The following is a 115,343-nucleotide window of genomic DNA, read 5'->3' as shown; positions in this document are numbered from 1 at the left end:
TAGCTGATGAATATCTCTATGCTGAAAAAGGGGTATTTTATAAGGCGAGAAAAGGGAGCTAAGCTCTCTTTTTTTTGAAGTATGTAGAGTAAAAGACTGCTTAAGCAGCCTGATACAGGGAATGGTGTTGAGTGTGTAGTGTCAAAAATTGAATGTGCCTGAAAGAGGCAATTCATATCGGCTGCAAATGAAAAGAGACACCTTCGCCGAATAGGTGTCAGTCGTTTTTGTCACATAGACTTGCTATTTGACAGTTATTAGAATAACATGCAGTGGCTCTAGAAGTCAAAAGGGAATTAAAGGAAGAGGTGTTGTTATGTACGCTTATTTAATAAAAGAACTATATAGGTATATCCCGAAACACATTATTGATAGAGGGTATGAATATTATGAAGATGGACATGTAGAAGATGTAGAAATACATAATAATAAAGTATTTGCATTTGTGACTGGTAATGCAGGGAATTATGCAGTAGTGATTGAACTCGATGATTTTTCAGAAAGTAGTTGTGAGTGTCCATATGAGAATTATTGTAAACATATGGCGGCGGTTGTTTATGATATTCAAAGTGCTGGCGAGAGTACGGTTAAATCGAAATTGCAAGGTTTAGAAAAAGAAGAGTTACTTATAGTATTAAACCGGTTGTTACAAAGTTCAAAAAACGTGCAAATTGTAGAGAAGATGTTAAAGAAGGGGAAAATTTAACTTATAGAGGGAGTTGTTTTGTAGTGAATGTACTAATTGTATACGCCCATCCTAGTCCTTCAAGCTTTAACGCGGCGATTTTAGAGCATGTGCAAAAAGGATTGCAAGAAACTAATCATTCGGTTACAGTACTTGATTTATATAAAGAACAATTTGATCCCGTCCTTGTATTTAATGAAGAGAAGAAAAGACGTGATTTAGTAAATGAAGAAGAAACAGCTCGGTACAGAACATTAGTAGAAGAAGCAGATATGCTTCTATTCATCTATCCGATATGGTGGTGGGGGATGCCAGCTATTTTAAAAGGGTTTATTGATCGCATTTTCGTAGCTGGATTTGCTTATAAATATGAAGGGGCCCTGCCGAAAGGCTTATTGAAAGGTAAGAAGGCATGGGTAATTAATACGTTAGACTCACCGTTATGGTACGTCGCATTACTATATCGATCAGCAGATTGGATTATAATGAAGAGAGGTGTTTTACGTTTTTGCGGCATTCGCGATATAAAACGGTCAGTATTTCAATCTGTAAAAACGAGTAAACGAGAGAAGCGGGAAAAGTGGTTATTACAAATAGAAGAAAAGGTTCGTACACTATGAATGAAATGGAACGTATTATAAAGTGTTGCGGGGATGACAACGAACTTTTGCGAACGTATATTACATGTTTACTTCAATTGAAAAAATGTAGCGAAACGTTTGAACAAATTCAAAAACAATTAAGAAATGATTATTTAATAAGAGGGATTTGTGAAAGAGAAGTTGATGAGGTAGTAATGGGAAGTAAAGAATATGAAACATATTTTCTTCCTAAAGTGTTACAGTGGAATTTTTTGAGGGAACATCCACACCTGATCGGAAAAATTTGCGGAGATTTTTTTGCATTTGAGTCATTACATCTTACGGAGGTAGAGTGGGAAACGATTATAAATTGCGTGGGAAATAAGAGATTTATTATATAAAAAAGCTAGTATAAAACTAGCTTTTCGTTTAAATAAATAAGAAACATAGACTTATGATAAATCCTGCATATAGTAAGTTCACGACGCAAAATCCCATAATATCACGAGCGCCTAAACCAGCTATTGCCAATGCGGGTAATGCCCAGAAAGGTTGAATTAAATTCGTCCAAGCATCGCCCCATGCAATGGCCATTGCTGTTTTTGCAGCAGGTACACCAAGTTCAGCACCAGCTGGAATCATAATGGGTGCTTGCACAGCCCATTGACCGCCACCAGATGGAACGAAAATATTAACGATGCCAGCACTTAAAAAAGTAAAGAGCGGGAAAGTTGTTTCGTTTGAAATACTAATAAAGAAATTTGAAATAGCTCCTCCAAGTGAAAGTCCTTCACTATTTGCTCCAATCATCATGCCCATAATTCCTGCATAAAATGGAAACTGAAGTAAAATACCAGAAGCACTTTTTGTAGAATCTGAAAAAGCACGAATATATTGAATCGGAGTACGGTGGAAAATAAGTCCAGCAATTAATAACATAAAAATAACGATATCAAGTGTAAGGTTAAAGCCTTTCGTATAAAAGTAATTGAAAATATAAATGAGACCTAACAATCCAACGCAAAGTGTAATAATGATACTATTTTCCATTTTCTCAGCGAACGTATTTTTCCCTACTTCTTGAGCGGCAGCTTCTTCATGGAATACGCTAGGATCTACCGTTATCGTATGTTTTTCATCTGGATGCATCGCTTTATTAATGAGAGGCATCGTAACGAGAAAAATAATAACTGGCACGAGAGCGTATGGTGAGAATAACGTTTCTGTTATTGGAATCGCTTCTTTAATACTTCCAGCTGTCGTTTTCATTAACGTTTCGCCTCCAGTTGCTAACGTGAGAGGGATAGAAGCAGAAAGCCCCGCATGCCAAATGAGAAATCCAGAGTAAGAAGAGGCAATGGCTAACCTATAATCTAATCCTTCAAGTTGCCTTGCTACTTCCTTTGCATATAAAACAGATACAACAATACCAAAGCCCCAGTTTATGTACGCCCCTAGTAAACTTACGATTGAAATGGCAATAATACCTTGTCCATTCGTTTTCGGTAGTCTTGCAGCTTTCGTTAACCATTTTTTAATGAGAGGAGCGTTTGCTAAAGCAGATCCTGTCACGAGTACAAGTGCCATTTGCATAGAAAAGGCGAGAAGTCCCCAAATGCCATTCCCCCAGTGATTAATCATTTCCACAGGTGTTTGATGCGTTGCAAACATGCCGAAGAAAATAACAAATACGGTTAATAAACATGATAAAATAAACGGTTCTGGCAAGAAACGTTGCACTAAGGCTACGCAGCCATTAGTAAAAGAACGAAACAAAATAGATCAACCTCCTTATGTATATGTATTACAATTATTCGAGGTTGTTTCGTTCATAACCTTTTATATTTAGAAAATTCTGATGTTTTATGAAGATTGAAATATTGTCAAGAAGAGTAGTACCATCATCACCCTGGCAGAAAAAGTTGCTTTTCCTCAATATGAAATATTGCATATAAAAATGAATTGATGCAAATGTAAAAGCTTATTATAATGAAAGCATAAATATACAAAACATCTTAATACAGCAAAGAGGAGGAAGTAATATGGAAATCGCAATGGCCGTTTTAAAATTTTTAGGTGGAGTAATACCTTTAGTCCAAGAACTTTTAAAAGCGTTTATGTAAGTTTATTCGTTAGCTATCATGTCTTACTAAAAAAAGAACGGGGTGATTTTTCTGAATATTAAGAAAAATACCAAAAGAAGAAAGTTCCTTGCATGTTTATTAGTTAGTCTATGCACTCTTAATTATTCATCTATTTCTTTCGCAGAAACACAAGCCGGTCGTGCAACTGATATAGCTAAAAATGCTAGTAGCATTGATACTGGTATAGCAAACCTTACATATAATAATCAAGAGGTTTTAGCTGTAAATGGTGATAAAGTAGAGAGTTTTGTTCCGAAAGAAAGTATCAATTCAAATGGTAAATTTGTAGTAGTGGAACGTGAGAAAAAATCACTTACAACGTCACCAGTCGATATTTCGATTATTGATTCTGTAGCAAATCGCACGTATCCAGGAGCTGTACAACTTGCCAATAAAGCTTTTGCAGACAATCAACCGAGTTTATTAGTGGCTAAGAGAAAGCCTTTGAATATTAGTATAGACTTACCTGGTATGAGAAAAGAAAATACAATCACTGTCCAAAATCCGACATATGGTAATGTAGCTGGAGCAGTAGATGATTTAGTATCTACTTGGAATGAAAAGTATTCCGCAACACATACGTTAGCTGCAAGAATGCAGTATACAGAATCTATGGTGTATAGTAAATCACAAATCGCAAGTGCTCTTAATGTTAATGCGAAATATCTTGATAACAGTCTGAACATTGATTTTAATGCAGTTGCAAATGGAGAGAAAAAAGTGATGGTGGCGGCATATAAGCAAATATTCTATACCGTAAGTGCTGAACTACCTAACAATCCATCCGATCTATTTGATAATAGTGTTACTTTTGATGAGCTAACTCGTAAAGGAGTAAGTAATTCAGCTCCACCTGTTATGGTCTCAAATGTAGCTTATGGTAGAACGGTTTATGTAAAATTAGAAACAACATCTAAGAGTAAAGATGTACAAGCTGCTTTTAAAGCTTTACTGAAGAATAACAGTGTCGAAACGAGTGGACAGTACAAAGATATTTTTGAAGAAAGTACTTTTACTGCTGTCGTATTAGGCGGAGATGCGAAAGAGCATAACAAGGTTGTTACAAAAGATTTCAATGAAATTCGAAATATTATTAAAGATAATGCTGAATTAAGTTTTAAAAATCCAGCATACCCAATTTCATATACAAGCACTTTCTTAAAAGATAATGCAACTGCTGCTGTTCATAACAATACAGATTATATCGAGACGACAACGACAGAATATTCAAGTGCAAAAATGACACTTGATCATTACGGTGCATATGTTGCTCAATTTGATGTATCTTGGGATGAATTCACATTTGATCAAAATGGAAAAGAAGTATTAACACATAAAACATGGGAAGGTAGTGGCAAAGACAAAACAGCTCATTACTCTACGGTAATCCCTCTTCCACCAAATTCAAAAAATATAAAAATTGTAGCAAGAGAATGTACAGGTCTTGCATGGGAATGGTGGAGAACCATTATTAATGAACAAAATGTTCCATTAACAAATGAAATAAAGGTTTCAATTGGAGGAACAACATTATATCCAACTGCTACTATTAGTCATTAGGTTGGAGAAAAGCGCCCGGTTTATAGGGTGCTTTTTTACTTAGGTGAAAGTAGATCGGGGTTTCTCCCCATCAAGCTAAAAAAGAACATATACCAACATAGCCTTATAGAGCTGCATTTAACTTTATTTAAAGCTTCATGTATGAGTGTTATCCAATTATTCACTGGATTGTTGAATATGCAAGAATGCTCCTCATCTCTCTAACGTTTAACTTATTTTAAGTTAAACGTTAGAAAATTATAAAAATTAGTTGGATAGATTGTGTTAAATATTGTAAAATGAAATGGTACTAAAAAAAACAAATTGGTACCAAGGGTTCGGGAGGCGGATTATGAAGCAAAGAATAGTAACAGAAACAATTCATCAAATTCAAACGAAGGGGTTTACATTTACAATTAGTGATTTAGCAAAACAATTAGCTGTTAGTAAGAGGACAATCTATGAGCACTTTTCTTCAAAAGATGAAATAGTAGATGAAGTTATTTGTAATGTAATAGAAAGTATTCAAGAAAAGGAAAAAAATATCGCTGAAGATGATACGTTACAAACAGTTGAAAAAATAAGGCTCATTTTAATTTGTATTCCACAACAATTTACATTCATGGATGCACGTTTATTAGTAGAACTAAAAAAACATCATTATTACCAATGGTTAAAATTAGATCAGTTTTTACGTGAAGGGTGGTCTACTGTAATTAGTTTAATAGAAGAGGGAATGAGAGAAGGAAGCATAAGAAAAATTCAAATTCCGTTTTTTATTGAAGTATACTTGGGGGCACTGAATCGCATATATGATCCTATGTTTATTGAAAAGAGTGATTATACATTGGGAAGTATGCTTGAATCGATTATGGATATGTTACTATACGGAATTTCTAATCCGAAATAGAAGGTGGGAGAATAATGCAGTGGATTTATTTATGCTTCGCAATTTTATTTGAGGTAGCAGGTACAACTGCAATGAAACTATCTGATGGATTAACGAAACTTGTACCAAGCATTCTTATTTTTGTATTTTATGTAGTAAGTTTTGCATTTCTGTCATTTGCATTAAAGGGGATGGAAATGTCCGTTGCATATGCGGTATGGTCAGGTATGGGAATTGTAACGATTACAACAATTGGTTTTATTTATTTTGGAGAAAGTATCAATATAATTAAGATACTAGCAATTCTTTTTATTTTAGTTGGAGTCGTAATATTAAATTTTAATAGTACGGCACATGAAGCGAAGAAAAAAGAAATGGTGGAGGAACGTATACATTGAATCGATTAAAGTATTTTTTCCTTATTACTGATCTTGGGTTTGTTGTATATTGGCTCATAACAATTTTTCATATGATTCCGCAAGAATATTTGTTTAAAGATTACCAAGATCCTATTTTAGTAGCATGGAACTGGTCTTTTTTACCCTTGGATTTGTTAATCTCGTTAACGGGATTTCTAAGTTTGTATTTACATTCTAAACAAAAACATATTTGGAGTCACTTTGCGTTCTTATCATTAATTTTAACTTTTTGTTCAGGATTACAAGCGCTAGCATTTTGGACAATCCGTTTAGATTTTGATATGTCTTGGTGGATACCTAATTTATATTTATTAGTTTACCCATGCTTCTTTTTAAAAAGTGTGTGGAGAGAGTGTGGTTCGTATGAGACTAACATGAGAAAAGAATTCATGGAAAGACAGGATCTTTAAGCACATTCGAATTCTAGATGCTACAGCATTTCAGATTCAAAATTAGTTTTTTCACTAACCATACAGCAGAATTCAAAATAATTTTCGATATGAAGGTTAGTACGTTACTAGAATAAAATAAAAAAGCAATAAGAAAAAGCTTCCACTACTGTGGAAGCTTCTCTAAATGATGTGCAATATCAATATACATATTGGAGTAAACGGAATGGATTTCATTACTTGGCGTAGCATTAGAAGAGAAGTGGACAATTACCATATTCGCTTTCGGATCGATGTAAAGTGTTTGTCCGTAACTACCTAACACTTCGAAAGCACCTTGTTCATTGTGCGGAATCCACCATTGATTATGATAAGAAATGGAAGCGCCAGGGCCAACTGCAAGTTCACCTTCTTGGACATTTTTTATATCTTCAGTAATAGAAGAAGGGAGAATTTGTTTTCCGTTATATTCCCCGTTGTTTAATAGTAATTGCCCAAATCTAGCCATATCTCTAGCAGTTGCATTTAAACCAGCACTAGCTTGTTCAACTTTTGTTTCATCTGTTACGTAATACGCGTTTTCTTCCATACCAATTTGAGACCAAATACGCTCACTAACATTTTCAGCTAATGATTTACCAGTGATTGTTCGAATCACCCAAGCGAGTGTTTCTGCTGATCCGTTATCGTAAGAAAAATCAGAACCAGGCGGTGCAGTTTCTTCTGCTTCTCGTAACATATCATAAATTTTCATCGGGCCGTCGTAATTTTTACCTCGAGGTAAAATATTGCTCGCTAAATATAGTTGTGCATCTTGATTTTCTAATGCTGGATGTTCATATCCGTGAGTAGGATATTCTATAGAAACTTGCATATCCAATAATTGCTGAAGCGAGGCTTTACCAAACGGTGTATTTTTTAATTCTTTTATATATGTGTCAGCTGTTTTTTCTAAGTCAATACGGTTTTCTTCAGCGAGAGATTGTATAATTGCCCCGGTAAATACTTTTGCTAATGACGCCATACCATGAGGTTCGCTCTCGTTATATCCATTGAAATATCGTTCATATACAAGTTGTCCATTATGTACAACGACGAAAGCATCCGTTTTGTTATCATCTAAAAGTTTTTTTAGAGGAGTTGTATTTCCAAATCTACGGTCCACAGCAAAATCGTCTAAGTTTTGCAATGCGGTAGAGAAGTGAAAAACGTGATCCGGGTTATTTTTCACCTCGTTAATTAAAGTGAATTCTTTCATATGTGTATACGACCAACGTAAGTACGGGTCATCTATCCAATTTTTCTTCGTCACGTTATTTTTCGATGGAGTCGTTTTATTATGTTTGAAGTATGTAAAACCGAGCCCTGTAATTACAAATATAAATGTGATTATGAGTAAGAGTAGGGGAGATTTTTTAAGTTTCATATCGGTCCCTCCTTGTTTTTTCTATTATAAGTATACGCTTCAATTGAAAGAAATACAAAATAAGGAAAGTAAACGGGGAAGTTTACTTTCCTTATTTATGTTAAGCGGAAACTTTTCCGTCTGTATGTTGTTTCTTGAACTTTTGTTTTCGTCCGTGTAATCCATAATAAAGAAGTAAAGTGAACGCAACGATAATGGCTGCGATGAAATACATATTATGGTAACTTGATTTCGCTGCGACGATACCTAAAATGAAAGAACCAAAGCCAATACCACTATCAAAGAATGAGAAGTACGTAGCTGTCGCAGAACCACGTCTATGGTTTGGAGCTGCAGAAATCGCAATCGTTTGGAAGCTAGGAATTAATGTTCCGTAACCTAAACCGATTAACATACCTGCGCCAAGGAACCAAAATGAAGTTTGTGCTTGGCTTAAAATGAACATCCCAATTGTGAAAATAATAATAGCTGGATAAACAAGTACATTTTCACCGAAGCGATCAAAAATCTTACCTGTAAATGGACGAGAAATGACAACAACAAGTGCATATAAAATAAAGAAGTAACTTGCAATGTCAGCTAAACCGAGCTCTTTTGCATAAATAGGAATAAAGGATAAAATGCCACTATAAGAAAAGGCTAAAACAAATCCTGTAAGAGCGATTGGAATAGAAGATGGTTCAAGTAAGTCTTTCCATTTCATTTTTTCTCGTTTTTGTTTGCTTACAGGTGCTTCATGCGGAATATTTACAAGTAGTCCTAATAAAAATGCAAGCAATGAAAATATGGAACAAACGATAAATAGTACAGTGAATGAAAAATGAGAAATAATTGTTAAACCTAAAAAAGGACCAATTACCATCGGCAAACTCATAAATACGCCGAAATAGGCAAGTGCTTCGCCGCGTCTATGAGCTGGCGCAACATCTGTGACAATCGTACCAGTTGCAGTTGTTGCCATCCCAAACCCAATACCATGTAAGAAGCGAAGTGCAAGTAATAAAAATAAACTTTGCGCACCGAAATACATAACAGTAGCAGCTAAAAATAAAGAAAGTGAAATAAATAATATTTTCTTTCTTCCTAAATCATCGAGCCATTTTCCTGTAAATGGTCGACATAATACAGATGAAATAAGAAATACAGTTGCAACTAAACCAATTTCCTCAGGTTTTCCTTTTAGGCCGTCTATTACATAGACGGGTAAAGTAGTCATAAGCATATAAAATGTTAAGAAGAGAAATAGACTACTAAAACAAGTTCCGAGGAAATCCTTCGTCCAAAGTTTCTCACTTTGCATCGTCATCCCTCCAATTTAATCTAAGTTTTTAATAATTTGTTGTAACACTTGAAATGCTTGATGTAAATCATCTTCGTTAATACCTTCTAGCGTTTTTTCTTCGAAAGTATCAACTTCTTCTTGCCATATTGGAATCATCTTTATCGCTGTTTCTGATAAAGAAATGAGCTTCTCACGGCGATCTTTTCCTTCAGTACGAATAATCCATCCCATCGTTTCCATACGTGTTAACGTACGAGTCATCGTTGGTGATTCAACATTTAAATACTGACATAATTCTGTTTGCGTACAAGAACCAGTTTGATTAATACGGAAAATTACAGCCCATTGCGCACTAAATAACCCAGTGGGAGATACGCGTTCATTAAATTTCTTCGTAAACTTGCGAGAAGTCTGGCTGACAATGTGAAAAAAATGTTGTTTTTCGTCCATGTATGTTGATCCTTTCAAATTAGTTACCTAGCTAACTATATACTTTTTTATTATAATTGTCTAGTAATAGACATGTTGATTTATGTAAAAATTTCGTATCGCTTTTTTGTTGAGAACATACATTCTGCATGTTATTCTTTAATTAAGTAAAGAATTTTCTTTCTATTAAAAAGAATGGGGGAACTTGTGATGATTAAGCCTGCAACAATGGAGTTTGTTTCACTATCGAACGGAGAAACGATTGCGTATCAGGAAGTTGGAAGGCAAAATGCAGAAATTCTTGTACTCATTCACGGAAACATGACATCGTCACAACATTGGGATTTAGTCATTGAAAAGCTGCAAGATCAATACCATATTTACGCTCTTGATTTAAGAGGATTTGGTCAATCAACATATAATAAAGCGATAGATTCCATACAAGATTTTGCAGAAGATGTAAAACTATTTATTGATCAATTAAAACTAGAGAAATTTTCATTAATGGGCTGGTCAATGGGCGGTGGTGTTGCGATGCAATTTACAGCGAATCATCCAACGTTTGTCGAAAAGTTAATTTTAGTAGAAGCGGTGGGCATGAAGGGATATCCAATTTTTAAAAAAGATATAAACGGGCAGCCAATCGTATCAAGTTTAGTAAAGACGAAGGAAGAGGTTGCACAAGATCCTGTACAAATTGCTCCAGTGCTAGATGCGATAAAAAATATGAATAAATTATATTACCGAACAGTATGGAATCTATTAATATATACACATAATCAACCTGAACCAGATCGTTATGAAAAGTATTTAGACGATATGTTAACGCAACGTAATTTCGTAGATGTGAATTATGCGCTCATTACATTTAATATTTCGGATGAACATAACGGGGTTGTAGAGGGAAATAAGCAAATTCATCGTATTAAAACTCCAACGCTTGTCATACAAGGTGACAGAGATTATGTCGTACCGCAAGTAGTGGGTGAGGAGTTAGCGAAACATTTGCCGAATGCTGAATTGCAATTATTAGAAGATTGCGGTCATTCACCGTTTATTGATTGTTTAGATGTATTTATAAAGCATGTAGAGGATTGGTTAGAACAGAAATAATCCCCGAAATGAAAGGTATTGCATATGCTATAACATTGTATGTAAAAGGGGAGATTATCCATGCATCATCCGCTCTTAATTGCGCATTCACCATATAATCATCATATATATACAAAATTGATGATAGCTCCGCTGTATATGCAGATTTCACCAGCTGTAGTTCCGTTACAAATGCAATATCCGCAACAACCAATCGTTAGCGCACAGCAACACGTATATGGAACTGCATTTTATAAAAATCCGTACTTCAAGCAATTTCATAACAATGTGAAAGCACAAGTTTGGGAAGGATAGGAAGCTAAAAGATTCATTCTTTTAGCTTCTTTTTAATTGCGAATATTCGTACACGCATTTGCAGAAACAGTTTATAATGAAAAGTGGAAAGAGTGAGAAGGAGAGGGAAAGGGATGGCACTGCGTTTTACTTTTTGGATTATGGTTGGGATTGTAGCAATTTCAGGTTTGTCACAAGGTATGCTCTTACCGGCCATTGCAATGATTTTTGAACAAGAAGGGGTTAGTTCAAGTATTAACGGTATTCATGCGACGGCACTATATATTGGGATATTAGTAATCTCGCCGTTTCTTGAAAAACCGATGCAAAAATTTGGAATGAAGCCAATTATCGTTATTGGTGGATTTCTCGTTATTATTTCATTATTCTTTTTTACACAAACATTTTCGTTTTGGGTATGGTTTATCCTTAGATTTCTAGTTGGAGTCGGAGATCATATGCTTCATGTCGGAACACAAACATGGATTACGACAACATCAGACCCGAGTAAAATTGGGAGACAAGTATCGATATACGGTGTATTCTTCGGAATTGGTTTTGCCGTCGGTCCGTATTTAGCAAGCACTGTACAGTACGGTCTTGCAACGCCATTTATTATATCTACTGTACTTTGTTTAATAGGTTGGCTGTTATTACTGCCAACGAAAAATGCATTCCCGGCGCAAGATGAAAGAGAAGTGAAGAGTGAATCATCCTTTTCTCGTTATAAACAAGTTGTTGGATTAGGATGGATTGCACTGCTGGGACCACTTGCATATGGCGTACTGGAAGCAATGTTAAACAGTAACTTACCAGTATATGCGCTTCGTAAAGGATGGTCTGTTTCAGAAGTATCCTTCTTATTACCAGCATTTGCAGTTGGGGGCATTATTACACAAATTCCGCTCGGTATATTAAGTGACAAATACGGAAGGGACCGTATTTTAACGTGGACGTTCAGCATAAGTACGGGCATTTTCTTGCTAGCAGCCGTATTTGATCAATATTACTGGATCGTCTTTGCCTGCATGTTGTTAGCTGGTATGGTCATTGGATCGTGCTTCTCGTTAGGACTTGGATTTATGACAGATTTATTACCGAGACACTTATTGCCAGCAGGTAATATATTAGCTGGAATCGCCTTTAGTTTAGGGAGTATACTGGGACCTGTATTAGGAGGCGTATTTATAGAAAAAATACAGTATACAAGCTTTTTTATTGCGGTTATGATTATAATAGGAATTCTCGCAATGTTATATATGATCTACATGAAGAATCAATTCGCATCAAGAAAAATAGAAAGTAGGTTAGGGCATGACAAAACAACCTAATAAAAAGAAATTTGAAGTACTCGAAAACGAAACAATTACAGACTGCTTAGCACGTATGGAACAAGAAGGCTATGCACCGTCTCGCCGCATGGAAGAGCCAATCTTTCATGAAGTGAAGAAAGACGGCAAAACAGTAGTGGAACCGTGCGGTAGAAAGATTGTCTTTGAGGGGAAATTGAAGTAATACAAATAGCAAATTCTCTTTATAGTATAGAGCCACCCAATTCATTTGAATTGGGTGGCTTGTTTTGTTACTGAGTAATGAAGGAATAGGTAGATTAGGAATTGAATAGAATGAATGGATATTTTCTAGAGAGGATGAAGTTAGTTGTTCGGGCATGGATTATAGAGCTAAAACTATAAGAAGCTAAAATTTTGCAAAGGGAAATAGGTAAATACGCCGAGTGCTGGTTAATCCGTACGCCATCAATTTTGTCATTTGGAAGAAAATAATAATATCATAAAGCATACTATAAATAGTTATATTTTTTGTATAGAAAATGCGTAATCGTAACGTTAAATCTTCCTGGAAGAGCAGTTACACTATCTTTGGATTTTTGTTAATTCAAAATTCAGCGTGCAAGCGAGGTGGAGTTCAAAATATGGAAGGAAATCAAAATGAGCGAATTCTTTATGCGGTTTTTGAGAATGAAATGAAACTACCGATTTTGGATATTACGCATCCCTTGTTCAACGCAAGTATTGATGAACAGGCGTATCATTTGAATTGCCTTAAATCAGCACGGAGCATTGAATCATTAAAAAAGATGCCGGGTTTTATTCAGAACATCTTTGTGAAAATGTCGAATGTTGATGATTCCTATCTTAGCGGTATGCGTACGTTACTGTACAAACTTGGACCTGATTTAAGTAAGGGGATAAAATTAGGCTTCCGGGACAAGTGGGCGGTAAAGCAAACCTCTTTTATGGGACTTCGGATTAGGCTGAGGGATCTTTGCAGACAGCAGTCGGAACTTTTGTTGCCTCAGCTTAGGGCGTTTCCTGAACGTGGCCTTTGTTTTTTTAATATTGCTGGTGGAGCTGCTGCAGACAGTATCAATACTTTGATTTTAATTCAGGAATCGGACCCAGAATTACTTAAGGGACGAAAGATTGGAATTAACATTTTAGATATTGATACGTACGGCCCTAATTTCGCAAAGCGGTGCATCGATGCTTTGAAGCAACCGGGAGAACGCTTTTATGGCCTTGATATAACACTTAACACAATACATTATAACTGGAGCCAATCGGAGTCATTATTAAAAATGAGCTTGGATCATTCAGGTTGGATTCAGCTCTGTTCATCGGAGGGGGGGCTTTTTGAGTATGGTTCGGATTCGGATATTATTGAGAATTTAGACCGTTTCTTTGAAAATTCCCCAGCGGATGCCAGGGTGACGGGTTCGTTAATTTTCGACCGAGCATATGTTAATCCAGGATACCTTGGGTTTACAGAGTTTATTGGCGTGCAAATTAGATATCTTGGATTGGAAGGATTACAGAAGCTTTTAGCTCAAACCTCATGGATTTTAGAAGAATCGCATGAAATTGAAAAAATTTATATTCTGTTTTCGTTGAAGAAAGCGTGAAATACAGACTGTTTATCACGTATGGACGCCATCTCGTCGTATGGAAGAGCCAACCTTTTATGAAGTGAAGATAGACGGGGAAATCAAAGTGAAAAAAGTTACATAAAAATGAATCTGCTTTGTTCTCACAAAATAATTCACACATCTAGTCACATAAAAAAACGCTATTGATTCTAACATCAATAGCGTTTTTATTTTTAGTAAATATATAGATCAAAATGAATTTCTGCTTGAATCGAACTAGCGAAATCAAGTATATCTTTTTGTAAATACATTGCGGGTGATTCGTTATTCTCAATTTGAATGACTACCATAAATAGAAATTCTAAATCATATTTTTTCTTAAGCTGTTTTAATGGTTCTGTTTTCTCTTCAAGTGATTTTAGAATAACATGCAACTGATTATTTATATCGTATGATTCTTGATAGCCAGTGCTTAAATTCCAATCCGTCTCTTTTCTATATAGTTTTTTTGTGGATACAAGATTTGGATTATCACGTCTTGCGACAATATCACCTTTTTTATAAGTTCTTGTAGGTTCGATATTTAGGGCGTCGGTAATTGCTTCAACAGGGAATATATCACCCGTTATACTAAAATAAGCCATAACTTTGGTTTTATCCAGAATGGTTCCTCCTCTATTGTTAAGATGTCACTCTTATTACATTATAAAAATTTAAGAATGTATTTACTAGAATGTAAATGTGTTTTTGATTGAAATTTGGTGTTGGGATATAAATGATAATGCTAGATATATACCTTTGTAGTAAGGGGAAATTATACAAAAGTAGGATGATTTCAAATGTATTTATTTGTATGATAAAAACAAAATGTTTTCAAAAAATTGGAATGTAGGGGGAGAGGAATCATAATGATACAAAGCATATATGAAACGCATTTACATGTAAGAAATTTAGAAAAGGCGATAGATTTCTATCAAAATAAGTTAGGTTTAATATTAGCAAAAAAACTATCGAAAAGGCGGGTTGCTTTCTTATGGGTAGGAGAAAATAAAGAACAAATGCTTGGATTATGGGAAGTACATAGTAATGAAGATTTTGAGACGAAACACTTCGCCTTTCGTGTAGATGTAGCGTTTTTAAAGAATTCTAAATTGTGGTTAGAAAAACGTGGAATAGAGGTAGTAGGGAGTCAGGGGAAAGGAAATGAAGAGCCAATTGTCCAAAGGTGGATGCCAGCTGCAAGCGTATATTTTCTAGATTGTGATGGAAATAAATTAGAGTTTATTTCTATGTTATATGATGATCCAGATGAATTAGAATATGCAACGTATTTAAGTGAATGGGAAGCGGAGCACCAAGAAAAATAAACTTTAATCAGTGGGGGTTTTATAGCTTTGCTTGTTTTCTCACCCATTTGCGCAAGTCTCCCCAGTTTCATTTAACTTTATTAAATATACTCATTACGATGCATGCATTTACATAATATGGATGAGTCTTTGATGATATAACTAAAAATGTGATATTCGAATAATGAATATTCAGCGTTATTTAATAATGGTACATACAGTAAAATGTTCTGTTTTCCATTCCACGATAGAAAACAGAACGTATATTTGGTATAATCGAAATATACTATATGAAACGATGTACATGAGTTTGACATGTATGTATTAAGGTACGTACTACATAACAATAACTACGCTTTATACAAATCAATCGTTAGAAAGGAAAAGAAGTAATGAATCAAATTTCATTTGAAGATTTATTTGAAGAAGAAAACGAGAAAGAAAAGGTGGAGGTAGCTGAAATACCAGTCCCTTTATCACCATTGCAAAGAGATATATTGGAATTAATGGATTCTGAAGAAATAAGTGCACTTGAGCTGTGTGAACAATTAATACGAGCTGGAAAAATATCAGATGAAAGATTCACAACGAATAAGCCGAAAGCATATGGAGAAGTATGCTTACTATTAGAAGGATTTGTTAAAGAAGGAAAGCTTATTTTTGTCAAAAGTGATGAGAAAAGAGATAGGGTTTATAAATTGAATGAAGAAATGTTTAACGGATAAGGTGTGCAGGGGGAATTCATTCATTTTTCTCATTAAAAAAGGGTGTCAATCTTACTTAGATTGACACCCTTTTAATCATCTAACACCTTACATATTTACGCTTGAAATCAAGTCTTCCTCTATCAAGTTCTTTCTGAATACTCTCTGCAGCATTTAGCAAACTGCTTTTTTTATTATCACGTTTTACTTCAACTATACCAACTTCTTTTGCAATCTCGACTGCCTTTTCGTGTAGTGGCACATATGAAATTGCTACCGTGTTTAGCGGATTTAGTTCGTTCTGGCGAATCATGGATTGTCTTTTTCACCATTTCAAGCATATCGGAAATTTTGCTTTCAGAAAACTCATCGTCTTTGCGATTTCCTAAAAGCCAGCAGTAGCAACTCCAGCCTGCAGACATTTGTAGCTCGTCCCTACTTGCAATCCATTTATCAGCAACATCTTGTGCGATATTTGATTCTGATAAAGTGACTGCCACCACATAATCAGACAACATATAAAAATACGCTCCGTCTATCCATCGATTAAAATCAGACTCACTCATAGCTTTCGGGTCCGCAATAATGCCTGCAAAATACATAGCATCGTAGTTGCCTGTGGCATAAAGTTCTTCTGCTAACTCTTGGTTTATTTTTATTTTTTTTGCGATTGGTTTCATAGCACCTGTAGCTACGCCGAAAACTGGCTCGTGCGCACCGTTAGATATGTATATTTTTTTCGTTCGTTCCTTGCCTAGGGCTTCAAGCTCTTGCATAACTGTTTTAAAATCCAAAGCTGTGTACTTCCTTTCTTCATGTAAAAACCATTTTAATTGCGAACAACTAGCCTATATTTTTTATCATGTTTTCCATACTTTCTAATTTTAAATCGTATGTGAGTAGGATGTCTACTTTCTATAATTTGTCGATAGTGCAGATAGTGATTTTGAAAGTCTAGATTTTTAGGATGAAAAACTACTGATTAAAGTTTCACTGTATCTTTGGCTCTTTCTCGGTATTATTATGTTATTATTTGGTAAGAGGATAAATGTAAAGTTAAACATGTGAGGTTGGTTATAAATGATAAAGAAATTTACTAGAGTAGTATTAACTGTAGTTATGCCAATTAGTATGATTGTGGGGTGTGGAAATACTGAAAAAACTGAAGCAAAAGAACCGAAAGCGATACAATCAGAGAAAAAGGACTATACGGATTACTCGTATGGAAGCAAAGGTATAGTAGTAAGCGGAAAAGCGAAAGAACGTCAACAATACGAGGTTGGATATATGGATGATAACAAGTTAATTGGGATTGATGAAAATATTGAGGATTGTATTATTTTAGATAATAAAGATGAAGCAAGTCTCGTTTGGAAACAAATAGAGCGTGGATCGATTATTGAAGTGCAATATGGTAAGGATCGCGACCATATCGTAGGCGTACAATTAGTAGGAGATCGTGAGCCATACGAAATTAGTGATAAGTTTGATCGAAATACGATAAACGAGATTGTCGAAAACGTTAAAGGGAATTTGTAATAGAAGCTAAAATGAAAAAATATTTAAATTTACTATTAATAAAGTCGATTCCTTTGTAGATATTAATAAAGCGCATCCATCCCTTCATAGCGGTATTAAACGTAGTGCAAGTGCGGGAATTATTAACGGTCGTGGCGGCGGGATTTTTGATCCTAACGCATCTATCGCACGTGAAGAAGCATCGATCATGATTGACAACGCATTACAGTATAACGGTGTTACAGGTGAATTAGTTGCATTGCCATTTAGGGATAAACATTTGATCACATATAAACAGCCTGTTCAACGATTATATAGCTTAAAAGTAGTTACTGGTGTTGGAAATAATGAGTTTAATCCGAAAGGGACAGCAACTCGTGGTGAAGCAGCTGCCTTTTTAGTGAAGATGTTAGATGCAAGTCAAAAATAGAAAGAATGATAAAGGAGCTATCCAAAATGAGAATTTGGAACAGCTCCTTTTTATATAAGCCCTTATTAAGCCCCTTCCAAGCCCCTTATAAGCACCTACCAAGTAATAAATCACTAAGAAAAAACAAAACAAAAACAACTACAAGAACAAAAAAGCGCGAAAAAATAAAACCGTCGTTGTAGTAGTTAAAAAATTTGGAATTCAACTGCAAAAACCAAGCCCTCACTCCTATATGTATATTGAAGGATTGAAATCTACCTTTTTATGAATACAAGGGGGAGGTAAACATATGGCGGTGTACCGTAATGTGCAAGTGAACTTTTGGCAAGATGAATTCATATTAGATTTAACGCCAGAGGAGCGTTATTTTTACATATATTTGTTAACTGGTACGAAAACGAAGCAATGTGGAATTTACGTATTACCGAAGCGTGTGGCAGAACTTGAAACAGGCTACAATATGGAGACTGTTGAGAAGTTATTAAATAGGTTTGTTGAATACGGAAAGATTTTATACGATGCGGAAACGAAAGAGTTATACATCATAAATTGGCTACACTATAATCCAATTTTAAATACGAATGTAGAAAAATGTGTGTTACGTGAGTTAAAGACTGTAAAAAATAAAGAATTCATACATATGTTTTTACGTACATGTCTGGAAAAAGAATGGAAGATTCCATTGTTATTGCAGTATTTTGGTATGCCAGAAGAAGAGGATACTAGTAGTTTACAAGAAGTTGTTGAAGAAATAAAAGATGTGGAAGTGGAAGAGGGCACTCCACATAGTGAGGTTTATAAGTTTTACGAGCAACATATAAGTAGTCTATCCCCATATATCGTGAAGGAATTGAAAGAGTGGATACGAAAAGTTTCAGGAGAGAGAGTATTAGAGGCACTTAAAATTGCATTTGAACAGAATAAGCGAACGTTTGCTTATGTGAAGGGGATTTTGAGGAATTGGTGTAGCAAATATGGTGGAGAGAAGTGTGTAATGGGTAGTTTAGAGAGAAGGAGAAGTGTTTTGAGTAGTGTGTTTTAATTTAATGTAGAATGTATGTTCGTTTTGGTAGGTTTTATGCTATACTGCCATTAAATAAGGATGTTTTTATAATGGATAAAAGATGCGGGGGAACAAAGTTTGACTACAAATACAACTCAGTTATTTCAATATATTCATATGACAGAAGAACAGGAACAATTATCACTGCTATATTTACAAACAAAAGAAGAAGAGATTTTGAAAGATATTCAATTAACGACAATTCGAGATCAAAGAAGAGGCGATTTTGCTGAGCGGTTTATAAATGATTTTAGGAAAGTGCATAAGCAAGATCCAGCTTTCTTACGATTATTCTATTATTTGTTAGGGGAGCAGTTGTTAAATGTTCTTATAATAAGGTTTAAATATGTGGATTTTTCTAATATGAAGGTTTATTTAGAAAAAAGTGCACTTCCATTGGATCAACTTGTAGTAATTGCATGTAAATATTTAACTAATATCTCTAGTTATGTGAATGAGGCGTATAGTTTTCTGAAAGAGTTAACAAAAGAGGATCCGAACTATATAGAGAGACAATTACATACTTTACTAAATAAGCAACAACTATCACTACTTCTCGTAATGTTTGAAGTAGATTATGAGAGGTTCCATACGTATAGCTCTTTATTGGAAGAGAGATTAAAAGAACATGCTGAATTTATTTTGAATTTGAATGGGGAAAAGGAAAAGATTGAAGCAACTGAAAGATATATAAAAGGTGAAAGTGATAGGGAATTATTTTTAGGTGGAAATTTACCGGACTATATTTGGCGACTGTTATTTCATGTTCATAAGTATTCAAACGTTGCGAGGCGATATGTGGAAATATTAGCAAAGAAAAACGTGTGGGGGTTTATGAATTATGCTACGCGCTATATGTGTCATGCTCTTGGCCAGCCTCAAAACTACAAAAGAACAGGTAGTGTAAATAAGAAAACGTATGAAGAAATTCAAAGTTTTTGTAAACAGTTTTGGATTGCTGAGGAAAGGTTTTTTGCGCACCGCCTGAGGCAACATAATTTGAATAGTGAAGACTTCTGTAAGACGTATGAATATGAATTCCTTTGCTTTATGTTGGAAGAAAATCAGGAATTTGTTCAACGCACTTTGCAATATGTAAGTAAAATGAATTATCTTATTATCGCGCGAACGTTAGCTGAAAAAGGACATGAGCTAGATAGAGGGAAAATGCGAGAAGAATTTTTTGTTGCTGCTTTGCAAATTAAATTGTCTACAATACGTGATACATATTGTGATTATTTACTAGGGAAAGTGTCACTTGAGGATATGAAGCACATACTTAAAAATCCGAAATATAGAAGTATGTACTGGGCCATGCCGGTGTTAGAGGTTGCACTCCTTTGGGATATAGATGATGTAGCAAAAAGGGAAGCTGTACTTACACTACAATTCGGAGATGAATATAGTGTTAATTTATACGAACTTCTTTACGAATGCTCTGTCAGAGGGATAGAACCGAAACAAGTATTAGAAGAACTTCTTTCGTATGGGCTAAGTAAGGAAAAGCTGATTGCCTATGCAGTTGAACAAGCTGCATGCTACAGTGAAGAAAGAAATGAGGCGAAGGAAGCGCTTGTTCATGTCATTGTAAAAGAACAAGCGTATATAATTGAACGGTTTGATGAGTATTCTGCTGTTGCCAAAGCATATATTTTAGAAGAGTTAGCAAAGGATAACATGATTAAAATGCGTCCCATTTTAATTAAAACTTTAGGGGATTCATCTAAAAAAATGCGTGAGTCTGTAGTTAAACTTCTTTCAAGAGATGTAGAAGCTGCAGAGGATGTAGCGCTGGAACTTCATAATAAAAAGAAAATTGTCCGTGAAAATGTGATGAAACTGCTTATAGAGTATAAGATTGAAAAATATACAGAACTTGTACAGGAAGCTTTGCAAGATAAGAAGAATGCCTCTTTTGTTGAGAAGTTTGCTCCGTTACTTGAAACGGAGAGAAACTCAGAAAGTATAGAAGAACTTTGTGGACGTATCGTAACGGAACAAAAAAGAAATTCACTTATGCAATTGATTGGGGATGAACCACAAATCCGTCTTCGTCATTCTAATGAAATTGTCGATGCTACAATTCCATTAGCTTATTTGCAGCAGTACATTTCAGATTCTATTATCGAGAAGAAAGAGGCAGCTGAAGCGATGGGGAGTACTTTAAATGAACAGGACTTGAAAGAATGTGTGCAAGAAATATATCAAACATGGATTTCTCAAGATGCAGATGTGAAGAAACGCGGTATTCTTTCGTTATATGGAATATATAGTGATGACAAAATGGTCGGCATACTGAAAAAGCAAATCGATGAATGGGTGCTCGATATGCGAGGGAAAATTGCAGCTGATGCTGTTCGGGCTTTAGGCTTGTCCTCATCTAAGCTTGCACTTATGTCTATTCATACAATGGCCTTTAAATATAAACATAAACAAGTGCGTAATGCAGCAAAAGAAGCACTAAGTCTCGCTGCAAAAACGCGTGGTATAACGGAAGAAGAGCTGGAAGATCAACTAGTACCAAATCTTGGTTTCAATATACGTGGTGAGAAGGAAATTGATTTTGGGAATAGATGTTTTACGGCCATATTAACTGCAGAGTCAAAAATTGAATTAGAGACAGAAGAAGGGAAACGTATGAAGTCGCTTCCAAAGCCGAATGCAAAAGATGATATAGAAAAAGCTGAATTAGCTAAGAAAGAGTTATCTACTTTAAAGAAAGAGCTTCGAAGTGCTCTTTCCATGCAGAAACAACGGTTGGAAGCTGCTCTATCAAGAAAGCGCTATTGGTCATATGACTCCTGGAAGTCGGTATTTCTAGAGAATCCAATTATGAAGCAATTTGTAACTTCACTTATTTGGGGTGAATATACAGAAGGGAAGTTACTGAAAATGTTCCGTTATGCGGAGGATGGTACGTTTTATTCAATGATAGGAGAGAATCATGAATTTTCGTCTGGAACCGTGATTGGTTTCATTCATCCGTTAGAATTATCCGAAACGGAAAAGGAAATGTGGAAAGAGCAACTGGAACATTCGAAAATTGTCCAGCCATTTCTACAAATTGAACGTCCTGTGTTTGTAGTAGAGGAAGATGATAAGGTTACTGTTGAGAGATTTGGTGGTATTTTATTAAATGGTCGCTCGTTATTCGGTAAGATGACGAAACTTGGATGGATTCGCGGATCAGTTCAAGATGGCGGTGTGTATTATACGTTTTATAAAGAAGATACTCGCACTGGATTAGGGGCACAACTGTCATTTAGCGGAGCACCAATTGGCTATGAAGACGAAGAAGATATATGTGTGTATGACATTGAATTTTATAAAGCAGCTACAGTGAATCGTGGTTCATATGAATACGATGAAATTGATGATGAAAGACGCATTGTGCCAAAAAAAGTAGATAAGTATTTCTTTAGTGAAATATTATATGATGTACAATTAGCGACCGATTCAAATCTTGGTCATAATGAAAGCTGGCGTAACAAACGATAAAAATTCCCCCTTCATTTGTAGGAAAATGAAGGGGTTTTTCAACTTTTCTAAAAGGTTCTTTCAAAATAGAAGCGAATAGTTTGAGGAAGGAGGGGGTTATATGGAAGTTGTTATAAAAAAGAAACGAACTCGTGGTAAGAGAATTTTTATTTGGTCTAGTAGTATCGTCCTTTTGTTGGTTATATGTACAGCGATTTTTTTGAACATATATACGCTTAAATCTGTGCCAAAGATAGATGGAACGATAAAGCTAGAGGATTTACAACGTGCTGTTACGATAAAGCGAGATAGTAAAGGTGTACCGCATATTAAAGCGGAAAATGCACACGATTTATATTTTTCGCAAGGGTATGTACAAGCGCAAGATAGGTTATTTCAAATGGATTTAAGTAGAAGGCAAGCTTCTGGTATGTTAAGTGAGGTTGTAGGGGAAGCAGCTATTGATCGAGATAAGTTGTTTCGAACGCTCGGTTTACGGCGAGCAGCCGAAGCGTCTGTTAATCAATATGATGGAGAAGCGAAATATGCTCTGCAGTCATTTGCTGATGGGGTGAATGCCTTTATACGCGAGGCAAAAGAGGAAAAGAAATTGCCAGTTGAGTTTACTATATTAGGCTATGAACCTGCTGAATGGTCCATTGTTGATACATTAACGATTGGAAAGTATATGGCGTTTGACTTAGGCGGACATTGGCATGGACAAGCGTTTCGATATTGGGCGCTGAAAAATTTGCCGAAAGAGCAAGCAAATGAGTTATTTCCTACATATCCGAAAGATGCGCCTAGATTACTAGCTGAACTAAAAAATACAAATGTAGACGTAGCACAAAGTTTTGCAAAAACGATTATTCCACCAGAGTTTAATGGTAGTAATAACTGGGTCATAAGCGGTGAGAAGAGTGCGTCTGGTAAGCCGATGTTAGCGGATGATCCTCATTTATCTCTTGCCACGCCTTCTATTTGGTATCAATCAAAACTTGAAACGAAAGATTTGAATGTGAGTGGCGTTATTTTCGCTGGCGTACCAGGTGTTATATTAGGGCACAATGACAAAATAGCATGGGGCGTTACGAATACCGGTCCTGATGTACAAGATTTATATATTGAAAAGCGAAATCCTAATAATGAAAACGAATTTCTATATAACGATAAATGGGAAAAAGCGACTGTTCTGGATGAATCTATTAAAGTAAAAGGCGGAAAGACAATACCGTATAATGTTACGGTTACGAGGCACGGTCCAGTCATTTCAGAGTTTGCGGATAAAGGGAAAGAGAAAACGAAAACAGTATTTGCTTTAAAGTGGACTGCTTTGGAACCTTCCGCTGAATTAAAGGCTGTATTAAATATGAATAAGGCGAAAGACTGGAATGAGTTTGAAACAGCTCTTCAAGATTTTCATACACCAACTCAAAACTTTGTATTTGCATCAAACGACGGCACAATTGCTTATAAAGCAAATGGAAATATACCAGTGCGTAAAAAAGGTGATGGTAGTCTACCAGTGCCAGGATGGACAGATGAATATGAATGGGAAGGGTATATCCCATATGATCAACTTCCAAAAGTAATCAATCCAAAACAAGGGTTTATTTCTACTGCGAATAATAAAATTGTGGATGATCATTATCCGTACCATATTAGTAATACGTGGGCACAGCCATATAGGCAAATGCGTATTCAAGAGTTTTTACAAGAGAAGGAAAAGTATACGGTAAAAGATTTAGAAGAGTTACAGATGGATCAAAAAAATTTATATGGGAAAGAGTTTGTTCCTATATTTTTAAAAGAGTTAAATAAAACATCTTTAAATGAAGTAGAGAAAGAGGGCGTAAAACAATTAACGAAGTGGAATTTTTACGATAGTAAAGATGAATCGGCACCATTACTATTCCATTTGTTAATGAAAGAGATTTCAAATACGTTATTTTCAAAAGAAATACCGAAAGATGTGATGGAGTTATTTGAAGGGAAGTCACAAGTTGTTGATGAATTGATTCGAAAAGAAGTAGCGGGAGAAAATACCACTTGGTTTACGAAGTACGGAGGCTTCACAAAAGTTGTGCATACATCGTACGAGAATGTAATGAAGAAATTACAGAAGGAGTATGGACCAGATGTTACGGAGTGGAAGTGGGGCGATTACCATCAACTTGCTTTTACACATCCAATCTCCAAATCATCTAGTATGTTAGCATTACTTGCATTTAATCGCGAAAAACCAGTTCCAATTGGTGGAAGCCAAGTTACCGTTCAAGCAGCGAGCTACGGCGATAACGGTATCGTCAATCACGGAGCTTCTTGGCGATTCGTCATTGATACGAAAGATATGTCAAACGGTTATCATATTGTAGGGCCAGGACAATCAGGACATTTTAGAAGTAATTGGTATCATGATCAAATAGATGATTGGGTAAACGGAACGTATCATACGACTACATTGAATACGGAGGGGATAGAGGGAAAAGTGTTAAATTTAGAGCCGAAGTGATAATATTTCTACTGATGAAAACTTATAAATTAGAATATAAACCAGTCTTTAAATAATTTTAAAATCCTACTATCATTTGAGGTGATGGTAGGATTTTGTATTTTAGAGAATAAAATTCAATGAGATTCTTGTTTCACCATAGCTCTTAAAAGATTTAATATTCTGAATTTTGTTGATATATATTTAAAAACACACCTATAAAATTACAAATTCTGTTATTATATTATTAAAAGACTATATGATAATTGGTAATGAGGGGGTAGATTATGAATATTGCAATCAAAGGAAACGAACAGATTCTAGGCTTATTAAATGATTGGTATGTGGAAATTCGTGCGCGGCGCATAAGTAACGCGCATCGTTTAAAAGAAGAAATTAATGATAAAATTCAAAACATAGAAGATCAAGACTTATTACTATACTACTCATTATTAGACTTTCGTCATCAATATGTAATTGATAACTTAGGTGTTTCTACAAGTAGTTTTGATAAAGTAGAATCTTTTGAGATTCCTTCTAACAACACTTTAACTTATTATTATCATTTCTTTAAAGCTATCCATGCTAGTGGAACTGGTAGTTATAAGGTTGCAAAAGAACACTTTGATCAAGCCGAAAAGTTATTAGAGCTTATCAATGATGACGTTGAGAAAGCTGAATTTTATTATAAGTTGGGTGCATTCCATTTTGATATTTGTGACTCGCTAGTCTCTTTTCAGTACACAACAAAGGCAAAAGAAATGTTTTTAGCCCATGATGATTATGAGCGTAATGTTGGCTTTTGTGAGAACTTGTTGGGATTAGCTTGTATAAACTTAAAAGAGTGGTCATTGGCGGAGGAACATTTTGCGGCTGCAATGGACAAGTTCCAAAAAGTCGGAGAAGATAAGTTTATTATTATGGTGCGCCATAATTTGGGGTGGATGTATTCTAAACAAAACCTATCATCTTTAGCAATTCGTTATTTATCTGAAGTCATTGAAAAGTCTCCAAACCATTACAAGGCGATGTATGCAAAGGCATTGGAACATTACAAACTGGAAGAGCGAGATGTCGCAGCAGAACTCATTAAGAACGGTTTAAATCTTAGTAAGAAACTAAATCAAGAAGAGTTCATACATCGATATCTCATTTTACAAGAGCTCAACAATGCTTCACCTGCTCAAATACTCGAAACAGTAGTGCTAGAAGGAATTGATTACTTCGAAAGAGAAGGATTATATGAAGATGTTCAGGAGTCTTATGAGACGCTGGGAACAAAATTTTATGATGAAAAGAATCATCATGCGGCGAGTAAGTATTTCCATTTAGGGTTGCAAGCAAAACGAAAATTTTTTGAGGAAGGGGCTTTAAAATGAAAAAAATAGTATTGAGTTTAATGGGAATTGTCACCGCTATAACCTTGACTATAGGTGTGACGAATACAGCAAAGACTCCACAATCTTACGAAGTGATTCAAGGTCTTTCGATTGGAGATCACGGTGGTTGATACACTAATTTAATGTATAATAAAAAGGGCTAGGATTTATTATCTAGTCCTTTTTTTATTGATTGGATGCTTTACTTGGTTTTTATTAGCTTTCATACTAGGATGGGTTTTCATAAGGTTCAATTCGTAAAACTGCAAAGACGTATGCTATGATTCGATTTGATATCTTCTATATCTTTGGTTCAAATAAGAAAAAATAAGGTGAAACCATATCAGATTGGACGAGAGAGGAATGAGTAAAATCAATGATCGCGAAATAAGGTATATTCCAGATGAATTAAAAGAAATAGAAATCCAATAACTAAGAAGAATATCCAAAAGGGTATAGAAAAGGTAGATAGTTATAATCAATCACTAAATAGTAAGGCTGAGTGAAGGGGGGATAAAATGATGAATTATTATAATGCTGGATTTATAATAATTTCATATGAAAAGGATCTTATTTATAAAAATTGTATTATTGAAGGGCTTCCCGAAACCATTTTAACAATAAGTAATGAAGTACGCCCCACATTCCCAGATTATTGGTTTTTTCCTTGGTGTAACACACATAAAAATGAATCTAATTCCAGTATAATAAAATCAAGATTAAGGATTAGTAGAGAGGAACATGAAAAAGCGCAATCTTTTTTAGATACATTAATACAAGAAAAAAAGTTTTCATGGCCCAATGTTTTTAAGTTCTTAGAAGATGCAAGATTCTTTCAACAAAACTATTTAAGGGGAATAGAAAATTTAGAAATTATCAGTTTAAATCTTTCGGAAGAGTACAGGACAGATTTTCTATTAAATGAATCAGAAGAAAATAATTTTGAGGTTTCTATATACAATTTTTTGGAAAGTTCATTACCTTTCAGTGTCAAGAAATATGAAATTTTAGGTTTTGATATATGTGGTTACTCTAACAACTCTTTTTATTCATTTATTCACAATGGATTACAGGAAGATTTTAATAGATTCAATAAAAAATTGAATGGTTTATCTCTTATAGGGAACTATGATGATGCAAAAGAAATCATTTATTTAATTGATGAAAAAAAAATCAAAGCAGAAGAGGTATTATGGTATCCATGGCTAATTTTGAAATGCAAATAAGAGATCACCATTGTAGTAATTGTAATTAAAGTTAAAATGATTCTCTATACATGCTTATTAACTTAAGTAATTAACAGTAATTCAATAACTTCAATCGTAAAAAGATAAAAAAGGAGCGGAAATCCGTTCCTTTTTTATTTATCTCACTATTTTTAGAAGGTTAGTATGAATAAGCTGTGAATAAAGGATGAATAGCATTTTTATTAATAAAAATTTATTGGATTTTTTGTGGAATATATATGAAATGTTGTATAAAATAATCAGGAAAGCCAAAAATTATAGGGGGAAAGTTGTGAAGAAAAATAAGAGTTTAATAAGTTTTTTAGGAGTGTTTATTATGCTATTTTCTTTTTGTTTTCAAGGAAATGTACAGGCAGATGTAAATACTGTTCAATCTGGAAAAATCAAATCAGGAAATGTAACGGTATGGGAAGTTGGAAATGTAGCGAAAGTGTTAGCTGATGTAGAGCGCTTAAATTTAAATACAGTAAATGTACCGATTCAGGTAGATATTCCGAATGTGACTTCTACGAATATGGTAATTAATCAAGCGCAAAAGCAACAGGCTATTATTTTAATTCAAGAATTATTAAAGCGTAATATTCAAGTTATAGTGGAGCCGTTCCCATATATTCAGCAAGGAAATGTTGGGGAAACGGAATGGAATCCAAGTAATATTAATGATTTCTTCTGGAATTGGAAGACGGTTATTCTACAAGATATTTTTAATTCTATTACAAGTAAATACAATGTGTATGGACTAAAGATTGCTTCTAATTTCGTGAATATGGAATATGCAGAAGGATACTGGAGCGATACAATTGATTTTGTTCGTAATCAGTATAAAGGAAATGTTTTGTATCAAATGAACTGGTGGTTAACAGCAAGCTGGGATCCTTCATATGAAGCGAAGTTTGTTGAGAAAATAAATCGTCCGTATTTAAAGAAGGTAGACATTGTTAGTATCGATAGTTGGTTTGAAGTTTCAGGAAAAAGAAATCCATCATATGAAGAAGTGAAGCAAAGTTTATTTGCGACGACAGTATATAACCGTGGACAAAATGTTGTTCAACAACTAGAACAATTACATAAAGCAACAGGAAAGCCAGTTTACTTTGGCGGATTTAACGTTCCGGCGCGTGAACTAGGCTTACAAAATCCGTGGAATCCAGATGTTTCTAATGTGTTTTCAAAAGACGTACAATTAAACGGATGGCGCGCTTACCGTGACGTATTAGAACCGAAGCCATATTTTAAAGGCTTTTCAATTTGGTTTATTGGATCTAATAATAGTACGCATGCGTATCAAATACATAGTCAAGAAACGGCAGCAGTTATTAATGGCTGGTACCGAAAATAATTTTTATAAAATAGGCAAGTTTTGAGGTTCACTACATATATTTCTAGTGAAAGGCCTTTCACCATCTTATCACCTAGGGGGCAATCATCATGAAATTTTTGTCTTACCTTACAGTAATTTTGGTGATTCTTGGCGGTTTGAATTGGTTATTTGTGGCGTTAGATTACAATGTAGTTGAGAAATGGTTTGGTTCTATGCCGGCGCTTGTGGACACTATTTATTGGCTCATTGGTCTTTCTGCTATTTATCAAATTTTTGATCGGTTCTTTACGGACAATTAGCAATTATACTTTATTACTAGAGTGTTAAGTACGATTATGTACTTAACACTTTTTTATATGTTTATAAAAAAAGTTTACACATGCAAGCGATTCCATTGCTTCTTGCGCCGTAATACTAGAAAAGAAATTGACCGTGTCTTGTATTGTGGGTTATAATTCAGAAAGTTTAAAAAATATTAAAATGAGAAATAGGGAGGTCATCTGGGTGATGGAAAGAGTGTATAATTTTTCAGCAGGACCATCAATACTCCCTTTGCCAGTTTTAGAGAAAGTGCAAAAGGAGCTTGTAAATTATAACGGGACAGGCATGTCTATTATGGAAATGAGTCATCGATCTTCTTATTTTCAAAGTATTATAGATGAAGCGGGTAGCTTGCTTCGTGAATTAATGAACATTCCTGATGAGTATGAAGTATTGTTTTTACAAGGCGGTGCGTCATTACAATTTTCTATGATACCGCTGAATGTAATGAATACGTATAAAAAAGCAGGATATATATTGACTGGCTCATGGTCTAAAAAGGCGATGCAAGAAGCTGAAAAAGTAGGAGAAGTACAAGTGATTGCTTCTTCTGAAAATGAGAAGTTTACTACAATTCCTAGACTGGATGGTTTACTAGGCGATGAAAAACTAGATTATGTACATATTACAACGAACAATACAATTGAAGGAACGAAATATGTGGAAGTTCCACATGTAGATAAAGTACCGCTTGTTGCGGATATGTCCTCAAATATTTTATCAGAACGATATGATGTTTCGAAGTTTGGTCTTATATATGCGGGAGCGCAAAAGAATTTAGGGCCAGCAGGCTTAACGATTGCAATTATAAAAAGAGATTTAATTGGGGGAGCAGATCGCTCTTGTCCTACGATGTTAAACTATGAAACTTACAGTAAAAATAACTCCTTATACAATACACCGCCGTCCTTTAGTATTTACGTAACGAAACTTGTATTAGAGTGGCTGAAAGAGCAAGGCGGGGTATCTGCGATTGAAGAACAAAATAAAATGAAATCTTCACTACTTTACAATTTCTTAGATGAATCAAAATTGTTTACTTCACCGGTTGATCCTACGTATCGATCACTTATGAACATTCCGTTTACAACGCCGTCAGAAGAGCTGAACAGTGAGTTTCTACAAAAAGCGAAAGAGCGTGGTTTTGTTACGCTAAAAGGACATCGATCAGTCGGTGGTATGCGCGCTAGTATTTACAATGCGATGCCAGCAGAAGGCGTACAGCAATTAGTAAATTATATGAAGGAATTTGAGCTTGAGAATAGATAGGGAGATGGGGATATGTTTCGTGTTCAAACGTTAAATCAAATTGCAGAAAAAGGTTTGCAAGTACTTAGCGGAGAGCGCTATGAAGTAGGGGAGAGAATGGATCACCCAGACGGTATTTTACTTCGCAGTTATTCTTTACATCAAGAAGAATTTTCAAAAGACTTAAAGGCGATTGCGAGAGCTGGTGCAGGTGTAAATAATATTCCTGTCGAGCGATGTACAGAAAAAGGGATTGTAGTATTTAATACGCCAGGAGCGAATGCTAATGCAGTAAAGGAACTTATTATTGCAAGTCTTATTATGTCTTCACGTAACATTATTAACGGAGTAAGCTGGACGAAAAATTTAGAAGGGGAAGAAGTACCGCAGCTTGTTGAATCTGGAAAGAAACAATTTGTTGGATCTGAAATTGCGGGGAAACGTCTAGGGGTTATCGGCCTTGGCGCAATCGGTGCTTTAGTTGCGAACGATGCGTTAGCTTTAGGGATGGACGTTGTCGGATACGATCCTTACATTTCAGTTGAAACAGCATGGCGCCTTTCTACACATGTGCAAAGAGCATTTAGTTTAGATGAAATTTTTGCAACGTGTGATTATATTACCCTTCATATTCCTCTTACGAATCAAACGAAGGGGATTATTGGTGAACACGCTATAGAGAAAATGAAAAAAGGAATGCGTTTATTCAATTTCTCTAGAGGAGAACTTGTAGATGAAAAGGTTCTTCAAAAAGCGTTAGAAGAAGACATTATTGCACATTACGTAACGGACTTCCCCAATGAAAATGTAATAAAGATGAAAAATGTAACTGCGACGCCTCACCTTGGTGCATCTACATCTGAATCAGAAGAAAATTGTGCGATCATGGCAGCGCGTCAATTACGTGAATATTTAGAGACAGGAAATATTCGTAATTCAGTCAACTATCCAAACGTAGAATTGCCGTATATCGGAAAGAAACGTATTACAATCATGCATCAAAATGTACCGAACATGGTAGGACAAATTACAGGATGTTTAGCAGAACATCATATTAATATTGCAGATATGATTAATCGTAGTAAACATTCTTGGGCGTACACGATGATTGATATTGATAACGGAATTGATGATATAATAAAAGAGAACATTGTGGAAAATATAAGCAAAATTACAGGTGTTGTAGCCGTTCGAATGATTGTGTAAAGGAGAGAGGAACTTGGCAAAAATCCGACCGTTTCGGGCCATTCGTCCAGTAGAAGAAAAAGCAGCGGAAGTTGCAGCTTTACCGTATGACGTATTAAATAGTGAAGAGGCAAGAGAGGTTGTAAAAGGGAATCCGTATTCTTTCTTGCACGTTGATAAAGCAGAAATTGATTTAGACCCAGCGCTTTCACCGTACGATGATCGCGTATATGAAAAAGCGGGTGAAAGTTTAAATCGTTTTATACGAGAAGAAGTGTTCATACAAGACGAAGAGCCAGCACTATACATTTATGAACTGACGATGCAAGGAAGAACGCAGTCAGGCCTTGTCGTTTGTACATCTATTGATGAGTATGAAGACGATACAATTAAAAAACATGAAAGAACGCGTCATGAAAAAGAACTAGATCGTATTCGTCACGTAGATGTGTGTGACGCAAATACAGGTCCTATCTTTTTAACATATCGTACAAAAGAAGAAGTGAAACGTTTCATCGCAAGCTGGAAAGAAGAACATGCGCCAATCTATACATTTACAGCAGAAGACGGCGTTAGGCATGTTGCTTGGAAAATAGCTGATGAAGAAGTAATTACAAGTTTAGTAAACTTATTTGAAGATATCCCTAACTTGTACATTGCAGACGGACACCACCGCTCCGCGTCAGCCGCAAAAGTAGGACTTATGCGAAGAGAACAATATCCGAATTACACAGGAGAAGAAGAGTTTAATTTCTTCCTATCAGTTTTATTCCCTCATGATGAATTATCTATTTGGGACTATAACCGAGTTGTAAAAGATTTAAATGGATTATCAGAAGAACAGTTTTTAAAGCAAATCACGCAATACTTTTATGTAGAAGAAGCATCTGTTTCTCCGTATAAACCAAATGAGCCAAAAACATTTGGCATGTATGTAAACGAGAAGTGGTATAAGCTCACAGTGAAAGAGGAAACGTTTGATGCGAACGACCTTGTAAAAGGTTTAGATGTATCTATTCTGCAAGATCATTTATTAAGCCAAGTACTTGAAATACATGATCCGCGATCTGATTCACGCATTGATTTTGTCGGAGGAATCCGCGGATTAGAAGAACTAGAACGCCTTGTAAATAACGGCGAATATAAAGCAGCGTTCTCACTATATCCGACATCAATGGAATCTTTATTAGCAATCGCAGACGCTGGAGAAGTTATGCCACCAAAATCAACGTGGTTTGAACCGAAACTGCGTAGTGGGTTGTTTGTACATTCTTTAAAATAAATATAGACTTCATTAGTTTGAAAAACCGAAATGATTTTAGTTTCGGTTTTTCTTATTTTAAAAGAGTTTTTGAGGAGGGGGGACTAATGAAATTGCAAGCAGGCGAAAAAATTACCTTTGAACGAACTTTAAGGACATTCCTAGTATTACAAGAAATGTCCTTTCCACTAAAGTATAGGGTATTTCGCTAAAATTCAAACTCTAAAATTAGTTTACTAGTTTGACCTGCAAACTGATAATGATAGGACCCTCTCAGACTTTCTAAGTTACCGGTAGCTTTAATAATTGTTCCTGGGGAATCTAAATTTCCTTTATCAAATATTCCTTGCTCTATAGCTGTAAATGTCCCATGCTGCCCCTTATAAATTCCTTCAAAGTGTAAAAATCCAGAAATTTTAGCAGTAGCTAAGTGACCATCATTTATATTTGAGTCTAAATAATATAATAAGTATTCAACAAAAGCTTTTCCTTTTAATTCACCATCAATATCATATTCGACATGTGCAATATTAATAGGGAAATCTTTTTTAGTATCATCGATTGGTTTTTCATCCCATTTACTTACTGTAAATGTTACTTCCATACACGTAAATCCCCCTTTATCATTAGATAAGTAATCTCCATATCATTTAAAAGTACCAATTCACAGTTATATCTCGTAGGAGTGTTTTTATTCATTCCACACCACTCTCCAAAATAGAGAAAGATCCATTTTCACAATCAATTTCTGCCATCGAGCCGTAAGGTAAAATAAACTTCGGTTCAGTATGACCAAAATTCAAATTATAAAGAATTGGCAAATCTTCTAAGTTATGTTCTTTCATAACTTGCAGTATTTCATGTTTATATTCTTCATAATACATTTCGTCTTTCGGTTTACCAAAAATGATGCCCTTGGCTTTTTGGAGAATACCTTGCGCTGCATAATTTCGTAACCAATACTTTATATAACTTGGTTCTGGATGGTCTTCAGAAGTTTCAAAGAAGAGAATGCTATCTTCCCAATGTTTTTTCTCAGGCCAAAGCTCCGTTCCTTTTGCAAATTCCAATACTTCTATACAACCACCAATTAAACGTCCTTGTACAGTGGTAGAGCCTTGGAGTAGCTCATATCCATTGTTTTGCTGCATCGTACGTCTTGTATCTTTATTTATCTCTATCCATTCTAAACGCTCACTTGTCCATTCAGGAGCTGGTTGGATTTCGCCAATCATTTCATTGGAAAAGAGAGTTCGATTTACCATTTCAACCGTATATGGATCCATCTCTACATTTTCAGCAAAGTCGGTCAAAATTGCTGGACCGTAAAAAGAGGAAAGACCTGCTTTATGACAAAATAAATGTGAAATGGTAACGTCAGAGTATCCCATAAAAATTTTCGGATTTTCACGTATTGCATTAAAATCTATATAGGGAAGTAGGCGAATGCTATCTTGACCGCCAATATTAGCAATAATTGCTTTCACGCGCGTATCTTGAAATGCTGTCATTAAATCTTCCGCACGAGCCTGTGGGTTGTTATAAATGAATTCGCTACCTTTTAAACTATTCGGCATTGGAACAACCGTAAGACCGAAAACTTCTTCTAATCTCTTTACTCCTTGCTCATATCGCCATCTTATTTCAGAATCACCTGCGCCTCCCCATGAAGGACTTACTGTTGCTACAATATCACCTGGCTGTAATCTCTTTGGTTTTATTAACATATGAATTCCGCCCCTACATAATGTAATGAAATACGATTATACAAACCGTAGCATTGAAAAATATGATGCATGTCATTAGTTTCTTCATCATCAATCCGTTTACCTGCTGGGATTCAAGAATTCAGTCTTAGTGTTGAATTGCATTTGAAAATCACAGTATGCATCATTGCATAAGAAAGAGGGTTGCTATTTTCTATAACCTGTAACTATAATAGTTGCAGGTTGGTCGTATCCAATCAAAAATAAAATCATCATGAATGGAGATGTTTCATAATGGGTATGAAAAAAATAATTTTAGCAGGTGCTTTAGGAATCGCAGCATTATCAGGAACGAATGTACCAGGATTAGAAGTAACAAAAGCGAGTGCAGCTTCTATTGAATCGAATCTCTCGACGTTAGAAGGACGAGTAGTAGAAGTAGATAATGGTGTAATTGTTGTAAAATCTAAGCAATACGAAGAACCTGTTAGTGTATATATAGATTCATTTTCAAATGTGAAAGTAGGAGATGAAGTAAAAGCTACTGGATCTATGATGCGTAATTTTACAGAATATATGGTTGCAACTGCAATTGAAAATACAACAAACAAGTTAGGTATGCACATGAAAGAAGATGGCTCACCTGATTATGTAATTGGGGAAGTATCAAAAGTAGGAACAGACGGTGCTACTAAATATGTTGTAGTTGAGTATCCATCGCTAAACGGGAAGAAAGTTATTATTGATGTTTTCTTAACAAAGGGGCAAGTGTTTAAAGCGGGGGAGAAAGTAAAAATTGATATGAAGTATGTAGGCTGGGGCGGAAGTTCTATTAATTGGAACACAGTTGATCATATCGAAAAAGTTCATGAGGTAAAGAGCAACGTTGAAAATAATGATGATGTTTGGATTTGGTCTTAATTAGACACCTGTAAATAATAAATGGATTATGCAGTACCTAGCAAATGGTCATACACATGACTATTTGCTAGGTGCTTTTTTGTTTTGTATTTTTTGAGAATAAGGGATTCCTAACTAGAATATGATGTTTAAATCGGAGCGAATTTAAAAAATACAATAATGAAAGAGGTGTTTACATATGGAGCGAGATGAGAATTATTTACGAGCTAAAAAAAGAGTGGAGAATTTAAAAGCGTTTTACATTCATTTAACGGTCTATATACTAGTGAACTTAATGCTTTTTTTCATAAATATAAGTTCTGATTCAAGTAAATTATGGTTTTTATATCCACTTGCAGGTTGGGGAATCGGAATTGTTATACACGCTTTGACAACTTTTCCAGTTGGCATATTCGGAAAAGAGTGGGAAGAACGAAAGATTAAAGAGTATATGGAGAAAGATAAGTAAATTTATTTGGATTATTCTATTTTCAAAATGAGATACAAAGCAGTAAAGTTTGCTGTTCATAGTAAAGACCTTACGGAGGATTTTCATTCATTTTAAATCAACAAAGATGCGAAGTCATAGAATAGACTTCGCATCTTTGTTTTTTTCTGTTTAGTAGGATCAATGAGTCCTTTTCGTATTCACATAAGAGGCTAATATAACATGCTCACTGATAATAATAGGAAAGATGTTTTTGTAAACGAGATAATAGCGATGGAGAAGTGAATAAATTTATCGCTACACCTCTAAAATGAATTCATGTACATTCTATAAATCGTTGAGCTCTTTTAGAAAGCTTTCGATCTTTCAGCCATATAATTGATGATTCAGACTCATAAGGAAAATCTATTAAATCAACTATTTTTATTAATTCTTGCGGAATATGAGATACAGCACTTTTGGGCAAGATAGACGCTCCAACTCCAGTCATGATAAGCATAAGAATAAATGCGGAGTCAGGACATTCACATGCGATGTTTAATTGAATACCGAGGTGCTTGCATTCATCGATGACGAGCTGATGATAGCTGTTTTCTTTATCTTTATGTAAAAGTAAAAGGGGAATATGACTTAATTCGGTTAGAGGAATTGGAAGCTGTGAGTGATATAGTTCCCATTTAGCAGGCATGACTAATACGAAAGGTTCTTTTGATAAACAAATGCTAGAAAAAACATCTTTATTAAAAGGTGTACGCAAGATAGCAAGTTCGATATACCGATTTTCTAATTGCTCTATTAAGTAAAAAGGGCCACCTTCCCATATTTTTAAGTTCACATTTGGATAGTTATCTTGAAAATAGCGGATTTTTTCAGAGAGAAACGGAATGCAAGAATGAAATGCTCCAATAGATAGATTCCCCCTTAGTCCTTCACCGGTATCTTTAATTTCCGTAATAGTTTCTTCTAATTGATCAATAATGTTTTTTGCTTTCGTATATAAAATTTTTCCTTCTTCAGTCAAATGCATATTTCGGCCGTTTCTTTCAAATAAGTTTACTGATAATTCTTGTTCTAGTAGCGATAGTTGCCTACTTAGAGGTGGCTGTGCCATATGAAGTCGGTGGGCAGCACGGGTAAGCTGTTTTTCTTCAGCGATTACAATAAAGTAACGAAGTTTTCTTATATCCATGTCAAAGTCCCTTTCTATACCATTTTTGTATGGGAAAACAACCTTATAGATAGTTTTCATATAATCTCCCACATGATATCATAAACAAAAAGTTTTAAAAATAGAAAATTCTAAAAATTTAAAATAATGTTCAGAAAAGTAATAACTTGAAAATAGATCGAATCGTTTTGAGGGGGGGATTTTGATGAAAGTCTCGTTATTTATTACTTGTTTATCAGATGTGTTTTTTCCTGAAGTAGGTAAAAGTGTCGTAGAAATTATGAAGCAATGTGGAGTGGAGCTAGATTTTCCTGAAGGACAGACTTGTTGCGGACAACCAGCTTACAATAGTGGATATCAAGAAGATGCAAAACTAGCAGCAAAGCAAATGATCAAAGCATTTGAACGTAGTGAATATATTGTGACGCCTTCAGGCTCTTGCGCTAGCATGGTTCATCATTATTATAAAGAGATGTTTAAAGGTGATAGTGAATGGTATGAAAAAGCGGTTTATTTAGCGGACAGAACGTATGAGTTGACGGACTTTTTAGTGAATGTACTTGGGAAAAATGATTGGAAATCTAAGTTGAATGAGAAAGCTGTTTTCCATCAATCTTGTCATATGAGTCGGGCGCTCGGGATTAAAGAGGAACCACTGAAGTTATTATCGCAAGTAGAAGGTCTAGACGTAATAGAATTACCATATTGTCAAGATTGCTGCGGGTTTGGTGGTACTTTTGCAGTGAAAATGAGTTCGATTTCTGAAACGATGGTTGATGAAAAAATAAAACATATTGAGGCGACAGAAGCAAGTCTCTTAATTGGAGCAGATATGGGATGTCTTATGAATATTGGGGGAAGATTGCGCAGAAAAAATAAAAACATTCAAGTGTTACATGTAGCAGAAGTACTGGCGAAGGGGCTGAATAAATGAGTGTGGCGGGGAAACAAGTTTTTTTGAAAAGAGTAGATAAAGCGTTGCACGATCCGCAGATGAGAAGCGCAGTTCCGTTCACACAAGATAGGCTTCGGATGGGACGGGAACAAGCTACACAGGAATTAGGGAATATAGAAGAATGGCGCGAGGCAGCATCTGAAATTCGGATGCATACAATTAAAAATTTAGATAGTTATTTGGAACAATTAGCTACTAATGTTCGAAAAAATGGAGGGCATGTTCATTTTGCTTTCAAAGCAGAGGATGCCGTATCGTATGTTTCTGAAATCGCAAGAAAAAAAGGAGCGAAATCAGTGATTAAGTCAAAGTCCATGGTTTCAGAAGAAATACACCTTAATAAAAGCTTAGAAGAGATAGGGGTGAAAGTAGTAGAGTCCGATCTTGGGGAGTATATTATTCAACTAGCTGGAGAAACGCCATCCCATTTAATCGCCCCGGCCATTCATAAAACGAAGGAACAAGTAGCGCAGCTTTTTTCTAAGGAAGCAGGAAGAGAGATACCAGTTGATACGAATCAATTACTACAATTTGCTAGGGAGCGATTGCGGAAAGAGTTTTTAGAAGCTGATATTGGTATTTCTGGTTGTAACTTTGCGGTAGCGGAATCTGGATCCGTTGTTCTTATAAGTAATGAAGGAAATGCTCGTCTTACTACGACATTGCCAAAAGTTCATATTGCGATTATGGGGATGGAACGCCTTGTTCCGACATGGAAAGATCTTGATGTAGTCGTTTCAATGTTAACAAGAAGTGCTACAGGCCAAAAGATTACATCTTATGTAACTGGAATTAACGGGGCGCGTTTACATGAAGATATGGATGGACCTGAAGAATTTCATTTAATTATTTTAGATAATGGTCGTTCTGATATGTTAGGAACTGCTTATGAAGAAGTATTAAAGTGTATAAGATGCGGAGCTTGTGTAAATGTTTGTCCTGTGTATCGTAATATTGGGGGGCATGCTTATGGAAGTGTTTATAGCGGGCCAATTGGGGCAGTACTTGCACCTTTATTAGAAGGATATGAAGAATTAAAAGAATTACCTTTTGCATCAAGTTTGTGCGGAGCGTGTACAGATGTTTGCCCTGTGAAAATTCCATTACATGACCTTCTTATTAAGCATCGTAAAGATATTGTGGAACAAGGGTTTATAACGAAATTTGAACAACTGGCTTTTAAAGGTTTCACGTTTATGGCGAGCCATCCGTTCGTTTATGAGAAAACTATTAAAATGGCACATACAGGTTTATCGATCTTTGCAAAAGATGGATATATTGCGAATGGTCCTGGCCCATTAAAAGGGTGGACAGAAAGTAGAGATTTTCCAAAACCTGCGAAACAATCGTTCCGTGATTGGTGGAAAAAAGAAAAGAGGGATTCATAATATGAATACGGATGTACAACAATCTTTTTTAAACAATATCGCACGGAAACTAAACCGAGAACGTCGCTCGGGAGTCACTCCTCCCAGGTGGAAAAACAATCCACTCAGCCGCTTTCCTAAAGAAATGGATCACAAAAGTTTAATAGAGCAGTTTATTGCAAACTTGCATACGTTACATACAGAAGTAAGTCATATATACCGTTCAGAAATAGAGAGTGCACTTCAGTACGTTGTATATAAATTTAATGTTCAATCTGCGGTGTATTGGGATGATGATAGATTACATCAACTTGAAATAGGAAAGCATTTAACAGGAAATTTCGTTTCTCATCGAATTTGGCAAAGTAAAGAAGAGGAAAGAGAACTACGGGATTATGCAGCTCAAGTGGATATGGGAATTACATATGCCGAAATGGGACTCGCTGAGACTGGAACCGTTGTTTTATGGAATGGTGGTGGACGCGGACGTTTAGTTAGCGTTTTGCCAGCAGTTTATGTAGCGATTCTCTCAGAACATACAATTTATAGACGGTTAACAGAAGGAGTAACTAGAATTCATGAACAAGTTTCGAACGGATTACCTGCCTGTATTAATTTTATTACTGGGCCTAGCCGGACAGGTGATATTGAGATGGAATTAGCCTTTGGAGTTCATGGCCCTGGAAAGGTCCATGTCATTCTATTAAAGGATTAGAGAGACAAACAAAAGAATGCGAGGGGAGTGGGAATTTTGATGAAGAATAAATTTCGTTATTATGTCTTTACAATGCTCACGTTTATTACGATGGTGAATTATATTGATCGAGGGGCCATCGCTTATGCGCAGTCTTTTATTATAAAAGAATATGGCTTTGACCCGAAGGAGTGGGGCGCTATATTAGGCTATTTTGGTTACGGTTACATGATTGGTTCTTTATTAGGAGGTATTTTTTCAGATAAAAAAGGACCGAAATTTGTATGGATCGTAGCGGCAACAGCTTGGTCTATTTTTGAAATTGCGACCGCTTTTGCTGGAGAAATAGGGATTGCTGTTTTTGGAGGGTCTGCTTTAATAGGATTTGCTATTTTCCGCGTTTTATTTGGATTAACAGAAGGGCCATCTTTTGCGGTTTCGAATAAGACAGCAGCAAACTGGGCAGCTCCAAAAGAAAGAGCCTTTCTAACGTCCCTTGGTTTTGTTGGCGTTCCGTTAGGGGCAGTATTAACAGCACCTGTAGCGGTTCTGTTGCTATCTTTCACTAGTTGGAAAATCATGTTTTTTATCCTCGGTACAATAGGGATTGTATGGGCGATTATTTGGTATTTTACTTTTACGAATATGCCTGAGGATCATCCACGAGTGACAAAAGAAGAATTAGCTGAAATACGAAGTACGGAAGGTGTGCTTCAATCAATAAAAGTAGAGAAAGAAATTCCAAAAGAGCCATGGTACTCCTTTTTTAAAGTTCCGACATTCGTTATGGTTACGATAGCATATTTTTGCTTCCAATATATCAATTTTTTAATATTAACTTGGACACCAAAATACTTGCAAGATGTATTCCATTTTCAATTATCTTCCCTTTGGTATCTTGGGATGATTCCTTGGCTTGGAGCTTGTATCACATTGCCGCTAGGGGCGAAGCTTTCTGATCGTATTTTACGTAAAACAGGAAACCTTCGTTTAGCTCGTACCGGGTTACCGATTATTGCTTTATTACTGACAGCAATTTGTTTTAGCTTCATTCCAGCGATGAACAATTACGTAGCTGTATTAGCGCTTATGTCGCTTGGAAATGCGTTTGCTTTTTTACCGAGTTCCTTATTTTGGGCAATTATTGTCGATACAGCTCCTGCTTACTCAGGAACATATAGTGGAATTATGCATTTCATCGCTAATATTGCGACAATTTTAGCCCCGACTTTAACTGGATACTTAGTTGTAAGTTATGGTTACCCTTCAATGTTTATCGTAGCTGCCGTTTTGGCCGCTACTGCAATGGGGGCAATGTTGTTCGTAAAACCAGGGCAACAAACGAAGACGGAAAGCTTATTTAACTGGAGAGGTAAGAAGCGGTTAGAGGAACCTCGTGCTAATTTTGAATGAGTAGGGTAAAAAAATGAGTTGTATGCATTTGAAGTGAATCCGAATGGTGGTATATGAAAAAACTCCTGAATTCGCATACTAAGTATGCAAATTTAATGGAGTTTTTTTCATTACGCGGAAGAAATAAAGCGAAATGATCAACAACGTACAGAAGTATAAAATGACATATAAATCTCTGTGATCAAATATTTGATGCGAAGTGTATTCTATAGCTTTGTACTCGAAGTATGTGCGAATGAGTGTTCCTATTCACTTTTCAGCGTAAATAGCATGCGAAATCAAAACTTTACTTGTAGTACATAATAAATACAGTTGTTACCCTTTTTAAATTACATGTAGATATAGGATAAAGTTGATGTATCATCCTATATGAAAATAAAAATAAACTACTGTTCGATTTGAATATTCCACGATATAATGGTGAGAGTTTATATCTGAAGAAATATTTGCATAAGAAGTGAGGTACTATATGAAAAAAAGAACGACAGACATTATTTTTATTATTATTGGTGCATTCCTTTTTGCTTTAGGTGTTAATTTATTTGTTATTCCGAACGAATTCGGTGAGGGTGGGGTAACAGGTATCACAATTATTACGTACTACTTATTTGAGTGGTCACCAGGTTTAGTCAATTTAATTTTAAATGCGATTTTGTTAATAGTCGGTTATAAATTTTTAAATAAAATCACAACGATTTATACGATTATCGCTGTAGTTACGAACTCGCTATTTCTTCATTTAACAGAAGGATGGACGATTGCTTCTGATGAAATGCTCGTAAATGCCATTTTCGGTGGAATATTTATCGGGTGCGGGATTGGTCTCATCATTCGCGTTGGTGGAACGACAGCAGGTACTACCATCTTAGCGAGGATGACACATAAGTACTTAGGTTGGAGCATTAGCTATGGTCTACTGTTCTTCGATTTAATCGTTGCGTTTTCATCTTATTTCATCATTGGTGCAGAAAAACTGATGCTGACAATTATTATGTTATATGTAGGAACGAAAGTAATGGAATTTGTAATTGAAGGGTTAAATCCGAAAAAGGCTATTACGATTATTTCAGATAAACCGGATGAAATTGCCGGGAAGGTAACTTCTTTAATGGGCAGAGGGGTTACCGTGTATTCAGGTCATGGCTATTACACGAAAACGCCGAAGGACATTCTTTATGTTGTTATTAATAAGCAAGAAGTAGTGAAGCTAAAGCGAATTGTTCAAACTACAGATCCGGCTGCGTTCATTGCTATACATGATGTTCGTGACGTATTTGGAGAAGGATTCGTTGATATTTCGAAGGCTTAAAAATTACTTTTCATTAAAATAATCTTAATACTAAAACGTGAGAATCTATTTTGAATAGTCTTTTTTCAAAATAGATTCTTTTTTATTAAACACCATTCACTTTCAGTTCGAACTTTTACATTTTAAAGAAAACTGCCGATAGAACGTTCCAGTCTGTTCTTTAATTTTGAAATGTGAGAGTTGAATAACAATGGATTATATGTGATTTTTTAATCTACTCCCCATGAGTTCCGCCATTTGTTTTGCATCTGGATTTTCTTCATCGTACAATTTCTCAATAATGTTAATATAATCCGTCTCATTTCGATTTTGGCTTAATTTATATGCAGCCTGGATGTCTTCCACCTTAATTTTAAATCCAATTATACCTTTCAGTTCATTTTCTAAGAGAGTGGGGGAAAGTTTATCCCATAATACTGGATTTTCACGATGCTCTTCATATTTTTTCAGCAGTGTTGTTAATTCATCTATTAATTCCTCTTTATCTAAAATACTTGCTTTACCATATATATGGACAGCTTGATAATTCCATGTTGGAACTTCTTCATTTTCATACCAAGAAGAAGAGATATAAGAGTGCGATCCCTGAAACATTACAAGAACATCCTCACAAGTTTCAAATGTTCTCCACTGGGGGTTTCCATAAGCCATATGTCCAGTAATAAAATAATCATCACCTTGTTTAGTTAACCTAAAAGGTAAATGAGTTGCGATTGGCTTCTCTTTTTTGGTTGTGACGATTGTTCCAAAAGAGTTTTTTTGAACAAACTCCCAAATTTCATCAACATTTGTGCCTTTAAAATATTTTGGAATATACATAGTAGCCCACCTCTCAAAAAAGTTATATGAGTGTTTTAATCATTATAAGGTCAACTTGTTCGTCATCGCTCATGTAAAAGGAGTGAGAGCCAGCTTGTACAAACCCTAATTTTTTATAAAAAGCAATAGCATTTTCATTTTTCTCCCATACGCCTAGCCAAATATTCTTTTTATTATTTGCTATTGCAATTTCCATAGCGTTATTTAGTAGATATTTGCCAAGACCATGTTTTTGAAAGGAGCTCTTTATATAAATTCTCTCGACTTCAAGTGATTCATCGCCCATTTCTTCAGACTGAGCATCATCAGTATTGATCTTCAGATACCCAGCAATTGCATCGTTGAAGTAGACAAAAAAGAATTGAGAAGAGATATTGGATAATTCTTTTTCTAATTGCTTTAAGTTAAATGCCTTTTCCAAATAATGATGCATATTTTCGGGTGAATTCTGATGTTTAAAAGTCTCATTAAATGTTTCATAACTAATTTCTTGAAGTTTGTGTATATCTTTAAGGGTGCACTTTTCTATATGTGTAGTCATTTGAATAGTTAGCTCCTTTATATAATCAATAATTTCTCTTATTTCCCTTTTTTACAAATTCCCAATCTTTTTCTATATTTTTTCTTACTCTTTGAAGAAGGTTAGAAATAGTTTCCGCTTCTGTTTCCGAAAATCCTTCTAATGCAACAGTATTGGAATAATCATTTTCTCTTTTAATAAAAGGATAGACGTTTTTTCCTTTTTCTGTTGGAAAAAGTTTTTTGATTTTTTTGTTAGATTCATCTTCTTTCTTTTCGATAAATCCATTGATTTCAAGCTTTTTGATGGCACGGGCTGCGGTTGTACGATCTACTTTTATCATCTCAGATAGCTTTTCTTGAATGATTCCTGGGTTTTCACATATTCGCACAAGGTACAAATACTGACCTTTTGTAAGCTCATATTCTTTAAATTCTATATTACTAATAGAATCTAATGCCCTTGCAATCATGCCAATTTCACGAAGAATTTCTTTCATAATGAACTCCTCATCTTTCTTTTTTGTTGCAAATGCAACAATTTGAAGTTACATTTAATATAAAATATTTTTATTGTAAATGCAACAAAAATGACGATAAAGAGGCTGATTAAAATGAAGTATGTTTTTTATGTATTAGGAATTTTAATATTAACCCTTGGTATTTCTTTCACAATACAATCAGATTTTGGCACTTCACCTTTTGATGCACTTTTAGTAGGACTTTCTTTAAATGTGGGGCTTACTGTGGGAAGCTGGGAAATAATAATAGCTTTATTATTAATATGTTGTAATTTGATATTAAAAAGAAAAAGACCAGAGGTACTAGGGTTGTTAACAGCATTCATAACGGGCATTGGTATTGATGTGTGGCTATTTTTATTACGCAATTTAATTACACCTGAAATATGGTACAGTAAAATGATTTATTTTGGAATTGGATTAGTTATTACAGGATTAGGAACTGCAATATATTTACAAACAAATTTTGCTCCCATTCCAATTGACCGATTAACATTAATCATACAAGAATTAACGAGAACGAATATCTTTATATCACGAACATTTATTTACCTTATATTCTTAATAATGGCAACGATTTTACATGGACCAATTGGTGTTGGAACTATATTAACTGTTTGTTTAGGTGGGCTAATACTGAATTTATTTATGCCACTTACTAAAAAAGTAATAGATCACTTATTCGTACACCAGAGTACTTCATTAAATTATAAGAAAAATAAAACAGCTGACCACAATGATAAGAAACGTATCTTCTAAGGAATCCTTTTCTTTTTCTTGCAAAAAAACCAATTGTTTCTTAATGTAGTGATGTAGAAGGATGAACGAGAGAGGGTTTAATGAAGATGATACATATTTTATTAGCTGATGATGATAAGCATATTAGAGAGTTATTGCATTACCATTTACAAAAAGAGGGGTTTACAGTTTTTGAAGCGGAAGACGGAAAGGTAGCGCAAGAAGTACTAGAGAAGGAAAATATTCATCTTGCGATCGTGGACATTATGATGCCGTTCGTTGATGGCTATACGTTATGTGAAGAAATTCGGAAGTATCATGATATTCCTGTTATTTTATTAACAGCAAAGGATCAGTTAGTCGATAAAGAGAAAGGATTCATTTCTGGTACGGACGATTATATCGTAAAACCATTTGAACCAGCTGAAGTCATTTTCCGTATGAAAGCTTTATTACGCCGTTATCAAATGCTGAGCGCTGACATAATTACACTCCATGGAAGGACAATTGATCGTAAAGGTGTTGAAGTGAAGTGTAACGGCCAGACGATTTTACTTCCGTTAAAGGAATTTGAATTATTATCACAACTAGCTAGTTATCCTGGGAGAACATTTTCAAGAGAAGAGTTAATTGAACTAGTATGGGGAATGGATTTTGAAGGGGATGAACGGACAGTTGATGTTCATGTGAAGCGACTAAGAGATCGTTTCTCAAAACGAACGGATGATTTTCAAATTACGACAGTGCGCGGACTCGGTTATAAGTTGGAGCTGAAATAAGATGAAATCACTATATTCTAGATTTGTATTTATGACAGTCGGTATTATGCTACTTAGTAGTATTATCGGCTTTTTATTAACAAACGTATATTATCAAGTGAAGTTAAAGCCATATAACAGCGAAAAGATTTTAAAGTATGCGGAAGAAGTTAAGTCATTATATGAAAAGCAAAGCGAAGAAAATCAAGAGGCGTACTTACAATCTATTGCGAAGTTAGGGTATGAAATTTACATTGTCGATGATCAAAAGAATGGAAAGCGTATCGGCAATGCGTTTCGTAAGACGTCTATTAGTGATGATACCGTTCATAAAGTATTGCAAGGTGAAACGTTTAATGGTGTTTCTACATATCCGACTCGCCTATTTATTACTGGTTTTTTCGATAATGAATTAATAAATAGTGTTGGTGTCCCGGTAAAACACGGTGATAAACAGTACGCTTTATTTATTCGTCCTGACATTCAGAACCAATTTGGCGAAATGCGAATTTTCTTAGCGGTATTACTTGGGTTTATCGTACTATTAAGTATTATCTTTATAGCGATTGCAGCAGGTTACATCGTTCGTCCCATTCGTAAATTTACGAAGGCTACGCAAAAAATTGCGAGTGGTGAATATGAAATCGAATTAGATGTAAAACGAAAAGATGAAATAGGAACGTTATCTACAAGCTTCCAAAAAATGACGAAAAGTATAAAAGAATTAGATGAAATGAGACAAGAATTTGTTTCGAACGTTTCACATGAATTCCAGTCGCCGCTTTCTTCTATACAAGGTTTTTCGAAAACGTTGCAAACAGAAAAGATGAGCATGGAAGAAAGAAATCATTACTTACAAATTATTGAAGGTGAAAGTAAGCGAATGTCTAGTTTATGTAAACAGTTACTTACGCTCGCTTCATTAGATAAAGAAGAGAAAGTGTTACAAATAAAAGAATTCAATTTGCAGAAGCAAATTAAAGACGTCATTTTTATGCTCGAATGGAAATGGCGTGAAAAAGATATCGCCGTTGAATTTGATGTGCCGGATATCGTCATAAAAGGTGACGAAAACCTTCTTCATCAAGTATGGAGTAACATTTTCACGAATAGTATTAAGTTTTCAAACGATGGTGGGACCGTTGAGTTTTTTGTCGAAGAGTTAGAGTCTAGCGTTATCATCTCTATATCCGATAACGGAATCGGTATGGAGCAAGAAGAAATGGATCGTATTTTTGATCGTTTTTACAAGGTGGATACAGCAAGGGCAAGAAATGTAGAAGGTAGCGGTTTAGGATTATCGATCGTGCAAAAGATTGTGGAACTGCATAACGGAAACGTTTCAGTTTATAGCACGAAAGGGGAAGGGACGACCGTTCGGGTGGAACTTCCTAAATAGATGGAAGAGGCTGTTTGGAAACGGCCTCTTCTTTTTGTATAAAATCGAAAAATCGCTGATATAATTCGAGTTGCGCCGATATATTGTGAAAATCGCCGATATAATTCGAGTTGCGCTGATATATTTGAAAAATCGCCGATATAAATTTCACGTACTCTCATTCCTGTTATAAAGCCGCACCTTTCCCGCGCTCTTCCTTAAACTGCACCCCGAAAGTATCCGCTGTAATTTCATCAGCTTTCGGCAAAGCCCGTAATTTCGGATGAAGTAACCATACGAGAGAAATGAAGAAAATCCCGATGCTAGCGAGCGCGAAAATGAGTTGGCTACTCAATACATTTGCGGTGTATCCGCCAATTAAAGAACCGAACGGCATCGCAATTGTGCCCATACTTCGCATGACAGAGTTGATGCGTCCAATATATTGATTTGGAATTACAATTTGACTAATTGTCGCAAATAATATGTTCGTGGCTCCAATCGGAATCCAAGCTAGGCCGAATAAGAAAATAGACAGCCATTGAAACGGTACAATTGTAGAGAGAAACCAAAAGATAGCGCCAGTTGCAAAGCTAATAATGGAGACGCGGCCAACGTTACGTTTGCCAACCCATGAACTGAATAGTGCTCCAATTAAACTGCCGGCGGATATAGCTGCTAAGAAGAAACCATATGATTTCACGCCGCCTAAAGAATCAGCGAAAGAAGGGAGTATTGCCATCGTCATACCGATTGAAAAATTGGCAACAACGGAACCAATTAAGAAAACGCCCATTAATGAACGGAAGACGATTGAAAACCCTTCTTTTAAATCAGAGAAATATTGTTTCGTTGAAAGTGAGGTGCCCGTTTCGGTTTGCTTTGGCATTTTTAATGAAAAGAACAAAAGGGCAGTAATCGTGAATGTGAAAGAGTCGATTACATATAAAGTGATTGCTCCAAATAGTGCTACTAATATGCCAGAAAGCGTCGTGCAAATTAAATCAATGCCTTGATATGCAAATGAGAAGAGAGAGTTTCCTTTTAACAATTGTGTTTTATGCAGTAGAAGTGGTAAAGCTTTCGATTGTGCGGGATAGGCGAATTGTTCGATAAAGGCTACGATGGGCATGATGATGAGTAGTAGTTGGACTGTTAATAGATCGAAGTAGTGTGTAATAGGAATGATTAATATAAGAATGCATTGCAAAACTTGTGTGATGACGAGGGTGTTTTTAATGGACCATCTATCAACGAATGGACCGGTAAGAAATTGAAGTGCAGAAGGTAATAACGTAAGAAAACCAGCTAATCCAGAATAAAAAGGATTACCACTTAATTTGTATACGAGCCACATCGCCGCTACATAATACAAACTATCTCCTATGTTTGTAAAAATTCTTCCTAAAAATAATAAGAGGAAATTCCGGTTTTTCAATATGTCCATTTAATCTACTCCTTTATAAGAAATTTATTCGGTAAAATAAATTTGACCGTTTATCCGACTTTAATGGGCAGTAAGACCCCCACCTCAAAATGCAGCGAAAGCAAAGAAGTTAGGTGGGGGTCGGGCTGCCCATAAAAGTCCGATTGGTTCAACTAATAATCAGTGGGGGATAAAGAAAACCCCCACTGATTCAAGTTTCACTTTATGTAAAAAAATCGTATTACGATTTTTCTTCTTTTTTAATAAATTGCTGCATTGTTCTCTCAGCGATTTGAAGTGCAGTAGTAGAAATATAATAAGATTTACTATTTGGATCTTTATCCGCGTCTTTGGCGATTTCATTTAATTCAGCCATCAATTCATGAAATTTTTTCACCCATACTTGAAATTGTTCTGGCGTAGCATCAAATTCCCAGCAAGATGAAACATAATTCCAATCAGCAGGGTCTTCGCTTTCTTTTCGTAATGTAAAAGCTTCTTCTGGTGCAGCGAGAATATGGCTTTTCGTTCTTTCTGACATTTGTAAAAAGATTTGGCGGCCGGATTCGCTTACCATTTCTAAATGAGGTAATAGGTCTGCGGCAGGGGTGAAGCCTCTAGCGACAGATTGATAAAACTTTTGAACGATGCCATTCTTTTCTTCTGTATATACAATTTCTATAAAACCATTCTTTTCTAATTCTTTTAAATGATAATGAATTTTAGCCCTTGGAATGCCGAATTTCTCAGATAGTAGTTGCCCTGTATAAGGACGTTCGCATAGACGCATCATCATTTCGACACGTAGTGGATCGCTCATTGCTTTTAGTCGGCTATAAGTAGTAAGTGTGAACATGGGCTTCAAAATGATCAACTCCTTAAATGAAATTACTCGGTCAAGATTATTTGACTGAATTGTATCAAGGATTTTGATTATTTTCAATACTTTCTGAAAATTAAATCTTACTCTCTGTAATCTTCTGTTCATATTCCGTTCATATTTCTTTTTTATGATAAGTGCATAGAAAGAAAGAGGAAGGAGCGAGCGAAATGTTTTTAGCTCTGCGTGAATTAAAACAATCAAAATTACGATACGGATTAATCGGACTGATTATGGTGTTATTATCATTTTTAGTTCTTGTTATTTCAGGATTAGCAAATGGATTATCATATGATAATGCTTCATCGATTCAAAATATGGAGGCAAATAAGTTCGTTTTAGCAGATGATGCGGAAAATAAATTACTTCGTTCACAAATTAAGAAAGACGATGTAGATAACGTAGTAAATCAAGTAGGCGAGAAAGAGGCTGTTCCGTTTCGTGTGAAAGTTTCAACGTATGAAAAGAAAGATAGTTCGAAAAAAGTGGATGTTGCGATTTTCTCAAGTGAACGTGATTCATTTTTAGAACCGAACATTGTAAAAGGTGAGAAATTAGGCACAGCAAACAACGAGATGGTTGCTGATGAATCCATTAAAGAAAAAGGAATCGATATCGGAGATACAATTATTGATCCTGTTTCAAAGAAGGAATTTACAATCGTTGGATTTACGAAAGATCAAATGTTTAGCCATACACCAGTCGTTTATGTAAATGAAGACGTATGGGGCGCTATTTCACAACCAAACCAAAAAGATTATAGTGCAATTGCACTTAATACAGATAAAGAGATTAAAAATGCACACGTAATTGACAAAAAAGAAGTGCTGCAAAGTATTCCAGGGTTTAAAGAAGAGCAGGGAACATTAACGATGATCATTGCGTTCTTACTTGTTATCGCTGCGTTATTAATCGGTGTATTCTTCTACGTTATTACACTACAAAAAACACAGCAATTAGGCGTATTAAAAGCAATTGGTACGAAGAACTCGTATTTAGCAAATAGTTTAGTCGTACAGGCGTTATTCTTATCAATCGTTGCGATGGTAATTAGTATTGTTCTTGTACAAGGATTAGAAACAATTTTACCAGCAGGTATGCCGTTTTTATTAACAACACCGATGATTGCACAATATGCAGCAATCTTTATCGTCATTAGTATTTTAGGAACACTTATTTCGTTATATCAAGTATTAAAAGTTGATGCGCTAGAAGCAATTGGAGGCGGGATGTAATGACTTCATTATTAAAACTAGACAAAGTAAGTAAAGTGTACGGAGAAGGGGATACGGAAGTAACTGCCCTTCATCCGATATCGCTTGATGTAAAAGCTGGAGAATTTATCGGAATCGTCGGTCCTTCTGGATCAGGGAAAAGTACGTTATTATCAATCGCGGGTGCATTATTATCACCATCAAAAGGGGATATTTACATTCGTGAGCAAAATATTACGAAGTTATCAGAAAAGGAAATGACAGACATTCGTTTGAAAAAAATCGGCTTCATTTTCCAGTTTGCAAATCTTGTTCCATATTTAAATGTAAAAGAACAATTACTTTACATTGCGAAGTTAAAAAAAGAAAGTAAACAAGAATCAGAAAAGCGTGCGGATCATTTATTAGCGGCATTTGGATTAGAAGGAAGAAAAAATCATTATCCAAATCAACTATCTGGTGGGGAAAAACAAAGGGTAGCAATCGCTCGTGCATTCATGAACAACCCAGATTTAATATTAGCAGATGAGCCAACGGCAAGCTTAGACTCAAAACGCGCACGTGAAGTTGTTGAAATGATGAAACGTGAAGTGAAAGAGAGCCAAAAAGCAGCCATTATGATTACACATGATGAAAGAATGCTTGATGTATGTGATCGTATATTGACGCTAAGAGATGGAAAGTTAATATAAAGAAAAGGGCCAACCGTACATGCGGTTGGCCTTTGTATAATTATTTCTAATAAGTATAATGGCTTTATTTTGAGAATAACGTTTTAATTTTATTGCGAGTTACTAATAAAACGCCGCCTAATACAGATAACATACCTAAAGCCATATTATTTGATTGCTCACTACCAGCGTTAGGAAGTTCTTTAGCGTTATTGTTTGTGTTTGTAGTACCAGTCTTTGTTTCGGTTTGTTTTGATTGAGATACTTCATTAATTTTGTTATCTACATTTTGCTTCGTAGTATGTACCTCAGCTAATTTGTCCTCAATTTTTTTCTCAGTATGTTTAAAGTCGTTGATTTTAATATCTAAGTCTTGTTTTTTCTTTGTTAAATCGTCTGAAACAGTTTGTTTCGTTTGTTTAATTTCGTTAATTTTATTTAGTAAATCTTCTCTAGCTTTTTGTAATTCAGCTAGTTTATTTTTCACATCTTGTTTAGCTAGTTCTAAGTTAGCGGAAAGGCTATCTAAATTGCCTTTAATTTTCTTAAGTTCCTCTAACGTGTTACCAGTATTCGGTTTGTTTTCTTTTAGCTCAGCAAGTTTGTCCTCAGCAGTTTGTTTCGCTTTCTTTAACTCAGCTAATTTGTCATCTACTTGTTTTTTTACTTCTTTAAGTTCATTAACCTTTTGATCGATGTTCTCTTTATGTTGCTTCATTTCATTCACTTTTTCATCGACAGTTTGTTTATGTTCTTTAATCTCATTAACCTTATTATCGATATTTTGCTTATGCTCTTTCACTTCAGCAACTTTATCTTCTACTTGTTTTTTATGCTCTTTTATTTCAGCGATTTTATCTTCGGCGATTTGCTTGTCTTGCTGAAGTTTTGCATCTAATTCTTGTTTATGTTGTTTAATCTCGTTAATTTTTTCATCGGCAACTTGTTTGCGTTCATGTAGTTCATTAACCTTCGTATCAACATTTTCCTTAACTTTGTTAAGTTCATTTAATGTTTGATCCACGTTTTCTTTGTGTTGCTGCAATTTCGCATCTAACTCTTGTTTATGTTGCTTAATTTCAGCTAATCGATCTCCCGTACTTTGCTGAGGAGTAGCATCAGTTACTTCCGCATGAGCAGAGTTTGCGCCAGCAATCATTGCTAAAGCTAGTGTAGACGCAGCGATTGTTTGTTTTGTTTTCATATTTTTGTACCTCTTTTCTTTCATATGCATGAACTGTTTTGTGTGAAAATGAGCATATAGAAGTAGATTATCTTATCATTATATACTATGTTAGGCGCTTAGAGGAAGGATTTGCATAATAATCTATGATTATGTAATTTTTATAATCTTTTATTTTTGGGTAGGGGACAAATCTTTAGCTAGATGAACAATTTCTTCAATAGTAAAGTTTACATCTTTATTATTGCGGATAACAAACAAATAATCAGCCTCGTTTTCTATAGGATCTACAACATCTTCGTGAAGTGATTCAGTTTGTTGCCGATCGAGTACTTCTTTGAAACTAGAATAGCTACCTCTAAAAATATTCGTACTTCGCGTGCTTCGAGCCACTCTTTCGTAAAGTACATCATCTGGAATTTCAAAGTGAACGAGTATGCGTACATATTCATTTTGTGGAAATAATTCGTTTAGTAAATATAACCTTCCATTTTTACTGTGATTAGAGTTACTAATAATAAGGTGTAAACTTGTATGTTCTTTCGCATAATCAACAATGAATTTTGAAAGACCGTGCTTAAATGTATTAGGGCCTTTAGCCGGCTGTAATTTTTCATAATGCGTGTTAATAAATTCAGCTTGGTTATCTTGATCCATAACGAAAGAGTGGGATAACTCTTTTTCTAAAGCTTCTGCAAATGTAGTTTTACCGCTGTGTGTTTTTCCTACCGTAATAATGACGAATCGTTTCATATTGGCCTCCATGTGTGTTGTTATAGTCTGGAATATTCAATGTAGATTCAATATTTTCCTGCCAGAGAATATACAGAGTGCCGAAGTGATAGTAGGCTGGAAACTTGACAAAAAAACTTATTTATGCTATAATTTACCAATATAAAAATAAAGTGTATAATAGGGTTCTCCTGGCCAGGGGAACCCTATTTTTATTGTCAAAATGAAGGAGTGTATGTGCGTGAAAAAAGGTGAATCAAGTATAACGTCGCTAGTATCAGCTTTCGGAAGAGCATATCATAGTGAATTTGATAGTCCGAAAATATTTGATGATTATGTAGCTAAAGAGTTCATATCGCCAAAAGAACGAAGCGATATTGAAACGAACATGGTTCAAGGAATCCATTTTTTCAATACAGACATTGCAGAGCAGTTTCAAGACAATCCGAAAGAAATATTAAAATGGATTACGCAAGTTCAATTATCACCAACACCTTTAGCGCGTGCGGCATATTGTGAAAGAGTATTACTACACGAGATTACGCTGGGAGCGAAACAATACGTTATACTCGGTGCAGGCTTAGATACGTTCAGTTTTAGACACCGAGAATTAGAAAATAAAATAGAAATATTTGAAGTGGATCATCCTTCTACGCAACAGTTTAAGCAGGAAAGAATAAAAGAAGCAGAACTTGAAGTTCCAAATAATCTTCATTTTGTTTCGATGGATTTCACGAAAGGATTTTCCTATGAACAGTTACGGAATGAAGGATTTGAAAATAAAAAGACGTTCTTTAGTCTATTAGGTGTAACGTACTATTTAACGAAAGAGGAACTTTCTAGTTTAATAGAATGTCTATTCGAGATAGTTCCAGAAGGGAGCACTATCGTTTTTGATTATCCCGATGAAAACTTATTTACGGAAAAAGGGTTGTCTAACCGAGTTGAAAACATGGTGAAAATGGCTGCAGTAGGCGGAGAACCGATGAAATCATGTTATTCTTACGCCGAAATGGAAGCACTGTTAGAGAAGGCGGGCTTACTCATTTATGAGCATTTATCACCAGAAGATATAAATGCATTCTATTTTGAAGGACGAAACGATTATTTAAAAGCTTTTGAGACGGTGCATTATGTGCATGCGGTGAAGAAGTAGGAATTAGTAGGCATGGGGAGGAATCTCTGTGTCTTTTTTTGTGGAAGAACAAGTGGGAAATATGAACTAGGAAGGGAAATTCGATAATGTAAAGAATATGAAGTATGAATGTAACAAATTAAGTAGTGAAGCAAAGGTTATCGAAATTAGCAGATGTATTAGTCAACCATTCTACGAAAGTGCGACCTGGTGATCAAGTGTTGATCCAAAGTGTTACAGAGATAGCCCCCGCAGTCGTTCGTGAAATTATTAAGTCAGTGGAAAAAGCAGGTGGATATGCGCATGTATCAATGCGCGACGTGTCTGTTACGAGGCAATTAATTTTGTCAGGATCTGAAGAACAATTTAAGTTATTAGCAGATTGGGAATGTTACCGATTAAGTAAGATGCAAGTGTATATTAATCTTCGTAGTCCTAGAAATGCATATGAATTAGCGGATGTACCGGCAGAAAAAATGAAGTTATATCAAACGATATTTGGAAAAGCTCATAGTGAAGCGGTGTATAAAACGAGATGGGTGACAACTCGTATTCCGAATGCGGCTTCTGCACAAGAAGCAAATATGAGCACGGAGGCTTATGAAAAATTCTACTATGATGTATGTACGCTAGATTATAACAACATGTCAAAAGCAATGGAGCCATTAAAAGAATTAATGGAAAAGACAAAACGAGTGAGGATTATTGGAGAAGGAACGGATTTGGAGTTTTCCATTGAAGAAATAGGCGTTTTAAAGGGGGATGGTACGGATAATATCCCGGATGGCGAAATATATACAGCACCTGTCAAAGATTCAGTGAATGGAGTAATAACATTTAATACAGTTTCCGTTCAACAAGGTTATGCGTTTCAAAATATAAAGTTACATGTTAAACAGGGGAAAATAATAGAGGCATATGCAAATGATACAGAGCGAATGAACCGAATTCTTGATACGGATGAGGGAGCAAGATATATTGGAGAGTTCGCGCTAGCTTTTAACCCCTACATACTACATCCGATGAATAATACGTTATTTGATGAAAAAATAAATGGTAGTTTTCATCTAGCGATTGGAGATTCATTGCAAGGTGCAGACAACGGAAATAATTCAGCGATACATTGGGACTTAGTAAACATTCAAAGACCAGAGTATGGTGGGGGTGAAATTTGGTTTGATGATGTATTGATTAGGAAAGATGGGGATTTTGTTTTGCCAGAGTTATTTGGATTAAATGAAGAAAAGTTAAAGAGATAAACTGAAAACCAACAAATCCTCTTAAAAAACACTTAACTTTTAACTCCATCTATCTTTACAATCTCTCCTTATAATGTGAATTGGACAAGCACCTAAGAGAAGGCAGAACATGTCAGTTTGTACATTCTATTATTAGGGGGAGAATTTGTATGAAAAAGACAGTTGCTTCGTTAGCAGTTATGGCGGCATTATTACCGACATTTTCAGCATATGCGGAAGGGAAAGAGCAAGTTCGAAAATCAGCTACAACTTTTAACGTTATTAGTGACATTCAAGGGGATTTAGGAGACTTTGATCACGTGTTAAAAGATATGAACAAAGTGACGCCACTTTCTAGAGCGCTTATTATGAATGGGGATATAACGCCAACTGGACAACAGTCACAATATGATGATGTGAAGCGTGTGTTAAACAAAAATAAGCATCCCGAAAATGTATGGTCAACTGTTGGGAATCATGAGTTTTACGCTGGAAAATGGACAGCTGATGGGAAGTTATCTCAAAGTACATGGCCAAATGGTGTAACTGAGGAAACTTTATTTAACCGCTATCTGAAATTTAGCGGACAAGAAAAGGTATATCATAAAAAAGAATTAGATGGTTATCCGCTTTTATTTTTAGGAACGGAAAAATATATGAAATACCACGATTCAAAAATGTGGGATGAAGTATATATGAGTGATGAACAATTAGGTTGGTTAAAACAAAATTTAGAAGAATATAGTCAAAAAGATAAAAACAAGCCGATTTTCATTTTTTCTCATCACGTTTTACCTGATACTGTGTCTGGATCAAGACAGTCACCATATTTAAATGACTATTTAAACGTGGATAAATTGTACGATATATTAAAAGATTACCCGCAAGTTGTTTTCTTCACGAGCCACACGCACTGGGATTTAAATTTACCGGATTGGGCTGGTAAAAAGAAAATTGCAGGCGGAGATGAAAAAGGATTTACAGTTGTAAATACGGGTGGTATTGAAACAGGCTGGATGTCGGCTGGACCAAATGGAGGAGAGAAGACTGCTCCTGATGGCTCTTCATTCAAACAAGGGTTGCAAGTGAAAGCATATGGTAGCGATGTAATGGTGACAGCTTACGATTACAAACGTGATAAGGAAATAAAGAAATTGTTAATTAGTGATTCGAAAATTGCACAAATGGCACCAAATGTAACGGCAGATGATAGTAAAAACGTAATCGTCGGTGCAACAGAATACATGGAGTACGCTGTAGAAGGAGCGGACGAGTGGCATGCTTATAATCCAGGAAACCCACCCAATTTTGACGGGGACAAAATCGTATACGTACGCCATAAAGGCGAAATGAATTTAGAACCAGGATTAACACAGCTACTTCGTTTTTCGGCAAATAAGTGATTGGAAGAGGGCCTACTTTTTATCGAGTGGGTCCTTTTATGTTGCCAGTTTTTGTCGATAAATCGATATCTTATGTCGAATCGTCGATATAAATTTTATGTACCGTAATATGGTTAAAATCATTATTATAATTTCATGTACCGCATTGAAGATAAAACCTTCAATGCAATTCCATTCGCCAAAACCGAATTCCAACACATTTTTATCCAAGAAAGATGACTTCATCATTTTTACATGCAATAATAGTATCGTTACATACATTGTGAAAGAAGTACAAAGGAGCGTTATTCATGAATTTAGCTAAATTCCCGAGAAAAAAATATACCGAATCATATACACCAATTGAGAAATTAAACAATTTTTCTGAGGCACTTGGCGGGCCGACTATTTATTTTAAACGAGATGATTTACTTGGTTTAACAGCTGGTGGTAATAAGACGAGAAAGTTAGAGTTTCTAGTTGCGGATGCACAGGCAAAGGGTGCAGATACGTTAATTACAGCTGGTGGTATTCAGTCAAACCATTGCCGCCTAACACTGGCAGCTGCGGTAAAAGAAAAAATGAAATGTATTCTTGTATTAGAAGAAGGGCTTGAGCCAGAAGAGAAGCCAGATTTTAACGGAAACTATTTCTTATATCATTTACTAGGTGCTGAAAATGTCATTGTTGTACGAAACGGAGCAGATCTTATGGAAGAGATGCATAAAGTCGCGAAAGAAGTTAGTGAAAAAGGTAGTACACCATATGTAATTCCGGTTGGTGGATCAAATCCTACTGGCGCAATGGGGTACGTTGCTTGTGCGCAAGAAATTATGGCGCAATCATTTGACCAAGGAATTGATTTCAGTTCAGTCGTTTGCGTAAGTGGTAGCGGCGGTATGCACGCTGGTTTAATTACTGGTTTTGCTGGAACACAAAGTAACATTCCAGTAATCGGCATTAACGTAAGTAGAGGAAAAGCAGAGCAAGAAGAGAAAGTAGCAAAACTTGTAGATGAAACGTCAGCTCACGTTGGTATTCCAAACTTTATCCCGCGCGAAGCTGTTACATGCTTTGATGAATATGTAGGACCAGGTTATGCGTTACCAACGCCGGAAATGGTGGAAGCAGTGCAATTACTTGCGAAAACAGAAGGTATTTTACTGGATCCAGTGTATACAGGTAAAGCAGTAGCGGGGCTAATCGACTTAATTAGAAAAGGTACATTTAAAAAAGAAGACAACATTTTATTCGTACATTCAGGTGGTTCACCAGCTTTATATGCGAATACGTCTTTATTTGTGTAAGTGTAAAAAGCATTGGGTATCCAATGCTTTTTTGTTATATAATGGAATTGTTAGAAGGTGAGAGGAGGGCGTATATGAGTTCAAGTTTAAAATGGATTATATACACGGTACTCAGCATTTCTATTTTACTAATTTTATTTGTAGCTTATGGGATTTATTTATACTTCACTTAAGTGAAATGGTAACCAAACCAAAGGAAGAATAAAATAATTGCTGTATTAAATAAAGTAAAACATAACCCGATAATGGCTAAAATCTTTTTCTCAGCTCGGCTACAAAAAGAGATGACCGCTAATAGGATCGCTATGACAGCGGAAGCTAATATGAAGTAGGCGAAAGGCACGATATATTCTACTCCAACTCGGTCTAAAATAGGTGTGAAGAGAAAGAGATTAATAGTAATGAATATACTTACAAGAAGAAACGTATAACTTTTCCAAATGTATGTTTGTAACTGCATGGAACGATACTCCGTTCTCTTTATTATTTATATTTTTAAGTTCAAATTAATTACCTTTATTTTACAAATTAAAATATTTTGTATTGAAAAGAGGGTATTAATATGAAAGTTAGAAATTGGCCTCTAGTTATGATTAGTATCTGTATATTCATAATAACCGGCTGTTCAACTGGATTAGAAAATGAAGAGCAAAGAATCGAAGTGCAAAAAAATATTGGTGATAATGAATATGAAGATTTTAAGGTAGTGACAGATAATAATGAAGTGATGCAAGTAAAGAAAATATTAAAGGATACTACTTTTGAAAATAAAAAAGTGGAAATGTCTCGTCCAGCTGATTATCATTTTGTTTTTCAATTTAAAAATTCGAAAATAGAGGCGAAAGCTGTGTTGTATCAAATTTGGATAAGCCCTAATAAGGATAAAGTGGAAATCATCTCGGGTGGTAATCGGTACGCTCAATTAGAAGAAAAAAATGCAGCTACTTTGTTTCGGATTGTTACAGGGGAAAAGTTAGCTGAGTAAACTATATTGGGTTATAGGAATTCAGTTTATATTTTTCATTTTGAGAGATAATTAGTTTTCAACAATAATAGCTATCTTTTTATGTTGGAATAAACATTGAGAATCGGATAAAATGGAAATTAGACATTGGATTCATGCTCCTTAAGGTGTGATTTAATCTGCCAACGGATAATAAAACTAGGAAATATATTGTTTTTATAAAGATCTGATGTTATGTTTAATTTTCTTAATATAATATTTCCTTTATATAGGAGTGGCTATTTGAAGAAATTAATAGTATTAGTTTTATTGGCTACATGCTGTCTCGCTATTGCAGGATGTTCTAATAATAGGGTTACAACAAAGGATGAGTCTAAAAATTCAGCACCTGTAAAGATTAAACGTATCAATAAAGCGTGGTATAAACATATATAATAGTTTTCAAGAAACTTGAAATTGTTGATGAGAAAGATATCATAAGGTGAAATTAGTTAGGCCGATAGTAGAGGTTGTGAAAACTGGTGACAAGCAGGAAGCATGGTTCGCATTTAAATTAATAAAACATGCGGCATTAAAATATTCACAAAAAAGAGTCTACATGTAGGTCATTTTTTGTGGATATTTTTCATAAATAAGAGATATTCTATGCTGCCTGTCTTTAACTTGGACCTTCTAAAAATTACTTTACTAGGTTAAAATGTTTATAGAGTATCCTCCTTCAAAATGCGATGGGTCCCATAATAACTCGATTGATGTGGTCCTTTTTCGCGTTATTTACCATCTTTATATATCTTTCTATTAAAAAATCTAACTTTAATAGATAAAATCTGGTTAAAACAATGAAATTTCAGGAAAAATAAGGTACACTAATCAATGGTTTTGGTTTAAAATCAATTGACGTTAATGTATACGGGGGAAAGATTGATGAACAACAATACAGTAAATGAATCTGTTGAAGAAGTTGAGAAAAAACGGGTAAGATCAAAAAAACGTTTTACAAATTGGAAGCTTATCGCAGCAGGTGGCGGAGTACTTGCACTTCTCCTTGGGGGAATGAGCTATTATCAAGCAACTCACTTCAATTCTAATGTTACGATTAATGATACAAAAGTCGGTGGTTTGAGCGCTGATCAGGCAATACAGAAATTAAAAACATCTGGATTAGCAAACAAAGTTTATATTGATCAACAACAAATTTTAGATGAAAAAGAGACAAAGACGGAACTGACGGAAAAAGATTTGCCGCAAGTTAAGAAACTATTAAAAAGCCAGTGGACATTTTTCCCTTCTTCAAAGGAAAAAGAGTATTCATTGTTATCGAAAGAAGCGGATCAGTATCGTAGTGAAACGATGAAAAAACTTGTAGAAGAAAAGCTTGTTTCCATGAATGAAAAATTAAAAGCACCTCAAGATGCTATGGCGAAGCTTGAACAAGGAAAAGTTGTAATTTCGAAGAGTGTTGATGGAAAACAGTATGACGTTGCGAGTTTACTAAAAGATTACGATAAGCAGAAGCATAAAAGTGAAATTCATCTAAAGTCTGCATACATACAGCCTATTAAAGAAGACGATCCGATTATTAAAAAAGAAGAGAAAGCATTACAAAATCTTCTTACGCAGTCTGTTGATTATAAAGTGCAGGATGAAGTGTATTCATTAAAAGCGAAAGATTTAATTCAAAACGCGTCTATGTCAAAAGATATGAAGGTGACAATCGATGCGAGCGAAATTAAGAATAAGGTTGCTGAAATTAATAAGGCTAAATCTACATTACATAAAGACTTCGCTTTTAAAACGCATTCTGGTTCGGTCATATCAGTAAAAGGTCAAGGATACGGCTGGGCACTAGATGTTGAAAAAGAGACAAAACAAGTTCAACAAGCCTTTGAGAAAGGCGAAAAATCACTTTCTGCTTCTAATATTCACGGAAATGGTTGGGAGAAGGAAGGGATCGGTTATAAAACAACATCGAATAATGGCATCGGAGACACATATGCAGAAGTTTCAATTGCAGATCAACAAATTTGGATTTACAAAGAGGGTAAATTAGTCCTCACAACAAATGTAGTAACGGGTAAACATAGCACAGGTGAAGATACATCACCAGGTGTGTGGTACGTTTTATACAAACGAACACCATATACGCTAAGAGGTAGCGCAGTAGGGAAAGCTGATTATGCAGTGAAAGTAGATTACTGGGTTCCATTCACAAATAGCGGTCAAGGATTCCACGATGCCGGCTGGCGAAAAGACTGGGGAAGTAATGCTTATTTAACAGGAGGATCAGGTGGTTGTGTGAACCTTCTTCCTAACGTTGCAAAAACTGTGTATGATAGCTTGAACACGTATGATCCAGTTATTGTGTACTAGAAAATAGGTACGTATTAAGAACTTAAACGAATAAATAAAGCATCTGATGGTACATGGAAAAAACACCTCTTGCATTTGCATACTAAGTGTGCAAATGCAATGGAGGTGTTTTTATTTGAAGACAAGAGTTCATTGTTTATAAGAAACAAAGTGGGAAGAGATTGAGATGGAAAAATAGATATATATATATAATCAACAAAATTGACATTGAATATCATTTTCACTTAATATAGAATCGTTGCATTTAATTAGACATGACTTTTTATTAATATAGTAGATTTCTAATAAGGTGTCCCATTTAAGAATTAAAACGTAGGAAAGGGAATATAAAAATGAACTGGAAAAAAGGCGGATTATGGGTTATTATTTTTTTCGTTGTAAAAGGAACGATTTCTACACTTTTAATCGTTACAGGTGCTAAATATTTTGATTTATCATTCATGCAATTGTTCGTATTGATACTGATCTTATTAGTGATTTCTCTAATAAGTCGAAAGTTGCTGTATAGACATAAACAAAACAAAAAGCAAAAAGAGCTAAATATATAAGGAAGCCCCAGAGATCTTTGGATTTCTGGGGCTATATTGTTAACAGCTTGTTTTACTCAAGCTGTTAACAATACAGAGGTACAACAACTGAAAGTGAAAAATGATACATTGCAAAAAGAAGTTGTTACCTTAGCTACTTTTTTGCGAAACCAGTCTTAACTGCTCGTACATAATCATTCCAAGCGTGAACAGATATATCAGCATCTGGATGCATCATTTCGAACCCATGATAAGCTCCAGGATATAAATGGAATTCAACATCAACACCAGCTTCTGCAAGTTTGGTTACATAAGTTAGTGTTTCACTACGGAATGGGTCCAATTGACCAACACATGTGTAAGTGCGTGGTAAATTACGATAATCTTCTGCTCGAGCAGCGGCTGCATAGGCAGGAATATGATCTGTTCCATGTAATTTCCCTAAATACATTTTCCAGCCAGCTTCATTTGATTTTTGATTCCAAACAAATCCTTGTTTAATTTCATTTGCAGAAGGTGTATTATTACGATCGTCAATCATTGGATAAAGTGGCATTTGGAAACAAATAGAAGGATACTGTCGATCGCGAGCTAATAATGTTAATGCAGCTGTTAGTCCGCCTCCAGCGCTCACTCCTGCAACACCAATTCGATTCGAATCAATGTTTAATGTCTCCGCGTTATCAGCAATCCATGTTAATGCTGCATAACAATCTTCAATTGGAGCTGGATAAGGATGTTCAGGAGCTAAACGGTAATCTACAGAAACGACCATACAGTTAGCCTCTTTTGCAATTTTTACAGCAAGATCATCATTATCATTTATAGATCCCAAGATATATCCGCCACCATGTATCCACAACAGGGCAGGTAAGGATTCATTATTTGATTTTGGACGATAAATTTTTAATCGTAATGGATTCGCATCAGGTCCCTCAATGACCTCATTTGTTACAGAAAGAGTTTCATCAACAATGGTAGGTGGGAAGACTTTTGACGCTTCTTCTCTCATTGTTGGCAAACACTCTGGGCGTAAATCTTGATCTGGATACATTTCTAAGCCTGGTAATAATGCTGGGTTTACTCGGTTCTTCATTTGAAAAAACTCCTTTTTAAATTTTTTATGAAAGATAAAAGATGAAATATTATTTTAACTAATTTAATTGTGACGAAATTACCACAATTAAATTGAAGCTATAAACTAGCTATGTGTAGCAATTTATCATAAGTATTAATCGAAATCGATAAACAAAAATGTGTATATGTATCAAAATGAGACATATATATCAAAATGGTTCATTTCTTAATAAATTTTTAAATGTGTAAATGATGTGCATTTAAAAATTAGCATTCAGGAAGTATCCACTTTCTTAACTTTTCACATATACTTTGAGCGTTATTTTCTCTTTCCGAAGGGATGAACTATCTTGAAATGGATTGATGAGGGGGTATTATAAAAAAAAGCATGTCTCTTCTTGCAATATAAAGAAGAGACATGCTTTTTCTTTTATTTTGGATACTTTAATACCTAGAAAAAATAAAACAGAATTTAATGTAATGAAGCAAAAGAATGTAGAATGTGATTAAAATTTAGGGTTTTAAAGAGTTTAATGCTAATTTCATATAAGTATCCATCCTCTGTTCTAAAGAGTATGTTCCTTCTAAAATACACCAATCTAATATAAGCCCTCTAGCAAATGTAAAAAGATATGTTGTTATTTCTTCTACACTCATATCATTTGTTAATTCTTTTTCAAGTTGTCCTTTATAAACAAAACCATTTAGAGCTTTGTAAATTAATGAAGGCTCATATATAAATGCTCTTTTGTTTAAATCATTAAGAAGATTTATATGTAACTCCAATTTAGTCGTATATTCAGCTATGCAGTGGAAGAAGTTTAAAATAGTTGTTTGCACTGTTTTATTTTGATCTATATTTTCTAATTCAGCATGTAGGTTTTCATCAATTTGTTGAAATATTTTTTTATAAATATCCTCTTTGGAAGAAAAATAATGATAAAAAGTTCCTACTGAAACATTTGCTTTTTTACAAATATCTTCAATTGTTATATTCTCAATTTTTTTTTCTTTCGTTAAATTTAAAAATACATGAAATATATTGCTCTGTGTTAGTAGTGCTTGTTGTTTTCTTTTGGTCAAATTTTTTTTACACAAAGTTTATTCCTCCTTGATTATATATTAACTGATATCTTAGAAATGAAAAAGTGGTTTGAAAATATAGTTGATTGTTATATAACCTTCATTACACAGAATGTTATTCGGTGAATTGTATTCTGTGTAATGAAGATGTTTTTTTTGAGGGGAGATGTTACATATGAAAACTACTTATGAATCAATCGTTATGATTCCTACGAATAAGCGAATAGAAAAAAGGACTTCGAAACTCCATTTGAACCATTTGTATGGTATAAAGAAATGCGGGAAAAAGAACCTATCTGTTTTAATCATCACGCTGAGTTTTTAAAGTAGCGTCTCTTTTTACATGTAATTTGTTTGTTCTTCTCCTTTTCAAAGGGAATGGATCAATGTGGAATTTAAATGTATAAAATGAAGTGGAAATTCGTAGAGCTTGTTGTTTTCTTTGTGGCGGATTTTTTATACAACATGTATCCCCCTTTAATGGGCAGTAAGACCCCCACCTCAAAATTTAGCGAAAGCAAAGAAGTTAGGTGGGGGATCAACTGCCCATAAAAGCCCGATTGGTGAAGGCTGATTATATATGAATTGATATCTTAAAAACAGAAAATTAGTTTGAATATTTTGTTTTTTGGTGTATAATCCTCAATACGTCGAATGTTATTCGGTGAATTTCATTCGGTGTGAAAATATTTTTAGAGGGGAGATTGTTATATATGAAAACACCTTACCAATCAATTGATATGATTCCTACAAGTAAGCTGATAGGAAAAAAGGCGTTAGAAGATCCTTATAAACCATTTGCATGGTATAAAGAGATGCGGGAAAAAGAGCCCATTTGTTTTAACCATCAGGCTGATATGTGGAATGTTTTTTTGTACGAAGATGTAAAAACTGTTTTAGAGGATAAAGAGCATTTCTCTAATATTATGCCCGAGAAGAAAAAGTCTCCATTTCCACAAAGTATTCTTGGGATGGATCCGCCAAAACATACGCAAATTCGCTCTATTGTAAATCGGTCTTTCACTCCTAAATCATTAAGAGAATGGGAGCCGAGAATCCAGCAAATTACAAACGATATACTTAATCAATTATCCAATCGTAAAACTTTTGATATTGTAAGGGAGTTATTTTATCCGTTACCAGTTATAGTAATTGCTGAAATGTTAGGGGTTTCTGCTAAGGATATGGAAAGGTTTAAGAAATGGTCTGATATTATCGTAAGTTCACCGAGTCATGATGATCCGGATTATTTGGCAGAATTTTTTCATACACGTTTACAAGCAGAAAATGAATTAGGAGATTTTTTTGAAGAAATCATACAACTCAATCGAGAAAAATCCCAAAAAGATGCAAACGACATTATTTCTTTACTAGTTCAAAGTGAAGCGGAAAAAAGCATTTCAGGTAAAGAATTAGTATCGTTTTGTAAACTACTATTAGTAGCGGGAAATGAAACAACGACCAATTTACTTGGAAACGCATTATATTGTTTTATAGAATATCCAAATGTTTATGAGCAATTACAACAGGATATATCTCTTATTCCAAAATCAATTGAAGAAGTATTGCGGTATCGTTCACCGGTTCAAAGAATTACACGAAGAGTAAAAAAAGAGATTCAATTAAAGGACCAAACTTTACAAGTAGATCAAATCATCTCAGCTTGGGTAGGATCAGCTAATCGTGACTCGCATCAATTCACAGATGGTGATAGTTTCAACATCTATCGTGGGCGAAATCCTCATCTAACATTTGGGCATGGTATCCACTTTTGCTTAGGCGCGCCTCTAGCTAGATTAGAAGCTAAAATTGTATTGACAGAATTAATAAAAAGATATAAATCATTTTCGTTTATTGACGAGAATCTTCCCACTCCTATCTCGAATAGTAGTACTATATATGGATTAAGTTCTTTCCCTGTGAAAAGTGAACTACTCCATATAAAATAAGCATTTTGGCTCTGGCTTAAGTGCCAGGGTCAATTTTATTCATAAATTAGAGCTATTGAGCTAAAGTTAAAAATTATTTTATAAAAAGTATTATATTTAGGAAAAAGAATTCCATATTATTATGGATTTAGGCATACTAAAAGAAAAAAGACTATGCGGTCTAAACTATTATAATTTTAAGCATTACTTGGGAGCTAAATATAGGAGGATACTTGAATTGAGCAATTTTACACGTTTACGCACGCAAAACATAATAAAAGATGCGTTCATGGAGTTATTAAAAGAAAAAACATTTTCATCCATCACAATTAATCATATTTGTGAAAAAGCAATGATTCATAGAAGCACATTTTACCGGCATTACGAAGATAAATATGAGCTATTTAGTGATGCTTCAAATTCCATCGCAATTAGCCTCTTTGAACAAACAAAGCAAGGTATGGATTTAGAACGTACATTATTTGAAGAAATAATTGAATACATCGATGTTAATCGTACATTGTTTTTTAATATTACCAGTAAAAATAATAGCCTTGAGTTATACGGAAAATTGATCCAGTATGGTTCGAAAGATTTATATGAAACCTCAATGAAATATAATGACCCACTTTCCAAACGAATCCAAAACTCTGAATATCCAATGGTACTATGCGATTTCTACTGTAGTGGTTTTTTTGAGATTATAAAGAAATGGATAGGGAATGAATATCCATTTTCAAAAGAAGAATTAATTAGGATTTCTAAAAATTTCTAAATAAATGAACCAATTCAAAATATATGTCTCACTTTGAGACATATATTATTTTTTGCTCATCGAATTCCTCCAAAACCTATGATAGATTCATGAACATAGCAAAAGAGAGCTGCTTTCATATTAAAAAAAATGAATTGCAATCTCATGCTCAATGAAAAAATATACAACAGTTGAATTGTTTAAAGGAGGATTTTTGATGAAAGCTGCAGTGTGGTATGGTGAAAGAGATATTCGTATTGAGGAAAGAGAAACGAAAGAATTAAAACCGAATGACGTAAAAGTTAAAGTGGCATGGGCTGGTATTTGTGGTTCTGATTTGCATGCATACTTGCATCCAGGTTCAGTACCAATAAATATGAATACGGTAATGGGACATGAATTTTCTGGTGAAATTGCAGAGGTTGGTTCTCATGTAACAAAATTTAAAAAAGGTGACAGAGTATGTATCTATCCAATGATGCTTAAAGATCCTTCAAATGCTGAAACTGAACGTTTCATCACTTTAGACGCAGTTGGTGCACAAATCGACGGAGGGTTTGCTGAATATGTGATACTTCCACAAAAAACGATTTTTAAAATTCCAGATCATTTACCGCTAGAATTGGCAGCCATGGTTGAACCAGCAGCTGTATCTTTCCAATCCATTAAGGATTCAAATGTAAGAGAAGGGGATACTGTCGTTGTCTATGGAGCGGGTCCTATTGGGCTATTTGCTGTTTTAGGTGCAAAAGCTGCAGGTGCTTCTAATATTATTGTTATCGATCTATTTGATAGTCGACTTGATAAAGCAACTGAAATGGGTGCGACACACGTCTTTAATGCTAAAGAAGTAAATCCTGTTGAAGAAATTCGAAAATTATTCCCAAATGGAGCAGATGTGACAATTGAAGCTGCAGGTGTCGAGTCAACATTTAATCAAGCTATTCAATCAACTAAAGTTCGTGGCACAATGATGGTTATCAGCTTCCACACGCAAGATATCCAATTTAATGTTCCTGCTTCACTAATCTTTAGTGGTGCAAAATTAATGGGGTCTGTAGGATACAGCAATGAAACTTACAATGAGGTTATTGAATTATTTGCTAATGGAAGATTACCCGCGCAATCAATTATTACAAGTAAAATTGATATAGATAATATTGCTGAACAAGGCTTTGAAGCGTTAATTCATGATAAATCGCAATCAAAAATTTTAGTTAAATTAAGTGGCGCACATTAATCTTATTGTAGATAAATGAATTTGTGGAGATGAAAAATTTGTAAAGCGGTTAAGAATATTAGAGTTGGGGGAATATGGGTATGAATATTGGGATTATTGGTGCTGGCTTTATTGGGTCAACTTTGGCGAAACAGCTTGTCGCTTTGGGGCATCAGGTTAACATCTCAAATTCACGCGGGCCAGACACTTTGGCAGAGGTCGCAACTCTTACTGGAGCGAGTCCGGTGACTAATGAAGAAGCGGTGCGTGGAGCCGAGCTTATTATTCTGGCGATCCCTTTCGGCAAAATTGCGTCACTTCCTCGTGGATTGTTCGATCTTCGACAAGCAAAAGCCTTTATCATCGATACCAACAATTATACTATACATCGGGATGGCAGAATTGAACAACTCCTTGATGGCAGCATAAAAACGGAAAGCCGTTGGGTAGAGCAGCAAATCGGTGCCCCAGTCGTCAGAGCGTTCAGCAACATCGTAGCTCAGCGTATTATTGATCTGGCGAAACCGGAAGGCGCTGAGGACCGGATTGCACTACCGGTTTTTGCAGACGATCCTGAGGCCAAAGCGGTTGTGATGAAGCTTGTCAACTCAATCGGCTTCGATCCTGTCGATGGCGGTTCCATAGACGATTCATGGCGTGTTCAGCTTGGCACCCCTGCGTCTGGAACGCCTGATTTTATCGAGAAGGATTTGAACGCTGTGGCATTGAAGAGGGCACTTTCAGAAGCTACTGTTGAGCAAAATGCAAATTACCGCACCTCGGCTCTTGAACGCCTGCAATCATAACATGGGATTGATATTCCTATGAAAATTCCTCTACCTGCATAGGAGGGCACTGAAAATTCCAATAAAGATGATTAGCGAGTCCATGGACGAATTTCATTCATGGACTCGCTTTTTTATGTCCGTTCCAGGCTAACGCTTTTTGCGGGTATGGTTTCAATCTATAGCTATTAACTTAAGGAGACTAAAAATATTGTTTGAAAACTTTTTTATCCCGCTTTAATGGGCAGTAAGACCCCCACCTCAAAATTTAGCGAAAGCAAAGAAGCTAGGTGGGGGATGAAGAAATCCCCACTGATTAAAGTTTCACTTTATTATAGAGCCCGTCTTTTAGTAGAAATTACATATATACGACAAATTACGACAAAGAAATACATATACTTTTGTTATGCTATGAAAGTTATTAATTTGTAATGTATATATAGGAGGATTTTTAAATGTCAAAGAAATTATTATTTGCACTTATGAGTTTATGTGTAATTGCTTTAAGTGCTTGTAAAGGTAATGAAGAAAAATTAAAGGGCGCACCAGATGAGCAAAAAGTGGATGAAGACAAAAAAGTAGTAGAGGAAGAAAAAGGTAAGCAAGAAGAGCAACAAAGAGCAGAAGAAGAGAAACGTAAACAAGAAGAGCAACAAAGAGTAGAAGAAGAGAAACGTAAACAAGAAGAGCAACAAAGAGTAGAAGAAGAAAAACGTAAACAAGAAGAGCAACAAAGAGCAGAAGAAGAAAAACGTAAACAAGAAGAGCAACAAAGAGTAGAAGAAGAAAAACGTAAACAAGAAGAGCAACAAAGAGCAGAAGAAGAAAAACGTAAGCAAGAAGAGAAGAAAGCTCAGCAACAGCAGTCTACACAACAGGAGAGAACACAAAAACAAGAAAAACCAACACAAGCAACAGGTGGGAAACCAACAAGGTCACAAATTTCAGTTGGTTCACATGTAGTTATGCAATTGGATAATGATTATAGTAAAACTGTAAGTGGCGTTGTGAAAGACATTTTGACACATAGCGAAACACATACATATGGCATTAAAGTTCGACTACAAGATGGACAAATTGGCCGTGTTCAAAGTGTTAAATAATGAAAAAAAGATTTGACTACTTTTCCAACAAAATGCAAAAACCGGTTCTTTCGTAAAGGAACCGGTTTTTGCATTTTGTTAATGCCACCATACCTATATCAAGTTATCACATACAAGGCAATAGATGTTTTTATAATTTGACATAAGAGGAACCGAACTTGGAGGGAGTACTGGAACCATATAATCAATACACTGATGGGCATGTTTGATCTATGGACGTATCCACTCGTTCTAATTCACTAAAAGAAGAACTTCCCCATACCCATTAGACTACTAAGCATTCCAATTCCATTCATAGTGCCTTTTCCTACTGTAAGTAAGTTTCCAAGCATTCCTGGTTGACCGTAACCTCCGTTATTCCCCCATCCCATGGGACTTATCTGTCCACCCCATCCTGGAGAGTTTCCGAAAATACCCCAGTTATTGCTATTAAATTTAAAAGCCTTAGCTGGCGGTGAGAGTAAGGCGGCAAGATGACCTTGTGCGAACATCCCTGTATGGTTGAATGGTTGAGCCCAGGGTAAGGGAGGTTTTTGAAAATTACCTGCATGGACTGGGAATGGAGGCCAATTAGCGGGTTGACCTTGGGGCATCATCCCTGCATAATGGATTGGCTGATCCAAAGAGAAGGGAGGGGACTGAGGATGGAAAGCTGTATAATTGGCTGGTGAATCCGAACCAATTGGATAGAAGCGACAACTCCAATTCTCAGGAATCTTCAAATCATTCATTCCCTCAGCTTTAGTGATTTGGGGCTGTACATATAATGATGACATTGAAATTTGGTAATTATAATGCTCCTCATTTCCTTTTGAATTCAAATACCGATATTGGTGCATAAGCTTATTCCCCTTACTTTAAAAATGTAATGTTAGACTTAGCCTATGTAATATTCCTTTTGATGGATGGTTACATAACTAGATTTACAAGCCTGTATTTAAAGGAATGGGTGTGGTCTTGTCTTGTTGATTTATCCTGCTATTTGTGGGCGATAAGACAACTTCACCTCAAAATGTAGCCTAATTTAATTTCGGTTAACAAATGCGTTTAATCAATAAAAAAGATTTTAAAATGTTATGTAGAGCAAGTAGAATTGCGAAAAAGAGAATATCCATTCGAAGAGTATGGCAAAATACTGCAAGGGTAATGTATTTTTGAGCAGATATGTGAATGATTGAAATTAATCAATGGAATTTATAATGAAGGGGCAAATAAATATATGAGTGAAACATTACATAAAAGAAAACCACCATATGTAATGCTTGTAATCCTTTTTATTGGGGCATTTGTTTCATTTCTAAATAACTCGCTTTTAAATGTAGCCTTGCCATCAATAATGAAGGATTTAGACATTAAAGATTATTCAACGATCCAGTGGCTTTCTACAGGATATATGCTTGTAAGTGGTATATTAATTCCGGCATCAGCATTTTTAATAACCCGCTTCTCCAATAGGAGTTTATTTATTACATCCATGTTGATTTTTATCCTTGGTACGGCTTTAGCGGCTGTAGCACCGAACTTCGGTTTATTACTTACTGGCCGGATGGTTCAAGCAGCAGGTTCTTCAGTCATGGGACCTTTGTTAATGAATATTATGCTAGTAAGCTTTCCGAGAGAAAAAAGGGGAACAGCAATGGGGATTTTTGGATTAGTTATGATTACAGCCCCAGCAATTGGACCGACATTATCGGGTTATATTGTAGAGTATTATGACTGGCGTTTGCTTTTTGAAATGATTTTACCGTTAGCAATCATAAGCTTACTGTTAGGGATTTGGAAATCTGAGAATGTCATGAGACAAAACAAAAATGCAAAACTTGATTATCTCTCATTATTATTATCTTCTTTCGGTTTTGGCGGTCTGTTATATGGATTCAGTTCTGCAAGCTCCGATGGTTGGACGAATAAAGTTGTCTTAACAACCTTAATCATAGGCGCTATTGCCCTAATTGCTTTCATTATCCGTCAACTAAAAATGAATGAACCGTTATTGGATCTACGTGTTTACAAGTACCCAATGTTTGCACTTGCCTCTGTAATTGCAATTGTCAACGCAGTAGCCATGTTTTCGGGTATGATTTTAACACCAGCTTATGTACAAAATGTCCGCGGTATTTCACCGCTGAGCTCTGGGCTGATGATGCTTCCAGGTGCGGTAATAATGGGAGTTATGTCACCAATTACAGGTAAACTATTCGATAAATATGGACCTCGGATTCTTGGTATAGTAGGACTTTCCATTACAGCTGTTTCAACTTATATGCTGGCAAACCTGCAAATCGACTCTAGTCACACACATATTATTCTTATTTACACGCTGCGGATGTTTGGGATGGCGATGGTGATGATGCCACTTATGACAAATGGTCTTAATCAATTGCCAACTCGCTTAAATCCGCACGGTACAGCTGTTAATAATACAGCTCAACAAGTGTCCGGTTCAATTGGTACTGCTATTCTTGTTACGATTATGAATTCTGTAACAAAAACAAAAGCTGAAAGTCTAATGTCTGAATTAGATCCAACAACCTTCACAGAAGCTACGAAGGTAATAGTAACGCAGAAGGCTTTATTATCCGGAATCCAATATTCGTTCTATGTAGCGCTTGGCATGAATATTGTTGCACTACTATTAGTTTTTTTCGTTAAACGTGTAGATACAAGCCCGGAAGCAGTCGAGAGGTTAAATCGGTAGAGCAAAATAAAACTCGAGATAATGATGTCTACAAGTTGTTTTGCTACTAAGAAGCTGATAGTTAAAACGGGAAAAGAACTGAAAGAAACAGTGAAATAATTACACATAGTGAAAAAAGGATCTGATCTTCATATCAGATCCTTTTTTCATTAGAAACTATTGGCTTTCCAAATACTACAATCTTTAGTTTTCAATTTCTGATAAACATTATACTAATATGTTTCATTTTAATTTCGTATTTTTCTGCAAGTTATAAATCTAATATCAACCTTATAAGCAATATCATAATCGTGAATAATTAGGGAAAAGATAAAATAAGGTAATCAATTACATATTTTTATCCCAGGCGCTTCATTGCTATCTTCTTTCTATTGAATGGGATATTTTAGTATTTTTTGAAAGGGTGTTTTTAATGGATAAAAAAGTATCTGCCATTCCTCAGCCGAAAACATATGGACCGCTAGGGAATCTCCCATTAATCGATAAAGATAAACCGACCTTATCCTTTATCAAGATAGCGGAAGAGTATGGTCCCATTTTTCGAATGCAAACTTTAAGTGATACGATCATTGTCGTTTCTGGACATGAACTGGTAGCAGAAGTCTGTGACGAAACACGATTCGATAAAAGTATAGAGGGTGCTTTAGCAAAGGTTCGTGCCTTTGCTGGAGACGGATTATTTACAAGTGAGACTCAAGAGCCTAACTGGAAAAAAGCTCATAATATTTTGATGCCTACATTCAGCCAACGGGCAATGAAAGATTACCATGCCATGATGGTCGATATTGCTGTACAACTCGTTCAAAAATGGGCAAGACTGAATCCGAATGAAAACGTAGATGTTCCAGAGGATATGACTCGCCTTACATTAGATACAATTGGTCTATGTGGTTTTAATTACCGATTTAATAGCTTTTATCGCGAGACCCCTCATCCTTTTATTACTAGCATGACCCGTGCTCTAGATGAGGCAATGCACCAATTGCAGCGGCTGGATATAGAAGATAAACTCATGTGGAGAACGAAACGTCAATTTCAACATGATATTCAATCCATGTTTTCTTTAGTAGATAATATTATTGCTGAACGTAAAAATAGTGGGAATCAGGAAGAAAATGATTTACTTTCCCGTATGTTACATGTGCAGGATCCGGAAACTGGTGAAAAATTAGATGATGAAAATATTCGTTTTCAAATTATCACTTTTTTAATAGCTGGGCATGAAACAACAAGTGGATTGTTATCTTTTGCAATCTATTTTTTATTAAAAAATCCAGATAAGTTGAAAAAAGCCTATGAAGAAGTAGACCGAGTTTTAACAGATCCCACTCCAACATACCAACAAGTTATGAAACTAAAGTATATACGTATGATTTTAAATGAATCGCTACGTCTATGGCCTACTGCTCCAGCATTCAGTCTCTATGCAAAAGAAGATACAGTGATTGGTGGGAAATATCCAATTAAAAAAGGAGAAGATCGTATTTCTGTTCTTATTCCACAGTTACATAGGGATAAAGACGCGTGGGGAGACAATGTGGAAGAGTTCCAACCTGAACGATTTGAAGATCTGGATAAGGTTCCTCATCATGCTTATAAGCCATTTGGAAATGGTCAACGAGCATGTATCGGTATGCAGTTTGCACTTCATGAAGCCACACTCGTAATGGGAATGCTTCTTCAACATTTTGAATTCATTGATTATGAAGACTATCAGCTGGACGTAAAACAAACCTTAACGCTAAAGCCTGGTGATTTTAAAATTAGGATTGTACCTCGAAATCAAACTATTAGCCATACTACTGTTCTTGCGCCTGTAGAGGAGAAACTGAAAAACCATGAAATCAAGCAGCAAGTTCAGAAGACTCCTTCTATTATTGGAGCCGATAATCTTTCACTTCTTGTTCTATATGGCTCGGATACAGGGGTAGCAGAAGGTATTGCAAGAGAACTAGCAGATACAGCTAGTTTAGAAGGTGTTCAAACGGAAGTGGCAGCTCTTAACGATCGAATTGGAAGTTTGCCAAAAGAAGGAGCGGTTCTTATTGTAACTTCTTCTTATAATGGAAAGCCGCCAAGTAATGCAGGACAGTTTGTGCAGTGGTTGGAAGAATTAAAACCGGATGAGCTAAAAGGTGTTCAATACGCAGTTTTTGGTTGTGGAGACCATAATTGGGCTAGTACCTATCAGCGAATACCAAGATACATTGATGAGCAAATGGCTCAAAAAGGAGCAACGAGATTTTCTACACGCGGAGAAGCGGATGCAAGTGGTGATTTCGAGGAACAGCTCGAGCAATGGAAAGAAAGTATGTGGTCTGATGCGATGAAGGCATTTGGATTGGAACTTAACAAAAACATGGAGAAAGAACGCAGTACTTTGAGTCTGCAATTTGTCAGCCGTCTTGGAGGATCTCCTCTTGCGCGAACATATGAAGCAGTTTATGCATCTATATTAGAAAATCGTGAACTTCAATCATCTAGCAGTGAAAGAAGCACGCGACATATTGAGATATCCTTGCCAGAAGGCGCTACGTATAAAGAAGGAGACCACCTTGGGGTGCTGCCAATTAATAGTGAGAAAAATGTCAACCGAATTTTAAAACGCTTTGGATTAAACGGGAAGGATCAAGTCATATTAAGCGCAAGTGGACGAAGTGTAAATCACATACCTTTAGACAGTCCTGTTCGTTTATATGACCTTCTTAGTTATAGTGTCGAAGTGCAAGAAGCAGCCACTCGAGCACAAATACGAGAAATGGTGACATTCACAGCATGTCCTCCTCATAAAAAGGAATTGGAATCATTATTGGAAGACGGAGTTTATCATGAACAAATATTAAAGAAACGTATTTCAATGTTAGATCTTCTTGAAAAGTATGAGGCTTGTGAAATCCGATTTGAACGTTTTTTAGAACTTCTTCCGGCGCTCAAACCGCGTTACTATTCAATTTCAAGCTCTCCACTCATTGCACAGGATCGTCTGAGTATTACGGTTGGTGTTGTGAATGCGCCTGCATGGAGCGGGGAAGGGACATATGAAGGAGTTGCTTCTAATTATTTAGCTCAGCGTCATAATCAAGATGAGATTATCTGTTTCATTCGAACGCCACAATCAAACTTTCAATTACCTGAAAATCCAGAAACCCCAATTATCATGGTTGGACCAGGTACTGGAATTGCACCATTCCGTGGATTCTTACAAGCCCGTCGCGTTCAAAAGCAAAAAGGTATGAACTTAGGAGAAGCGCACCTATACTTTGGTTGTCGTCATCCTGAAAAGGATTATCTCTATCGTACAGAACTAGAAAGTGATGAAAGAGATGGATTAATCTCTTTACACACAGCTTTCTCTCGCCTAGAAGGACATCCTAAAACATATGTACAGCATTTAATAAAACAAGATAGAATCAATTTAATTTCGCTATTAGATAATGGGGCTCATCTTTATATATGTGGTGATGGAAGTAAAATGGCTCCGGATGTAGAAGATACCCTTTGTCAAGCCTATCAAGAAATTCATGAAGTTAGTGAACAAGAAGCAAGGAATTGGTTGGATCGTGTGCAAGATGAAGGGCGATATGGAAAAGATGTTTGGGCTGGTATATGAATGTTTCTTAATTAGATAAGTAATATGTAACGAATGAACTTCTTTCGAATAAGTGAATAATTTATTTATAAAAATCCCGTATTTTATATTCAATACGGGATTTTCTTATTTTTAATAAGCTGGACTCATACTGTAGAAAAATAAGAGGTAATTCATTTGACAATTAAAATGACCTACTATAATATATATGCCATAGCATGTAATTAATAAAATGAATACATTCACTGTGAATAATTGACTGGTATGCTATACTCTTTTATATATTAATTTATAGAGGTGATACATGAACTTACATGATTTAATAGGCTATCTTGTTCATCGTACTGATGTGAAAATGACCAATTATTTTACGAAGAAATTAAAACCTTTTGGAGTTACGCCAGAGCAGTGGGGGATTATTAGTGTTCTCTGTAGCCAAAGAGCCACTACTCAAAAAGAGTTAGCAGAAGCGATTGATAAAGATCAAACTACTGTCGTAAGAATGATACAGTCAATGGAGAGAAAAGGGATTGTAAAGAAGGCTTTGAATGAGCAAGATCGACGTTCACATAACCTTTTTTTAACTGAAAAAGGTGACGAGTTAAAAAGAACAATCTTACCTGTAGTGACAGACGCTCACCATTTCGTGACGAGTAATTTGAGCGAGGAAGAGATTAAAGTATTACAATCATTATTAAACAAATTGTATGATACACGCTATTAATATTTGTTCCTTATTGATGCTATGCTATTTATAAGGAACAAATATTGTTTTAGGTATTATATATGCTATAGCATATAATTTCGTTTTAAGGAATGATGGAGATATCTTTATTTTGTATGATATTTGATTCAGGATTACGTTTTTTCCTAGTACCAGTCAAGATTCCGTATTATACATGCTATAGCATATTAATTGTTAAATAAATAAGAAAGATGTGATTACTATTTTAATTTTCATCAATATTGTAAAAGCAGTGCTGTTTCTATTCTTTTTAATGACAGGAACGAAAATTATATCTGGGAAAATGGCAGAGGAGTTTAAGCGATTTGGTTTGCCTTCGTTTTTTAATTTCTTAACCGGAGCTTTTGAGATTGTAGGAGCGATTGGAATGTTGATAGGAATTTGGGTTCCAACAGTAGCTTTATTAGCAGGATTGTTGTTAGGCGGTACGATGCTGGCAGCTGCATTAACTCTTATTGTATTAGCGAGAGATCCCTTTAAGAAAGCGATACCTGCACTTGTTTTGTTTGTCCTTAGTTTAGGGATAAGTTGTTATCATGTTTTTTAAACATAATCTAAAGCCGTTAAACTATATACGTACAAGTTGCTATCATTTTGTAATTATTTTATAAAAGGGGTTGTGAAAATGTAGGTGAAATTTCAAATGAGTGCAGGAATAATAGCAGCACTCATTTAAGATATTATCTGCATTCGAATTGAAAAATATTGAAAATAGGAGTGAGCGAAGATGGCATATTTATTACAAGTTGATTTTCCGTTTGAAGGTCCTTTTGGTGAAGAAATGGAAAAAGGATTTTGGGATTTAGCAAAAAGTATTAATGAAGAAGAAGGATTCCACTGGAAAATATGGACAGAGAATGAAGAAACAAAAGAAGCTGGAGGCATCTATGTATTTGAAGAAAAACAAGATGCTGAAAAATACGCGGAAATGCACAAGAACAGACTTGAAGCAGCTGGTGTTAAAGATATTAGAGTAAGAATTTTTAACATCAATGAAAAGTTAACGGAGCTGAATCGTGGTTATAGTAAATAATAAGAGACACAGAATGCAAAAAAAGAAGGGGATAATCCCTTCTTTTTTGCATTCTTCCTTTATAAAAAAATTCCTATATAAATAGGAATACGTATGTCGGCATATAGTTCCTTAGAAAAGGGTACGCCCCTTACTGGGAGGTAAGGGGCACAGGAAATGCAAATTTATTGTAATTTGCTAAGTTGATTATAACATATATACCTGTCTATACATGTTACGAAATTATGAACAAAACTATTATTCAGTAACTAGGGGAGGGAAGGTTGTATGATTTAAGCTGTTTTTAAAGGGGATAACAGAGAAAATACAAGAAAAGACCTGATAACAGGTCCATTTTTTTATTGCTTTTCAGAATTCCCTTGTTCTAGAATATATGCTTCTTCTTGTTCTGATGTCGCTAATTCGTATGCTTGACCAGTGCTGTTATTTTCCAATTCCCATAATAAATTATGCTTCTCAACGGATTGAGAGAAATCGCCTTCATACCAACGAACCAAAATCTTGAGGTACTGTTCTTTATGTTGTAAGGTTCCACTATTACTTTCATCAATTACTTGACGTACTGTTTCGATGTTTTCTGGAGTCATTTTAATGAATCCTTGCTTTTCATGAGATAATACTTTTTGATGAGTCATTTTGTGCATTGCACTAATTATATGACGATCAGAATTGAGGTCAAGTATTACCTCTTCCCCTTTAATTTTATCAGTCTGCTTTTCCTTAACGTCTGAACCTGCATATGTACCGACTTTGTAACCAGTAAAAATACCAACTGCTATAGCAATAACTAAGCTTGCTGTGATTTTAATCCACTTTTTCAAACCTCGTACCCCCTTTTATTGAAGTGTACCATAAAAGAAGAGCTGTATACTGCTATCTATCTGTGTGATTTACATAACGTCTCATTCTGGAAAGTTAATCTTGTAGCGCTCTTTTTCGTAATTCACTATGTTTTCCAAAGAAAATAGTGAAAGGCAAGGCGATGAATACATTTACAAAATGACAAAATTGTAAGAATACACGAATGTTTGTAAGAAAGTTCGATGTTTTCCTTTTTCTTTTTTTATTATAGTGAAATAGAAGAAGAAAATATTCTTTTTATGTAGGAAAGGAAGATAATAATGATTGATCTATTAAATAAATGGATGTTAGAAAGTACAGGCAATTTTAATATCGTTGTAGGACTTACAGCATTTCTATTTTTGGGTTCAGTAATTGCACTTATTTTTATTTACAAAAAAATTGGTAAACCAGCTAAAAGAACAAATGTTATTTATTTAAAAGTTACTTCTCGTATGTTTACTACTCAAATTCTTATGAATGCTATATTTATTTCTTTAGTTGGTAAAGATATTGAGAATTTCCGTCAAATCTTTATATTATTCGAAGCATTTGTATTCTTTATTGGAGCTATTTATTCGTTTAAATTATATAGACAGGAATACAAATGATTCACTTATAAAAACCAGTAGTGATTTTATACACTATTTGTTATATGGATCTATGTATTTTTTATCCCGCTATTCGCCGGGCAGTAAGACCCCACCTCAAAATTCAGCGGAAGCAAAGAAGTTAGGTGGGGGGCGGGCTGCCCGTAAAAGCCCGATTGGTGAGGGCTGATAATCAGTGGGGGATGAACAAAATCCCCACTGATTAAAGTTTCACTTTATACATTCCTTTCCTAGCTCAGTTTTAGAATTCACGTTTGTTACTGAATTAACTGAAGATCCACATAAAAAATTTGCATACTCTTAACCTGTAAATTTTCTAAAAACCTGACGATATCTCTCATATAAATCTCCTTTTGTACAGAAATAATAGAATTGTTGTAAAAATACCAGTCATGTTATTTAGTAATTGTGCCAGATTATAGAGTAATCTTATTAATTGTTTCGTTAAGATTGTAAAGAAGTGTATTTAGGTCATCGTGGCAATTTAGTTAGATGTAAGTGTTATAATATTATTAAAACTTAAGAAATGTAGGGGGAAAAATGAATAGTATGAAAAGACTGATTCAAGTCATCTTAGTAAGTACATCATTCTTGATTCTTAGTGGCTGTTATTTCTCTAAAGATAAACTGAATCAACCCATACAAGAATATCTAAAAACAAACTATGGAATACAAGGGGAGTTTTCTATTATTCAGACAGATAATAATTGGTTTGGAGGAATTGGCCATCAAACTTATGTAGAAATGAAAAAGCCATATCATGCTTATCCGTTCTTCATGATTGAAAGAGATACTTTGAAAATCTTAAAAGATGATAGTGACGATATCTATCTCGAACAATTCAAGGGGGCATATATTGAGCAACATCCAGAAGTAGTTCAAGTAATTGAACAGATCATAAAAAAATATGGATTAGTTAAATACCCTAATAAATTTATCTCGGTAGAAAATGGTTCTGTTCATATATTTCCTTATGACAACTTTGAGTTTAATATAATTTATTCTCAAGAGATACTTGATGATTTTAAAAAGAACCAAAAGATAAATACTACTAAACTTTTACCTACATTAATACCAAGTGACCCCCGACGTGAAAATTATAATATCAGGTATTTAGGTGTGGTGAATTTTCTATTTAAATTTGACATGTCTAAAAATAAACATCCTATTCCAAAGGCCAAAGATCTAATTGAAGACTTTCAAAAAAGTGGAGTATTAACAAAAGGGATATTCAACATTGATATGCTAGTAGATGATTCAAATGGGGGATCGGAATATAATAATGTAGCTTTGTTTGAAGTCGATGAAGATGGTAAATACACTATAATTGCTACTCCTAAATATGATGAGTTAGATAATTCTTACTTTTACGGAGATTATGCAGCAAAAACTCTAGAATAGAACCTTAGGTTAATTTGTTCAATCTTTTTTTAAAACACGTTTTTAGTTTTTACACGTTTCTCGGCTGTACCCCCTTTAAGGATTATGGTATTTTGATTAAATCCTTAAAGGGGAATTGTTTTCAAATATATTATTCGTAGTATTAATAACTAAAGTCACTAAATATTTTCGACTATCCTCATTATCTGAACTTGAATAAGTAATACTTTTAATTGCAAATCAATCGTTTAGCATTTCATGTAATCTCGTCTCTACTGTGGTGTGTGCTCTAATCCAATTTCCCTAATATTTGTTTATGGCATCTGACATCGTAGATTTCATTGTTTGTAACAATTTTTCTTTTGTTATTATGTTTTGTACATTTTTAAAAGGACCACCTAAAGATTCACCATTTTGATCCTTAATCTCTAGTTCTGTTATCTTTTTATTATTCCTCTGAATGAGTTGAAATAGAGCATATAAACGATCTAATTCTACTGAATCCAATTGGCTAAAGTCAATCTCGTTACTCATTTGTAAAGTTAATAATAATTCATTAGTTGGTTTTCCTTCATCTGGATTTTTATTATCTAAAATATATTGAAGAACATTTTCCGTTTCAGATTCCACGTAACCTAATTTTTTTATTTCTTCTAGTATTGGTTTGAATTTCTTATATTCCTCATATGTTTTTTTTCCATATTGGTATTCATCACCTACTGGATATGAATAGAGGAGACCTTGTACCTTTACTCGGAATTTTAGATATTTGTTATTTTTTTCTTGCACAGTATGGTAGGTATCACCCCCATTATTTTCATTTATCGGGCTCCAATGTGCTACAACAACATCAATACCGTGTTTTTTTTTTATATATTCTTGTATCTCAGCTCCATTTTCTTGATTACAACCACTTAGACATAAGAAACATAATAATAGCAATATTACATGTTTCAATCTTTTCATATAAGCACTCCCTACGTAAGAATTAATTCTTGAATGCGCAGCACACTACAAAACCTTCTTTTCCTGAGTCGTATACTTTAACTTTTATCCCGCTTTAATGGGCGGTAAGACCCTCACCTCAAAATTCGGCGAAAGCAAAGAAGTTAGGCGGGGGTCGGGCTGCCCATATTTGAATCTTAAATCATTTAAGTTCCTGACGTTCTAACTATATTGCTTGGAGTATTACTGTCTTAAAATATATAACTTATTTGTTTTAAAGTCTTTCTCAATTCTATAAGCACATGGTTTATTGGGTTCATATGTAAAACGTACATTCATACCATGGTATTTATTTTACTATAAAATCTGGTTCTATTATTAAAATATTCCTTTATCTCTCCGTCTCAAAAAACTCAATCCACTCTCCATCAGGACCAGCGAAGAATATGTAACGTGTTCCATCTGGTAATGTTTCGATTTCTTCTCCTAGTAAGAAGGTTACTTCGTGTTTCTGTAGTCTTTCGATTTCATCCTCCAATGAATCCACTTTAAAGCAAATGTGATGTACTTTTCCTTCCGCCGGAAGGGAAGAGTTGTAGCCTTCAATTAATTCGAGTATCGTTTCTTTTGATTCCTCCACACCTAAAAAAGCGAGTTTTAAGTCTGGATTCGGGTGTCCCATACGTTTAATGAGTTGTAAGCCAACTACTTCTTCATAAAATGCGATAGATGTTTCTAGGTTTGCAACCATAAGTCCGACGTGTTCAATTCTTCTAACTGGCATGTAGATTCCTTCTTTCTGAAAATTATATACAATATGTTATTGAAAATTAAGAAAATAAGCAAGATAAAAACCTTACAAATTTTAGCGTGTTATATGGTATAGTGAGAAAGTATGTTTGGGGAGAAGGAAGGAGATTATACGATGAATACACCTACTCAAACTCCTTCATTATCGGAAACGATGAAAGAGTGGCATTATGCATTAGCGTATGAAATTAAACATTGGAAAACGATAGGTGGTAGTAAAATTTCTATCATGAACGGTCGTTTTTTATATACAGATTATGAAAGTACAGTATACGTATTTCAGCTTATTTCGGAAGTAAGCTTACCTGAAGGTTCACCGATTCGAATTGAGTTCGATGGTGAGGAAGCGACAGGGGAAGTATTATCTGTACATGGATTAGAAATAGAACTGAAGTTAAATGATTATATACAAGGTGAAATACGAGAAGCGGTTTTATATAGTGAACCGTGGCAATTGTTAGAGCAACTACAAGAGCGATTAAAAGAAGCGCGTAAAGATAAGCTAAAACGTAATCGTATAAAGCGTCTTGTTGACGGGACGAGTAGTCCGAAACATATTGAGAAGATGAAAAATCCGAAAAATGAATTGGCGTATCGTTCGTTTTACAATCCGACGACGTACGTGTGGGGACCGCCTGGAACAGGGAAGTCTTACAACTTATCACGTATTATTTCAGCTCATTATCAAAAAGGAAAGTCGGTACTTGTGTTAGCCCATAGTAATGCGGCAGTAGACGTATTAATGAGCGAAGTAACGAAGCAAATTGAAAAGAAAAAGAAATGGACGCCTGGTGAAATTGTTCGTTACGGTTATAGTCAACATGAACATATACGAAATCATGAAACGTTACTTGCGTCGAAGTTAGTTGAAACGACGAATGGATCTTGGGGAGAAGAAAGGCTCTATTTAGAAGAAACACGCCAAGAGCTTCGTGAAAAGATTTTATCATATAAAGCGACGTCTGCTGATAAGAAGCGTATACAAGAGATTGAAAGTGATCTTCGAAAGCAAAAAGCGAAAATTAAAGAGGTAGAAAAAGAATACATTGAAAATGCGAAAGTAATCGGCGCAACTTTATCGAAATGTGCCATTGATTCACTTATTTATGAGCGTACATTTGATTTAGTTGTTGTAGATGAAGCAAGTATGGCATATGTTCCGCAAATCGCATTAGCTGCATCACTTGGAAAACGCATCGTCGTATGTGGTGATTTTTTACAGTTACCTCCAATTGCGATGGCGAACCATGAACTCGTTCGAAAATGGCTTGGGGAAGATATATTTTACCATGCCGGGATTGTTGAGTCTGTTAATAAATCAGAAGCACACCCGAACCTGTTTATGCTGCAGGAACAAAGACGTATGCATGCGGATATATCTAAGTTTACAAACTCGTTTATTTATAAAAATAGAGTATACGATCATCCGTCTGTTTCAGAGCGTAAAGAACTTGCGCAATTGCAGCCGTTCGCAAATGAGGCGAGTGTTTTATTTGATACGAGCTTAATGGGAGCATTTTCGTTAAAAGACGCTGCTTCAGGGTCTCGTTTTAATATTATGTCTGGTTTAGTAGCGATGCAAATGATGTTAATCGGACTGTTAGACGGTGTTCAATCGATCGGTGTTGTTACACCTTACAGGGCGCAATCCCGCTTTTTATCAACGTGTATGAGAGAAATGTTGCAAAAAACGAAGTATCGTCACATACCTGTTTTAGCAGCAACGGTTCATAAGTTCCAAGGTTCTGAAAGGGATATGATGATCTTTGATACAGTGGATAGTTATCCGCAAGAGCGACCTGGCGTATTATTCTTTGACCATAAAAACCATCGCCTCGTCAATGTAGCAGTGACAAGGGCGAGAGGGAAGTTCATTCAATTATCAGATTGCCATTATATGCGTAAAAATCTTTCAAGAAAACAAGCGTTGTCACAATTAACAGCTCATATAGAACGTCACGGGGATGTGTATGATCGCACGACATCAAGACAATTGTGGGAACGAAAAATATCGAAACGATTACGCTGGTTTATGGAAATGAATCTTGAAGAGCCGAAAGGGTTATTGAAAGATATTTTAGCCGCAAAACGAAAAATTATTATTTCGCTTCCAAGTACAAAACAAGTGGATAAGCGAGTATGGCAAGTGTTAATGCGCACAAATGCACAGATAACGGTGTATAGTGACGGACCAGTTCCACTGAAAAATGTAAAGTTACAAAGACAAAATAAAGCTTTCCCGTTTATCGTAATTGATGATGAAATCTTCTGGGCAGGCGCACCGCTCACATCTCAAATGATATTTGAAGGTAGTACGGAATTTCCGTACGTATGTGCAAGACTACAAGCACCTGAGACAATTGGTGTATTAAAAGGATTTTTAGATATTCGGTAAATTCGGATAGGAATTCCTTGACTTTTATTTGGAATGAACTTAGAATGAATGTAATTTAATATAATTTTATGAAAATTCTTATCACGAGAGGTGGAGGGACTGGCCCTATGATACCTCGGCAGCGGATTCGTTATGAATACTGTGCCAATTCCAGCAAGGTAACTTGAAAGATAAGAGAGAAGCTCATTTTGACTGTATATACAGAAGCCTCTTTCTATCTTTTAGAAAGAGGCTTTTTTACGTGAAAATAAAAGGAGGAAGAAAAATGGGAGCGACAGGAGTAGCGTCACAAAGAAAAATAATTGAAGAGAGTATCGAAAGAAATAAGGAAAAGTACATAGAAACAAGTCATGATATTCATGCGAATCCGGAGATTGGTAACCAAGAGTTTTATGCATCTAGAACGTTAAGTTTATTGCTAGGTAGTGCAGGATTTCAGTTGCAGCACAATATAGCTGGACATGAAACGGGATTTATCGCACGAAAAAGCTCTGGGAAACAAGGACCAGCAATCGCATTTTTAGCGGAGTATGACGCTTTACCAGGACTTGGCCATGCGTGTGGTCACAATTTAATCGGCACAATTAGTGTTGCAGCAGCAATTGCATTATCAGAAACGCTTGAAGAAATTGGCGGGGAAGTTGTCGTATTCGGAACACCAGCTGAAGAAGGAGGCCCGAACGGTAGCGCAAAATCGAGTTATGTAAAGGCAGGCTTATTTAAAAATATTGATGCGGCGCTTATGATTCATCCGAGCGGAAAGACAGCAACAACGAGTCCTTCACTAGCTGTCGATCCATTTGATTTTCATTTTTATGGAAAAACAGCTCATGCTGCAGCTTCACCTGAAGAAGGAATTAACGCATTAGATGCGGTGATTCAGCTATACAACAGTATTAACGCACTTCGCCAACAACTTCCGTCAGATGTGAAGATTCATGGCGTGATTACAGAAGGAGGAAAAGCACCTAACATTATTCCTGACTATGCTGCGGCAAGGTTCTTCATCCGTGCAGCAACGCGAAAAAGATGTGCGGAAGTAACAGAAAAAGTAAAAAATATCGCACAAGGGGCAGCGCTAGCAACAGGTGCGAAAGTAAAAATCCATCAATTCCAAAATGAAATCGATGAACTACTCGTAACAAAAACATATAACGACATCGTAGCCGAAGAATTAGAACTACTAGGTGAAGATGTAAATCGTAAAGAAAGAATCGGCATCGGCTCAACCGACGCAGGAAACGCAAGCCAAGTCGTACCAACCATTCACCCGTACATTAAAATCGGCCCAGATAACTTAATTGCACATACGAATGAATTTAGAGAAGCAGCACGTTCAGAACTAGGAGATAAAGCATTAATTACATCGGCAAAAGCATTAGCGAATACAGCGTATCGATTGATTACAGAAGAGGGGTTGTTAGAGAAGGTGAAGGAGGAGTTTAGGGAGGCACAGAGGAATCAGGGATAAGGGTACTCTATTCGAAGAAGGATCTAATTAATAAGTAGAGATATAAAAAAGAACATTGAAATATCAATGTTCTTTTTTGTTTACTAATCATTGATTTTGTTGGTTTTTCTCATAAAGGAAAAACTTTTACTGTTAGCGGAGGATAATACGTATTCTTTATTAGAACGACAATTTCTCCTCAAATTCACTCTTTAAAACAATTAAAGGGGATGACAAGCCAAATTGCATTAAAGAGTCTAAAAATGCAGCGAGAGAATCCATCGAATCGCTCATGACCTTCATCATATAATTAAACTCCCCACTAATTCGATATAAATCTGTTACTTCAGGAGCGGCATTACAATATTGGATAAAATCAGAGCATTGGCTCGTCTTAAACATGATGAATGCTTGAATGTTTTTATTAATTTTGGAAGGCTCAAATTTCGTTCGGTAAGCCGCTATAACGCCTTGATCTTCAAGTTTATTAATACGCTCTTTTACAGCAGGCTGCGTCATGGATATAATCCGTCCTATTTCTGAAACGGAAATTCTCGCATTTTCATATAACAAGTTCATAATTTTATGATCGATTTCATCCAGTTTTACTGCGTTTTGCATTGTGTAGCCTCCTTGTTTTGTTTTCTAAAGTAAATTACGAATTATAACTATAATATCATAAGCGAACGAACTGAATTACCTATAAATCTATATTTAAAATGATTGGTGTTTACATGAAAATATAAGTATAGGTTTTTATCAAACGGAAATTTAGGAAGGATGGAAAAAATGAAGAATCTGGATGGGAAAGTAGCGTTAGTAACAGGGGCGAGTCGCGGCATTGGTCGTGCGATTGCGATAAGATTGGCAAAAGACGGTGCGTTAGTAGCAATTCACTACGGCCGAAATAAAACAGCTGCAGCTGAAACAATTAGTGAGATTGAATCCAATGGAGGAAAAGCGTTTTTAATTGAAGCAGAACTCAATTCAATGGATGGTGTCAAACAGTTAGTAGAACAATTGAAGAATGAATTACAAATAAGAGTTGGTACATCAGAGATTGATATTTTAGTAAACAATGCAGGCATAGGTACACAAGGAACAATTGAAGATACGACAGAAGAAGTTTTTGATGAAATTATGTCTGTAAATATGAAAGCACCATTCTTCTTAATTCAGCAAACATTACCAATACTACGAGCAGAGGGGCGCGTTATTAACATTTCATCAGCTGAAGTAAGACTTGGTTTTACAGGCTCCATTGCGTACGGTTTAAGTAAAGGGGCATTAAATACGATGACACTTCCTCTTGCTAAACATCTCGGAGAAAGAGGTATAACAGTGAATACAATTATGCCTGGATATACGAAGACAGATATGAATGCGAAATTGCTAGATAATCCGGAAATACGAAATTTTGCTACGAATTCATCTGTGTTCGGACGAATAGGGCAAGTTGAAGATATTGCAGATGTAGTCGCATTCCTTGCTTCCTCTGATAGTCGCTGGGTAACAGGGCAAATTTTAGATGTTTCTGGAGGGTTTTGCTTATAGGGGCACTACTCCATACCCATCAAGCTAATCAAGTCTATTAAAACGTGATTTTTTCGCTAGGAAACTTGAATAATGGGGCTATTTTTAATTATTTGTAATCTAAAATAAAATTATTGACCGTGTGGTACAAAATGGAGTATTCTATTCATGTTATCTTTAAAATGAGAGGAGGATACGATTGAATAAACGTGGCAGACCTCGAGAGTTTGATCATTCCTCGATTGTAGATGTTGCAATGAAAACATTTTGGTTAAGAGGATATGAAGGGTGTTCTACACAAGATTTATGCAGTGATACAGGACTTGGAAAAGGAAGTTTATACAATACTTTCGGTAGTAAACATGAACTGTATAAACAAGTATTAGAACGCTACCATGAAATTGGGATTAGGGAACAAAGGAAATTGTTACATACTCCAATTCCAGTTAAAGAACGATTAAGTAATTTTTTTGAATGGGCATTGAAAGAAGACTTTGAGAATATCGATCAAAAAGGATGTTTATTGATTAATGCCAGTATAGAACGTGCTAAAAACGATTTAATGGTACAAGAAATTTTCTCGAAGCATGTTGACCTTCTTAAACAAGATATTGAAACAGTGATGGAGGAAGGATTGCAAACAGGTGAAATTTCAAAGAAGCAATCAGCTGAGGAATTAGCTAGTCTGCTTTTAAGCAGTTATTACGGATTCCGTGTTCTTAATGTATCGATGCAAAATCGGATGTTGTCTGAACAAGTTATCAAAGGAACAATAGAGTCTATTTGTGGCGCTTAGTGCGCTCTTTTTTCGCACTATTTTTGTACTGATCATTACAATAATAAATAAGGAGTGTTTTTATGCCATCAATTATTTATTTACTAGCTTTAGCAATCTTTTGTATGACTACATCAGAATTTATGGTTGCAGGTATGATGAATCAACTTGCTCTTGCATTCCAGGTTTCTGTATCATCCATTGGGTATTTAATTTCAGCTTATGCAGGAGCAATGGTAATAGGAGGCCCCATATTAACTGCAATCCTCTTACGAATGCGTAGCAAACAAGCATTATTGTTTTTAATGTTCGTATTTTTAATTGGTCAATCGCTCGGAGCTATTGCTTGGAACTATGATATTATGATGATTTCGCGTATTATAACTGGTATTGCTTCAGCTTCAGCTTTTGGAGTTGCGATTTCCTTTTCTGCGACATTGGTTCACTCTGATTCAAGGGGAAAAGCTGCATCAATTGTACTTGCAGGTTTAATGTTCGCAACTGTATTAGGTTTACCTATAACAACCGTTATTTCGCAATATTTTGGCTGGCGTATTAGTTTTGGGGCAGTTTCGGTTCTTGTGCTAGTATCAGGGATTATGATTCAACGGTTGTTACCATCATCTTCAAATAAAGAGCAATTAAATTGGAAAGACGAACTTCTGCGATTTAAGAATATTCATCTTTGGGCAGCGTACGTAACAAGTATGTTCATTATTGGTGGTACGTTTGCAGCATTTAGTTATTTCACTCCGATTTTTACAAATGTCACAGGCTTTTCAAGTGCAAGTATTCCATATTTACTTGCTCTCTATGGTAGTGCGACGGTAATTGGGAATATAATAATTGGCAAATTTGCTGATGAATTTACAATGAAAATACTTATGGGTGGATTAATTATATTAATCATAGCGTTGTCTTTATTTGCTTTAAGTGCAGAGAATAAATACATTGCAGTTATTTCTACGATTTTTATTGGTTTAACTGGTGTAGCATTGAATCCAGCTATGGTTGCGAGGGTGATGAAAACAGCTAGTAATGGAATAATGATAAATACCGTTCATAGTTCTTTTATTACGCTAGGTATTGTTATTGGTTCGTCACTAGGTGGTCTTGGGATCAGTAAAGGATATGGTTTTGTATCCCCGCTATGGATTGGAGCTTGTTTAGCTATCCTTGGGGTAATTTCGTTATTCCCATATTTACATAAAGGAAAGGTAGATTAAGATGTTTAAAATTTCTTTATATGGGGGAGCAACACATTACTAGCTTGGTAGTATCACACATCCATCAACTTAAAGGACTATTTTTGAACTTGATTTTTATGAAATATGCACCCGAAAATTTATAGTAATAATTCTAATGTTACCTCTCTAGTTAGTAGGATATTTTTTCTTAATATATGCATACTAAACATACTATAAAAAGTACATAGAAAGTGAGAGAATCATGGCTAAATTTTTGAGGCGTTTAAAATATAGAGATAATCCTAAGTCATTTCCAATACGAGACAATACTCATTTTCAGGAAAAAAATATTGAAGACGCCCTCTTAGACGCTGATTTAACCAAAAACATAGCTAATATTCAGAATATATTTCGTCAAGCGCCTGATTTAGTAATCCGGCGGTTTCAAATAACAGTAGATGGATTAGAAGCAGCTTTAGTATATTTGTCTGGATTAACAGATAAAGAATTGATTCAAAATCATGTTCTAAGTCCTTTGATGAATAGTGATTTTAATACCAATACAGAACTTCCAATTCCATTAGGACAAATTAAGAGTATTAATACATTGAGTCAGATTGAAAATGCTATTTTTGGGGGAGATAGTGTTTTATTAATTCACAGTCGAACAACAGCACATCAACTGGATACAAAAGGATGGCCACAAAGGAGTGTTGAAGACGCTCATAACGAAATAGCTCTAAAAGGTGCACATCAAGCATTCATTGAAACAGGAAGTCAAAATATCGCAATGATTCGAAGGTATATTCCTTATCGTGAATTAACGATAAAAGAAATAGTAATTGGTGTACGAAGCAAAACCAGAATTTCTATTTTATATTTGAAAGATGTAGCTTCTGAAGATGTGCTGAAGGAATTAGAAACACGAATTCAAAATATTACAGTCGACGCTGTTGCTAGTAATGGCGAACTTATAGAATTCATTGAAGATAACCCTTACTCACCGTTTCCGCAATTTATATTAACTGAAAGACCTGATTTGGCAGTATCTCACATTCTACAGGGCAGATTTGTAACTGTAATGGATCATTCGCCTAATGTGTTAATTACTCCAACAAATTTTATTTCCTTTTTTCAAGGAGTGGATGATTACGGTACAAGGTGGTTAGTTGCTTCGTCTATTCGGGTGCTTCGTTTTATCGCCTTTATGATTGCTTTATTTTTACCTGCGAGTTATGTTGCGTTTATTTCCTTTAATTTTGAAGTTATTCCTGTAGAGCTGTATTTATCTATTGCAGAATCAAGAACGCGCGTACCCTTTTCTCCAGTTATGGAAGCATTACTTATGGAAATAACATTGGAAACGATGAGAGAAGGGGCTTTACGGATACCTACTCCAATCGGTCAGACAGTTGGAATTGTAGGTGGTATTGTTATTGGACAAGCGGCTGTTCAAGCGGGAATTGTAAGCAATATTATGATTATTGTTGTTGCTGTTACCGCCATCTCTTCTTTTGTTATCCCTAATTATGATATGGGAGCGGCAGTAAGATTTTTACGTTTTCCGATGATGCTAGCAGCTGCCTTATTTGGAATTGTTGGACTTGTTATCGGATGGATGACATTAATTGGACATCTAATCAGCCTTGAATCGCTAGGTACCCCTTATGGAAGGCCATTAGCACCGTTTCGTTTTGCAGATATGAAAGATGCTTTTGTACGCTTTCCTTTATGGGCAATAAGAAGACGTCCTAAGGGAAAAAGAGCCATTCAATCTATTCGACAAGGAAAGAATCATAATAAAAGGTGAAATTATGAAAAAGTATGCTTATAATGAAATCTCTCTTATGCAGTATATTGTTTTAATCAATGGAATGCAGGTGGCCACTGGCGTTTTATCGCTTCCCCGCGTGCTTGCAGAAAAAGCCGGAACAGATGGATGGATAGCAATATTGATTGGTTGGATATTCTCCACAATATCAGGTGTATTTATAGTGAAAACTGCTGCAAGATATCCCGAGGACACGATTTATGACATTCTTATACGATTGTTTGGAAAAATAGTAGGGAAAGCATTCGTTTTTATTTACATGATGTACTTCGCTTTTTATTCTTGTGTAGTTCTTGTGAACGCTATGCTTTATCTTAAGGGATGGCTTCTTCCAAAAACGCCTGACTATCTCGTTATCTTTTTGTTTTCGATTCCTACCTTTCTTGTTGCACGTAACGGCCCTCGTATTATAGGGCGGTACTCCGAACTTACTTTTTATACGATGCTTTGGATTCCATTATTTTTTTTGATACCTCTTAAAGAGAACGGAAGTTGGATGCCATTCTTTCCGCTCTTAAAAGATGGGTGGAAACCTATATTTACAGCTGTACCGACCACTATTTTTGCTTATTTAGGATTTGATATTGCGTTCTTTTTATATCCCTTTTTACAAAAAAAACAGTATGCAGTCCATGGAATGGTTATTGCAAATACTTTAACGATGTTATTTTATTTATTTGCTACTTTTGTTTGCTTTGCCTATTTTAGCCCTGATAGCATTACGCAATTTAACCAACCAGTACTAAATTTACTGAAAGTAATTGAGTTTCGTTTTTTAGAACGTTTTGACATGATTTTATTGGCTCTTTACTTACCCGTTGTTTCCACAGCATGGATTCCCACCATATATTGCGCTGTATTTTGTTCAAGCCAATTACTTGGAAAACAAGACCATAGCTCTCATGTAGTTATTCTCTTATTGCTCATTATCGGATTCATATTTTGGACTCATCCTAGTTGGAATGAAGCCGAAATTTGGCAACAGGTATTATCGAATGCTGGATTAGGATTAACCTATATATTACCTATCATTTTATGGCTGTACTGCTGTCTATATGAGAAGTTTCGCCAGGGGAGGATACATTGAAAAGAAAAGTACTGTGTTGTATTTTGTTATCGGTATTCATGATGACTGGATGCTTTGATCAAACAAATGTTGAAGACGTTTCTCTTACTCTTGTTCTTGGTATTGATTTAGATCGTAATGATAATTTATTAGTGTATATATCAAGCCCTGTTTTCAATAAAGAAGCAAAAGTAAAAGAAGAAACTACTGTTGTGAAATCTGCTACGGTTCGAAAATCTAGAGACCAATTTGATGCTACTGTTATGGCACTTACCTCGGGAAGCAAAACACAGGTTATTTTAGTTGGAAAACGGTTACTGAAACAAAAAAATTGGATGAAATATCTCGATCCATTTTACCGAGATCCCAAAAATACAGTTACCACAAGGGTTGTTGCTGTAGATGGACCTGTTTCAGACGTCATCTATTATAATCCAAAAGATAAGCCGCGTCTTCCTCTATATTTAACAAAACTAGTTGATACCGCCTCTTTAAGAAATATAACAGTAAAAACAAATCTTCAAGAACTACATGAACAAATAGCAGACAAAGGGTTAACAGCAAATATGACTGAGATGAAAAAAACGAAAAAAATATTTGTGACAGGTACAGCTTTGCTAGATGAAAAAGGACGGTATAAATTAACACTAAAATACGATGAAAATAAATTATTACGCATTCTGCAACAAAGAACTACAGGCGATTTTCCATTTACAATTGCAATTAAACTAAAGTCGAATAGCCAGGATAAAGATTGGATAAGTTTTACTGCATATAATATTAAAGTAAAGACAAAGGTAAGATATGATAATAAGTTTATATTTAATACAGATATAAAGATGAGGGTCGGCATTACAGAACGGCTTTTTTCGTTCAATACAAGAAAGGATGCAGCAAAATTACAAAAGGCGATCGAAACTAAGCTGGAAGCTGATTTCAAACAATTAATAAAGAAAATACAAACTGCCAATATTGATCCTATTGGGCTTGGGAGATATGCAAGAACTTACACATATCCAGAATGGAAAAAAGTCCAAAATAAATGGAATAACGAATTAGCAAAAGGCGATGTCAACGTCAAGGTTAACATTAAAATTGCCGGAATGGGTACGATTAAGTAACATGAATTCAACTGTGATTCGTACTAAGATTGCAAGTACTGTCTACTTTAGAAGGAGAAATGTCTTTAATAGGAGTACCGTCACATCGCTATGAACCTTAAATTTTATAGTCCCCCCAGAACGAAATTTTGTGTTAACTTGTAACAAAAACGCTCATTTTTTCGTCTTGGGGTAATTCTGAATTCTTAAGGTGATGGCGATGGGGTATTGACCCTACCTATCAACTTAAAAATTTTATAACACCTCAAGCTAAAAATTTCGTGTATTTTTGACAGAAGGCAGCTTATTTTTCGTTTTGGCGCATTGCATTTCTTAGCTTGATGGTGATGTGACGGTACCCCAATCGTAATTTATATGAAAAGAATTCCTCAACAGATGAAAGAGTTCTTTTTTATTTTCACATTCATTTTTCATCTTTCATTGATCAATAGACATTCCAACAAATAACTCTAAAAAGAACATAAATTCGTAAATGATCAGAACAAACTTTCAAAAGATCCTTACGCAATCTATTACCATGCGTACTACTCAATAGGAAAAAATGCCTGCCACTCCCTGGGAAATGTCGAATCTGCAAAATTCATTCAACATTTCCAGGATGATGACAATGGATTATTTTTATAATTCTATTTTGTGGTCACCACGTTTCTCTAGGTTTTTAGCAGTTTTACTTTGGGCAACATCTTTTTGGTCTTTAAAGGTTCCCATGAGAAAATCATAGGCTGGATTCGTAACACCATACCAGTAATTTTCATTTTTGAAGTGATGCCATAAATGAACTTTTTTCATCCATCGCCCCCATGGTGATATTGGTTGAAGGGGGCGATGCGCGATATAATGCTTCCACTCATAAAATAATAAAAAGAGCATAATACCTGCAATAAATGCGTTTGTCATGACAAAGCTGGATGAAAGAAAATAAAAAATCGCTCCTGAAATTGCAATGTTTGGCACACTATACCATAAGGGTAAAAATAATAAATGTAATTCATTCGGATTTGTATGATGGTCATAATGTAGGCGCTTAAGCGTTTTTAATAAAAATGCATTCTTTGGTGGTTTTAGATGAAAAATAAACCTGTGAGTAGCGTACTCAGCTAAGGAATACATAATCATTCCCAAAATAAAAGCACCCCAAATTCCGATAGAGGTTAAATGTAAAATCATAAATCCAAAGCTAGTGAGGAAAAGACAGCTCATAATCAAAATATCAGGATAGGAAAAATATTCTTTAAAATATTTTAGTTTCATTTATCACGCCTCCAGCTTTCTTTATTTTTTTCTATCTTTCCAAAGAGCCAAGCTTTTCTCCAATGTTGTCTTACACAATCTTTCTGCTTCAATCGCATCTCCCTTTAATGCAGCTTTTAATAAATCGTGATAATAGTTGAAGGATAACTCACGATGATCTTTTACAGAAAAATACCTTTTTGCCATATCTACATAAATGGAATCAAAGCTATTTAAAATGAGTAGAAAGATCGGATTGGCAGCAAGCCCAGCACACCTTTTTTGCAAATCCCAATCAAATGCTGCATAGCTTTCTGCACTATCTTCAAGTTGCTCAAGATTAGCAAGGAGAGCAACCACTTTAGGTTGATTAAACGTAACAGCATTACGAATATAAGTCGGAGTCAACGAACTTCTAAATTCTAATAAATACATAATAAATTCATCTGTAATGGTATGATGATTCTCAACAATATTAATAAGTGTCGTTAGATTACCATTGCTCCAATAATCATTAATAATTGATGGCATTCCTTTTCTCCCTGTTATCCATCCACTTCTTCCTAAACGTTGAAGCGCCTCACGAATAGTTGGGCGACCAACACCAAATTCTTTCGCAAGCTCTCTTTCTGGCGGTAAAGTGCTTCCTATAGAATAAACACCGGCCAATATGGATTTAATTAATTCGTTCACAATTTTATCTGAGGTGCGTTCTTTTTCTTTCAAGTCATCGTCTCCTTTATTTTATGGTAATACATGTTGAAGACATTGGTAATACCAAAATTATATAATGAATTTGAATTTTCTGTCAATGATAAAGGATTGAATTTTTATAATTAGGATTGTCGAACTTTCTATATATTTCTATGAAAAGAATAGTTTATTTTCATTGCTTTCGCGCTCAATTTCTTTAATTTTAAAAAAATTCATTTATCAATCCGCTATTTTAGAACAAGGAAAAAACCATCACTATAGAACCAGGAGAAGATCCATTTTATTTATGATTAATGACAATGACAAGATAGAGAATTATGAACTGGAAGGAATATAAAGGGGATGAAAATAATTGTTCCTGCAAAAGGAAAGGACAATGCCTATCAAGTTGTAATTATTGAGGATGTTTTAAATAAAGCTGAATTAGAAAGGATTATACTTTCCATGCTAAATCAAAAAATAGGGTTCTTAAGATACTTATCTTAAGAACCCTATTTTTTGAAAAGAACTTCTAAATTGGACTGAGGAAATTTAGGAATCCTAAAATAACTAAGATCTAATTAACCATAGAAATATAAAATTCCCATTTTGGGCGTACTTCAGAATATTAGCTTGATAGCGATGGGGGAGCAGCACCCCATCACCATCAAGCTAATACTTTCATATCCCCTTAAATTAAAATTTTCTTTCTCTACAGATAGCTATTCTGAGAAGCCGCTCATTTCTTCGTTTTGGGGGCATTTCTTTTTCTTAAGTTGATGAGCATGTATGGTGACCTCTATTAGACGATAGTGAATGAACAATTTTGGGGGGCAGTTCACATGCCCATCAAGCTAACCAGGTAAATTACTAGATACGAAATGATCCTTGTTTCAAAACTAGCAAGTCATAAAAAAGTAGGCATGCTAAAGAAGCCTATTAAAACGCGATTTTTTCGCTAGGCAGCTTGTCTATACTTCACCGTCGTTTTATACACAATCCCTAGAATATCAAAAACGGTCATCTTCTTATACCTATGACATTTACGACCGTTTTTTTTGAGCAGTCGATAAAGGCGATGCAAAATTTTTAAAAGTTCTTCTGTGCCAACGGCTATCGCTTGAAACAGTAACGGAAAGTAATCTTTAATCATATAAATCGCTTTGTATGCACTCAGTTCCTGCTTTTTCTTTTCAAGCAGAAACCGTCGCATTTGAAACATTGTAGAAGAACAAAGGAGAATACCTATGAGTTGTCCATATAAATGACACTCTAGGCGTTCTCTTTTTATATTTTTACATTCATCAATTTCAAAGAATGACTTCCACGTTTTAAACAAAATTTCAATCTGCCAACGAAGTGAATATAATGAATGCACGTAGTTCATCGGTACTTCTTCTAGCGACGTGTTCGTGATATATACATTCATGCTCATTAAACGTTTACTTTTATCCTTCATGACAATGCCTTTCTTCTTTTCACGTATTGCTTGGTTTTTCAGACGTGTTTGCGTTTGATCATCGGTTAAACGATGGATAATTACACGTGCTGGAAGTTTCTGATTTTGACCAATGTATGCCTCGGGGATTTCCATCGTTTCACCAGGGATTAGACCAGACAGCATTTGTGTCATATCAAGCTGGATGTATTCTGTTTGCTTTTTTTACGCACCATTGTTGAAGTATTCTGGTTCAGGGTTCTTGATATAAATGCGTGTATTCAACTTCAACCGCGAGATATAGTAAGCCTTTCTATCATGAATGGTTTGTAAGTCTCCTAAATCGAAGTACCTAAGATCACGTAAACACAAATCGTCCGCCTCTACGGTTTCAAGGCAGATGGTACCGTATGTTTTATCATTATTCTTTCCTGGTCCAAGCTGCACGTTAAGAAATTGGCCACTAAGTAAATCATATTCCAATTGGATTTTCACGCCTGCGGTATTACTACTCCCACCTGAACCTTGATAGTCAGTGGCGAAATGGTCAGGCAGTTGAAACACTGTTGCATCTAAAATACGGATACGATTGAAAGCAGAAATCACGTGTGCAGAAAGTGAGTGATTTGAACAGAGTTTTTGTGTGAGAAGAGAAGTAAAGACTTCTCGAAGAAATGCGACAGCTGCTGGATTAAAGCGTTGATTCAGTCCTTCTGGGCTCATAAGTACCCCAGTAGAAACTTCTAACTGACTGCACAATTGTGCAAGTGATGTGCTAGCAATTTCTTGACTGAACCATACGCAAAGGGCAATGAGTTCGTTTGCTTGATACTTACTAGATCGCTGTACAAAGCCAATTTGTTTGGCGATATCTTGTAGGACTGCTGGAGATAAAAAGTATTGTAGCTCTTGTGCGAAAAGATTCAGTTCATTTGAAATAATAGGATTCATTAAAAACACCATCCTTTCCCATAAACTGCTTACGATAAGCATAGCGTTTTTTTATTTTAAGGGTATGATTTTAACTTCGGTTGATGGGCATGTGACGCTACCCTAATCTTTCGATTGAAGATAATACTCATTGATTTCACCTCCTATGCTTAGGAGTATAGAAAATCAACTTTGATTTGAGGCATATGAAGGGCTTTGATAGCGTATATGTGAAGGATTCAAATAAAACTGAAGGACTTAATTTGAAATTTAAAAAAGAATACGAGGGTCTAATTAACTAATCTTTGATTTATTAATTGGGTAATTATCAGGTAAATCAAGTATCTAACTAAAAAATATGAATTTTTATCTAAATATTTGATTTACTATTACTGGAATTTTAAGGATAATATATTTGAACTAATATTTGTCTAATGTATTAGTAACTAAAAGTGAGGTGAAGTTAGTTGTTTAATAATTTTGGTATTTCTTTTTTATGGTTGTTACTTGCTTATGGTGTTGCAACATTAATAGTTTTTATACATATGCTAATCTCTAATAAATATTTTGGTGTGCAAAACGCGAAACAGGCAGGAACAACTTTTTTGAAATCACCAGTTTATGTTAAATCTAGACCCTATCAGGTTCTTTACAACGTTGCGATTTTTCCCGTTTTTCTATGGCTATATAGCAAAGGGATAGATACAGATAATGTAAAAGAATTTATGCTTAATACCGTTATTCAATGGACAGCATTGTCGATAATTATCGACTACCTTAGTTGGGTTTTAATTCCTCATAAATTTAGGTTAACACATAAAGAATTTTACATTGATTATCAACCATATATCACTTTGATTTATGTAGCAATTTTTATTAGTCATTATATAGTTGGGTTTTTAATCATTTAACCGAGAAGACCCCTCCTCTAAACGGAGTGAAGATGGGGGATGAATCGGTTTTTTCTTTTTTGGGGGAAAAGCACATTGCCATTAACTTAAGAAATTAAATGTTCCCCAAAACGAAAAAAATGAACTAAATTCTCATGGACACCTATGAAAAGATGAAATTTTCGTTTTGGGGGCACTTCAAAATGTTAGCTTGATGGGCATGGGGTCAGTTCAACTTTATTCAAAGTAAGATTTTTTTGAAATAAAATCAATGTTAGTGGAATTTTTTTAATCAAACTTTTTTCTAAATGAACATAAATACTTGCAATATTTAAATTAGTACTATATAGTTCTAGTTATGACAAAGGTAAAATTAATGAATCAAAAACGTGTGATTGAAGTAGCTGCAACATTATTTTTAGAAAAAGGGTTTGCTTATACAAGTATGGATGAATTAGTACGTGTAAGCAAAGTTTCAAAGTCTAATGTGTATTATCACTTTTCTAATAAGGAAGTATTATTAGAAGCGGTCGTTGATTATTGGATTGAAATGTATCAATCTGCAATTGATGATGTACTTTCTCAGAACCAATTTTTAGTTGAAGATCGTATCCAACTGTTTTTAAAGCAATTATCACAAGGAGTTCAGTCGAGAGAGTATAAGGGGAGCTGTCCATTTATTACTCTTTATATTCAAAGTCCTAAACAGGCCACGCAAATAAAAGAAAAAATAGGTCTTTTTTTTACAGGATTACAAAAGAAAGTTTCTCTATTACTTAAACAAGGGGTAGAGAATGGAGAATTCAGAAATACGATTCATATTGATGAGGTTGCATCACTTTTTATTACAAATCTTGAAGGAGCGTTATTTATTTCAGAAACATTGAAGGATGCAACTGTAATTACGAAAACAGCAGATCATTTTTTAAAATTGCTTCGATAAAAGAAGCATTTTTTTTACATTAAATTAGTACTGATTAGTACTAAAAGGGGGATTTTATATGAGAACAGTATTTTTAACTGGTGGAACAGGCTATATTGGAAAGCAAGTAGTGAAAGAATTAGCCAAAGAGGATGTTAAAATTCTTCTTTTAGTAAGGTCGAAAAGTAAAGCAATACGCCTTTTTCAAGAAAGAGGCATCTTAAAAAAGGCAGTTATGCACTTTATTGAAGGTGATTTGACGAAAATAGATTTAGGTCTAAGTGCTGAAGATAAGGAGAGGGTATTGAAAACGGATGTGATTATTCACGCAGGAGGCCCCATGGATATTCAAGCGACAAGTAAAGAGGCAGCGTCCGTATTTTTAAATGGCGCCAAACACATTAGTGAATTAGCTAAAAGTATTCATCAATTGAAGGGCTTGCAACAATTTATTCATGTTGTAGGTTATATGAGTCCCTTTGATGATAAAAATAGCAAGATTGCAATTGATGTGTTTCAAGAAGGAAATAATTATTTGAAAATAAAAAATCCATATGAGAGAACAAAATTTTTAGCAGATCTTTATATCCGTCAGCACGCATCAGCATTAGGTTATCCGCTTTCGGTAATTAATCCGCCAACTGTAGTCGGTAGTAGTAAAACAGGGAGTACAGAGCAGATAGCGGGATTAGGTTTGCTTGTGATGAGTATGCGAAGAGGGCTCATGCCAGTGATTCCTGGAGGTAAGGGATATAGGTTACCACTTATTTCAAACGATGAGCTTGCGAAGTTTATTGTGCAGGTTTTCAGATTGGAGCAACCGACTATTCAAACATATACACTTGTTGAAGATAAACAGCACGATCAGAACATTGCTGAATTATTAAGTATTATGTCGGAAAGTATGAATATGAGGGCACCAAAAATCTCTGTTCCAATGCCACTTATGAAAGCAATTATGAATAGTGGAGTAAGTAAAATAACAAAAATTCCTTCTGATGGACTGAATTTTATTACAAACCGAAAATTTTCAGATGTTTCAGCGAAAAAAATTATGGGAGGAGATTGGTTTAAGAAGACGAGTGTAATGAAATTTCTCCCTGCCGTAGTAGCTGATCTGGATTATCGAATGATGTATCAAAATGGCCAGCATAATCATGTATTTAAACGAACATTATGCGATAACAATACCCTTTACCAATTACAAGGAGAGGGTCAACCGTTTATATTATTACATGGTTTATTGAGTGATGGAGAGGATTTATTTCCTTTAGCACAAGAGCTTCATGAAAAAACTGGTCAACCTGTATGGATTTTGGATCTTCCAGGTTTGGGACGTTCTCCTTTTAAACGAGAGAAAAATCTTCTAGATATCTATTTGAATGTAGTGAAAAAGTTATTGGAGAAAGCTACGAATGGTGCACATCTAATTGGCCATTCATTCGGTGCGTTTATTCTTCTAGAAGCATTGGTACAAGAGTACATAGATAAGAAGTATGCAATCACTTTACTTCAGCCACCTGTTGCTAAAAAAAATGCTAAATCGCTAAATGTTCCTCAATTTATGAACAAGTGGACATTAAAATTGGCAACTACTAATTTGATAGGGCGTTATTTATTAAGTAATGGTTTGTTTGAAAGTATGGAGAGTATCCCTGAACATTATATTGAGAAAATAAGTAACAGTTTTACTTCCCCTAGAATTTTAAATACTACGGTTCAGCTTAACAGTTTACTACTGAAAAACGATCAAGGTGATTTCAATGAAGTAACAAAGTATAATCTTCACATTATTTGGGGGGAGTATGACAGAGGCTATTCTGCTCCATCGCATCTTGGTAAGGTTGATTTTGTTCCATATGGCCATCATTTTCCTCTTAGCCATCCGAGTGAAACGGCAACATTAGTAATAAAAAATAGTAATACTAGCAGATGAGAGTGTGGGATGAATAAAAAGTGTGTAGTAAGATTGTTGTGTCTTTGAAATAAAATCGTACTGTTTGGGGTCCCGCCCCATGCCAATCAAGCTAAGAAAAGCAAATACCCCAAAACGAGAAAATGGGCATCTCCAGGTGAAAATGCTTAATTTTTTTTGTTTTAGGGGCATTATAAAGCCTTCAAGTTGATGGATGTGGGGTACCGCCACAATACTATCAATATAAGCAGTATACCCCGTTGTATCTGTACTGGATTTATCAAAAGAGGATGCTGAAATGATACCATTGCTTCTGGCTTGTATAGCAGAGGCATTTATTCATTTCAATCCAGATTCTTTTTTAGCTAAGGATGAATTTGATCTCTTATATTGGTGTAGAAAGAACTTCAAAGGATTTCATAGTATCTCTGATGATGGATTCTTACAGGATTTTAAGCAGGTATACGAATGTTATCAAGCATTGCAGAACGTTGGGAAACAAGAGAACAATATAAAAATAAATATGTAATAGCAAGGAGAAGAGCAACGCATGTATAATATACTTAAACGTCAATATAATTACTTTATCCGAGGAGTGATTCGGATTAACGAAGAACTACAAAGGGAATTGGACCTATTGGTTCAAAAGATTCGTGAAACTGTGTCTTCTGTCCAAAAAATCATCCTTTTTGGCTCTCATGCATATGGCACACCAAATGAAGACAGTGAATTTGATCTCTGTATTGTTGTAGAAGGTGTAGGAGCAAGAAAAAGGGGAGTCATTAATCGTATCAATTGGGGTATTTACGATGTTATGGAAACACCAGTTGATATTTTAGTGTATGGGCCAGAAGAGTTTCTAGAACGTGCTAGTCGTACCGTAACTATGGAACATAAGATTGCACTAGAAGGGAAGGTCCTATATTGAGAAATACTGAGGATCTAAAAGAGTGGGTATTTATTGCAAAATCCGATTTAGATTCTGCTAGTTACTTATCTCATATGAAACCTTTCTCTACTGCAATTATTTGTTATCATAGTCAACAATGTGTGGAGAAACTCCTAAAAGGATTTCTTGCACTAAACGGTAGAACAGTCCCAAAAACTCATAACCTTTTAATGCTACACAAATCGTGTCGGAAATTAGATGAGGAATCCTCATTGATTTTAGAACAGTGCGTGCAGCTAAATGGTTATGCTACAGATATTCGTTTATCCGTATTTTGAATCACTTACTGTTTAAGATAGATTAATGACTATACAACATGCTCAAAAAGTACTGAGTTTTTATAAAGAAAAGTTAAACATGCTAAATATGCATGAAATCGTAATCGATTAAACATAGAGGATATACATAAAAGAGAGTGCCTATAAAGGGACTCTCTTTTTCTATCTAAAAAAGAGGAGGAATGCTTCATAGTAGAATGAAATGATACTTTGCTATGGGGATAATAATATAATGATGGATATTTATCAAGAGATTAAAGAGAAAATGAAAAAAATATAATTATCACACAATTGTTGTTTTGTAGGTACAGTGGCGGTACTTTTAATTAAAGCACAAGGAATCAATCACGATGCCTTTCTTTTAGTACCTGTTCGTGAAGCAGAGGAATGCCTTCTTCTCGAAACCAAGCACCTACACGTGAAAAAGTAGAAATATGAGGCACAAATGATAAACCACAAAACTCATGAAAAAAAGGTTATCATACAATCCGTCCCTTCTGTAGATAGTTCAGGTTACTCTTATTCTTTCAGGAGAACGAATTTCTTTATGCATGTATTTTTGAATGTTTGTGAGCTTTATAACACCATTTCTATACTTTAATATCTGAAAAATCTGTCACGAAATATTCCGAATTTTGAAGTTGTTAATTACATATGATTCCATTTATTATAATTATTGAGCCGGCTCCAAATAATGGAAGTTTTCTGGTGTAGCAAAGTAATTTTCAATGTTTATCAACTTATTTTCATAAAGCTATTTTATATCAGAATCCACTTTCATTTTATTTTATATGAAAACAAAGCAACTATAAAAGAGGGGGATTTAAAAATGGAAAAAAAATCTTTTAAAATCCGTTCAGTTAATGACAATGAACAGCTTTGGACAAAGTTAGCTGATCAAATGGAAACACTTGAAAACAGGGATGAAATGAAATGCTTCAACTGCTCAATTTGTTGTGATAATTGCTGCTTTAATTGTTGCTTCCAAATCTAATTTATACTTACAGTAAATAAACACTCGAAATACCTATACCTTTTAATAAACTTAGTTACTAAATTCATTATTTTCTGTTCTTGCCTAGCAAGAACAGAAAATAATTATACAAGGGTGATTTGATGATTATTAACAAGTATCATTTACGATATCCTTTAAACGAGGAAGTTCTAATGATTAATACCTTAACTGGTGCTGTAGATTTTTTTTCTCATGACTTAATTAATTTCATCGATACATTGTCATATAGAGATTATAAAAATTTAACTAACGAAGAGAAAAATGCTACTAAAATTTTAATTGATAGAGGTTACGTATTTAAGAACACAGAGGATCGGGACCATAGACTATGGCAGGCTAAAAATATTGTAGACGCTGGAAATGAAATGCAGTATGTTATTTGCCCTACATATACATGTAACTTTCGTTGCCCATATTGTTTTGAAAGCCATAGCCTTCATGAGAAAATAACAGCTTTAACCGAAGAACAACTCCAAGCAGTTATGCAAGCCATAGACATCTTTCATAAAGAAAGTGGTTATAAAATCGGTATGATTAACCTTTTTGGAGGCGAACCACTCCTTCCTTTTACCAAAAAAATAGTCAAACAAATCTGTGAAGAAGCTGTTAAGCGTAACTTCAAAATTGGTTGCAATACAAATGGCTATCACCTTTCTTCTTTTGTAGAGATTTTCCAAAACTACCGTGATCGACTGAGTATTATGGTTACAGTTGATGGACCGAAGAATATTCATGATCAACGACGTATTATGACGGGAGGTCAAGGTACATTTGATCAAATTCAAAAAGGTATTTGTGATTCACTTAATCATGGCATTCGTACCATTGTAAGAGTCAATATAGACCAAACAAATATTGATTATGTTTCACTTCTTGTAGACTATTACAAAAAAAACAAGTTATTTGAAAATGAAAATTTCTCAATTTCTTTTTCACCTGTCACAGATCATACATGTAAAGGCTTAGGAGAAGATTTAATGAAGGGTTATGAAATTGTAAAAAAATTACAAAAAAATATTCCTGATTTTGAAAAATTAGAAAAACAAAAATCTCTTAACTTCGGAGCTGATATGTACCGTTTCTTTAAACCAATTATGCAGTTAGATTCAGAATTAAAAAATAAAATTGAAATGGTTGTTCCTAATATAGTCTATTGTGAATCTGCTGAAGGGAAACGAGTTGTATTTGGACCTGATAACCATATATATGCTTGTCCTGATTTAGTTGGAAGATCAGAGTTCAAAATCGGCGATTATTTCCCTAAATTCTCTCGCCAAGATTGGAAGTGGGAAAAGTGGAAACAATTCAATTCCTTTACCATTCCACAATGTAAATCTTGTGCCTCATCACCTATATGTGGAGGAGGGTGTGCTGCTGAAGCTCTTATAGTTCATGGGAACTTGAATCAACCAAACTGTCCACAAACAGATAAACAGGTTTTCGAATATTTAAAAACTATTAAAGAAGAGATTTCAATATAAGGAGAGGAACTAAGCTATGATAGCAAGTACCTATAATTCAACATATAAATTATCTGATGGAAATTACGTTCTAATCAATTCACTAAGTGGCGCACTCGATATAATTAATACAGACATAAAAAAAGTATTAGATGATATTAAGCGTAATAAAAAATTAACTCTTTATCCTGAATTAGAAGAACTTCTCTCATTTTTAACAAAACGTGGCTATCTTTTTAATGACCGTGATGAAGAATTAAATAAACTTACTATTATTCGTGATCGGATGACTGAATCTTTAGCAAATAGTAATTCCGGAGTTACATTCAACGTATGCACAACATATATGTGTAACCTTAGATGTCCTTATTGTTACCAAGGTCATGAAATACATAAAATTTCACATGCTTTAACCCCTGCTGAAGTAGACAAAATGTTCCAAGCAGTTGATAACATTTTGTCTATGGAGAATGAACGTGGTCGATTTGAGAATGCAACCCACCGCATGATGTTATATGGTGGTGAACCATTGCTTCCAACAACTCGAAAGACAGTTGAACAAGTTGTTAAACGTGGAATAGAAGAATACGGTTTTCGTATGTACGCCATTACAAATGGTACATTCTTGCATGAATTCTTAGATTTTCTAGAGCCTTACAAAGAGAACTGGGATTATTTTCAAATCTCTATTGATGGACCGAAACATATTCATGATCAACGACGTATTACAGCTGGTGGCACAGGAACATTCGATCGAATTGCTGCTAATATTTCACTGGCATTAGAGCGTGGTTTCGCAGTAGGCTTACGTACTAATGTGAATAAAGATAATCTTGCATATGTAAAAGAATTAGCAACCTTTATCGAAGATCAACATTGGAATACTTATCCTAATTTTGGTTGGCAGGTATCTCCTGTTACTGATCATTACGGAGATAATCTACCAAATCACCTTCCAGAGCATGAATTACTCGCCGAAATTTATAATATTTTCGGAGATTTAGAAGAATTTATGGATAAATTTAACGCAAAACTGGGTACAGACCTTAACATTCGTACTTCTAGAATCCGTCAAGCCATACGAACTTTTGACTGGGAGAAGGTAAGTGAACTTGATTCCTGCTCTTCTGTCATGCATAGTTTACCTTATTTTAAAGAATGTAGTGCGAGAGAACAGCGTTTCTATGCATTTGGTGCAGAAGGTTTAATATACGCTTGTCCTGAGGCCGTAGGTAAGCCAGAAACTGCAGTGGGTTCCTTTTTTCCTGAATACAATTTAGATGCTGATAAGCATGCTATTTGGGATCAAGATATTACTGACTCCGAACAGTGTAGTAGTTGTAGTATCTCACTATTTTGTGGTGGAGGATGTGCTTATGCTAATTTAATGCGAAATGGTGCCATTAATAAACCTTACTGTAATGATTCACATCAAACCATTTCGACTTATATTAAGAAAAATGAAACTGCCTTTTTAGAACTAATTAAATAAAAAGATATAACTCCACAAATACCTTCACCATTGTGGGGTTACTTTCTCTTAAAGGATGTGATCAATTTGACAGCATCGCAAAATATCTTTCCAAAGTTAATTCCATACGAAGTTTATAATATGGATGTTTGGGAGGAGGGGCCTCGTTATTTAATAAAATTTGATAACGGATTACAATTAAAAGTCACTGAATCACTGAGAAATTTATTCAATTATATGGATGGAACCACATCCATAGGAGATATATGTACAATGGTACAAACGAATCACGATGGCAATATTACTATAAATGAGTTAACAGAACTGATAAATGAACATCTATTACCAAAAGGGGTTTTAGTTGGTTCTGAAAAAAAAGCATCTCATCACTCTGCAATTACATTTAGAATAGCAATATTCCACGCTTCTTACTTAAAAAAGGCATCCAAATATTTCGAATTCTTATTCTTTCGGGGCGTATTTGTTTTATTTAGTATTTTCTTCAGTATAAGTCTAATACATTATTTTTTTCAGGCTAATACTGAAAATATATCAAACACATTTGGATCCGTTTATAAATTTACTATTGCAATTTTGCTGCTATTATTTTCCATGATTATCCATGAACTTGGTCATATAGTTGCTGCTTATCGATATAAAATACAACCTAAAGACGTCGGAATGGGTCTTTATATGATGCGGCCTGTTTTATTTGTTGATTTAAGTGATACCTGGCGATTGCCTAGACGACAAAGAGTAGTTATTGACCTGGGCGGAATTTACTTTGAATTATGGATATTTATATTATTTGAGTTGTGTTATTTTATTTCAGGATTCCAGGAATTTTTTGTAGCAAATCAATTCATACTCATTACAGTTCTATATAACTTATATCCATTTTTACAATATGACGGTTTTTGGGTTCTTACTGACATTCTAGGAATTGCAAACTTGCATACTAGAACCTTCCAATTGGTGAAAAGTGGTCTCCTGGGATACTTTTTTTTCAAGCCTGATTATCGAAAGCAATTTAATGATACAATTAAGAGGATGAACAGGCACTATAAAATAGCATTTCTTACATATGCTAGTATATATTTTTGTTCAGTTATCACTGCTATCTGGTTCATTCTTCGATATACCATCTATTTATTCACATCGCTAGATTCGTTCACATGGGGAAATGCAAAAGGTGCCATTATTGTAATAATTATAGTTTTAATTAGAACAATAGTTGTCTTTACATTAAAATTTAAAAGGGCCGGGAGGGAAAAGGATGATAAACAAACAAACCATCCTTCAAGTAGAAAAAATCAAGAAAGCTTATGAAACCGAAGCAGGAACAATTCAAATTTTAAAAGGGCTTAGCACTAAATTTTATTCTGGAGAGATTGTTAGTATTATTGGTCCTAGTGGAAGCGGAAAATCCACACTACTTGGAATACTGGGATCATTGGATACCCCTACCGAAGGACGTATTATTATTGAACAACAAGATATTACCTCCATGTCAGAAGAAAAGCTAGCTGATTTCCGTGCAAAAAAGATTGGTTTTGTTTTTCAATCGTATAATTTAATCACAACAATGACCGCTCAAGAAAATGTTATGATGGCACTTATGTGCGCTGGAGTAAGAAGCCAAAAAGAAATGATAACAAAGTCTAGGGAAATGTTGGACCTTGTTGGGATGAAAGAACGATATCATCATTTACCAAGCCAGCTATCTGGAGGTCAACAACAGCGTGTAGCAATTGCTCGTGCATTAGTAAATAATCCAGCCATTGTTATTGCTGATGAACCAACTGGGAACTTAGATTCCAAAACAGGAAAAAATATTTTGGACTTAATTTTTCAACTACGTGACCAACTCCAGATGACGTTTATTATTGCTACACATGATACGCATGTGGCAAAACTTTCAGATCGTGTTTTAAAAATGGAAGATGGCCTCCTCGTTCAAGAAACCTTTAACGACCATACAAAATCTAGTGAGCAAGAAGGTGGCATAACACCATGCTACTAAAATCTGCACTACGTAGTTTAGCACGTAATCGTTTAAGAACTTTTTTTACTGTGTTCAGTATTTTAATAGGAGTAGCTAGTTTCTTTTCTATGTCTATGTTGGTAGAGCTGGTTCCGCGATCTATTCACGAATCCTCTAAAATTCTTTTAGGAGGGGATGTGTCAGTTCAATCCTATTTAAAACCGATGGATCGCGAAACTCTTATTTCTTCCATTCCTAAAGAAGAACAGAAAGCGCTCACAACTTCTTTATTAGGTCAAAGTATGGTCAAATCTGATCGGAAAACAACAAGTTTAATTGTAAAGGGAATTGAAACGAACCACTATCCTTTCTTTGGTGATAATCTGTTTCCTAATATTCGTACTTTACATAAAGATGAACTACTACTTTCCAAAAATACAGCTGACCGTTTGCAAGTCAAAGTAGGAGATAGAGTTGAGATTCCTAACCGTTCTACTGGGGCAATGACTTCTTATAAAATTAGTGGTTTAGTAGAAGGTGTCCAAGAATCCTATGGCGATGCTTCAATTTTTGGAACTGCCTATTTACATTTAGATCAAGCACAGCAGCTTTTAAATGTACCTGCAGGCACAATTAATGAAGCATTAATCTTATTAAATGAAAATGTTAATATCTCTTCTTTTAAAAAGAATATTCAAAAACAATTACCACAAAGTAGTGTAATAGATGTTCAGGATAAGGAGCTAGAGAAACAGAAAGATTTACGGATGTTGTTACCATTTCTTCAGCTTTTCAGTATATTAGCTCTTGGAATTGCCGCTATTACTACTTCTAATACAATGAAAGTCATTATTGCTTCACGTACGCATGATATCGCTGTTATGAAGTCCGTAGGAATGAAAACTAAATATATTATTCGATATTTTCTATTAGAAGCATTATGGCTAGCGATTCTCGGAACAGTTGGTGGGATTGTACTCGGCTTATTAGCTAGTGTTTGGCTGACGTCCTATCTAGCAGACGTGCTTTCACTACCGCTACATTGGGGAATTTCATGGTCCGTAATTTTTACAACAATTATTGTGGGATTAATTGTAACCTTCTTAGCTTCTTGGATACCAGTAAAAAGTGGAATGTGTGTATCACCACTTCAAATGTTACGTGATACTGAGAACACAAGTGTGAATTATGCTTTACCATTTAAAAAGAAATTTCAACTTTTTATATTTACTTGTGGCATTCTTTCTATTTATGTTTACAATATAGCTTTCACAACAAATACAAATGGCAACGCAGTCTTTAAGTGGTTTCTTGCTCTTTTACTTACAACTGCAGTTCTGTTATTTATTTTTACTTTTGTCCGATTTATAGGGTTTATATATTCTTTATTATTCAGATTAATTGGCGCCATGAAAAGCATAATGCCACAAAGCCTCTTTCTTGCTTTACACAACATGGCTACTACAAGTAAACGAAATGGTTTATTGGCAGTTACCTTAACTATTGGTGTTGTTTCTGTTGTCTCTAGTCATGTATTTGCAGACAATTTAATTGAGTCAGTTCAAGGTCAATTGGAAAGAGAGGCAATGGGAAATATCCTTATTACAAGTTCCATTCATGACGAAGGGAACGTTGAAAAGCAGCTACAATCTATTAAGGACATAAAAGGATCGAAAAAAGGTTATCAATTAGATGGAAGACTCCAAAATATTAACGGAGTGGACGCAGCATCTATATTCATGAAAAATATAAAAGATGATAAATTTTTTAGCTCAACTAAAATTTCAATAGAAGGGGTAGATACCTCTCTTAACTCTAGATCCTATATGATATCTGAAGGGCGTGATTTAGCTCTATCGGATGCAAAGGGGAAAAAAGCAATTCTTTTGGACAGCTATAAGAAATTAGGTGTAAAAGTCGGTGATACAGTTGACATTCAAATTGGAAATGAATTAGTAAACTGCGAAATTATAGGTTTCTTTAAATCTGGTGTAGTTAAAACCGTTGGCATCCGTATTCCAACTGAAACATTAGCTACATATGGGAAACCAAGCCGAATTACTTATTCCTTAGATAGTGATCCTAAAAAAACAAATACTATATTAACAGAATTAAATGAAAAACTTCCTGGTTCAGCAATGGCATATTCAATTGCCGCTACAGCAATCGATAGTCTTCAGTATATTATTCAAATGCAAAGTGCTTTCTTCTCAATTGTAGCGTTGTTCGCATTTTTAACAGCTGTTCTTACAATTGGAAATCAAGTTGTCATTCGCTTAATGCAACAGACACGAGATGTTGCTATTATGAAAACAGTTGGTATGTCTTCTAGTAATTTGATGAAGTCTATCTTATTAGAAAACACGATTATCTCCCTATCGGCTGGATTAGTTGGCGCTGGAATTGCCCTAGCCTTTTCAGGTATCACTTTACGCTTCTTATTCCAAATGCCGATGAAAATAGATATGACTTGGTCCATTTTAGGCATACTTTTATCTGTTATAACAACAATAATTGTTGTATGGATAGCAGCAAAACAATCATTATCGGCTAAACCTATACACCTTTTACAAAATAAATAAAGAAAGAAAAAAGTGTATTTTGATCATCTAGTCAAAATACGCTTTTTCTATTTAAAGTTACTTTAAACCATTGTGGTGACGAGGGAACAGGCTGGAGTAAAGCGAATAAAATTAACTTATGGGCACGTTTGTTAGATGGTGACCATGCGTATAAAATTCTGCAAGGTCAACTGACAGGAAGTACGCTCAGCAACTTATTTGATACGCATCCACCGTTTCAAATTGATGGAAACTTTGGCGCAACATCGGGAATTGCTGAAATGTTAATTCAAAGCCATACCGACTCCATTCAACTATTGCCTGCACTTCCGAAAGCTTGGAAGGACGGTTCTTATAAAGGACTGAGAGCACGCGGTGCATTTACGATTAATGCGGACTGGAGAAATGGTACGCCTACAGTTATTCAGGTGACTTCTGATCATGGAAACGATGTAAAGTTAAAAAGTCCGATGTTCAATACATCGTTTACTGTGACAAGAGTCGGTACGAATACACCGGTGCCATTTACGAAGGATGGCGATACGATTTCATTTAAAACGGAACAAGGTAAAAAGTATAAAATTGAGTCTATGCTTAGTTTCGATCTAGAATCTCCGAACAGTGTAACAGCAGGAAATACAGTTAAGGTAAAGGCAAACTTATCAAACTTTGGTACGTTGAAATCTTCATCTGGAGAAGTGGTTGTAAAGGCTCCAGAGAGCTGGAATGTGGAACCGATTAAAGTAGCTTTTGAAGGCGTTGAACCAGGGCAATCGAAAACAATTGAGGCAGATTTACCTGTCCCTATTAATGTAGTTGCTAATACCTATTCCATTGAAGCGGAGGTAACTACAGATAGCGGGACGGTTCGTAAATCCAATCAAATAGAAGTAACGCCAGCAGTAAAGTTAATTTCGGCAAATATTGACCCAAATCCAATTAGTAGCGAAGGTGGTTCGACTACATTAAAGGTAAAAGTTCAAAATGAAATGAAGGAAAAAGTGACACCTGGAAAAATTGAATTGCAATTACCAGAAGGCTGGAATGCACAGCCAATAGCAACAGACTTTCAATTACCGGCAGGAGGAGAGGAGACATATTCATTTGTTATCACTCCGCCAACTCAGTTTAAAGGAATGAAAGAAGTTGGGGTTTCTGTAAAATTGGGGAATGCGGTGATAACATCAACGAAAGTGCAAGTTGCTTCTGGCGGCATCTACCTTAGTGACATTTCATGGGTAAAAGCAACCGCAGGCTGGGCAACGGTTCAAAAAGATAAAAGCACTGACAAAAACCCACTTTCATTACTCGGAACGACAGGACCAATTACGTATAAAAAAGGGATCGGTACTCATTCGAAGTCAGAAATTACGTACGACATATCAAATGCAACGTACAAACGATTTCATTCATACGTAGGAATCGACCAGGAGCCTGGTGGTAAAGGCGGTTCGGTCGTATTTAAAGTATTACTTGATGGAGTAGAAGCATTTAATAGCGGTACAATGTACTATAATACGCCAGCAAAATTTGTTGATTTAGATCTTACAGGTAAGAAAGAATTAAAACTAAGTCGTTGATGATGCAGGTAACGGTAATGGAAATGATCATGCGGATTGGGCGGATGCTTGGTTGAGTTATAAATAGTGTTGATTTAGTCGTTACTCTTTGTAATTATACGGATTATATGTGCCCAACTATACCCTCACAAGTTTATTGGGGATTGGATAATCCGATAGGAAAAAGAGTAGTCTGAGTTTCAGTGTATGAAACAATTTTTATAAATAAAGGAAAGAGTCAATCTTCTATTGCATAGGGATTGGCTCTTTTTTACTATACATAAGCAAGACTACATTGATTTACAAAAACTACTTAAATGAATAGAGAATATTCCGATAAAATGATAAGGTTAGAATAGAGTGGTTTCAGAAAGGTGGCTTAACTTATGATTTCTGAATTAAGTAAGAATGATTTTTATAAATGTAGCGGTTTAATAAATGCGCACGGTCAATTAGAAGTCAAAGCTGTAATTACAGGGGTGAATCCTGGTCGTATATTTGTAGATAACGTGACTTCTCCTAATTCGGGGCTTATTTGGTTAGGTAATAATGATGGCTTCTTCTTTATTGGAGATGCTGAAAATGAAGAGTTTAATAAAGAAATGAATCGTTTTATTAATCATGTAATAGTACCTGAGGCGAGGAAAGTAGGACTAGATTGCTTTGAAGGAATCGGAAATCATTCGAAGTGGAATAAAACAATCGAAAGAATATTTCAGCACCGTAACTTAAAGAGTTGGAATCAAAGAGTGTATATGCTAAGAAAAGAGGATTATGAAAATCATCATGAGCCTAAATTTGAACAGGGATATACTGTGCTGAAAATAAGTAAAGCTCTCTATGAAAATAATAATAATATATTTAAGAATATTGATTTTTTACAATCAAAAATTTTAGAGTTTTGGTCTTCACCGGATTGTTTTTTCAATGAGGGGATCGGTTATTGCATTGTTTATGACGATTTAATTGTGAGTGTTTGTTTTTCAGGATTTATATTTGAAAATATACACTGCATAGATATTGAAACAATAGAGGGTTACCAAGGAAGAAAATTAGCTCAAAAGATAGCTCATAGTTTCGTAAAAGAGTGTTTGGAGAATGATATCATTCCATATTGGGACTGTATGGAATTAAATAAACCTTCTGTGGCTGTCGTAGAAAATGTAGGCTTTACAAATGTGTTTAATTACGTAGGATATTATTTTCCTTTTGAGTAAATGAAGTGTATGTTACAAACCTATCATCGAGGATTTTTACATGTAAGGAGAATCGGATGAAGCACATAATAAGAAATGTAGTAATGAATTATTTTGAAGAAATT

At 35.1% G+C, this 115,343-nt stretch carries 102 protein-coding genes, 9 pseudogenes and 1 riboswitch (2 of these 112 running past the window's edge); of the genes and pseudogenes, 83 read left to right on the top strand and 28 right to left on the bottom strand.

Annotation, left to right across the window (positions count from 1 at the left end; genetic code table 11):
- From ACTFRN_RS14565 to ACTFRN_RS14550, 4 genes are all read left to right on the top strand, one after another.
- Positions 1 to 62 carry the 3' portion of a hypothetical protein gene (locus ACTFRN_RS14565; RefSeq protein ID WP_000171475.1) on the top strand. The gene continues 196 nt to the left of window position 1, outside the view, so the window shows 62 of its 258 coding nt (coding positions 197–258); its start codon lies off the left edge, out of view; the stop codon is at positions 60 to 62.
- A 254-nt stretch (positions 63 to 316) separates the two neighbouring features.
- Positions 317 to 706: an SWIM zinc finger family protein gene (locus tag ACTFRN_RS14560; protein ID WP_000271479.1), complete on the top strand. Its 390-nt coding sequence runs from the start codon at positions 317 to 319 to the stop codon at positions 704 to 706.
- 23 nt (positions 707 to 729) lie between these two features.
- The gene (locus ACTFRN_RS14555; protein ID WP_001101657.1) at positions 730 to 1,305 is read left to right on the top strand and encodes an NAD(P)H-dependent oxidoreductase; all 576 of its coding nucleotides are present in this window, start codon (positions 730 to 732) and stop codon (positions 1,303 to 1,305) included.
- Positions 1,302 to 1,667, top strand: a complete 366-nt coding sequence (locus tag ACTFRN_RS14550) for a group-specific protein (RefSeq protein WP_124878361.1) — start codon at positions 1,302 to 1,304, stop codon at positions 1,665 to 1,667. Before ACTFRN_RS14555 ends, ACTFRN_RS14550 begins: the two co-directional genes overlap by 4 nt.
- 28 nt (positions 1,668 to 1,695) lie before the next feature.
- On the opposite strand, the gene ACTFRN_RS14545 is transcribed toward ACTFRN_RS14550, so the two are convergent.
- Positions 1,696 to 3,042 carry a short-chain fatty acid transporter gene (locus ACTFRN_RS14545; RefSeq protein WP_000490036.1) on the bottom strand — a complete coding sequence of 449 codons (1,347 nt, stop codon included), beginning with the start codon at positions 3,040 to 3,042 and terminating at the stop codon, positions 1,696 to 1,698.
- A 389-nt stretch (positions 3,043 to 3,431) separates the two neighbouring features.
- Here ACTFRN_RS14545 and alo point away from each other — a divergent pair, with 389 nt between their 5' ends.
- The 4 genes from alo to ACTFRN_RS14525 all read left to right on the top strand — a co-directional run bounded on the left by alo (position 3,432) and on the right by ACTFRN_RS14525 (position 6,667).
- Positions 3,432 to 4,970: an anthrolysin O/cereolysin O family cholesterol-dependent cytolysin Alo gene (gene alo, locus ACTFRN_RS14540; RefSeq protein ID WP_088106705.1), complete on the top strand. Its 1,539-nt coding sequence runs from the start codon at positions 3,432 to 3,434 to the stop codon at positions 4,968 to 4,970.
- A 331-nt stretch (positions 4,971 to 5,301) separates the two neighbouring features.
- The gene (locus ACTFRN_RS14535; RefSeq protein ID WP_000813648.1) at positions 5,302 to 5,859 is read left to right on the top strand and encodes a TetR/AcrR family transcriptional regulator; all 558 of its coding nucleotides are present in this window, start codon (positions 5,302 to 5,304) and stop codon (positions 5,857 to 5,859) included.
- 14 nt (positions 5,860 to 5,873) lie between these two features.
- Complete coding sequence (locus ACTFRN_RS14530; protein ID WP_001198602.1) at positions 5,874 to 6,236, top strand: DMT family transporter; 363 nt, start codon at positions 5,874 to 5,876, stop codon at positions 6,234 to 6,236.
- Positions 6,233 to 6,667: a YvaD family protein gene (locus tag ACTFRN_RS14525; RefSeq protein WP_001080901.1), complete on the top strand. Its 435-nt coding sequence runs from the start codon at positions 6,233 to 6,235 to the stop codon at positions 6,665 to 6,667. Before ACTFRN_RS14530 ends, ACTFRN_RS14525 begins: the two co-directional genes overlap by 4 nt.
- Before the next feature lie 145 nt (positions 6,668 to 6,812).
- On the opposite strand, the gene ACTFRN_RS14520 is transcribed toward ACTFRN_RS14525, so the two are convergent.
- From ACTFRN_RS14520 to ACTFRN_RS14510, 3 genes are all read right to left on the bottom strand, one after another.
- Complete coding sequence (locus tag ACTFRN_RS14520) at positions 6,813 to 8,072, bottom strand: serine hydrolase domain-containing protein (RefSeq protein WP_074615427.1); 1,260 nt, start codon at positions 8,070 to 8,072, stop codon at positions 6,813 to 6,815.
- 100 nt (positions 8,073 to 8,172) lie between these two features.
- Positions 8,173 to 9,372 carry an MFS transporter gene (locus ACTFRN_RS14515; protein ID WP_001190316.1) on the bottom strand — a complete coding sequence of 400 codons (1,200 nt, stop codon included), beginning with the start codon at positions 9,370 to 9,372 and terminating at the stop codon, positions 8,173 to 8,175.
- Between the two features lie 15 nt (positions 9,373 to 9,387).
- Positions 9,388 to 9,804 carry a MarR family winged helix-turn-helix transcriptional regulator gene (locus ACTFRN_RS14510; protein WP_000343675.1) on the bottom strand — a complete coding sequence of 139 codons (417 nt, stop codon included), beginning with the start codon at positions 9,802 to 9,804 and terminating at the stop codon, positions 9,388 to 9,390.
- A gap of 174 nt (positions 9,805 to 9,978) precedes the next feature.
- Here ACTFRN_RS14510 and phaZ point away from each other — a divergent pair, with 174 nt between their 5' ends.
- From phaZ to ACTFRN_RS14485, 5 genes are all read left to right on the top strand, one after another.
- Positions 9,979 to 10,896 carry an intracellular short-chain-length polyhydroxyalkanoate depolymerase gene (phaZ, locus tag ACTFRN_RS14505; RefSeq protein WP_140383370.1) on the top strand — a complete coding sequence of 306 codons (918 nt, stop codon included), beginning with the start codon at positions 9,979 to 9,981 and terminating at the stop codon, positions 10,894 to 10,896.
- Between the two features lie 60 nt (positions 10,897 to 10,956).
- Positions 10,957 to 11,190: a hypothetical protein gene (locus ACTFRN_RS14500; RefSeq protein WP_000546488.1), complete on the top strand. Its 234-nt coding sequence runs from the start codon at positions 10,957 to 10,959 to the stop codon at positions 11,188 to 11,190.
- Positions 11,191 to 11,303: 113 nt separating this feature from the next.
- A complete protein-coding gene (locus ACTFRN_RS14495; RefSeq protein ID WP_088106703.1) occupies positions 11,304 to 12,500 on the top strand; it encodes an MFS transporter in 1,197 nt (398 codons plus the stop codon).
- Entirely contained in the window at positions 12,484 to 12,684 is a 201-nt protein-coding gene (locus tag ACTFRN_RS14490; RefSeq protein ID WP_000166303.1) for an NETI motif-containing protein, read from the top strand. The genes ACTFRN_RS14495 and ACTFRN_RS14490 overlap by 17 nt, the downstream gene beginning before the upstream one ends.
- Positions 12,685 to 13,102: 418 nt before the next feature.
- Positions 13,103 to 14,092 carry a hypothetical protein gene (locus ACTFRN_RS14485; protein ID WP_074568154.1) on the top strand — a complete coding sequence of 330 codons (990 nt, stop codon included), beginning with the start codon at positions 13,103 to 13,105 and terminating at the stop codon, positions 14,090 to 14,092.
- Between the two features lie 197 nt (positions 14,093 to 14,289).
- Here ACTFRN_RS14485 and ACTFRN_RS14480 read toward each other — a convergent pair whose 3' ends face one another.
- Positions 14,290 to 14,700 (bottom strand): DUF4279 domain-containing protein, encoded by a 411-nt coding sequence (locus ACTFRN_RS14480; RefSeq protein ID WP_000323208.1) that lies wholly within the window; start codon positions 14,698 to 14,700, stop codon positions 14,290 to 14,292.
- A 264-nt stretch (positions 14,701 to 14,964) separates the two neighbouring features.
- Between ACTFRN_RS14480 and ACTFRN_RS14475 the strand changes: the two genes are divergently transcribed.
- A complete protein-coding gene (locus ACTFRN_RS14475) occupies positions 14,965 to 15,423 on the top strand; it encodes a VOC family protein (RefSeq protein WP_014893591.1) in 459 nt (152 codons plus the stop codon).
- A gap of 371 nt (positions 15,424 to 15,794) precedes the next feature.
- Complete coding sequence (locus tag ACTFRN_RS14470; protein ID WP_001071915.1) at positions 15,795 to 16,127, top strand: DUF3895 domain-containing protein; 333 nt, start codon at positions 15,795 to 15,797, stop codon at positions 16,125 to 16,127.
- Positions 16,128 to 16,206: 79 nt separating this feature from the next.
- Here the strand turns inward: ACTFRN_RS14470 and ACTFRN_RS14465 are convergent.
- A pseudogene (locus tag ACTFRN_RS14465) lies at positions 16,207 to 16,900 on the bottom strand (DNA alkylation repair protein).
- Between the two features lie 286 nt (positions 16,901 to 17,186).
- Here ACTFRN_RS14465 and ACTFRN_RS14460 point away from each other — a divergent pair.
- From ACTFRN_RS14460 to ACTFRN_RS14400, 13 genes and pseudogenes are all read left to right on the top strand, one after another.
- A complete protein-coding gene (locus tag ACTFRN_RS14460) occupies positions 17,187 to 17,645 on the top strand; it encodes a hypothetical protein (protein WP_000591657.1) in 459 nt (152 codons plus the stop codon).
- Positions 17,646 to 17,694: 49 nt separating this feature from the next.
- Positions 17,695 to 18,054, top strand: a pseudogene (locus ACTFRN_RS14455) (S-layer homology domain-containing protein); the annotation flags it as partial.
- A gap of 289 nt (positions 18,055 to 18,343) precedes the next feature.
- Entirely contained in the window at positions 18,344 to 19,096 is a 753-nt protein-coding gene (locus ACTFRN_RS14450) for a DnaD domain-containing protein (RefSeq protein ID WP_000312109.1), read from the top strand.
- 99 nt (positions 19,097 to 19,195) lie between these two features.
- Positions 19,196 to 22,615, top strand: a complete 3,420-nt coding sequence (locus tag ACTFRN_RS14445) for a DUF4132 domain-containing protein (protein WP_000210763.1) — start codon at positions 19,196 to 19,198, stop codon at positions 22,613 to 22,615.
- Between the two features lie 100 nt (positions 22,616 to 22,715).
- Positions 22,716 to 25,106 carry a penicillin acylase family protein gene (locus tag ACTFRN_RS14440; protein ID WP_088106702.1) on the top strand — a complete coding sequence of 797 codons (2,391 nt, stop codon included), beginning with the start codon at positions 22,716 to 22,718 and terminating at the stop codon, positions 25,104 to 25,106.
- Between the two features lie 266 nt (positions 25,107 to 25,372).
- Positions 25,373 to 26,464, top strand: coding sequence for a tetratricopeptide repeat protein (locus tag ACTFRN_RS14435; protein ID WP_049111192.1), 1,092 nt, complete (start codon positions 25,373 to 25,375; stop codon positions 26,462 to 26,464).
- The gene (locus tag ACTFRN_RS14430) at positions 26,461 to 26,595 is read left to right on the top strand and encodes a hypothetical protein (protein ID WP_000725058.1); all 135 of its coding nucleotides are present in this window, start codon (positions 26,461 to 26,463) and stop codon (positions 26,593 to 26,595) included. The genes ACTFRN_RS14435 and ACTFRN_RS14430 overlap by 4 nt, the downstream gene beginning before the upstream one ends.
- 390 nt (positions 26,596 to 26,985) lie before the next feature.
- Positions 26,986 to 27,690, top strand: coding sequence for a hypothetical protein (locus tag ACTFRN_RS14425; RefSeq protein ID WP_014893594.1), 705 nt, complete (start codon positions 26,986 to 26,988; stop codon positions 27,688 to 27,690).
- Positions 27,691 to 27,982: 292 nt separating this feature from the next.
- Positions 27,983 to 29,050: a glycoside hydrolase family 113 gene (locus ACTFRN_RS14420; protein ID WP_000739774.1), complete on the top strand. Its 1,068-nt coding sequence runs from the start codon at positions 27,983 to 27,985 to the stop codon at positions 29,048 to 29,050.
- Between the two features lie 89 nt (positions 29,051 to 29,139).
- A complete protein-coding gene (locus tag ACTFRN_RS14415) occupies positions 29,140 to 29,331 on the top strand; it encodes a DUF378 domain-containing protein (protein ID WP_000670803.1) in 192 nt (63 codons plus the stop codon).
- 208 nt (positions 29,332 to 29,539) lie between these two features.
- Entirely contained in the window at positions 29,540 to 30,622 is a 1,083-nt protein-coding gene (gene serC / locus ACTFRN_RS14410; RefSeq protein WP_014893595.1) for a 3-phosphoserine/phosphohydroxythreonine transaminase, read from the top strand.
- Between the two features lie 12 nt (positions 30,623 to 30,634).
- A complete protein-coding gene (locus ACTFRN_RS14405) occupies positions 30,635 to 31,807 on the top strand; it encodes a 3-phosphoglycerate dehydrogenase family protein (protein WP_000490257.1) in 1,173 nt (390 codons plus the stop codon).
- A 13-nt stretch (positions 31,808 to 31,820) separates the two neighbouring features.
- Positions 31,821 to 33,068, top strand: coding sequence for a DUF1015 domain-containing protein (locus ACTFRN_RS14400; RefSeq protein WP_074615517.1), 1,248 nt, complete (start codon positions 31,821 to 31,823; stop codon positions 33,066 to 33,068).
- Between the two features lie 187 nt (positions 33,069 to 33,255).
- Here the strand turns inward: ACTFRN_RS14400 and ACTFRN_RS14395 are convergent, their stop codons facing one another.
- Complete coding sequence (locus tag ACTFRN_RS14395) at positions 33,256 to 33,651, bottom strand: DUF3224 domain-containing protein (protein WP_000454096.1); 396 nt, start codon at positions 33,649 to 33,651, stop codon at positions 33,256 to 33,258.
- 91 nt (positions 33,652 to 33,742) lie between these two features.
- Positions 33,743 to 34,774 (bottom strand): S66 family peptidase, encoded by a 1,032-nt coding sequence (locus ACTFRN_RS14390; protein WP_000905877.1) that lies wholly within the window; start codon positions 34,772 to 34,774, stop codon positions 33,743 to 33,745.
- A gap of 273 nt (positions 34,775 to 35,047) precedes the next feature.
- Here ACTFRN_RS14390 and ACTFRN_RS14385 point away from each other — a divergent pair, with 273 nt between their 5' ends.
- Together ACTFRN_RS14385 and ACTFRN_RS14380 are read left to right on the top strand one after the other, a co-directional pair.
- Positions 35,048 to 35,674 (top strand): F0F1 ATP synthase subunit alpha, encoded by a 627-nt coding sequence (locus ACTFRN_RS14385; RefSeq protein WP_000525502.1) that lies wholly within the window; start codon positions 35,048 to 35,050, stop codon positions 35,672 to 35,674.
- A gap of 178 nt (positions 35,675 to 35,852) precedes the next feature.
- Positions 35,853 to 36,122: a 2TM domain-containing protein gene (locus ACTFRN_RS14380; protein ID WP_000438993.1), complete on the top strand. Its 270-nt coding sequence runs from the start codon at positions 35,853 to 35,855 to the stop codon at positions 36,120 to 36,122.
- Between the two features lie 295 nt (positions 36,123 to 36,417).
- Here ACTFRN_RS14380 and ACTFRN_RS14375 read toward each other — a convergent pair whose 3' ends face one another.
- Entirely contained in the window at positions 36,418 to 37,290 is an 873-nt protein-coding gene (locus tag ACTFRN_RS14375) for a LysR family transcriptional regulator (RefSeq protein ID WP_000354647.1), read from the bottom strand.
- Positions 37,291 to 37,474: 184 nt separating this feature from the next.
- On the opposite strand from ACTFRN_RS14375, the gene ACTFRN_RS14370 reads away from it, so the two are divergent.
- The 5 genes from ACTFRN_RS14370 (at position 37,475) to ACTFRN_RS14350 (ending at position 43,007) form a co-directional block, all read left to right on the top strand.
- Entirely contained in the window at positions 37,475 to 38,203 is a 729-nt protein-coding gene (locus tag ACTFRN_RS14370; protein WP_000868782.1) for a (Fe-S)-binding protein, read from the top strand.
- Positions 38,200 to 39,612, top strand: a complete 1,413-nt coding sequence (locus ACTFRN_RS14365) for a LutB/LldF family L-lactate oxidation iron-sulfur protein (protein WP_000109351.1) — start codon at positions 38,200 to 38,202, stop codon at positions 39,610 to 39,612. The genes ACTFRN_RS14370 and ACTFRN_RS14365 overlap by 4 nt, the downstream gene beginning before the upstream one ends.
- Before the next feature lies 1 nt (position 39,613).
- Positions 39,614 to 40,306 (top strand): LutC/YkgG family protein, encoded by a 693-nt coding sequence (locus tag ACTFRN_RS14360; protein WP_001090806.1) that lies wholly within the window; start codon positions 39,614 to 39,616, stop codon positions 40,304 to 40,306.
- Positions 40,307 to 40,345: 39 nt separating this feature from the next.
- Positions 40,346 to 41,698, top strand: a complete 1,353-nt coding sequence (locus ACTFRN_RS14355; protein WP_014893597.1) for an MFS transporter — start codon at positions 40,346 to 40,348, stop codon at positions 41,696 to 41,698.
- Between the two features lie 469 nt (positions 41,699 to 42,167).
- Positions 42,168 to 43,007: a YitT family protein gene (locus tag ACTFRN_RS14350; protein WP_000747495.1), complete on the top strand. Its 840-nt coding sequence runs from the start codon at positions 42,168 to 42,170 to the stop codon at positions 43,005 to 43,007.
- 195 nt (positions 43,008 to 43,202) lie between these two features.
- Here the strand turns inward: ACTFRN_RS14350 and paiB are convergent, their stop codons facing one another.
- From paiB to ACTFRN_RS14335, 3 genes are read right to left on the bottom strand one after another with little or no spacing between them, the layout of a single operon-like run.
- The gene (gene paiB / locus ACTFRN_RS14345) at positions 43,203 to 43,826 is read right to left on the bottom strand and encodes a protease synthase/sporulation negative transcriptional regulator PaiB (protein ID WP_074568161.1); all 624 of its coding nucleotides are present in this window, start codon (positions 43,824 to 43,826) and stop codon (positions 43,203 to 43,205) included.
- A gap of 22 nt (positions 43,827 to 43,848) precedes the next feature.
- On the bottom strand, positions 43,849 to 44,367 hold the full coding sequence (locus tag ACTFRN_RS14340; protein WP_140383369.1) for a GNAT family N-acetyltransferase: 519 nt from the start codon (positions 44,365 to 44,367) through the stop codon (positions 43,849 to 43,851).
- Positions 44,368 to 44,392: 25 nt separating this feature from the next.
- Positions 44,393 to 44,845: a MarR family winged helix-turn-helix transcriptional regulator gene (locus tag ACTFRN_RS14335; protein ID WP_000658986.1), complete on the bottom strand. Its 453-nt coding sequence runs from the start codon at positions 44,843 to 44,845 to the stop codon at positions 44,393 to 44,395.
- Positions 44,846 to 44,959: 114 nt separating this feature from the next.
- Between ACTFRN_RS14335 and ACTFRN_RS14330 the strand changes: the two genes are divergently transcribed.
- The 3 genes from ACTFRN_RS14330 to ACTFRN_RS14320 all read left to right on the top strand — a co-directional run bounded on the left by ACTFRN_RS14330 (position 44,960) and on the right by ACTFRN_RS14320 (position 47,761).
- Positions 44,960 to 45,625 carry a YczE/YyaS/YitT family protein gene (locus tag ACTFRN_RS14330; RefSeq protein WP_088106701.1) on the top strand — a complete coding sequence of 222 codons (666 nt, stop codon included), beginning with the start codon at positions 44,960 to 44,962 and terminating at the stop codon, positions 45,623 to 45,625.
- 80 nt (positions 45,626 to 45,705) lie between these two features.
- Positions 45,706 to 46,383 (top strand): response regulator transcription factor, encoded by a 678-nt coding sequence (locus ACTFRN_RS14325; RefSeq protein ID WP_440038206.1) that lies wholly within the window; start codon positions 45,706 to 45,708, stop codon positions 46,381 to 46,383.
- Between the two features lies 1 nt (position 46,384).
- Positions 46,385 to 47,761: a sensor histidine kinase gene (locus ACTFRN_RS14320; RefSeq protein WP_000839498.1), complete on the top strand. Its 1,377-nt coding sequence runs from the start codon at positions 46,385 to 46,387 to the stop codon at positions 47,759 to 47,761.
- Positions 47,762 to 47,927: 166 nt separating this feature from the next.
- On the opposite strand, the gene ACTFRN_RS14315 is transcribed toward ACTFRN_RS14320, so the two are convergent.
- The gene (locus ACTFRN_RS14315; RefSeq protein ID WP_088106700.1) at positions 47,928 to 49,187 is read right to left on the bottom strand and encodes an MFS transporter; all 1,260 of its coding nucleotides are present in this window, start codon (positions 49,185 to 49,187) and stop codon (positions 47,928 to 47,930) included.
- A gap of 220 nt (positions 49,188 to 49,407) precedes the next feature.
- Positions 49,408 to 50,031 carry an ArsR/SmtB family transcription factor gene (locus tag ACTFRN_RS14310; RefSeq protein WP_088106699.1) on the bottom strand — a complete coding sequence of 208 codons (624 nt, stop codon included), beginning with the start codon at positions 50,029 to 50,031 and terminating at the stop codon, positions 49,408 to 49,410.
- Between the two features lie 185 nt (positions 50,032 to 50,216).
- Here ACTFRN_RS14310 and ACTFRN_RS14305 point away from each other — a divergent pair, with 185 nt between their 5' ends.
- Both ACTFRN_RS14305 and ACTFRN_RS14300 read left to right on the top strand, forming a co-directional pair.
- The gene (locus ACTFRN_RS14305) at positions 50,217 to 51,281 is read left to right on the top strand and encodes an ABC transporter permease (RefSeq protein WP_049113639.1); all 1,065 of its coding nucleotides are present in this window, start codon (positions 50,217 to 50,219) and stop codon (positions 51,279 to 51,281) included.
- Positions 51,281 to 51,952 carry an ABC transporter ATP-binding protein gene (locus ACTFRN_RS14300; protein ID WP_074615513.1) on the top strand — a complete coding sequence of 224 codons (672 nt, stop codon included), beginning with the start codon at positions 51,281 to 51,283 and terminating at the stop codon, positions 51,950 to 51,952. The genes ACTFRN_RS14305 and ACTFRN_RS14300 overlap by 1 nt, the downstream gene beginning before the upstream one ends.
- A 64-nt stretch (positions 51,953 to 52,016) precedes the next feature.
- On the opposite strand, the gene ACTFRN_RS14295 is transcribed toward ACTFRN_RS14300, so the two are convergent.
- Both ACTFRN_RS14295 and ACTFRN_RS14290 read right to left on the bottom strand, forming a co-directional pair.
- Positions 52,017 to 53,135, bottom strand: coding sequence for an LPXTG cell wall anchor domain-containing protein (locus ACTFRN_RS14295; RefSeq protein WP_049113637.1), 1,119 nt, complete (start codon positions 53,133 to 53,135; stop codon positions 52,017 to 52,019).
- Between the two features lie 150 nt (positions 53,136 to 53,285).
- On the bottom strand, positions 53,286 to 53,867 hold the full coding sequence (locus tag ACTFRN_RS14290; protein WP_088106698.1) for an AAA family ATPase: 582 nt from the start codon (positions 53,865 to 53,867) through the stop codon (positions 53,286 to 53,288).
- Positions 53,868 to 54,081: 214 nt separating this feature from the next.
- On the opposite strand from ACTFRN_RS14290, the gene ACTFRN_RS14285 reads away from it, so the two are divergent.
- The 4 genes from ACTFRN_RS14285 (at position 54,082) to ACTFRN_RS14270 (ending at position 58,908) form a co-directional block, all read left to right on the top strand.
- Positions 54,082 to 55,002: a class I SAM-dependent methyltransferase gene (locus ACTFRN_RS14285; RefSeq protein WP_041184511.1), complete on the top strand. Its 921-nt coding sequence runs from the start codon at positions 54,082 to 54,084 to the stop codon at positions 55,000 to 55,002.
- Positions 55,003 to 55,127: 125 nt separating this feature from the next.
- Entirely contained in the window at positions 55,128 to 56,240 is a 1,113-nt protein-coding gene (locus tag ACTFRN_RS14280) for an aminopeptidase (protein WP_088106697.1), read from the top strand.
- 149 nt (positions 56,241 to 56,389) lie between these two features.
- Entirely contained in the window at positions 56,390 to 57,622 is a 1,233-nt protein-coding gene (locus ACTFRN_RS14275; protein ID WP_000754283.1) for a DUF4073 domain-containing protein, read from the top strand.
- A 290-nt stretch (positions 57,623 to 57,912) separates the two neighbouring features.
- A complete protein-coding gene (locus ACTFRN_RS14270; RefSeq protein WP_001046592.1) occupies positions 57,913 to 58,908 on the top strand; it encodes a D-cysteine desulfhydrase in 996 nt (331 codons plus the stop codon).
- Between the two features lie 169 nt (positions 58,909 to 59,077).
- Here ACTFRN_RS14270 and ACTFRN_RS14265 read toward each other — a convergent pair whose 3' ends face one another.
- Positions 59,078 to 59,368, bottom strand: a complete 291-nt coding sequence (locus ACTFRN_RS14265) for a hypothetical protein (RefSeq protein ID WP_088106696.1) — start codon at positions 59,366 to 59,368, stop codon at positions 59,078 to 59,080.
- 102 nt (positions 59,369 to 59,470) lie between these two features.
- Between ACTFRN_RS14265 and ACTFRN_RS14260 the strand changes: the two genes are divergently transcribed.
- The 3 genes from ACTFRN_RS14260 (at position 59,471) to ACTFRN_RS14250 (ending at position 62,790) form a co-directional block, all read left to right on the top strand.
- A complete protein-coding gene (locus tag ACTFRN_RS14260; protein ID WP_049112243.1) occupies positions 59,471 to 59,893 on the top strand; it encodes a hypothetical protein in 423 nt (140 codons plus the stop codon).
- Positions 59,894 to 60,796: 903 nt separating this feature from the next.
- A complete protein-coding gene (locus ACTFRN_RS14255; RefSeq protein WP_001064101.1) occupies positions 60,797 to 62,242 on the top strand; it encodes a L,D-transpeptidase family protein in 1,446 nt (481 codons plus the stop codon).
- A 332-nt stretch (positions 62,243 to 62,574) separates the two neighbouring features.
- Positions 62,575 to 62,790, top strand: a complete 216-nt coding sequence (locus tag ACTFRN_RS14250; RefSeq protein ID WP_001104101.1) for a hypothetical protein — start codon at positions 62,575 to 62,577, stop codon at positions 62,788 to 62,790.
- 133 nt (positions 62,791 to 62,923) lie between these two features.
- Here ACTFRN_RS14250 and ACTFRN_RS14245 read toward each other — a convergent pair whose 3' ends face one another.
- Complete coding sequence (locus tag ACTFRN_RS14245) at positions 62,924 to 63,865, bottom strand: alpha/beta hydrolase (protein ID WP_000797642.1); 942 nt, start codon at positions 63,863 to 63,865, stop codon at positions 62,924 to 62,926.
- Between the two features lie 494 nt (positions 63,866 to 64,359).
- A complete protein-coding gene (locus ACTFRN_RS14240; protein ID WP_000335146.1) occupies positions 64,360 to 64,944 on the bottom strand; it encodes a TetR/AcrR family transcriptional regulator in 585 nt (194 codons plus the stop codon).
- A 160-nt stretch (positions 64,945 to 65,104) separates the two neighbouring features.
- On the opposite strand from ACTFRN_RS14240, the pseudogene ACTFRN_RS14235 reads away from it, so the two are divergent.
- The 6 genes and pseudogenes from ACTFRN_RS14235 to ACTFRN_RS14210 form a co-directional block, all read left to right on the top strand.
- Positions 65,105 to 65,247, top strand: a pseudogene (locus tag ACTFRN_RS14235) (cytochrome P450); the annotation flags it as partial.
- Positions 65,248 to 65,642: 395 nt separating this feature from the next.
- On the top strand, positions 65,643 to 66,878 hold the full coding sequence (locus tag ACTFRN_RS14230; protein WP_074568166.1) for a cytochrome P450: 1,236 nt from the start codon (positions 65,643 to 65,645) through the stop codon (positions 66,876 to 66,878).
- A 217-nt stretch (positions 66,879 to 67,095) separates the two neighbouring features.
- Positions 67,096 to 67,632, top strand: a complete 537-nt coding sequence (locus ACTFRN_RS14225) for a TetR/AcrR family transcriptional regulator (protein ID WP_088106694.1) — start codon at positions 67,096 to 67,098, stop codon at positions 67,630 to 67,632.
- A 196-nt stretch (positions 67,633 to 67,828) separates the two neighbouring features.
- A complete protein-coding gene (locus ACTFRN_RS14220) occupies positions 67,829 to 68,851 on the top strand; it encodes a 2,3-butanediol dehydrogenase (protein ID WP_088106693.1) in 1,023 nt (340 codons plus the stop codon).
- 80 nt (positions 68,852 to 68,931) lie between these two features.
- Entirely contained in the window at positions 68,932 to 69,636 is a 705-nt protein-coding gene (locus tag ACTFRN_RS14215; protein WP_001020516.1) for an NADPH-dependent F420 reductase, read from the top strand.
- 434 nt (positions 69,637 to 70,070) lie between these two features.
- On the top strand, positions 70,071 to 70,718 hold the full coding sequence (locus ACTFRN_RS14210; RefSeq protein WP_254231426.1) for a YwbE family protein: 648 nt from the start codon (positions 70,071 to 70,073) through the stop codon (positions 70,716 to 70,718).
- Between the two features lie 239 nt (positions 70,719 to 70,957).
- On the opposite strand, the gene ACTFRN_RS14205 is transcribed toward ACTFRN_RS14210, so the two are convergent.
- The gene (locus ACTFRN_RS14205) at positions 70,958 to 71,557 is read right to left on the bottom strand and encodes a hypothetical protein (RefSeq protein WP_049111031.1); all 600 of its coding nucleotides are present in this window, start codon (positions 71,555 to 71,557) and stop codon (positions 70,958 to 70,960) included.
- A 380-nt stretch (positions 71,558 to 71,937) separates the two neighbouring features.
- Here ACTFRN_RS14205 and ACTFRN_RS14200 point away from each other — a divergent pair, with 380 nt between their 5' ends.
- The 5 genes from ACTFRN_RS14200 (at position 71,938) to ACTFRN_RS14180 (ending at position 78,783) form a co-directional block, all read left to right on the top strand.
- Complete coding sequence (locus tag ACTFRN_RS14200) at positions 71,938 to 73,416, top strand: MDR family MFS transporter (protein ID WP_088106690.1); 1,479 nt, start codon at positions 71,938 to 71,940, stop codon at positions 73,414 to 73,416.
- A gap of 412 nt (positions 73,417 to 73,828) precedes the next feature.
- A complete protein-coding gene (gene cypD / locus ACTFRN_RS14195) occupies positions 73,829 to 77,026 on the top strand; it encodes a bifunctional P-450/NADPH--P450 reductase (RefSeq protein WP_088106689.1) in 3,198 nt (1,065 codons plus the stop codon).
- A 283-nt stretch (positions 77,027 to 77,309) separates the two neighbouring features.
- Positions 77,310 to 77,729, top strand: a complete 420-nt coding sequence (locus ACTFRN_RS14190; protein ID WP_001048554.1) for a MarR family winged helix-turn-helix transcriptional regulator — start codon at positions 77,310 to 77,312, stop codon at positions 77,727 to 77,729.
- A 217-nt stretch (positions 77,730 to 77,946) separates the two neighbouring features.
- Complete coding sequence (locus ACTFRN_RS14185) at positions 77,947 to 78,297, top strand: DoxX family protein (RefSeq protein ID WP_088106709.1); 351 nt, start codon at positions 77,947 to 77,949, stop codon at positions 78,295 to 78,297.
- A 180-nt stretch (positions 78,298 to 78,477) separates the two neighbouring features.
- Positions 78,478 to 78,783, top strand: coding sequence for a monooxygenase (locus ACTFRN_RS14180; protein WP_088106688.1), 306 nt, complete (start codon positions 78,478 to 78,480; stop codon positions 78,781 to 78,783).
- A gap of 338 nt (positions 78,784 to 79,121) precedes the next feature.
- On the opposite strand, the gene ACTFRN_RS14175 is transcribed toward ACTFRN_RS14180, so the two are convergent.
- The gene (locus ACTFRN_RS14175) at positions 79,122 to 79,604 is read right to left on the bottom strand and encodes a PRK06770 family protein (RefSeq protein WP_088106687.1); all 483 of its coding nucleotides are present in this window, start codon (positions 79,602 to 79,604) and stop codon (positions 79,122 to 79,124) included.
- 300 nt (positions 79,605 to 79,904) lie between these two features.
- Here ACTFRN_RS14175 and ACTFRN_RS14170 point away from each other — a divergent pair, with 300 nt between their 5' ends.
- Positions 79,905 to 80,234 carry a hypothetical protein gene (locus ACTFRN_RS14170; RefSeq protein ID WP_000566276.1) on the top strand — a complete coding sequence of 110 codons (330 nt, stop codon included), beginning with the start codon at positions 79,905 to 79,907 and terminating at the stop codon, positions 80,232 to 80,234.
- Between the two features lie 540 nt (positions 80,235 to 80,774).
- Entirely contained in the window at positions 80,775 to 81,635 is an 861-nt protein-coding gene (locus ACTFRN_RS14165; RefSeq protein ID WP_001087491.1) for a hypothetical protein, read from the top strand.
- Positions 81,636 to 81,740: 105 nt separating this feature from the next.
- Here the strand turns inward: ACTFRN_RS14165 and ACTFRN_RS14160 are convergent.
- Positions 81,741 to 82,580 (bottom strand): annotated as a pseudogene (locus ACTFRN_RS14160) (hypothetical protein); the annotation flags it as partial.
- Positions 82,581 to 82,950: 370 nt separating this feature from the next.
- Positions 82,951 to 83,343 carry a VOC family protein gene (locus ACTFRN_RS14155; RefSeq protein ID WP_001145275.1) on the bottom strand — a complete coding sequence of 131 codons (393 nt, stop codon included), beginning with the start codon at positions 83,341 to 83,343 and terminating at the stop codon, positions 82,951 to 82,953.
- 111 nt (positions 83,344 to 83,454) lie between these two features.
- On the opposite strand from ACTFRN_RS14155, the gene ACTFRN_RS14150 reads away from it, so the two are divergent.
- Both ACTFRN_RS14150 and ACTFRN_RS14145 read left to right on the top strand, forming a co-directional pair.
- Positions 83,455 to 85,764: an AAA domain-containing protein gene (locus tag ACTFRN_RS14150; RefSeq protein ID WP_041184513.1), complete on the top strand. Its 2,310-nt coding sequence runs from the start codon at positions 83,455 to 83,457 to the stop codon at positions 85,762 to 85,764.
- A gap of 75 nt (positions 85,765 to 85,839) precedes the next feature.
- Positions 85,840 to 85,941, top strand: a riboswitch (SAM riboswitch).
- 88 nt (positions 85,942 to 86,029) lie between these two features.
- Entirely contained in the window at positions 86,030 to 87,235 is a 1,206-nt protein-coding gene (locus ACTFRN_RS14145; protein ID WP_088106684.1) for a M20 family metallopeptidase, read from the top strand.
- A 159-nt stretch (positions 87,236 to 87,394) separates the two neighbouring features.
- On the opposite strand, the gene ACTFRN_RS14140 is transcribed toward ACTFRN_RS14145, so the two are convergent.
- Entirely contained in the window at positions 87,395 to 87,835 is a 441-nt protein-coding gene (locus tag ACTFRN_RS14140) for an Lrp/AsnC family transcriptional regulator (RefSeq protein WP_001178569.1), read from the bottom strand.
- Between the two features lie 168 nt (positions 87,836 to 88,003).
- Between ACTFRN_RS14140 and ACTFRN_RS14135 the strand changes: the two genes are divergently transcribed.
- From ACTFRN_RS14135 to ACTFRN_RS14110, 6 genes are all read left to right on the top strand, one after another.
- A complete protein-coding gene (locus ACTFRN_RS14135; protein ID WP_000792644.1) occupies positions 88,004 to 88,768 on the top strand; it encodes an SDR family oxidoreductase in 765 nt (254 codons plus the stop codon).
- 178 nt (positions 88,769 to 88,946) lie between these two features.
- Complete coding sequence (locus ACTFRN_RS14130) at positions 88,947 to 89,543, top strand: TetR/AcrR family transcriptional regulator (RefSeq protein ID WP_001042184.1); 597 nt, start codon at positions 88,947 to 88,949, stop codon at positions 89,541 to 89,543.
- 62 nt (positions 89,544 to 89,605) lie between these two features.
- Positions 89,606 to 90,748, top strand: a complete 1,143-nt coding sequence (locus ACTFRN_RS14125; protein ID WP_001139237.1) for an MFS transporter — start codon at positions 89,606 to 89,608, stop codon at positions 90,746 to 90,748.
- Between the two features lie 223 nt (positions 90,749 to 90,971).
- Positions 90,972 to 92,519: a spore germination protein gene (locus ACTFRN_RS14120; protein WP_001051406.1), complete on the top strand. Its 1,548-nt coding sequence runs from the start codon at positions 90,972 to 90,974 to the stop codon at positions 92,517 to 92,519.
- 4 nt (positions 92,520 to 92,523) lie between these two features.
- Positions 92,524 to 93,627, top strand: coding sequence for a GerAB/ArcD/ProY family transporter (locus ACTFRN_RS14115; RefSeq protein ID WP_000759651.1), 1,104 nt, complete (start codon positions 92,524 to 92,526; stop codon positions 93,625 to 93,627).
- Positions 93,624 to 94,727, top strand: a complete 1,104-nt coding sequence (locus ACTFRN_RS14110) for a Ger(x)C family spore germination protein (RefSeq protein WP_000824426.1) — start codon at positions 93,624 to 93,626, stop codon at positions 94,725 to 94,727. The genes ACTFRN_RS14115 and ACTFRN_RS14110 overlap by 4 nt, the downstream gene beginning before the upstream one ends.
- A gap of 618 nt (positions 94,728 to 95,345) precedes the next feature.
- On the opposite strand, the gene ACTFRN_RS14105 is transcribed toward ACTFRN_RS14110, so the two are convergent.
- The 3 genes and pseudogenes from ACTFRN_RS14105 to ACTFRN_RS14095 form a co-directional block, all read right to left on the bottom strand.
- Positions 95,346 to 95,978: a sterol desaturase family protein gene (locus tag ACTFRN_RS14105; RefSeq protein WP_014893607.1), complete on the bottom strand. Its 633-nt coding sequence runs from the start codon at positions 95,976 to 95,978 to the stop codon at positions 95,346 to 95,348.
- 21 nt (positions 95,979 to 95,999) lie between these two features.
- Complete coding sequence (locus tag ACTFRN_RS14100; protein WP_000659655.1) at positions 96,000 to 96,683, bottom strand: GntR family transcriptional regulator; 684 nt, start codon at positions 96,681 to 96,683, stop codon at positions 96,000 to 96,002.
- Between the two features lie 925 nt (positions 96,684 to 97,608).
- A pseudogene (locus tag ACTFRN_RS14095) lies at positions 97,609 to 99,039 on the bottom strand (IS4 family transposase).
- A gap of 446 nt (positions 99,040 to 99,485) precedes the next feature.
- Between ACTFRN_RS14095 and ACTFRN_RS14090 the strand changes: the two are divergent.
- The 6 genes and pseudogenes from ACTFRN_RS14090 (at position 99,486) to ACTFRN_RS14065 (ending at position 104,084) form a co-directional block, all read left to right on the top strand.
- On the top strand, positions 99,486 to 99,929 hold the full coding sequence (locus tag ACTFRN_RS14090; protein ID WP_088106683.1) for a hypothetical protein: 444 nt from the start codon (positions 99,486 to 99,488) through the stop codon (positions 99,927 to 99,929).
- 355 nt (positions 99,930 to 100,284) lie between these two features.
- Positions 100,285 to 100,851 (top strand): TetR/AcrR family transcriptional regulator, encoded by a 567-nt coding sequence (locus ACTFRN_RS14085; protein WP_001072309.1) that lies wholly within the window; start codon positions 100,285 to 100,287, stop codon positions 100,849 to 100,851.
- Between the two features lie 58 nt (positions 100,852 to 100,909).
- Complete coding sequence (locus ACTFRN_RS14080; RefSeq protein WP_001261169.1) at positions 100,910 to 102,766, top strand: alpha/beta fold hydrolase; 1,857 nt, start codon at positions 100,910 to 100,912, stop codon at positions 102,764 to 102,766.
- Between the two features lie 194 nt (positions 102,767 to 102,960).
- A pseudogene (locus tag ACTFRN_RS14075) lies at positions 102,961 to 103,274 on the top strand (hypothetical protein); the annotation flags it as partial.
- A 21-nt stretch (positions 103,275 to 103,295) separates the two neighbouring features.
- A complete protein-coding gene (locus ACTFRN_RS14070; protein ID WP_000282364.1) occupies positions 103,296 to 103,673 on the top strand; it encodes a nucleotidyltransferase domain-containing protein in 378 nt (125 codons plus the stop codon).
- A pseudogene (locus ACTFRN_RS14065) lies at positions 103,670 to 104,084 on the top strand (HEPN domain-containing protein). Before ACTFRN_RS14070 ends, ACTFRN_RS14065 begins: the two are co-directional and overlap by 4 nt.
- 200 nt (positions 104,085 to 104,284) lie before the next feature.
- Here the strand turns inward: ACTFRN_RS14065 and ACTFRN_RS14060 are convergent.
- A pseudogene (locus tag ACTFRN_RS14060) lies at positions 104,285 to 104,448 on the bottom strand (ISNCY family transposase); the annotation flags it as partial.
- Between the two features lie 353 nt (positions 104,449 to 104,801).
- Here ACTFRN_RS14060 and ACTFRN_RS14055 point away from each other — a divergent pair.
- The 9 genes and pseudogenes from ACTFRN_RS14055 to ACTFRN_RS14015 form a co-directional block, all read left to right on the top strand.
- Positions 104,802 to 104,966, top strand: a complete 165-nt coding sequence (locus tag ACTFRN_RS14055; protein ID WP_000412664.1) for a hypothetical protein — start codon at positions 104,802 to 104,804, stop codon at positions 104,964 to 104,966.
- A 173-nt stretch (positions 104,967 to 105,139) separates the two neighbouring features.
- Positions 105,140 to 106,468, top strand: a complete 1,329-nt coding sequence (locus ACTFRN_RS14050; protein ID WP_227585587.1) for a radical SAM/SPASM domain-containing protein — start codon at positions 105,140 to 105,142, stop codon at positions 106,466 to 106,468.
- Positions 106,469 to 106,484: 16 nt separating this feature from the next.
- Complete coding sequence (locus ACTFRN_RS14045) at positions 106,485 to 107,939, top strand: radical SAM/SPASM domain-containing protein (RefSeq protein ID WP_088106682.1); 1,455 nt, start codon at positions 106,485 to 106,487, stop codon at positions 107,937 to 107,939.
- Between the two features lie 66 nt (positions 107,940 to 108,005).
- The gene (locus ACTFRN_RS14040) at positions 108,006 to 109,247 is read left to right on the top strand and encodes a M50 family metallopeptidase (protein WP_016717946.1); all 1,242 of its coding nucleotides are present in this window, start codon (positions 108,006 to 108,008) and stop codon (positions 109,245 to 109,247) included.
- Positions 109,195 to 109,941 (top strand): ABC transporter ATP-binding protein, encoded by a 747-nt coding sequence (locus tag ACTFRN_RS14035; protein WP_000608860.1) that lies wholly within the window; start codon positions 109,195 to 109,197, stop codon positions 109,939 to 109,941. The genes ACTFRN_RS14040 and ACTFRN_RS14035 overlap by 53 nt, the downstream gene beginning before the upstream one ends.
- Positions 109,932 to 112,484 (top strand): ABC transporter permease, encoded by a 2,553-nt coding sequence (locus ACTFRN_RS14030; protein ID WP_000925105.1) that lies wholly within the window; start codon positions 109,932 to 109,934, stop codon positions 112,482 to 112,484. The genes ACTFRN_RS14035 and ACTFRN_RS14030 overlap by 10 nt, the downstream gene beginning before the upstream one ends.
- A gap of 53 nt (positions 112,485 to 112,537) precedes the next feature.
- Positions 112,538 to 114,110: pseudogene (locus tag ACTFRN_RS14025) on the top strand (NPCBM/NEW2 domain-containing protein); the annotation flags it as partial.
- 298 nt (positions 114,111 to 114,408) lie between these two features.
- Entirely contained in the window at positions 114,409 to 115,239 is an 831-nt protein-coding gene (locus tag ACTFRN_RS14020) for a GNAT family N-acetyltransferase (RefSeq protein ID WP_088106681.1), read from the top strand.
- Between the two features lie 56 nt (positions 115,240 to 115,295).
- Positions 115,296 to 115,343, top strand: the beginning of a protein-coding gene (locus tag ACTFRN_RS14015; RefSeq protein ID WP_049111096.1) for a phosphotransferase enzyme family protein. 936 nt of this gene lie beyond the right edge of the window; 48 of the gene's 984 nt are visible here — the first part of the coding sequence; it begins with the start codon at positions 115,296 to 115,298; the stop codon falls past the right edge of the window.

Source organism: Bacillus cereus group sp. MYBK245-2, from assembly GCF_051916145.1.
Lineage (GTDB): Bacteria > Bacillota > Bacilli > Bacillales > Bacillaceae_G > Bacillus_A > Bacillus_A pacificus.
Note: the sequence above shows the minus strand (reverse complement) of the source record. Positions and strands in the feature narration are given on the sequence as shown.

Excerpts from the sequence above, each read along its gene's own strand:
- ACTFRN_RS14560 (WP_000271479.1), top strand. The coding sequence starts at position 317 with ATGTACGCTTATTTAATAAAAGAACTATATAGGTATATCCCGAAACAC.
- ACTFRN_RS14550 (WP_124878361.1), top strand. The coding sequence starts at position 1,302 with ATGAATGAAATGGAACGTATTATAAAGTGTTGCGGGGATGACAACGAA.
- ACTFRN_RS14535 (WP_000813648.1), top strand. The coding sequence starts at position 5,302 with ATGAAGCAAAGAATAGTAACAGAAACAATTCATCAAATTCAAACGAAG.
- ACTFRN_RS14530 (WP_001198602.1), top strand. The coding sequence starts at position 5,874 with ATGCAGTGGATTTATTTATGCTTCGCAATTTTATTTGAGGTAGCAGGT.
- ACTFRN_RS14520 (WP_074615427.1), bottom strand. The coding sequence starts at position 8,072 with ATGAAACTTAAAAAATCTCCCCTACTCTTACTCATAATCACATTTATA.
- ACTFRN_RS14515 (WP_001190316.1), bottom strand. The coding sequence starts at position 9,372 with ATGCAAAGTGAGAAACTTTGGACGAAGGATTTCCTCGGAACTTGTTTT.
- ACTFRN_RS14510 (WP_000343675.1), bottom strand. The coding sequence starts at position 9,804 with ATGGACGAAAAACAACATTTTTTTCACATTGTCAGCCAGACTTCTCGC.
- phaZ (WP_140383370.1), top strand. The coding sequence starts at position 9,979 with ATGGGGGAACTTGTGATGATTAAGCCTGCAACAATGGAGTTTGTTTCA.
- ACTFRN_RS14500 (WP_000546488.1), top strand. The coding sequence starts at position 10,957 with ATGCATCATCCGCTCTTAATTGCGCATTCACCATATAATCATCATATA.
- ACTFRN_RS14495 (WP_088106703.1), top strand. The coding sequence starts at position 11,304 with ATGGCACTGCGTTTTACTTTTTGGATTATGGTTGGGATTGTAGCAATT.
- ACTFRN_RS14490 (WP_000166303.1), top strand. The coding sequence starts at position 12,484 with ATGACAAAACAACCTAATAAAAAGAAATTTGAAGTACTCGAAAACGAA.
- ACTFRN_RS14485 (WP_074568154.1), top strand. The coding sequence starts at position 13,103 with ATGGAAGGAAATCAAAATGAGCGAATTCTTTATGCGGTTTTTGAGAAT.
- ACTFRN_RS14480 (WP_000323208.1), bottom strand. The coding sequence starts at position 14,700 with ATGGCTTATTTTAGTATAACGGGTGATATATTCCCTGTTGAAGCAATT.
- ACTFRN_RS14475 (WP_014893591.1), top strand. The coding sequence starts at position 14,965 with ATGATACAAAGCATATATGAAACGCATTTACATGTAAGAAATTTAGAA.
- ACTFRN_RS14470 (WP_001071915.1), top strand. The coding sequence starts at position 15,795 with ATGAATCAAATTTCATTTGAAGATTTATTTGAAGAAGAAAACGAGAAA.
- ACTFRN_RS14460 (WP_000591657.1), top strand. The coding sequence starts at position 17,187 with ATGATAAAGAAATTTACTAGAGTAGTATTAACTGTAGTTATGCCAATT.
- ACTFRN_RS14450 (WP_000312109.1), top strand. The coding sequence starts at position 18,344 with ATGGCGGTGTACCGTAATGTGCAAGTGAACTTTTGGCAAGATGAATTC.
- ACTFRN_RS14440 (WP_088106702.1), top strand. The coding sequence starts at position 22,716 with ATGGAAGTTGTTATAAAAAAGAAACGAACTCGTGGTAAGAGAATTTTT.
- ACTFRN_RS14435 (WP_049111192.1), top strand. The coding sequence starts at position 25,373 with ATGAATATTGCAATCAAAGGAAACGAACAGATTCTAGGCTTATTAAAT.
- ACTFRN_RS14430 (WP_000725058.1), top strand. The coding sequence starts at position 26,461 with ATGAAAAAAATAGTATTGAGTTTAATGGGAATTGTCACCGCTATAACC.
- ACTFRN_RS14425 (WP_014893594.1), top strand. The coding sequence starts at position 26,986 with ATGAATTATTATAATGCTGGATTTATAATAATTTCATATGAAAAGGAT.
- ACTFRN_RS14415 (WP_000670803.1), top strand. The coding sequence starts at position 29,140 with ATGAAATTTTTGTCTTACCTTACAGTAATTTTGGTGATTCTTGGCGGT.
- serC (WP_014893595.1), top strand. The coding sequence starts at position 29,540 with ATGGAAAGAGTGTATAATTTTTCAGCAGGACCATCAATACTCCCTTTG.
- ACTFRN_RS14405 (WP_000490257.1), top strand. The coding sequence starts at position 30,635 with ATGTTTCGTGTTCAAACGTTAAATCAAATTGCAGAAAAAGGTTTGCAA.
- ACTFRN_RS14395 (WP_000454096.1), bottom strand. The coding sequence starts at position 33,651 with ATGGAAGTAACATTTACAGTAAGTAAATGGGATGAAAAACCAATCGAT.
- ACTFRN_RS14390 (WP_000905877.1), bottom strand. The coding sequence starts at position 34,774 with ATGTTAATAAAACCAAAGAGATTACAGCCAGGTGATATTGTAGCAACA.
- ACTFRN_RS14385 (WP_000525502.1), top strand. The coding sequence starts at position 35,048 with ATGGGTATGAAAAAAATAATTTTAGCAGGTGCTTTAGGAATCGCAGCA.
- ACTFRN_RS14380 (WP_000438993.1), top strand. The coding sequence starts at position 35,853 with ATGGAGCGAGATGAGAATTATTTACGAGCTAAAAAAAGAGTGGAGAAT.
- ACTFRN_RS14375 (WP_000354647.1), bottom strand. The coding sequence starts at position 37,290 with ATGGATATAAGAAAACTTCGTTACTTTATTGTAATCGCTGAAGAAAAA.
- ACTFRN_RS14370 (WP_000868782.1), top strand. The coding sequence starts at position 37,475 with ATGAAAGTCTCGTTATTTATTACTTGTTTATCAGATGTGTTTTTTCCT.
- ACTFRN_RS14365 (WP_000109351.1), top strand. The coding sequence starts at position 38,200 with ATGAGTGTGGCGGGGAAACAAGTTTTTTTGAAAAGAGTAGATAAAGCG.
- ACTFRN_RS14360 (WP_001090806.1), top strand. The coding sequence starts at position 39,614 with ATGAATACGGATGTACAACAATCTTTTTTAAACAATATCGCACGGAAA.
- ACTFRN_RS14355 (WP_014893597.1), top strand. The coding sequence starts at position 40,346 with ATGAAGAATAAATTTCGTTATTATGTCTTTACAATGCTCACGTTTATT.
- ACTFRN_RS14350 (WP_000747495.1), top strand. The coding sequence starts at position 42,168 with ATGAAAAAAAGAACGACAGACATTATTTTTATTATTATTGGTGCATTC.
- paiB (WP_074568161.1), bottom strand. The coding sequence starts at position 43,826 with ATGTATATTCCAAAATATTTTAAAGGCACAAATGTTGATGAAATTTGG.
- ACTFRN_RS14340 (WP_140383369.1), bottom strand. The coding sequence starts at position 44,367 with ATGACTACACATATAGAAAAGTGCACCCTTAAAGATATACACAAACTT.
- ACTFRN_RS14335 (WP_000658986.1), bottom strand. The coding sequence starts at position 44,845 with ATGAAAGAAATTCTTCGTGAAATTGGCATGATTGCAAGGGCATTAGAT.
- ACTFRN_RS14330 (WP_088106701.1), top strand. The coding sequence starts at position 44,960 with ATGAAGTATGTTTTTTATGTATTAGGAATTTTAATATTAACCCTTGGT.
- ACTFRN_RS14325 (WP_440038206.1), top strand. The coding sequence starts at position 45,706 with ATGAAGATGATACATATTTTATTAGCTGATGATGATAAGCATATTAGA.
- ACTFRN_RS14320 (WP_000839498.1), top strand. The coding sequence starts at position 46,385 with ATGAAATCACTATATTCTAGATTTGTATTTATGACAGTCGGTATTATG.
- ACTFRN_RS14315 (WP_088106700.1), bottom strand. The coding sequence starts at position 49,187 with ATGGACATATTGAAAAACCGGAATTTCCTCTTATTATTTTTAGGAAGA.
- ACTFRN_RS14305 (WP_049113639.1), top strand. The coding sequence starts at position 50,217 with ATGTTTTTAGCTCTGCGTGAATTAAAACAATCAAAATTACGATACGGA.
- ACTFRN_RS14300 (WP_074615513.1), top strand. The coding sequence starts at position 51,281 with ATGACTTCATTATTAAAACTAGACAAAGTAAGTAAAGTGTACGGAGAA.
- ACTFRN_RS14295 (WP_049113637.1), bottom strand. The coding sequence starts at position 53,135 with ATGAAAACAAAACAAACAATCGCTGCGTCTACACTAGCTTTAGCAATG.
- ACTFRN_RS14290 (WP_088106698.1), bottom strand. The coding sequence starts at position 53,867 with ATGAAACGATTCGTCATTATTACGGTAGGAAAAACACACAGCGGTAAA.
- ACTFRN_RS14285 (WP_041184511.1), top strand. The coding sequence starts at position 54,082 with ATGTGCGTGAAAAAAGGTGAATCAAGTATAACGTCGCTAGTATCAGCT.
- ACTFRN_RS14275 (WP_000754283.1), top strand. The coding sequence starts at position 56,390 with ATGAAAAAGACAGTTGCTTCGTTAGCAGTTATGGCGGCATTATTACCG.
- ACTFRN_RS14270 (WP_001046592.1), top strand. The coding sequence starts at position 57,913 with ATGAATTTAGCTAAATTCCCGAGAAAAAAATATACCGAATCATATACA.
- ACTFRN_RS14265 (WP_088106696.1), bottom strand. The coding sequence starts at position 59,368 with ATGCAGTTACAAACATACATTTGGAAAAGTTATACGTTTCTTCTTGTA.
- ACTFRN_RS14260 (WP_049112243.1), top strand. The coding sequence starts at position 59,471 with ATGAAAGTTAGAAATTGGCCTCTAGTTATGATTAGTATCTGTATATTC.
- ACTFRN_RS14255 (WP_001064101.1), top strand. The coding sequence starts at position 60,797 with ATGAACAACAATACAGTAAATGAATCTGTTGAAGAAGTTGAGAAAAAA.
- ACTFRN_RS14250 (WP_001104101.1), top strand. The coding sequence starts at position 62,575 with ATGAACTGGAAAAAAGGCGGATTATGGGTTATTATTTTTTTCGTTGTA.
- ACTFRN_RS14245 (WP_000797642.1), bottom strand. The coding sequence starts at position 63,865 with ATGAAGAACCGAGTAAACCCAGCATTATTACCAGGCTTAGAAATGTAT.
- ACTFRN_RS14230 (WP_074568166.1), top strand. The coding sequence starts at position 65,643 with ATGAAAACACCTTACCAATCAATTGATATGATTCCTACAAGTAAGCTG.
- ACTFRN_RS14220 (WP_088106693.1), top strand. The coding sequence starts at position 67,829 with ATGAAAGCTGCAGTGTGGTATGGTGAAAGAGATATTCGTATTGAGGAA.
- ACTFRN_RS14215 (WP_001020516.1), top strand. The coding sequence starts at position 68,932 with ATGAATATTGGGATTATTGGTGCTGGCTTTATTGGGTCAACTTTGGCG.
- ACTFRN_RS14210 (WP_254231426.1), top strand. The coding sequence starts at position 70,071 with ATGTCAAAGAAATTATTATTTGCACTTATGAGTTTATGTGTAATTGCT.
- ACTFRN_RS14205 (WP_049111031.1), bottom strand. The coding sequence starts at position 71,557 with ATGCACCAATATCGGTATTTGAATTCAAAAGGAAATGAGGAGCATTAT.
- ACTFRN_RS14200 (WP_088106690.1), top strand. The coding sequence starts at position 71,938 with ATGAGTGAAACATTACATAAAAGAAAACCACCATATGTAATGCTTGTA.
- cypD (WP_088106689.1), top strand. The coding sequence starts at position 73,829 with ATGGATAAAAAAGTATCTGCCATTCCTCAGCCGAAAACATATGGACCG.
- ACTFRN_RS14190 (WP_001048554.1), top strand. The coding sequence starts at position 77,310 with ATGAACTTACATGATTTAATAGGCTATCTTGTTCATCGTACTGATGTG.
- ACTFRN_RS14180 (WP_088106688.1), top strand. The coding sequence starts at position 78,478 with ATGGCATATTTATTACAAGTTGATTTTCCGTTTGAAGGTCCTTTTGGT.
- ACTFRN_RS14170 (WP_000566276.1), top strand. The coding sequence starts at position 79,905 with ATGATTGATCTATTAAATAAATGGATGTTAGAAAGTACAGGCAATTTT.
- ACTFRN_RS14165 (WP_001087491.1), top strand. The coding sequence starts at position 80,775 with ATGAATAGTATGAAAAGACTGATTCAAGTCATCTTAGTAAGTACATCA.
- ACTFRN_RS14155 (WP_001145275.1), bottom strand. The coding sequence starts at position 83,343 with ATGCCAGTTAGAAGAATTGAACACGTCGGACTTATGGTTGCAAACCTA.
- ACTFRN_RS14150 (WP_041184513.1), top strand. The coding sequence starts at position 83,455 with ATGTTTGGGGAGAAGGAAGGAGATTATACGATGAATACACCTACTCAA.
- ACTFRN_RS14145 (WP_088106684.1), top strand. The coding sequence starts at position 86,030 with ATGGGAGCGACAGGAGTAGCGTCACAAAGAAAAATAATTGAAGAGAGT.
- ACTFRN_RS14140 (WP_001178569.1), bottom strand. The coding sequence starts at position 87,835 with ATGCAAAACGCAGTAAAACTGGATGAAATCGATCATAAAATTATGAAC.
- ACTFRN_RS14135 (WP_000792644.1), top strand. The coding sequence starts at position 88,004 with ATGAAGAATCTGGATGGGAAAGTAGCGTTAGTAACAGGGGCGAGTCGC.
- ACTFRN_RS14125 (WP_001139237.1), top strand. The coding sequence starts at position 89,606 with ATGCCATCAATTATTTATTTACTAGCTTTAGCAATCTTTTGTATGACT.
- ACTFRN_RS14120 (WP_001051406.1), top strand. The coding sequence starts at position 90,972 with ATGGCTAAATTTTTGAGGCGTTTAAAATATAGAGATAATCCTAAGTCA.
- ACTFRN_RS14115 (WP_000759651.1), top strand. The coding sequence starts at position 92,524 with ATGAAAAAGTATGCTTATAATGAAATCTCTCTTATGCAGTATATTGTT.
- ACTFRN_RS14105 (WP_014893607.1), bottom strand. The coding sequence starts at position 95,978 with ATGAAACTAAAATATTTTAAAGAATATTTTTCCTATCCTGATATTTTG.
- ACTFRN_RS14085 (WP_001072309.1), top strand. The coding sequence starts at position 100,285 with ATGAATCAAAAACGTGTGATTGAAGTAGCTGCAACATTATTTTTAGAA.
- ACTFRN_RS14080 (WP_001261169.1), top strand. The coding sequence starts at position 100,910 with ATGAGAACAGTATTTTTAACTGGTGGAACAGGCTATATTGGAAAGCAA.
- ACTFRN_RS14070 (WP_000282364.1), top strand. The coding sequence starts at position 103,296 with ATGTATAATATACTTAAACGTCAATATAATTACTTTATCCGAGGAGTG.
- ACTFRN_RS14055 (WP_000412664.1), top strand. The coding sequence starts at position 104,802 with ATGGAAAAAAAATCTTTTAAAATCCGTTCAGTTAATGACAATGAACAG.
- ACTFRN_RS14050 (WP_227585587.1), top strand. The coding sequence starts at position 105,140 with ATGATTAATACCTTAACTGGTGCTGTAGATTTTTTTTCTCATGACTTA.
- ACTFRN_RS14045 (WP_088106682.1), top strand. The coding sequence starts at position 106,485 with ATGATAGCAAGTACCTATAATTCAACATATAAATTATCTGATGGAAAT.
- ACTFRN_RS14035 (WP_000608860.1), top strand. The coding sequence starts at position 109,195 with ATGATAAACAAACAAACCATCCTTCAAGTAGAAAAAATCAAGAAAGCT.
- ACTFRN_RS14030 (WP_000925105.1), top strand. The coding sequence starts at position 109,932 with ATGCTACTAAAATCTGCACTACGTAGTTTAGCACGTAATCGTTTAAGA.
- ACTFRN_RS14020 (WP_088106681.1), top strand. The coding sequence starts at position 114,409 with ATGATTTCTGAATTAAGTAAGAATGATTTTTATAAATGTAGCGGTTTA.